We start from the raw sequence: 115,343 nt of genomic DNA on the forward strand, positions 1-115,343 counted from the left end.
GGAGCGCAGCTTGCTCGCGATGGGCTGCGAAGCGGCCCTGAACCCAGTCAACCGGGTTGCGCCTGACACACCGCGTGTTCAGGTTTTACTGCCGGTTCCCGGCAGATCGCAGACAAGTCAGCTCCCACGCCTTCGGCAGAAGCGGATCGACGTACGCCCTTGCATCTTGATCATGGCCACGCTCTGCGTGGGGACGCCTTTGGTGATGCTCCGCGTCATAAACGGGACGCGGAGCGTGGGAACGATCACAGCGCAGCGTCACCACCGTATTTCAATTCCCACCCACCGCGAAATTCGGCAGGCTTTGCACCGGCTGGGCGAATTCGTAGGGGATTGATTCCAGCGCCAGCCCGACGTTGCGCTGCACCACAAAGTGCAGGTGCGGCCCGGTGCTGTTGCCGGTATTGCCCGAGCGGCCTAACGCGCTGCCGACGGTGACCCGCTGGCCTTCCTTGGCCACCACCGAGCCCTGCATCAAATGCAGATAAACGCCCATGGTGCCGTCGTCATGCAGCACCCGCACAAAATTGCCTGAAGGGTTAGCGCCTCTGCCGGTCTGGCTGTTTTCGGTCTTGATTACCATCCCGCTGCGCGCCGCGATAATCGGCGTGCCTTCGGGCATGGCGATGTCCATGGCGTAGCGGCTCTTGGCGCCGAAATGGCTGTAGGGACCGTTAGGCCCCTGGCTCAGCCGGAAGGGTCCACCCACCCAGGGCAACGGATAACGGTAGGCAAATGAATGGCCGCTGCGTTGGGGGTCACCGACGATGGAGCGCAGGCTCGGCTTGTAGCTCATGGCCTTGCCGGTCTGCTGTGGGCTCAGGGCGATCAGGCGCTCGTTGCTGCGGGCTGCGATGGTTCGGCGGATGACTTGATCGGCTACACCCAACACGTTTTTCAAGCCGGACAGCTTTAGTTCGACTTCCACCGGCGCGTACAGGTCGTTGCGCACGTAAAGGCTGTCGGTGCCCTTTTCTTTTTTGACGTTCAGGCGCACTTGCTGGTCGATGCGCTCGACCATCCGTTCGCGCAGTTTGAGCACCGCAGCGCCGGGGACCGCATGGTCAGTAAACGACACGACGCCGTTGGCGTCAGTGTATTTGTAGATGGTGACCGCCCCGGCCGATTGAGCGGTCAGCAGCAAGGCACATACGACCAGCAAGCGCTTGAGCATCGGAGTACGTCTGTCTAGTGGCGAATGGCGCCAGCCTAACAGCGATGACGAGGGATGAGCACTCAACCGTATCAATCGGCAATACACCAAGCGTCAAGGAAATCGCGTCAGCGGCGGGTGCCAGGGGGTTTGCAATTTCTATGCATCCGCCAGGGTGTTTCGTCGGACGCGCGACGCCCGTAGGAGCCAACGTGTTGGCGAAGCACTCGACGCGGTGTGTCAGGCACGGCGCTTCTCGAACACGTTCGCTCCTAAAGAGAACGGCACGGCTTTTAGGCGAGAGCTTGCTCGCGATGTCAGTGGATCAGCAAACGGAGCATCAGGCGCCCGGAATAAAGTGCTTCTGCGCCGTGCCGCGTGCGATCAGGCGGGACAGATAATCCATTTTCTGGGCGTCCTGGTCGACGAAACGGAAGGTCAGCTGCAGCCATTCGCTGTCAGGTGTCTGCGTGAATGCGACGATGGCGTGGAGATAGCCGTTCAGACGCGCTACTTCCGCGCTCTCGCCCTGCTCCAGGTCGAGTACGGCGCTTTCGAGGATCTGTGGCAGGACTTCACTGCGGCGCACCAGCAACAACGCTTCCTTGAGGCTCAGCGCTTTGATCACGCACGGCTGAGTGCCACTGGGCAGACGCAATTGGCCCTGGCCCCGCCCGGTGGGCTCGGGAGCGGGCGCCGCCGGCGCAGCCGGCCTTACCGGAGCCTGTACAGGCGCGGGGGCCGCAGCCGCAGGCGAAGCCACCGCAACGTCCGCCCGGTTGCCGGTCAGGGCACTCAGCGAGTCATTGCCGAACGCCGAGTTCATGCGCGCAGGTGCGCCTGTCATCAGCGCGTCCAGCTTGCCTACCTTGTGCAGCGCCTTCTTAACCTTGGTCAGCAACTGTTCGTTGGTAAACGGCTTGCCGATGAAGTCCGACACGCCGGCCTGGATCGCCTGAATCACGTTTTCCTTGTCGCCACGGCTGGTGACCATGATAAAAGGCATGGTCTTCAGGCTGTCCTGCTGACGGCACCAAGTCAGCAGTTCAAGACCGGACATCTCCGGCATTTCCCAGTCACAGAGCACCAGGTCAAAGACCTCGCGGCTCAACAGCACCTGGGCCTTACGGCCGTTGACGGCATCTTCCAGCTGCACACCCGGGAAGGCGTTACGCAGGCCTTTTTTGACCAGATCGCGGATGAACGGGGCATCATCCACCACCAATACACTGACTTTACTCATCGACGCTCCTGATGGCGTGTTCACCGCAAATGGCGAGCATGTCGCTGGCTGCTGGCCAACTGCCAAACTTTTCTGATGCCACCGGGACATGTTGTTCGCGGGCGACTTTAACGATTGTGAAAACCGGGAAACGAAAACGCCCGGCAGGTGCCGGGCGTTTTTTAGCAGGCAATCTTATTTATCGTCAGGTACGTCCGGAACATGAGGGGTTTCGGCAATGCGGCCCTTAACTTCTTCCTGCATGCGTTTGAGACCCAAGTGGCGCACGTCTGTACCGCGCACCAGATAGATAACCAGCTCAGAGATGTTGCGTGCGTGATCGCCGATACGCTCCAGCGAGCGAAGCACCCAGATCACGTTCAGCACGCGGGAGATCGAACGCGGATCTTCCATCATGTAGGTGACCAGTTCACGCAGCGCGGTCTTGTACTCACGGTCGATGGTCTTGTCGTATTGAGCGACAGACAGCGCCAGATCGGCGTCAAAGCGGGCGAAAGAGTCCAGGGCATCGCGCACCATGCTGCGCACCTGATCACCAATGTGACGCACTTCGACGTAACCGCGCGGAGACTCGCCCTCTTCGCACAACTGAATCGCACGGCGGGCAATCTTGGTGGATTCATCACCGATGCGCTCCAGGTCGATCACCGACTTGGAAATGCTGATGATCAAACGCAGGTCGGAGGCGGCAGGCTGACGACGGGCCAGAATACGAAGGCACTCCTCGTCGATGTTGCGCTCCATCTGGTTGATGCGGTCGTCGACCTCACGCACCCGCTGCGCCAGACCCGAATCGGCGTCGATCAGCGCGGTGACGGCGTCGTTGACCTGCTTTTCCACCAGGCCGCCCATTTCCAGCAAGTGGCTGCGAACTTCTTCAAGCTCGGCATTGAACTGCTGGGAGATGTGATGTGTATGGCTGTCTTTGATCATGCTCAATGTCCGTCCGATGAGTTGCGAGACCGCTGCGGTGGTTCAGGGCTGACGAAGCACGTGCTAGCCGTAACGACCGGTTATGTAGTCTTCAGTCTGTTTCCTGGTCGGATTGGTGAATAACGTATCGGTATCACCGAACTCGACCAGCTTGCCCATGTACATGAAGGCGGTGTAATCCGACACACGCGCCGCCTGCTGCATGTTGTGGGTAACGATCACAATGGTGTATTTGGATTTCAGTTCGTAGATCAGTTCTTCGACTTTGAGGGTCGAAATCGGGTCAAGCGCCGAACACGGCTCATCCAGCAGCAGTACTTCGGGCTCAACGGCGATAGTGCGGGCGATCACCAGACGTTGCTGCTGACCACCGGATAGCCCCAGCGCAGATTCATGCAGGCGGTCTTTGACCTCGTCCCACAACGCTGCGCCGCGTAACGCCCACTCGACCGCTTCGTCGAGCACACGCTTTTTGTTGATCCCTTGAATCCGCAGCCCGTACACCACGTTCTCGTAAATGGTCTTCGGAAACGGATTGGGCTTCTGAAACACCATGCCGACGCGGCGACGCAATTCGGCGACATCCTCGCCCTTGGTGTAGATGTCATGGCCATCGAGGTTGACCGCGCCCTGCACCCGGCAGCCGTCGACCAGATCGTTCATGCGATTGAAGGTGCGCAGCAGCGTCGACTTGCCACAGCCGGACGGCCCGATGAACGCCGTTACCCGCTGCTTGGGGATGTTCATGCTGATGTCGAACAAGGCCTGCGTGTTGTTGTAGAACAGGCTCAGGCCCGGCACTTCCAAGGCCACGGGCTCGCTCGCCAGGTCCAGGCTCTGTCGTTTGCGCCCCAGCGACGACATATTGATCGCGCGCGCAGGAGGATCTTGTTGCATTGGGCTCACTCCGTTCGTAGCTGCAAGCGTTGAGCTGCAAGCTGCAAGTCTTAAGCAAAACGGCGTGCGGCATTTAGCTTGCCGCTTGAAGCTTGCCGCTTGTGGCTAATTAGATGTCCAACGCCTTGTACTTCTCGCGCAGTCGGTTGCGCAGGGTCACGGCGGACAGGTTAAGCAAGGCAATCACCAGCACCAGCAGCAGGGCTGTGGCGTACACCAAGGGCCGCGCGGCCTCCACGTTCGGGCTTTGGAACCCCACGTCGTAGATGTGAAAGCCCAGGTGCATGATCTTCTGGTCCAGGTGCAAATAAGGGTAGTTGCCATCCACCGGCAACGACGGCGCCATCTTGACCACCCCCACCAGCATCAGCGGTGCCACTTCGCCGGCAGCGCGTGCCACGGCGAGGATCAGCCCGGTCATCATGGCCGGGCTGGCCATGGGCAGCACAATCTTCCACAGCGTCTCGGCCTTGGTCGCTCCCAGCGCCAGCGAGCCTTCTCGCAGGCTCAATGGAATCCGCGCCAGGCCTTCTTCGGTGGCGACGATCACCACCGGCACCGCCAGCAACGCGAGGGTCAGCGAGGCCCAGAGCAAACCCGGCGTGCCGAACGTCGGCGCCGGCAACGCTTCGGGGAAGAACAGCCGGTCCAGCGAGCCGCCCAGCACATAGACAAAAAAGCCCAGGCCGAACACGCCGTAGACGATGGCGGGAACGCCCGCCAGGTTATTCACCGCGATACGAATCAGACGAGTGATCGGCCCTTGCCGCGCGTACTCACGCAGGTACACCGCCGCCAGCACGCCGAAGGGGGTGACAATCACGGCCATGATCAGGGTCATCATCACGGTGCCGAAAATCGCCGGAAAGATCCCACCCTCAGTGTTGGCTTCGCGTGGGTCTTCGCTGAGGAATTCCCACAGTTTCTGGAAATAGAAACCGAGCTTGGTGAACGTGCCCATCGCATTGGGTTGATAGGCGTGGACGACTTTGCCAAGACTGATTTCGACTTCCTTGCCGTTGGCATCCCGCGCCGTAAGGCTGTCGCGGTCGAAGGCCTGGTGCAGTGCGCCCAGCCGGGCTTCGATAACCTTGTAGCGCGCATCGTATTCCGCCCGCTCGCTGGCCAGATCGGCCTGGGCGGCTGCGTCCAGCGTGCCGTTGAGTTCCCGCTTCCGGGCCTGCAGGCGCAAGTGTTCGATGCCGTGATTGATGGCGCCAATCTCGCCCTTTTCCAGACTGTCGAGCTCATCGGCCAGGGTTTCGACGCGCCGAATGCGCTCCTGCAGCGTCGGCCAGGCAGCTTCGCCCTCGGCAACGACTGTGCCGCTCTCCTTCACGTTGACCAGATAGCCGTAGAAATTGCCCCACTCACGACGCTCCAGGGTCATTAATTCGGCCGGTCGTCGTTGATCGGTGAGCCACTCCCCCACCACCCAGGTGAAGTCGCTGGGGCCGATGTCTCGGTTGCCGACCTTGAACAGGTCGCGGGTCATGAATTCGGGGCCCTGATCCGGCACTGGCAGGCCTGCGCCTTTGAGCCGTGCGTGGGGCACCCGCTCGGATTCCACCAGCTCGCCCACCAGCACGTGGTTCGCCTGGTTGGGCACAGCGTATTGAGCGCTGATCAGGTCAGCCGGCCAGAAATGCCCCAGGCCTCTGATCGCGATGACCAGCAACAGGCCAATGGTCATGATCACCGCGATGGAAACGGCACCCGCACTGAGCCAGACGCCAGGGGCGCCGCTTTTGAACCAGCTTTTAAGGGAGGTCTGCTTCACGATCTTCTACCTTCCCTAAAGAGACGAGTATTTCTTGCGCAGGCGCTGACGAATCAGCTCTGCCAAGGTGTTCATGGCGAAGGTGAACATCAGCAGCACCAGCGCCGCGAGGAACAACACTCGATAATGACTGCCTCCCACTTCAGATTCCGGCATCTCCACCGCAACGTTCGCCGCCAGGGTGCGCATGCCTTCGAACAGGTTCATGTTCATGATCGGGGTATTGCCGGTGGCCATGAGCACGATCATGGTTTCGCCCACCGCACGGCCCATGCCGATCATCAACGCCGAAAAGATGCCGGGGCTCGCCGTGAGGATCACCACCCGGGTCAGGGTTTGCCACGCCGTCGCACCCAGCGCGAGAGAACCCAGGGTCAGGCTGCGCGGGACACTGAACACAGCGTCTTCAGCGATGGAATAGATATTGGGGATCACCGCAAAGCCCATAGCAATGCCGACCACCAGGGCGTTGCGCTGGTCGTAGGGAATCTTCAGGTCGTTGGTAATCCAGGCGCGCATGTCGCCGTCGAACAGCCAGGTTTCCAGGTGAGCGCTCATTCCCAGCGACAGCCAGCCCACCAGCAACACCACCGGAATCAGGATCGCGCTTTCCCAGCCTTCGGGCACGCGCAGGCGAATCGAGTCTGGCAGTCGCGTCCACAGATAGCCCGCCAGCAGGATGCCAATCGGGGTGAGGATGAGCAGGCTGAAGATGCCGGGCAGATGGGCTTCCAGGTACGGGGCCAGAAACAGCCCGGCAAAGAACCCGAGAATGACCGTCGGCATCGCTTCCATCAGCTCGATCACCGGCTTGACCTTGCGACGCATGCCGGGGGCCATGAAGTACGCGGTGTAGATTGCAGCGGCGATAGCCAGCGGTGCGGCCAGCAACATGGCGTAGAACGCAGCCTTCAGCGTGCCGTAGGTCAGCGGCGCGAGGCTCAGCTTGGGCTCGAAGTCACTGCTGGAGGCTGTCGATTGCCAGACGTACTGAGGTGAGTCGTAGTTTTCGTACCAGACCTTGCTCCACAACGCGCTCCAGGACACTTCCGGGTGCGGGTTTTTCAGGTCCAGGGGCAGCAGCCTTCCGCCCTGCTCGACCACCACATGATCGGCACGCGGCGACAGGCCGATCACGCCTGGCCCATTGGCAACCTGCTGGACCAGCAACGTGCGGTGCGCTGTGCTGTGGAACACGCCCAGCTTGCCCGACGCATCCATCGCGATGAACCCTTTGCGGCGCTGCTCGGCGGTAATCTGGGTGACCGGTGCGCCACCCATTTTGAAATCACGAATGTGCTGCAAGCGCTGCTCGCCGTCGGTGTCCCGGGCCATGAACCACTGGGCGATCCCGCCACGGGAATTACCAATGACCAATGAAATGCCACCCACCAGCTGCGTACTGGCCGTGATCTGCGCATCGGCGTCCTCCAGCAGCTTGTAACGCCCGTTCAGGGTGCGATCGCGCAAGTCGAACACGTCGGCCAGAGCGCGACCATTGATCACGTAAAGCCATTGCTGACGGGGATCGACATAAATGGCTTTCACTGCCGCGGACAACTGCGGCAACTCAATGCGGCGTTGCTCATGGGTGGTCTCGCCCGTCATCAGGTTTTCCGCCTGGGTCAGGGACAACACCTGCAGTTGAGTACCGGTTGAGCCTGCGACGATGAGCGTAGTGTCCGTGGCGTTGAGGTTGACGTGCTCGATGGCACGCCCCTGCTCATCAAGGGCCAGCGGCGTCTCGCCGTACGGATAGGTGATGACCGGGGTGATGGTTTTCTTGTTAGCGGGATAGGTCACGGCGTACGCGTGTTTGAACACCAGCACCTGACCGTTGGACAGGCCGACGGCCAGCAGAGGTTTGCCAGGCTGATCCTGGCCTACCGACGTCACGTGTGCGCCGACCGGAAGGGGCAGCCCCACGCGGGAGATTTCACTGCCGTCACTGACACGGAAGAACAGCGCTTCGCCCTGATCCAATACGCGCATGCCGACCTGGTTCTGCTCCTCGATCGTGAGGACCATGGGCTTGCCGGCGTCTTGCAGCCATGCCGGTGTCTGCGGCGTCTGGACCGTCAGATCGGCACCCTTGAACAGCGGCGCAACCACGTAGGCCAGGTAGAAGAAGATCAGGGTAATCGCGGCCAACACGGCAAGACCGCCGACCAGTACGCACCAGTGGGTCAGTCGGTTTTGGAAGGCACGCATACGGCGCTTGCGTTGCAGCCCTGGCGTATTGAAGTCGATACGCTCAGGTGGAGATCTTTCGGTCATCGATGAATTGGCCAGATCATTCATGCGCACACCCTAATCGCCCTGTATGACAAATACATTACAGTGCGGTGACGCAAAAAAGCCCGCCGCCCTGGGATCATGGCAGCGGACTGATACATGTAGTGCGAGCCTCGATCCATAAGGCCTGCTTGTTCTTGTGAGCGGAGCGACAGATTCGCCCCGCATCAGGGTTATTTAGCTACGACGCCCGTAGCACCTTCTTGTAATCCCAGATCAGCCAAGGCTTTGGTGACCACCTTGGCTGGTAGAGGAATGTAACCGTCTTTCATGACAACTTCCTGACCTTGTTGCGACAGAACAAGGCGGATGAACTCGGCCTCAAGCGGTGCCAATGGCTGGTTCGGCGCTTTGTTGACGTACACATAAAGGAAGCGGGCCAGCGGATAAGTCCCGTTCAAGGCGTTGGTTTCGTTGTCTTCGATAAATTCGCCGCCTTCCTTCCTGGCCAACGGGACAGTGCGCACGCTGGACGTTTTATAGCCAATCCCCGAATATCCAATACCGTTCAGCGAGCTACTGATGGAGCTGACCACGGACGCAGATCCCGGCTGTTCGTTGACGTTGGCCTTGAAGTCGCCTTTGCACAGGGCTTCTTCCTTAAAGTAGCCATAGGTGCCCGAGACCGAGTTGCGACCGAATAACTGGATCGACTTGCCTGCCAGATCGCCGATGACCCCGACATCGCCCCAGGTTTTCGCATCGGTCTTGGCGCCGCACAGCCGCGTGGCAGAGAAAATCGCGTCCACTTGCTGCAGGGTCAGGCCCTTGATCGGGTTGTCTTTGTGCACGAAAACCGCCAGGGCATCAACCGCCACCGGGATCGCCGTGGGTTTGTAACCGTGCTTCTGTTCGAACGCCGACAGCTCCCCGTCCTTCATCTTGCGACTCATCGGGCCCAGCGTCGCAGTGCCTTCGGTTAGCGCAGGCGGCGCAGTCGAAGAACCGGCGGCCTGAACCTGGATATTTACGCTGGGGTACTGCTTCTTATAGGCCTCGGCCCACATCGTCATCAGATTGGCCAACGTGTCCGAGCCCACACTGGACAGGTTGCCCGAGACACCGCTGGTTTTGACATAAGGCTTGATCGCCGGGTCAACCGCCGCGGTTGCAGTAGCAGTCGTCACACCGGCTGCGACAAGAGTCATTGCCGTCATCAAACGCTTGAGTGTCATGCCTTGCTCCTGGCGAGGTCGATAGTGGGCTGGCCGGAGGGATGATGGCCTTGTGACTACTCTATGAATGGAATATGACAAAAAGATGAAAGGCCGATGCCCATTGCGGCTATCGGCCTTTTATTTCTTACTGGCTGCAGAGATATCGGCTCAGATGGACTTTCGTTTCAACAAGTACACCCCAATCCCCATCCCCAACACACACAGAATCGCCACGTACCAGGCCGGCCCCATCGGGTTGGCTTTGAGCATGAAGGTCACGACCATGGGCGTCAGGCCGCCAAAGATCGCGTAGGCCAGGTTGTACGAGAACGACAGGCCGGAGAAGCGCACCGCTGGCGGGAAGGCCTTGACCATGACATACGGCACCGCGCCGATGGTACCGACGAACAATCCTGTGATGGCGTACATCGGGTACAGCAGATCCGGATGGGCGCCGACCAGGTGGTAGAACGTCCACGATGTAAGCAGCAGGCAGAACGAGCCGATGAGAAACACCAGGCCTGCGCCGATGCGATCCGCCAGTGCGCCAGCGGCCACGCAGCCAAGACTGAGCATGACAATCGCCAGGCTGTTGGCCTTGAGCGCTACGGCGGGGGTGAAGCCGTAGACCGTTTGCAGGATGGTCGGGGTCATCAGAATGACCACCACCACGCCGGCCGACAGCATCCAGGTCAGGGCCATGGACAACACCACGGCGCCGCGATGGTCGCGCAGTACGGTCTTGAGCGGCACCTCATCGGCCAAGGCCTTGCGCAGCTGCAATTCAGCAAACACAGGCGTTTCATGCAGCCAGCGGCGCAGGTAGACCGACATCAGGCCAAATACGCCACCCAGCAGGAAAGGAATCCGCCAGGCGTAGTCCATCACTTCAAGCGGGTTGTAGACGCTGTTGATCGCGGTGGCCACCAGGGAGCCCAGCAAAATGCCGGCAGTCAGGCCACACGTCAGCGTGCCACAGGCGTAACCGACGTTACGTGCGGGAACGTGTTCAGACACGAATACCCACGCGCCAGGCACTTCGCCACCAATTGCCGCTCCCTGAATCACGCGCATCAGCAGTAGCAGAAGCGGCGCCCAGATGCCGATCTGCGCGTAGGTCGGCAACAGGCCCATGATCAGGGTCGGTACCGCCATCAGGAAGATGCTCAGCGTGAACATTTTCTTGCGGCCCAGCAGATCGCCAAAATGCGCCATGACGATGCCGCCCAAAGGGCGCGCCAGATATCCGGCAGCAAAAATGCCAAATGTTTGCATCAAGCGCAGCCATTCGGGCATGTCTACCGGGAAGAACAGCTTGCCAACCACGGCAGCGAAGAACACGAAAATGATGAAGTCGTAGAACTCCAGCGCCCCGCCCAAGGCGGACAGCGACAGGGTTTTGTAATCGTTTCGGGTAAGCGGACGCGAAGGTTGCGCAGCGCTTGAAGACACGGAGGACATGAAAAAGCTTCTCTTTTGAGGCTCAACAGGGACGAATGATCAATAGCGATGAAGGCCGAGGGTATCGACGACTCACGCGACTTATGGACTCGACTGTTCAATCGGGCATCAAAATTGCGTGCCAGAGTTGGCGTGGTTGGCCAAATCGGTCCGGCACGATAGCAAATTGTTTCCAGATGCACATTGATAGAAACATCGGCCGGTCAAAATCGGAACTCGGCGGTCGTAGCGGTACCCATCGCCCGATATACTGCCGGGCCGCGACACAGCCCCGGTCAGCGCAGGGAAATTGTGCGAAAGCATTTAACCAAGTCGATTTCGCAGAGTTTCCCTTTTTCAACTTACTGACGACTTAAACAGTCATGGGTCAGAGGCACCCCAGGCATGATAGAACTCGAACAAGAAGATCCGATTCCGCAGGGCGATCTCGCACTGCAAATTACTGCACTGCCTCGCGAAACCAACGGTTTCGGCGATATTTTCGGCGGTTGGCTGGTATCACAGATGGACCTGGCCGGGACCGCAATGGCGAGTAAGGTCGCCGCCGGACGCGTTGCCACGGTGGCCATTGATCGCATGGCATTTCTGGTGCCTGTCGCGGTGGGAGCGCAACTGTCCTTCTATACGCAGACGCTGGAGATCGGCCGCAGCTCGATCCAGATGATGGTCGAGGTCTGGAGCGATGACCCCCTGTCCAGTGAATGGCGCAAGGTGACCGAAGCGGTGTTCGTGTTCGTGGCCATCGATGGCAGCGGTCGCACCCGGTCTGTACCGGCTCGCCGCTGACGGCTTTCGACCGCTGGCGTCGTTGCGCTTGGCATCGCGGCGTAAATTGATCAAGCTCTCCAGCGTCTGATTCAGTCACTGTCCTTCGAGTGAACACTTATGCCAACGCCGCAAACGCCCACCACCCAAGTCGAATCCATCGTGCTCGATGAGCTCAACTGCTGGCGGATTCGCCACGGCCATGCCGAGTTGGTGATCGCCCAGCAGGGCGCGCACATCATCAGTTATCAGCTGGACGGGCAGCAGCCGCTGATCTGGTCCAACCCCGGTGCCGTGTTCAAAAAAGGCAAAGCGATTCGTGGCGGGATGCCGATTTGCTGGCCCTGGTTTGGCAATTTTCAGCGCAACCCGGAGAGCGTCCAGGCCATGCGCCAAAGCGCAGAGCCAGCCAATGCCCACGGCGAAGTCCGCGCCATCGACTGGGAACTGATGGGCATGGGCGAGGACGGCGACGCGTTGATTGTGGAGTTCATTCAGCCACTGGCGGAGGCTCAACTGCCGGGCTGGCCACACAAGGTCGGGCTCAAGCTGCACATCCGTCTGGACGATGCGCTTAACGTTAGCCTGGTCAGCTTCAACGCCGGCACTGAACCGGTCACCCTGAGCCAGGCGTTGCACAGTTATTTCGCAGTCAGTGACGTGCATCAGGTCCGTGTCGAAGGGCTTGATGGCGTTAGCTATCTGAACACGCTGGTGAGCTGGGACGAGGAGCAAGTGCAAGCCGGTGACGTGACCTTCACCGCCGAGACCGACCGCATCTATCAGGACACGCCCGAGCTGCTCTCAATCGTCGACCCGGCGTGGAACCGCAAGATTCATATCCAGACGCTGGGCTCAAATTCTGCGGTGGTCTGGAACCCCTGGATCGAGAAAACAAAGACTTTTGTCGACATGCAGCCCGATGGCTGGCAGGGGATGGTCTGCGTGGAAACGGCCAACGTCTTGAGTGACATCGTGACCATTGCGCCGGATGAGATGCATGTGATGAGCGTGAGTGTTTGGGCTGAAGCGCTGCCTGAGGCTTAAAGTCTGTAGGAGCGCGCTTGCCCGCGATTGCGGAATGTCTGCACCACACCCGGCGACTGACACGACGCCTTCGCGGGCAAGCGCGCTCCTACAACTGCCTCACAAATCCGCCTCGGTCACCACCCGCACCTTCGACGCATCCAGCGCATACGCCGCGTCGGCCAGGTCGTTGTTGACGGTTTCGATCTTCAACGCGCCGATCACCCACAGCGGCGTGTAGATGTCCTCGATTTTCAAGCCTTTCGGATACCGCACCAGCACCAGTTGATTGGGTGGCGGTGGCGGCACGTGGATGCAGGCGCCGGGATAAGGCACGAGGAGAAACAGCGTGCTGCGGCCCTTTGCGTCCGTTTCCAGCGGTACAGGATAGCCGCCCAAGCGGATGGTCTTGCCGTTCAGGGTCGGCACGGTTTTGGTCGAATACATCACGGCGGGCAAACCCTTGCTTTGCTTCAAGCCGCCCTTGCTGTCGAACGTTCCCTGGGCTTCCGGGGAGTTGTGGTCGATGTCAGGCATGGCTTCGAGGGCTTTCTGGTCCGACTTCGGCATCAGCGCCAGCCAGTCAGTCTCAGGGATGTCAGCGGAGTGTGCGGGCCAGGCGGCCAGCAACAGTAAAGCGAGGAAAAGATGACGCATTGGATGCTCGGCGCGAGGAGTGAGTGCGCGGCATTCTAGCCCTCTGCGCTGTATTAGCGCAGAGGGCCAGTCACACAATTACTTCTTTCTGATCAGGCCGTAAATGACCAGCAACACGATAGCGCCTACCAGAGCGCCCAGGAAACCGGCGCCCTCGCCCGCCTGGTAGATACCCAGTGCCTGACCACCATAAGTGGCCGCCAGCGAACCGGCGATACCGAGCACAATGGTCATGATCCAGCCCATGCTGTCGTCGCCCGGCTTCAGGAAACGCGCCAGCAGGCCAACGATCAAGCCGATGAAGATGGTTCCAATGATTCCCATGTCGTGCCCCTCTGTATGAATTGATACGCCAAAGCCTAGCCGGGTATTGGCATCACGCTATGAGAGAGGTGGGGCGGCGCAATGGTTCAATCACAACGCAGAACAACTGCAGGAGCGCGCTTGCCCGCGATGGCGGTGTACCCGTCACATCAGTGGCAGCTGATATGACGCCATCGCGGGCAAGCGCGCTCCTACAGATGGGTCAGGGCTTGATCAACGCCTCAACCAGTTTCACCTGACGGTCCAGCGTCGTCCGGTCAGCGCTGCGCACCGTGGCGTGTCCGACCTTGCGGCCGACTTTGAAGGCCTTGCCGTAGTGATGCAGATGGCAATCATCGATGGCGACAACCTTTTCAACCGCAGGCACTTCACCAATGAAGTTGAGCATGGCGCTCTCGCCCACCTTGGCGGTCGAACCCAGCGGCAGACCGGCCACGGCGCGCAGGTGGTTTTCGAACTGGCTGCATTCGGCGCCTTCAGTGGTCCAGTGCCCGGAGTTGTGCACACGCGGCGCGATTTCGTTGGCCTTCAGCCCGCCGTCGACTTCGAAGAACTCGAAGGCCATCACACCGACATAATCCAGCTGCTTGAGCACGCGGCCCGAGTAGTCCTCGGCCAGCGCCTGCAACGGGTGATCGGTGCTGGCGATGGAAATGCGCAGAATGCCGTTGTCGTGGCTGTTGTGGACCAGCGGATAGAACCGGGTTTCACCATCACGGGCACGCACGGCGATCAACGAGACTTCACCACTGAACGGCACGAAGCCTTCCAGCAGGCAGGGCACGCTGCCCAGCTCGGCAAAGGTGCCGACCACATCCTGCGCGGTACGCAGGACTTTCTGGCCCTTGCCGTCGTAACCCAGCGTGCGGGTTTTCAAGACCGCTGGCAGGCCGATACTGGCCACTGCCGCGTCGAGATCTGCCTGGGACTGAATGTCGGCGAACGCAGGCGTCGGAATGCCCAGGTCCTTGAACATGCTCTTCTCGAACCAGCGATCACGGGCGATACGCAAGGCCTCGGCGCTTGGATAGACCGGGACGAACTGCGAGAGAAACGCCACGGTCTCAGCCGGCACGCTTTCGAATTCGAAGGTCACCAGGTCCACTTCGTCGGCCAGCTGACGCAAGTGCTCCCGATCGCCGTAGTCGGCGTGCAGATGCTCGCCCAATGCCGCCGCGCAGGCGTCTGGCGCAGGGTCGAGGAAAGCGAAGTTCATTCCCAGCGGCGTGCCCGCCAGGGCCAACATGCGACCCAACTGGCCGCCACCGATTACACCGATCTTCATGGAAACCTCAGGCCTGGCGCGGGTCTGGATTGTCCAGAACGCTGTCTGTCTGTTCAGCGCGGAATGTCTTCAGCACTGCATGGAATTGGGGGTGTTTGGCGCCGAGGATGCTGGCCGAGAGCAGGGCTGCGTTGATCGCGCCCGCTTTGCCGATGGCCAGCGTCGCCACGGGAATACCGGCCGGCATTTGCACGATGGACAACAAGGAATCGACGCCGGAGAGCATGGACGACTGCACCGGAACGCCCAGCACGGGCAGGTGCGTCTTTGCGGCGCACATGCCAGGGAGGTGGGCAGCGCCACCGGCGCCGGCGATGATCACCTCGATGCCACGACCTTCAGCCTCTTCGGCGTACTGGAACAGCAGGTCCGGCGTGCGGTGGGCCGACACCACTTTGACTTCGTACGGGATGCCGAGCTTGTCCAGCATGTCGGCGGTGTGGCTAAGGGTGGACCAATCGGACTTGGAGCCCATGATCACGCCAACCAGTGCGGTCATCGTCGTGCCTCTTCATCGGGCGCCCGCAGGCGCGTCTAAAAACAACAAGCCACGCGGGAAGACCGGCGTGGCTTGTCGTACGAATTATGACCGGTGCAACCGGCCAAAGGCCGCGCAGTATAGCGCAAAGCGCTGCGTTAAAAGCACCCCCGGCGACCTTCTGTCAGGCGCCCTTTTCAGGCTCGGTTGGCGCGGCACTTTCCAGCTTGCGCCACAGCAGGCGCACGTTGGCTTTGCGCACCAGCGCGCAGCGATAAAGACGAATCTCCAGCGGCACCTGCCACTGCGCGTCACCACAGATCACCAGCTCGCCCCGGGCCAGTTCGGCAACGATGCTCAAGCGCGGCACCCAAGCGATGCCCAGGCCTTGCAGCGCCATGCCTTTGAGGCTGTCAGCCATGGCCGTTTCATAGACGGTGGTGAACCGCAGGCTGCGCTGGCGCAACAGCAGATTCACCGAGCGCCCGAGAAAGGCGCCTGCGCTGTACGCCAGCAACGGCACGCTCTGTTCACCCTCCAGATCGTACAACGGCTTACCGTCTTCGTCCGCCGAACACACCGGCAGCATTTCGGTTGTGCCCAGGTGCAGCGAGGGGAAGATTTCGGCGTCCATCTGCAACGCGGCGTCCGGGTCATAAAATGCCAGCATGACGTCACACCCGCCTTCGCGCAGTGCATGGACCGCATCACCCACGTTGGTGGCGACCAGCCGGGTGGCGATGTTCAGCCCTTCGTTGCGCAGTTGCGCGATCCAGCGGGGAAAGAAGCTCAGCGCCAACGAGTGGGCGGCGGCGATCTGCATGACCTCGCCCTGCCCGCCTTCCAGATGATGCAGGTGCCGCAGGACTTCGCCGAGCTGCTCGACCACAGTACGCGCGGTGACCAGAAACAATTGCCCCGCAGCGGTGAGTTCGATCGGCGTGCGGGAACGATTGACCAGCGTCAGCCCAAGTGCCGCTTCGAGGCTGCGGATCCGTCGGCTGAAGGCAGGCTGGGTCACGAACCGACGCTCCGCCGCCTGGGAGAAACTGCGCGTGGCGGCCAGCGCACTGAAGTCCTCCAGCCATTTGCTTTCAAGATTCATGGTGTCCTCTACCAGATAGTCGCCACTATTGATTGTAGGAGCGCGCTTGCCCGCGATTGCGGAATGTCTGCACCGTATCCAGCGACTGACACGACGCCTTCGCGGGCAAGCGCGCTCCTACAGTGATGCGTCGGGTGTGATGCATTCAACACCCTTCATACGCTCGTCACAATCCGCACGTCACATCAACGTTATGCCGTTTGCGCATAGGCCAGTGCTGAACAGCATTGGTTGCAGATTGCCCACAGGCCTAGTATTCACAGCGTTCCGGCCTAGCCCGTGCCCTCCTTGAGACTTTCTCTATCATGTCCTGCGCTGCATCATTTCGCACCGAAAAAGACTTGCTTGGCGTTCTCGATGTACCCGCCGAAGCGTACTACGGCATCCAGACGCTGCGGGCGGTGAACAACTTTCACCTGTCCGGCGTCCCGATCTCTCATTACCCCAAGCTGGTCGTAGCGCTGGCCATGGTCAAGCAGGCGGCCGCCGATGCCAACCATCAGCTCGGTCACCTCAATGCCGCCAAGCACGCGGCGATCAGCGAAGCGTGCGCCCGGCTGGTTCGCGGCGATTTCCACGACCAGTTCGTGGTGGACATGATTCAGGGCGGCGCCGGCACGTCCACCAACATGAATGCCAACGAAGTCATCGCCAACATCGCCCTCGAAGCGATGGGCCATGAAAAAGGCCAATACCAGTACCTGCACCCGAACAACGACGTGAACATGGCGCAGTCCACCAACGACGCCTACCCAACGGCGATCCGTCTGGGCCTGTTGTTGGGCCACGATGCGCTGCTCGCCAGCCTCGACAGCCTGATCCAGGCCTTCGCGGCCAAGGGCCTGGAGTTCAACCACGTTCTTAAGATGGGCCGTACCCAGCTGCAAGACGCGGTGCCAATGACGCTCGGCCAGGAATTTCGCGCCTTCGCCAACACGCTGACCGAAGACCTCAACCGCCTGCGCACCCTGGCGCCGGAGTTGCTGACCGAAGTCAACCTGGGCGGCACGGCCATCGGCACCGGCATCAACGCCGACCCGGGTTACCAGCACCTGGCCGTACAGCGACTGGCAACCATCAGCGGTCAGCCGCTGGTTCCGGCAGCGGACCTGATTGAAGCCACGTCCGACATGGGCGCCTTTGTGCTGTTCTCCGGCATGCTCAAGCGCACGGCGGTGAAGTTGTCGAAGATCTGCAATGACCTGCGCCTGCTGTCCAGCGGTCCGCGTACCGGCATCAACGAGATCAACCTGCCGGCGCGTCAGCCAGGCAGTTCGATCATGCCGGGCAAGGTCAACCCGGTGATTCCGGAAGCCGTGAACATGTGCGCATTCGAAATCATGGGCAATGACCTGGCACTGACCATCGCCGCAGAAGGCGGACAGTTGCAGCTCAACGTGATGGAGCCGCTGATCGCCTACAAGATTTTCGACTCGATCCGCCTGTTGCAACGGGCCATGGACATGCTGCGCGAGCACTGCATCGTCGGCATCACCGCCAACGAAGCGCGCTGCCGTGAACTGGTCGAGCACTCGATTGGGCTGGTCACTGCACTGAATCCGTACATCGGCTACGAAAACGCCACCCGCATCGCTCGTATCGCGCTGCAAACCGGGCGCGGCGTGCTGGAACTGGTACGCGAAGAAGGCCTGCTGGACGACGTCATGCTGGCCGACATTCTGCGCCCGGAAAACATGATTGCCCCGCGACTGGTACCGCTGAAAGCCTGATCGCAACGGGGCTGTAAAAGATCACCAGGCTGAGGGTCTAGACACCCCTCATCCTTTTGAGGGCTGCAAGCCTTGTGTTTGCAGCCCTTTTTTTTGGCCCCTGATTATTGACGCCGGAATCCGATTACAGACGGCAACGATCCGCACCGGTATAGTGCGGCCCCTCAAAAACAGCGAGGAACCATCAATGCTTGAAGTCATCAACGACTTCCTCTCGGGAAAGGTACTGATCGTACTCATCGTCGGGCTGGGCGGGTATTTCACGATTCGCTCGCGTTTCGTTCAAATGCGCCACTTTTTTCATATGTTCTCGGTGTTTCGCGACAGCTTGCGCAGCAGCTCGGGCCAGCTGAGTTCTTTTCAAGCCCTGATGCTCAGCCTGGCCGGACGCGTCGGCGCGGGCAACATCGCCGGCGTCGGCATTGCCGTGACGATGGGCGGGCCGGGCGCGGTGTTCTGGATGTGGGTCACGGCACTGGTCGGCATGGCGAGCAGCTTCTTTGAATGCTCCCTCGGTCAGCTGTACAAACGCTGCGACGCCGACGGTCAATTCCGCGGCGGTCCGTCCTATTACATCCAGCACGGCCTGGGCAAACGCTGGCTCGGCATGGTCATGGCGGTGCTGCTGCTGGTGACCTTTGGTTTCGCGTTCAACGGCCTGCAGTCCCATGCAGTGACTCACTCGCTCAATGATGCATTCGGCCTGTCGCCGACGTACGCGGGCATCGCCCTGGCAGCCCTGTTGGGTCTGGTGTTCATCGGCGGAATCAAACGCATCGCCGCAGTCGCGGACCTGCTGGTACCGGTCAAGACGCTGATTTATATCGCCGTGACGATCTACGTCATCGCCGTGCAGTTCGAGCACGTCCCTGAAATGCTGTTGACCATCGTGCGCAGCGCGTTCGGCATGGATCCGGTGTTTGGCGGACTGATCGGCAGCGCGATCGTAATGGGTGTCAAACGTGGCGTCTTCGCCAACGAAGCCGGCCTCGGCAGCGCGCCTAACGTCGCTGCCGTGGCGCAGGTCGAGCACCCGATTGCCCAAGGCGTGGTCCAGGCGTTCAGCGTGTTCCTCGACACCTTCGTGATTTGCACCTGCACCGCGTTGCTGATTCTGCTGTCCGGTTTCTACACCCCGGGTTTTGAGGGCGACGGCATTGCCCTGACCCAGAACTCACTGGCGGCGGTGGTCGGCGACTGGGGTCGGATTTTCATCAGCGTGGCCTTGGCGCTGTTCGTGTTCACCTCGATTCTCTACAACTACTACCTGGGCGAGAACAGCCTGCGCTTCCTGATCGGCGAGAACCGCAAGGCGCTGATCGGCTATCGCGCCCTGGTGCTGGCGCTGATCCTGTGGGGTGCGGTGGAGGACCTCGGTACCGTGTTCGCGTTCGCCGACATCACCATGACCCTGCTGGCGTTCGTTAACCTGATCGCGCTGACGATGCTGTTCAGCATTGGCCTGCGTCTGCTGCATGACTACGATGAGCAGCGCAAGGCAGGGATCAAGACCCCGGTGTTCGATTCCGGCAAATTCCCGGACCTGGACCTGGACTTGCAAGCCTGGCCGAAGCTGGGGACACCGCAGCCGTCCAGCGCCGCACCTGTCCTCACTGGCAAACCCGTCGCTGACGCACCTTAATCCATCAGGGAGACCGCCATGCAGCGCGAACATCAAGCACCGGCTCAGCACGTCATGGTCCTGTACACCGGCGGGACCATCGGCATGCAGGCCAGTGAAAGCGGGCTGGCACCGGCTTCCGGGTTTGAAGCGCGCATGGCCCTGCAACTGGCGGAACAGCCTGATTTGATCGTGCCGCGATGGCGCTTTCGGGAAATGTCCCCCCTGATCGACAGCGCCAACATGACACCCGCGTACTGGCAACGGTTGCGCGGCGCGGTCATCGAAGCGGTTGAAGACGGTTGCGACGCCGTGCTGATCCTGCACGGCACCGACACGCTGGCCTACAGCGCGGCGGCGATGAGCTTTCAGTTGCTGGGGCTGGACGCTCCCGTCGTGTTCACCGGCTCTATGCTCCCTGCCGGCGTACCCGACAGTGACGCGTGGGAAAACGTCAACGGGGCGCTTGCGATGTTGGGCGAAGGGCTGCCGTCGGGCGTGCACTTGTACTTCCACGGCGAACTGCTGGCGCCGACCCGTTGCGCCAAGGTTCGCAGCTTCGGACGTCATCCGTTTGCAGCGCTGAACCGATCGCACAGCGGCGAAACGCCGGGTTCGCTGCCGTCGGCCCTCGATTACCGCCAGCCCAAAACACTGGCCAGCGTCGCTGTCCTGCCGTTGTTCCCCGGCATTGGCGCCGCGCAAGTGGATGCCCTGATCGACAGCGGCATTCAGGGCCTGGTCCTCGAATGCTTCGGCAGTGGCACCGGCCCCAGCGATGATCCCTCCTTCCTCGCCAGCCTGCAGCGCGCCCGGGATCAAGGCATCGCCGTGGTCGCCATCACCCAGTGCCACGAAGGCGGCGTAGAACTCGACGTCTACGAAGCAGGCAGCCGCCTGCGCGGTGTCGGCGTTCTGTCCGGCGGCGGCATGACCCGCGAAGCCGCGTTCGGCAAACTCCATGCGCTGATCGGTGCAGGGCTGTCGCAGGATGAAGTGCGGCGTTGTGTGGCGCTGGATGTGTGTGGGGAGTTGCGTTGATAGCTGCCCTGCATACGTTTCATTGTAGGAGCTGACGAGCCCGTGCGAGGCTGCGATTGCGGTCTACCTGACACAGCGCGATCGCAGCCTCGCACGGGCTCGTCAGCTCCTACGTTGGTACAGGTTCTGCTCAAGGATTGAGCACCGCTCACGCCCTACCCTCTGTTCCCGATCCCGGTTACCCGCTGCTCTGCCCCCGCTGAACAAGCTACGCTTCGACAGGCCAAGCCAAAGCCACTGTTGCGGGAGCACACCATGCTGACGATTTATTCGGATGATCACCATTTGCATCACGGCCGCTGCGAGTTGATCGATGGCAAGCTGATGCCTTGTTTCGAGATGCCGTCCCGGGCCGATCATGTGCTGCAGCGGGTCAAGGATCGGGACCTTGGTGAGGTTCAAGCGCCGCAGGACTTTGGGTTGACCCCCATTCAGCGCGTCCACACGCAGGCCTATCTTGAGTTTTTCAAAGGCGCCTGGGAGCGCTGGGCCCAGACCGAACCAGAGGGCGATCTGCTGCCCTACACGTGGCCAGCGCGGACCTTGCGTTCTGTCATTCCGAAAAGTCTGCACGGCCAGTTGGGGCATTACAGCTTCGACGCAGGTGCACCGATTACCGCGGGCACTTGGCAAGCCGCCTACAGCGCAGCGCAGGTCGCACTGACCGCGCAGGCGGCGATTCAGAAAGGCGCGCGCAGTGCATTCGCCTTGTGCCGACCACCCGGCCATCACGCGGCAGGCGATGTAATGGGCGGTTATTGCTACCTCAACAACGCCGCCATTGCCGCGCAAGCGTTTATCGATCAGGGCCACCTGCTGCAACCCAAGGTCATCGCCCCGATCAGCGACTTTGTGGGTTACCCGAACCCGAACAAAGACGCGACCGACCTGGTCGATCCGGCGATCCGCAATAACCCGAACCTGTACCCGACCGAAGCCGCGATGAAGACCCTTTACACCCTGACACCGCTGCCCCGCGATGCGGAGCGGGCCAGGACGCGGGTGTGGACCAAGATCAAATCGGGGACCTGAAAAAGCAGCACAAGCTTCAAGCTGAAAGCCGCAAGTCGGTGCAGCCGTCGCGAGCAAGCTCCCTCCCACAGTTTCCTGTCGCGCACTTGTGGGAGGGAGCTTGCTCGCGAAGGGGTATCACGCGACCCGAATCACACCGTCTCAACACTGTCCCGCTCGTCCCGCTCTTGTGTCGCATCACGCAGCATCGAATTCAGGTTGCCGGCGATGTTGGCGCACAGCGCTTTCATCTGGATCTCGTGCTCGGACGCCTTGAACGGGCTTTGCAGGTCGGTGCCGATCTTCTCGATCGCCAGCAGCATGAAGCCAACGACGGTGGACGCCAGGGGCGTGAACCAGCCCAGGGTTTCCACCAGGCCGATGGGCACGATGATGCAGAACAAAGTGATGAACAGGCGGGGGAAGGTGACGTAGGGATAAGGCAACGGCGTGTTGGCGATGCGTTCCATCCCGCCCTGGCAGTTGGAAATCTCGACCAGCGTGGCTTCCAGCCGCTCCAGACGAATACTGTCCAGCCGACCGGCCTTGTACTCTTTGGCGATGATCGCGGCAGAGGTGTTGAGAATGTCGTTGGGGAAGTTGTTGGTGCGCATGCGACGGTCGTACTCCGCGCGGGGGATCATCGCGGTAACGTCCTCATCGCAATGGCCGCCCTTCAGGTGCGCCGACAGGCACTCGACGTAAGCCACATGCCGGCGCAGCAATACGGCCTTGACCGGGTTCAATTCGTCTTCGTCATCGATCAGCGTCAGCACTTGCCTCGCATAACTGCGCGAATTGTTGACCAGCGCACCCCATAACGTCCGCGCTTCCCACCAGCGGTTATACGCGCTGGAATTACGAAAACTGGTGAGCACCACCAGCGCCGAGCCGAGCAACGTCAGCGGCATGGACGGCAGGGTGATCTTGCGTTCCAGGTACAGCATGAAGTCGACCGTGACCACCACGTCCCAGATCAGCAGCCAGAACAATGACCAACCGATGTAGGTAAAGGTCCTGATCATGGCACGGTACTTCTTGACGATCATTTCCTGCAAAGGCCACCCCGTTTTGAATCATGTGCGATGAGCGGGCAGGTGCCCGATATGCCTGATTTGAATGCATTGCGGCCGGTTGGTTCGCCACTCGCCGCTTTAACAGACGAGTTGCTGAATCGTTTAGGCGACCGGGTGATCATGCGCCATCGGCCCGGACCGCCGGGGCATTATTCATGGAACAAACGCGCCATCGCTGTGCTCAACTCTTGTCTGGATGTTTCAGCAACACGTCACGAGGAGAAAGTTAATGGGCTCGTCTTCAACGTCTCGCTCCATCGAACCACATACCGACCGCGACCAACTGACCATCAACACCATTCGCACCCTGGCCATGGACGCCGTGCAGAAGGCCAATTCCGGGCACCCCGGCACGCCTATGGCACTGGCGCCGGTCGGCTACACGCTGTGGAAAGACTTCCTGCGCTACCACCCCGAGCACCCGGACTGGCCGAATCGCGACCGCTTTGTCCTGTCCGTCGGCCATGCCTCCATGCTGCTGTATTCGCTGCTGCACCTGGCCGGCGTGGTCGAGATCGACGAGCACGGCAAGCCGTCCGGCAAGCCCGCCGTCAGTCTTGAGGACATCAAGCAGTTTCGCCAGATGGACTCCAAAACCCCTGGTCACCCCGAATACCGCATGACCACCGGCGTCGAAACCACCACCGGCCCACTGGGCCAGGGCTGCGCCAACAGCGTGGGCATGGCGATGGGCGAGCGCTGGCTGGGTGAGCACTTCAACCGCCCGGGCGCCACGCTGTTCGACTACAACGTGTATGTCCTGTGTGGCGACGGCGACATGATGGAAGGCGTCACCGCCGAGGCCGCCTCGCTGGCCGGCCACCTCAAGCTGTCGAACCTGTGCTGGATCTACGACAACAACACCATCAGCATCGAAGGCCACACGGAGCTGGCGTACAGCGACGACGTGCAGACGCGTTTCGAGGGCTACGGCTGGCACACCGTGCACGTCGCCGACGCCAACGACGCCCAGGCCCTGGCCAAGGCGCTGAACGTGTTCAAGCAGAACGACAGCGGGCCGACCCTGATCGTGGTCGACAGCGTGATCGGCTTTGGCTCGCCCAATAAGCACAACACCGCTGCGGCCCACGGCGAACCGCTGGGCGACGACGAAATCAAGCTGACCAAAAAAGCCTACGGCTGGGACGAGAACTCCAGTTTCCTGGTGCCGGAAGACGCCAAACATTGCCTGCGCGATGCGTTGCTGGAACACAACGCCAGTGACTTCGATGCCTGGCAGCAGACCTTGGCCGGCGTCGAGAAAAACGACCCGGAGCTGGCCGATCAACTTAAACGCATGCGCGCTGGCGAGATGCCGGACGGCTGGCAGGACAAGCTGGAAAACTTCGAGACCGACGCCAAGGGCATTGCGTCCCGCGCGTCAGGTGGCAAGGTGCTCAACGCGTTCGCCGCGAAAATCCCGTGGGTGATCGGCGGTTCCGCTGACCTGTCGCCTTCGACCAAGACCAACCTGACCTTCGACGGCGCCGGCAGTTTTGAAGCGGGCAATTACGGCGGCCGCAATCTGCACTTCGGCATTCGCGAGCATGCGATGGGCTCGATTGCCAACGGCCTGGCACTGTCTTACATCCGTCCGTACACCTCGACCTTCCTGGTGTTCAGCGACTACATGAAGCCGCCGATTCGTCTGGCGTCGATCATGGAGTTGCCGGTGGTGTTCGTGTTCACCCACGACTCCATTGGTGTGGGTGAAGACGGTCCGACGCACCAACCCATTGAGCAATTGACGCAACTGCGCGCTACGCCGGGCTTGATCACGCTGCGTCCGGGCGATGCCAACGAAACCACCCAGGCATGGAAAATTGCCCTGGCACAAACCAACCGTCCTTCGTGCATTGTGTTGTCCCGTCAGCCGCTGCCCACCCTGGATCGCGACAAATACGCCAGCGCTGAAGGCGTCGCCAAGGGCGCTTATGTGCTTGCGGATTCGGGCGAAGGCGAGCCGGATGTGATTCTGATCGCCACCGGCAGCGAAGTCGGCATGACCGTCGCGGCTTACGAGAAGCTGGCCGCCGAGGGTGTGTCGGCTCGCGTAGTCTCGATGCCGAGTTGGGAGTTGTTTGAGGATCAGGACCAGGCGTACCGCGACAGCGTATTCCCGCCGCAGGTCAAGGGTCGGGTTGTGGTCGAGCAGGCAGGACCCATGGGTTGGGACCGCTATGTCGGCCAGACAGGCGCTAAGGTGGTCATGAACACCTTTGGTGCTTCTGCACCGATTGAGAAGCTGCAGGCGAAGTTTGGTTTTACGGTGGACAACATCGTCAAGCTGGCCAAAGAGCAGATTGGTTGAGCTGACGCCTTCCCCACTCTGTAGGAGCGCGCTTGCCCGCGATTGCAGTGTGTCAGATGCGGCTACGTTATCTGACACTCAGTCATCGCGAGCAAGCTCACTCCTACAGGGGAATGCACGATCTGTAGGAGTGAGCTTGCTCGCGATTGCGGAATCGAGGTTTACGCGGTCAGCAGCCGGTCAACACCGCCGGCTGCCGCTCGCCCTCAAAGAAAAACGGACGAATACGCACGCCCGCCACGTTCCCGATATAGGCCGCCACCAGCCACAGCCAGCCGTGCAGGCTACCGGAGGCGATGCCGCTGAAGTACGCGCCGATGTTGCAGCCGTACGCCAGACGCGAGCCGTAACCCAGCAGCAAACCGCCAATCACCGCCGCGACAATCGAGCGCGTCGGAATCTTGAGGCTCGGGGCGAAACGTCCTGCCAGTCCCGCCGCCAGCAACGCACCCAGCATGATGCCGATGTCCATGACCGTGGTGATGTCTTCCCACACGGGGGCCGCCAACGCTTTCGCGTTCGCCGGCATTTGCCAGAACGCCCAACTGCCCACGTCCACACCCAGCCCGCTCGCCACTTTGGCACCCCACAACGCGAACGCTGAGGTGATGCCCCATGGCCGACCCGCCAGTGCCAGGGTCGCGTAGTTCAGCAGCGCAAGCCCGACGGCACCCCAGATCAATGGCCATGGACCCCGCAAGAAGCGGCGCAGGCCGACATGCTCGCTGGTGACCGGGGCTTCAAGCTGGCCATGCCGACGCTTTTCCAGTGTCACGGTCACGAAGGCGATGAGGGCAAACAGTGCCAGGCTGAACACCAGTGCAGGCAGTACGCCGAAGGTTTTGACGATGGAGGTGGCAGGGAACGAAGGCAGCGAGAACCACCAATCCACATGGTGCGTCGCGATCAGCGAACCGATGATGAAGAACAGCAAGGTGACCAGCATCCGCGCGTTGCCACCGCCGACGGTGAACAGAGTGCCTGACGCGCATCCGCCGCCCAGTTGCATGCCAATGCCGAAAATGAACGCGCCGAATACCACCGAAACGCCCGCGGGAGCGACCAGCCCGGTGACCGGCGAGCCGAACAACGAGCCTGCGCCCAGCGCCGGGAAAAACAGCACCACCGCCACGGCCAGCATCACCATCTGCGCACGCAGGCCTGCGCCGCGCCGCTGCGTGATGAACACGCGCCAGGCCGAGGTAAACCCGAAGGCGGCGTGGTACAGCGTCAGGCCCAGGGCTGCGCCGACGATCAGCAGCAGCACCTGTTTGCCACCGACGCTGGCTTGCAAAAACACAGCGCCGATCAAGAGAAGAATAAAGGCTATCAAGGGCGCACCGAACTTGCGTTCAGGCGCAACGGAAAGAGGAAGGCTCATGGACGTTTCTCAAAGGGTGTTTTCAATGGACGTGAGTATACGCGGGTGCGGCGAGCGGTTTGACGGCGTAACGAGTACGCACATGATTTGCTCTGCCCGGCGTGGGAGCTTGGCTTGCCAGCGATTGGCCGGGCACCGGCCATAAATCGCCCAATTCGATGCCAGATATGCCTCATCGACCAGTTTGCTGCCGGTTCCCGGCAGATCGTCGGCAAGCCGGACTCCCACGGCCTCCGGCCAGAATCAACACCACACAGCTTTTAGTCTTTCCAGTGCCGCTGCGATGTCGACCTCGGGCACTGCCGCGAATCCCAACACCAGCCCGGCGCGCTGATCGACGGGCGTTGTGGAGTCAGGGAGCCAGTGTTCGCTCAGCGGATTGATCTCGACGCCGACGCGCTCGGCCAAGGCAATCAGTTCCCGCTCGCGGGCGAGGCTGTCCACATTCACCGCCAAATGCAAACCCGCCATCGGCGTGGGCATCGGTGCACAGCCGGCAACGCCCTGCGGCCAGCCCGCCAACAATGCGTTACGCCGACTGAGGGCCGCGCGCCGCATGCGACGGATATGCCGTTGAAAATGACCCGCTGCGATGAACGCGGCCATCACCGCTTGCGTGCCGATCTCCGAATGACGCATGTCCACTGCCCGGCGCTGGCTGAACGGCTCGACCAGATTACGCGGGAGCACCAGATAGCCCAGGCGCAGCGCCGGAAACGCCACCTTGCCAAACGTACCGACATACAACACCCGCCCGTGCTGATCGAGCGCCGCCAAAGGCGCCAACGGCGCGCCGCTGTAGCGATACTCGCCGTCGTAGTCATCCTCGACGATCCAGCCGCCGGTGCGCTCTGCCCATGCGAGCAGTTGCAGGCGCCGCGCGAGGCTCATGGTGACGCCAGTCGGGTACTGATGGGACGGCGTGACGTAAGCCAGCTTGCTCGCACTTTGGTTTAACGCCTTGCTGCACAGGCCTTCAGCGTCCACAGGGATCCCGTGCAATGTTGCACCCGCAATCGCGAATGCATGACCTGCCGCCCGGTAGCCCGGGTTTTCCACAGCCACGCCCTCTCCGGGGTTCAACAGCAGCTGTGCACAAAGGGTAATTGCCTGTTGCGCACCGTTGGTGATCACAATTTGCTCAGCGGTACAGTGCAAGTCCCGAGAAGTCTTCAGATAGACCGCAATCAGCTCACGCAAGCGCCACTCGCCCGCAGGATCGCCATAACCCAGCTGCTGCATGTCCGGCCGTCGCCAAAAAGCCGCGTGCAGCTTGCCCCAGATTGCAAACGGGAACAGATCGAAAGCGGGAATTCCCACCCGGAAAGCGCGCGGCAAGCCGGTTTTTCGCGGGCTCAAATGGTGCTGTTCCAGCCGTTCCAGCGCCTTACTGGGGATAACTTTACTGGATAAAAGATCAGTGGATTCAGGCGCTTTTGTGGATAAACCTGTGGGTAAGCCTGTTGTTAACCCTGTGGACAGATTTGTGGATAGTTTTTTTGCCGGGACTGATTTACCGGCGAGTTGGGCGACGTACGTGCCGTCACCGATACGACCTTCGGTGAAGCCCTCGGAATAGAGCTGATCGTATGCGCGGAGGATGCTGTTGCGTGATACCGACAACGCCGTCGCCAGGTCCCGACTCGCCGGCAATCGGGTACCACCGCTGAGGCGGCCGTCGAGAATTCGTTGACGCAGCGCTTGATACAGCTGGCGGCTCAGGCCCTGGCGTCGGTCCAGCTCGATACCGGCGAAATCAAAAGAAAGCGAAGGCGACGAAGGCGGCATGAAATTGGCTCTGTGAAATTGTCCGTTAATGGCTCTTACAACCGACCAATAGGCTGCCTAGGATTAGCGAGGTCGCCAAGGAAAATCTCATGTACACACCGTCCTATTTCAAAGATGCCGATCTGGGCAGCCTGCACACCCAGATCGAGGCCGCCCGCCTGGCCATTGTGGTTACGTCCGGCGAGTCGGGAATGCAGGCCAGTCACTTGCCGCTGCTACTGGCCCCGAATGAAGGCGCACACGGCACGCTCTATGGGCACTTCGCCAAGGCCAATCCGCAATGGAAAGACCTGCAAAACGGCGCGGAGGTGATGGTGATTTTTCCGGGCGCCGACGCCTACATCAGTCCCTCGTTCTACCCAGCCAAGGCTGAGCACGGCAAAGTTGTGCCGACCTGGAATTACCTGGCGATCCACGCCTACGGCCACGGCGAAGTGTTCACCGACCCCCAGCGATTACTCGAAGTGGTCAGCGGCTTGACCGACAAGCACGAGTCAGGCCGGGCAAGCCCTTGGGCGGTGACGGATGCACCTGCCGACTACATTGAGAAGATGCTCGGTGCCATCGTCGGTTTCGCCCTGCCCATCGAGCGGCTTGAGGGCAAACGCAAACTCAATCAGAACCGCTCTGCCGAGGACATCGCCGGCGTTCGCGCCGGGCTCGCTGCCAGCGAGGATGCCCATGATCGAGAGCTTGCTCGCGAGATGAGCCAAGGAGAACCCCGTGTCTGACGTGCACATCAAACCCGTCACCCCCGACGACCACGCGCAGTGGCTGCCGCTCTGGCAAGCCTATTTGACGTTCTATAAAACGGAACTGGCCGACAGCGTCAGCCTGAGCACTTGGCATCGCCTGCTGGATGCCAGCGAACCGACCCATGCCGCCCTGGCCTGGCAGGATGGCAAGGCGGTGGGCATGGTGCATTTCATCTACCATCGCTCCAACTGGAGCGTTCACAACGCCTGTTACCTGCAGGACCTGATCGTTGCACCCGAGCAGCGCGGCACAGGCGTCGGACGCTTGTTGATCGAGCATGTCTACGCCACGGCAAAAAAAGACGGCTGCGACAAAGTCCACTGGCTGACCCACGAAACCAACGCTACGGCGATTCAGTTGTACGAGCGCATCGCCGAACGCCCCGGTTATATCCATTTCCGCAAACAGCTGTGAGCCCCACTCCCTTTCTGGAATGCCCTGACATGTCGAACCTTGAACACTGGCAACCCGCCCAACTGCCTGAAGCCCGCACGCTGGAAGGACGTTTCGTACGACTGGAGAAGCTTGATCCCGCGCGTCACGGCGACGGTTTGTGGGCGGCGCTGCAAGGTCCTGGCTCAGACCCGAAGCTTTGGGACTACTTGCCCTACGGCCCTTTTACCGAGCGCAGCGTGTTCGATGACTTTATCTCGGGGCTGGCCGGCGGCAGCGACCCATGGTTCTACACCGTGGTCGATCAGGCCAGCGGCGTTATCGACGGCTACCTGAGCCTGATGTCCATCGTCCCGGCGCACGGTCGCATCGAGATCGGCCATGTCACCTTTGGCGCGTCCATGCAGCGCACGCCGAAAAGTACGGAAGCGGTTTACCTGCTGGCCAAAGAGTCCTTTGCGCTGGGCAATCGTCGTCTGGAGTGGAAGTGCAACGGCGATAACGCGCGATCCAAACGGGCCGCCGAACGGTTCGGCTTCACCTACGAAGGCACGTTTCGCCAGCACATGGTGGTCAAAGGCAAAAACCGCAACACAGCGTGGTATTCGATCATCGACAGTGAATGGCCTGAACGCCAAACCGCTTTCGAAGCCTGGCTGGCGGCAGACAACTTCAACGACGGGCAGCAAGTGAAATCGCTGGAAGCGTTTCGCACGTTATAAATCTGTCATATCAAACGGCTATATAGGACGCCCTTGCTAATACAAAAAAGGCCGTCCTTCATGCCCCGCGCCAAGCAACGACTTGCCCTGCATATCGCATTGATTATTTCCAGCGGCCTGGCGACAGAGGCTTTCGCCAAGAATGTTCAAATCACGTCCGCAACAACAGCGGGGCAGGAACTCAGCGGCGCCGACACGCTGACGGTTTCAAACGCTGGCAGCATCAGCTTCAGTGGCAAGGCCGTCAGCTTCAAAGGCACCACCACAGGCGCAGGTGTTGTGGTGGATAACGCCGGGAAGATCATTTCCACCGGCGGGCGCGGCTTCGACAGCAGCGGCGACGAGACGAAGGCACGCAACTACACCGTCATCAACCGCGCCGGTGCCTTGATTCAAGGCCAGGACGATGCGTTTCGTATTGACAGCGATATCCCCAGCGGCAACGTCAGCATCGACAACAGCGGCACCATCCGCTCACTGACCGGCCAAGGGCTGGACCTCGACACCCTGCGCGGCGACGGGGTGAAGATCACCGTGGTCAACCACGCAGGCGGCCTGATTCGCGGTGAAGCCAGCGACGGCATGAAGACCGGTTCCAACAACACCATCACCAATTACGGCGAGATCTCCACCGGTGACTCGAAAATCGCCGACAACAAATTCGACGGTGTCGACATTGATTCAGCCACCGGCGTGGTGGTGAACAACTACGGCTTGATCTCGGGCGGTCGCCACGGCATCACCACTGACCTGGGCGCAACCCTGAACAACTTCGGCACGATCATCGGGCGAAACGGCTCAGGTTTCGGCTCGGACGGCACAGGCACCGTCACCAACTACGGCACGATCACAGGCACCAACAACGGCCTGCAACCCAATGGCGACGGCGACGGCGTGGACATCGACCTGATCGGCCACATCGAAAACTACGGGACCATTCAGGGCACGGGCGCCAGCGGCGTCGACAAGAATGGCTTCGCCAACGGCAGCGAAGGCATTGCGCTGGGCGGCGGTTACGTGTTCAACGGCCCAGGCGCGATGATCAGCGGCGCCAACAGCGCGATCCTGGTGGACGACGGCAGCGGCGGCTCGGGCGTTGGCGCCACGTACCTGGAAAACCACGGCACGATTCAGGGCCTCGACGGCTTCGGCGTGAAGTTCGTGGGCGAGTTCGCCGACAGCGTGCTCAACGACGGGTTGATCAGCGGCAGCAACGGCTTGGCACTGGACCTGGGCGGCGGCAACGACAGCCTGACCTTGCGCAACGGCAGTCGCTTCGTGGGCGTGGTTGATGGCGGCAGCGGTACGGACAGCGTGATCATGGACGACGCCCTAGGCGGCAGTTTCGGCGCCAGCCAGAATTTCGAGTCGCTGCAAGTCAAACAAGGCATCTGGACACTCACCGGCAGCGGCGACTTCAGCATCGGCGGCAACGTGCTCAATGGCGCGGAGTTGATCAACCAGGGCGGTATCGCCGGCACCCTGAACGTCGACAAGGGCGCGACGTATGCCGGTGGCGGCACGGTGGGCAATCTCAACGTCGCCGGCACGCTACTCGCCAACACCACCTATGGCGCGGCCCACGTCAACGGCAACCTGAACATGAGCCGCGGCTCGACGCTGGCCTTCGGTGCGAATGCCGATGGCAGCAGCGCGACGGTGAGGATCGATGGCAACGCCAGCCTTACCGGCGCTTCGTTGTTGGTGAATGCCAACGCCACCAGCACCGCCTATCCGTGGCAGAGCCAATACACCGTACTGCAAGCGGGCAGCATTACTGGCACGTTCGACAGCGTCAGCAGCGATTACGCCTTCCTGACGCCAACGCTCGCCTACACCCCGACGGCCGTCGATCTGACCTACAGCCGTAACGACGTGGCGTTCAACCAATACGCGCTCAGTGCCAACGGCAGCCGCGCGGCCAGCAGCATCGCCACAGTGGGCACCGGCAACGCGCTGTATAACGCCGTGCTCAATACCAGCACCAGCACTGCCGGGTCGGCCATCGAGCAATTGGCCGGCGGCAGCACCGCGAATTTGAGCAGCGCGACGCTGAGCGCCAGCTCGCTGGTGGGCAGCAGCATGATGTCGGCGATGCGCCAGACAGGCAGCGGCGCCGGTTTGCTGGTGGGGCTTGACCAGGCCGAAACGCCTGTGCTCGCCGCGACGGGCGTACCCAGTAACGTGCGCAACCTGAACGATCCGAACGCGCAGGGCCGGGTGTGGCTGCAAGGCATCGGCGGCTACGGCAAGCTGGACGGTGAGCACGGCAGTGATGGCACGGAACAGCGGACCAAAGGCATCGTGCTGGGTGTGGACTGGGCGTTGTCACCTGTCTGGCGCGTCGGCGTGCTGGGCGGCTATTCGAAGACCGATCTGGACAGCACCGGCGTGGACGGCGAACTCGACAGCTGGCACGTCGGCGCCTATGCGCTGCGTCAGGACGGCCCGTTGGCGCTGCGCCTGGGCGCGGCTTACAGCGGCCATGATGGTGAGAACAAACGCCGGGTCGACTTCAACGGCTTCAGTGACCGGCCAAAGGGCGATTACGACGCCGACAGTCAGCAAGCCTTCGCCGAACTGGGCTACGCCATGGGCAGCGGCCGACTCAGCGTCGAACCGTTCGCCAACCTGGGTTATCAGCGCTATCACCGGGACAGCTACCAGGAGAAAGGCGGCGCCGCTGCGTTGAGCGTCGATTCACAGACGCAAGACAACGTCAGCAGCACCTTCGGTACGCGTTTCGCCCAACTCAATCAACTGGACAACGGCATGAGCATCACGCCGCGTGGAAGTCTCGGCTGGCGCCACACCTTCGGCGACGTCGACAGCGAAACCCGTCAGGCTTTCGTCCTCGGCGGCAGCGCGTTCAATGTCGAAGGCAGCGCGCTTGATCGCGACAGCCTGATGGTCGAGGCCGGGGTGGATCTCGGCGTGTCGGCGCATCACACCTTGAGCATCGGTTACAACGGCGAATTGGGCAGCAACAGCCGTAATCACGCGCTGATCGGGCAGTGGCAGATGAGTTTTTAACTGATCTGTAGGAGCGCGCTTGCCCGCGATTGCGATCCGTCGGCTAACGCTGCGTTGATTGACCTGACGCCATCGCGGGCAAGCGCGCTCATACAAATGGTCATCCGTTGATTTGTGCGGAGTGGTAATACGGTCAAATAACAGACAAAAAAAGGGGAGCCACGCGTGCTCCCCCGAGGTAAACAATGGGCTTCCTGCGTCTTGGCGCAGGAGGCCTTTTAACTTTTCAGCGTTGAATCAGCCCTCGATCTCCACGAGGATTTCACCCGGATTGACGCGATCGCCCTTGGCCACATGGATGGCCGTCACTTTGCCCGCCACGGCCGCCTGAACCTCGGTCTCCATCTTCATCGCCTCGGTGATCAACACCGACTGACCCGCCTTGACCTCGTCGCCTTCCTTGACCAGCACATCGACGATATTGCCTGGCATGGTGGTGCTGACATGGCCGGGCTTGCTGGCCAGCGGACGCTTGCCGATCCCGCCGCTGACGAACTCGTTGAGCGGTTCGAACACCACTTCTTCCGGCATGCCGTCGATGGACAGGTAAAAGTGGCGCTTGCCTTCAGCCTTGACGCCCACCCCGGTGATATCCACCCGATAGCTTTCGCCATGGACGTCAATGACGAACTCGGTCGGCACGCCCTCCCCGCCGGCCTTGGTCACCGCACCCGGTTCGGGAATCGGCAGCAGCGCTTCCGGTGCCAGCGTCCCGGCGGCGCGCTCTTCGAGAAACTTGCGCCCAATGTCAGGGAACATGGCATAAGTCAGCACATCCTCTTCAGATTTGGCCAGGGCGCCGATCTCGCCGCGCAGCTTGGTCATCTCCGGCTTGAGCAAGTCAGCCGGGCGCACGTCGATCACGTCTTCGTTGCCGATGGCCTGGCGGCGCAGCTTCTCATCCACCGTGCCCGGCGCCTTGCCGTAGCCACCGGTGAGGTACAGCTTCACTTCGTTGGTGATGGTTTTGTAACGCTCGCCGGCCAGCACGTTGAAGAACGCCTGGGTCCCGACGATCTGCGAAGTGGGCGTTACCAACGGCGGGTAGCCCAGGTCCTTGCGCACGCGAGGGATCTCGGCCAAGACCTCCGACATGCGGTTCAGCGCGCCCTGCTCCTTGAGCTGGTTGGCGAGGTTGGAAATCATGCCGCCCGGCACCTGATTGACCTGCACGCGGGTGTCGACGGCGGTGAATTCGCTCTCGAACTGGTGGTATTTCTTACGCACTGCGTAGAAGTACAAGCCGATTTCCTGCAGCAGTTCCAGGTCCAGCCCGGTGTCGAATTCGCTGCCCTTAAGCGCAGCGACCATGGACTCAGTGCCCGGGTGACTGGTGCCCCAGGCGAAGCTGGAGATGGCAGTGTCGATGTGATCGGCGCCGTTTTCGATGGCCTTGAGCTGGCACATCGCGGCCAGGCCGGCCGTGTCATGAGAGTGAATGAACACCGGCAGCGATTGCTCGGCTTTCAATGCTTTGACCAGTTCGCCGGTGGCGTAAGGCGTCAGCAAACCGGCCATGTCCTTGATCGCCACCGAATCGCAACCCATGGCTTCCATCTGTTTGGCCTGAACAACAAAGGCCTCAATGGTATGCACCGGGCTGGTGGTGTAAGCGAGCGTGCCCTGGGCATGCTTGCCCGACGCCTTCACCGCTTCGATGGCAACGCGCAGGTTACGCACGTCGTTCATGGCGTCGAAAATACGGAACACGTCGATGCCATTGACGGCGGCCTTGGCGACGAAGGCCCGAACCACGTCGTCGCTGTAATGGCGATAACCCAACAGGTTCTGCCCCCGCAGCAGCATCTGCAGGCGCGTGTTGGGCAGTGCCGCACGCAACTGGCGCAGGCGCTCCCATGGGTCTTCTTTCAGGAACCGCACACACGCATCAAACGTGGCGCCGCCCCACATCTCCAGTGACCAGTAGCCGACCTTGTCGAGCTTTTCGCAGATCGGCAGCATGTCCTCGGTGCGCATCCGGGTGGCCAGCAACGATTGATGGGCGTCGCGCAGGATGGTGTCGGTGACGAAGATTTTCTTGGACATATTCTGATCTCCTTATAGCTACAAGCTTCAAGCCACAAGCTGCAAGTAAAAGCCGAACGCGCTCTTGCCTGAAGCTTGCGGCTTACCGCTTGCAGCTGGCTTATTCATAGGCCTGCATGGGCGGCAATGGCGGCGGCGATGGCCAGGGCCAGCTCTTCGGGTTTGCGCTTGATCGAGTAGTTGGTCAGTTCCGGGTGGCTTTCGACGAAGCTGGTGTTGAACTGACCGCTACGGAATTCCGGGTTGCGCAGGATCTCCTGGTAGTACGCGGCCGTGGTCTTCACGCCTTGCAGCCGCATGTCGTCCAGTGCACGCAGGCCACGGTCCATGGCCTCTTCCCAGGTCAGCGCCCAGACAATCAGCTTCAGGCACATCGAGTCGTAGTACGGCGGAATGGTGTAGCCGGTATAAATCGCCGTGTCGGTGCGCACGCCGGGGCCGCCGGGAGCGTAGTAACGAGTGATTTTGCCGAAGCTGGGCAGGAAGTTGTTTTTCGGGTCTTCGGCGTTGATGCGGAACTGCAACGCGAAACCACGGTGAATGATGTCTTCCTGCTTGACTGAAAGCGGCAGCCCGGAGGCGATGCGGATTTGCTCGCGAACGATATCGATGCCGGTGATTTCCTCGGTGATGGTGTGTTCCACCTGCACCCGAGTGTTCATTTCCATGAAGTACACCTCGCCCTCGGCGAGCAGGAATTCCACGGTTCCGGCGTTTTCGTACCCGACCGCCTTGGCCGCGCGCACCGACAGGTCACCGATGTAGGCACGCTGCTCAGGGGTCAGTTGCGGGCTCGGTGCGATCTCGATCAGCTTCTGGTTGCGGCGCTGGATCGAACAGTCACGCTCGAACAGGTGCACGACGTTGCCGAAACTGTCGCCCAGGATCTGCGCTTCGATGTGCTTGGGATTGACGATGCATTTTTCGAGGAAGACCTCGGCCTTGCCGAACGCCTTGGTCGCTTCCGAGATAACCCGGGGGAACGCCTGCTCCAGTTCTTCACGGCTGTTGCAGCGACGAATCCCGCGACCGCCGCCACCGGACGTGGCCTTGAGCATCACCGGATAACCGATGCGATCACCTTCCACCAGCGCCTCGGCAATGTCCGCCACATTCCCTTCCGTGCCCGGCGTCACCGGGACACCGGCCTTGATCATGCTGCGCCGGGCTTCGGTCTTGTCACCCATGCGGCGGATGACTTCGGCCGACGGGCCGATGAACCGAATGCCACGTTCCAGGCAGATATCAGCCAGCTCGGCGTTTTCAGACAGAAATCCGTAACCGGGGTGTAAGGCGTCGCACCCGGTTTCCACGGCCAGATTCACCAGCTTGCGGGGGTTCAGATACCCCTCCAGTGGCTCGGCACCGATGCCATAGGCTTCATCGGCGCGTTTAACATGCAGCGCGTGGCGGTCGGCGTCGGAATAGATCGCCACCGAGCGGATGCCCATTTCGGCGCAAGCGCGCACGATGCGGACGGCAATTTCACCCCGGTTTGCGATCAGGATTTTTCTTATCACTTGGCATTCCCTCGACCGTTGGACAGGAGACCCGGTAGACCGGTCAGCGCGTAACGGCATGTTGCATCGCCCACGCACAGCCACCCTAAGCCGGAACAGGAATTAACAAAAATGAGTAAATATTGGGTGATGCATAAGTAAAACCTTATAGTCGAAGGCTTCACACGCATCGGGGAACAAAGATTATGCGTAAGTCATTGATGCGCATGACATTGCGTCAGCTACGAATCTTCAATGAAGTGTGCGACCTGCGCTCTTACAGCCGCGCCGCCGAAGAAATGTCCCTCACGCAACCGGCCATCAGCCTGCAGATGCGTCAGCTGGAGGAGCTGGTCGGTCAACCGCTGTTCGAATACGTCGGTAAAAAGCTCTATATGACGGAAGCTGCCGAGGCGCTGCAAGCCGCCAGCCGGGACATTTTCGGGCGCCTGGAAAACCTGGACATGCAGCTGTCGGACATGCAGGGCTCGCTGCAAGGGCAACTGAAGCTGGCCATCGAATCCAGCGCCAAATACTTCGTGCCTCACCTGTTTGCCGCCTTCAAGCGGCAATACCCGGACGTGATGCTGAACCTGGCGGTGGTCAACCGCGCGCAGGTGATAAGGCGGCTCTCGGATAACCGCGATGACCTGGTGGTGATGTCGATGGTGCCGCAGGACATGGGCCTGGAATTTCTGCCGTTTCTGAACAATCCGATCGTGGCAGTCGTACCGCCGGACCATCCGCTGTGTCAGCTGGAAAAACCCAGCCTGAAAGACCTGGAGCCCTACACGCTGGTGGTTCGGGAGCCGGGTTCAGGGACGTGCAAGGCATGTGAGGAGTACTTCAAGGAGAAGCGCATTCATTTTGAGCAGACGCTGGAGGTGTCGTCAGCCGAAGCGCAGCGCGAATGCGTGCTGGCGGGCCTCGGCGTGGCGCTGTTGACGCGTCACGCGCTGAGCCTGGAACTGACCACCGGCGCGCTGGTGGAGCTGCCGGTGGCCGAGTTGCCGTTGTATCGAAGCTGGTGCGTGGTGCAGGGCCGAGATAAACGCCTGTCGCCGGTGGCGCACGCGTTTCTCTCATTCATCCGCACCGAACGTGCGCAGATCAGCGAGGTTGTTGCGCGGTTCGATGGCCGCCCTCGGAGCCTTTAGCTGCTTGCCAGAGGTGGGAGGACGCGGCGTCGAGGTAGTCAGAGAGCTCCTGATTCAGGCGGCGCTCTTCGGAGTAGGTCTCGATTGCACGCCGGAACGCCATGCGGCGCTGGTCTTCATGCTGACGGCGGGTCTTGACGCTGGAGTTCGTCTGTTGCTGCGAGTCATCGTAGTGCCGAGGCATATCCTGTCTCCCATTGCGTGTGCGGGAGTACAGAGTGGTTGCCGGGCGTGACGATCCGGGGGCGAATGCGTGACAAGTTGGTGAAGGTTGATGCAAGACTTGTTGGAGCGAGGCTTGCCCGCGAATGGGCCGGTTACGCACGTAAAGCTCCAAAGGCAGGAACAGCTTCGCGGGCAAGCCTCGCTCCAGCAGGGCTTTCACTTCAGTCCTCGTGGGACTTGATCGACTTGGGCGACAACCGCAGGCTACGCAGGCTGCGCTTGACGCTTTTGAGGTGGTTGACCAGGCTCGGGCCGCGGGCCATGGCAACGCCCATCGCCAACACATCGATCACCACCAGGTGCGCGATGCGCGAGGTCAGCGGCGTGTAGATTTCGGTGTCTTCGTGCACATCGATGGCCAGATTGACGGTGGACAACTCCGCCAGCGGTGTCTGGCTTGGGCACAAAGTGATCAGGTTGGCGCCGCTTTCACGTACCAGGTTGGCCGTGATCAGCAAATCCTTGGAGCGCCCCGATTGGGAAATACACACCGCGACGTCGGTCGGCTTGAGGGTCACAGCCGACATCGCCTGCATGTGCGGATCGGAATAGGACGCGGCGGTCAGCAGCAAGCGGAAGAACTTGTGCTGCGCATCGGCGGCAACTGCTCCGGACGCGCCGAACCCGTAGAACTCGACCCGGTGCGCGGCGGCCATTACGGTCACCGCTGCCTGCAAGGCATGGGGATCGAGTTTTTCCCGGACTTCCATGAGCGTGTGCAGCGTGGTGTCGAAAATCTTGAGGCTGTAGTCAGCGACCGAGTCATCTTCATGAATCGCGAACTGCCCGAAGCTGGCACCGGCGGCCAGGCTCTGGGCCAGCTTGAGTTTGAGGTCCTGAAACCCGGTGCAGCCAATGGCGCGACAGAACCGCACGATGGTCGGCTCGCTGATGCCCACGATGTGGGCCAGGTCTGCCATGGAACTGTGCATCACGGCCGCAGGGTCGAGCAGCACATGCTCGGCAACCTTAAGCTCCGACTTGCGTAAGAGATGGCGTGACTGGGCGATGTGCTGCAGCAGATTCAAGGGGCAGGACTCAATGATAAGGTTGGGACGGGATGTAGCTTTCTTGTAGTTATACTACATGACCTGCAAGCCGCACAGCGAAACGATGTCCGCCTGCTTGACCACTGAACGCTGCAAGCTTGGTCGCGTTGCGTCGCAGGACCTGTCGGGATCAACGGTAGGCTGCTGCCACACGCTGAGCCAGTAGTAGTCCCATCCCAGGCGCGTCGACCGGCTTGCTGATCAAATACCCTTGCACTTCATCGCAGGCGTGAGCCTTGAGGAACGCCAACTGCTGAGCGTTCTCCACGCCCTCGGCCACTACCTTCAAACCCAGGCTGTGGGCCATGGCAATGATCGCCCGGGTGATGGCGGCATCTTTGGTCCCGTCACCGAGGCCGCCGATGAATGCCTGATCGATCTTGACGTAATCCACCGGAAACCGCTTGAGGTAGCTCAACGAGGAATAGCCGGTGCCGAAGTCATCGATCGCCAGTTTCACGCCCAGATCCCGCAGTTGCTGGAAGGTGGCAATAATGTGCTCAACGCTTTCCAGCAGCTGGCTTTCGGTCAGCTCCAGCTCAAGGTATTCAGGCGCCAGACCGGTTTCCTCAAGTACCTGACGGACCAGGCTGACCAGCTTGCCCTGGCGCAGTTGGTGCACCGACAGATTGACCGACACGCGAATCAGCTCAAGCCCCTCTCGCTGCCATGAGCACGCCTGATGACACGCCTGGCGCAGCACGAATTCACCGATTTCACCGATCAAGCCCGTCTCTTCAGCCAACGCTATGAAGTCGCTGGGCTGCACCATCCCGCGCTGAGGGTGGCGCCAGCGAACCAGCGCTTCGGCAGAACTCAGGCGCCCGGTCTTGATACACATCTTGGGCTGATAGAACACTTCGAGCTGATGCTCTTGCACGGCCTTGCGCAGTTGAATTTCCAGCTGCAGACGCTCCAGCGTGCTGCCCTGGAGACTGTCGGTGTAGAACTGAAAGTTATTGCCGCCCAGGTGTTTGGCTTGCTGCATGGCCATGTTCGCCTGGCTCACCAGCGCGGAAATTTCCCGCGCCGAGTCAGGCAGCATGCTGATGCCGATCGAGGCACTGACGACCAATTCATGCCCCGACACCAGCAGCGGCGAACTCAACTTGCTGAGCAATCGGCTGGCCACCCGGGCCAGCGATGAAAGCGTGCTATGGGCATCGAACAGCACGACAAACTCGTCTGCGGACAAGCGCGCGATGGTATCGGCTTCGGGCAGCGTGCTCCCCAGGCGTCGGGCGACCTGATGCAGCAGCTGATCGGCCACTTCATGCCCGAGACTGTCATTGAGCAATTTGAAGCGATCGAGGTTGATGTGCATCAGCGCCAGGCTTTTGCCTTGGCGCACCCGCTGATTGGCATCACGCAGACGCTCGGAGAACAGCGCCCGATTAGGCAGCCCCGTCAGCTCGTCATAGTGGGACAGGTAGCGCGTGCGCTCCTCGAACTGTCGCGCCAGTTCGCCGTTGAGCTCTTCGCTTTTGGTCCGGGCGTTTTGCAGGTGCTCGATCAGCGCCAGGGTTTGAAAACGCCTGATCAAGCTGCGCTGGATCAAACGATTGATTTGCGCCGCAACGACGATCAGCGCCAGCAGCAGGATCAAGCCCAGCCAACCCCAGCCGCGCAACGGTACGTCGCCGCCCCAGAACAGATAGACAATCGGCGGCATCAGGCAAGGGACGGTGAAGGTCAGAAACGCCGGGATGCTCACGGCATAGGCCACACTGGCCGACAATGTGGCGGCACCGATCAGACCAAAGACCCAGGCTTGCTGCACGAAGCTTTCGACCGGCACCAGCACCAGCGCGGCCGTGGACAAGGTAAGGCCGCTGGCGCAGGCGCCCAGCAGAAACATGCGTTTCCAGATCGGCTGCGCCTGACGCTCGGGGGACGCGGCTCTGAATGCAGCGACTTGCAGCACGCGAAGCGACACCAGCGCCGTCAGCCATGCCACCCACACGGCCACCAGCACATAGCGCTGTGGACTCCACAGCAGCCAGGCGCAGAGTAAGCCATTGAGGAACATGAACAGGGTCGGCAACAGCGACCCTTGATAGAGAATACGGGTCCGCTCGACCGCAAGCTCGGTCGCAAATTGCTTGCGGATGACATGCCTGGTCGCGACAGCGTCGGCCGGGGCATCGGTACTCGGGGTCATGGCGGTTCTTATATTTGGGGCCTTTGGACGTGGTGGGAGCATACACAAGGGTTCGGCCTGACCAAACAGCCGGGTAATAAATCGTACGGACGGTCGCGGTGCTCCTGCTCGGCGGGCCATCGGCGACATCACGACTTGCCCACCGCCCGGCGTTAGGGTTTGCCCGCCAACAGCCCACACCCTAGAATGCGCCGATGCGCGATGATCTCTCTCTTCTGCTTAACTCCCTCAACGATGCCCAACGCCAGGCCGTAGCTGCCTCCGTGGGTCGTCAGTTGGTCCTGGCCGGCGCTGGTTCCGGCAAAACCCGTGTCCTTGTGCATCGCATCGCCTGGTTGATCCAGGTCGAAAATGCCTCGCCGCACTCGATCCTGTCGGTGACGTTCACCAACAAGGCTGCCGCCGAGATGCGCCATCGCATCGAATCGTTGATGGGCATCAGCCCGGCAGGCATGTGGGTCGGCACCTTCCACGGCCTGGCGCACCGCTTGTTGCGGGCGCACTGGCAGGAAGCGGGCTTGAGCCAGAGCTTCCAGATTCTCGACAGCGACGACCAGCAGCGTGTGGTCAAGCGCGTGATTCGTGAGCTGGGGCTGGACGAGAAAGCCTGGCCGCCGCGTCAGGCGCAGTGGTTCATCAATGGCCAGAAGGATGAAGGCCTGCGGCCCAAGCACATCCAGGCCAGCGGCGATCTGTTCCTGACCACCATGAAGTCCATCTACGAAGCCTATGAAGTGGCCTGCCAGCGTGCCGGCGTCATCGACTTCTCCGAACTGCTGCTGCGCGCGCTGGACCTGTGGCGTGACAACCCGGGCCTGCTGGCGCACTACCAGCGCCGCTTCCGCCATGTGCTGGTGGACGAATTCCAGGACACCAACGCGGTGCAATACGCCTGGCTGCGTCTCCTGGCTCAGGGCGGTGACAGCCTGATGGTAGTGGGTGACGACGATCAGTCGATTTACGGCTGGCGCGGGGCGAAGATCGAGAACATTCATCAGTATTCCGATGACTTCCCTGACACCCAGACCATCCGTCTGGAACAGAACTACCGCTCGACCGCCAGCATCCTCAAGGCGGCAAACGGTCTGATCGTCAATAACAGCGGGCGTCTGGGCAAAGAACTGTGGACCGATGTCGGCGATGGCGAATTGATCAGCCTGTACGCCGCTTTCAACGAACACGATGAAGCGCGCTATGTGGTCGAGACCATCGAAAGCGCAATCAAGACCGGCCTGGCCCGCAGCGACATTGCCATCCTGTATCGCTCCAACGCCCAATCGCGGGTGCTGGAAGAAGCGTTGCTGCGCGAGCGCATTCCCTACCGCATCTACGGCGGTCAGCGCTTCTTCGAACGCGCCGAAATCAAGAACGCCATGGCTTACATGCGCGTCCTGGAAGGTCGCGGCAATGATTCGGCGCTGGAACGCGTCATTAACGTGCCACCCCGCGGGATTGGCGAGAAGACCATCGAAGCCATTCGCATGCACGCCCGTCACGCCGACGTGTCGATGTGGGAAGCCATGCGCCTGTTGATCGCCAATAAAGGCCTGACCGGCCGTGCGGCTGGCGCGTTGAACGGCTTTGTCGAGCTGATCGAGAATCTGGCGGCGAAGGTCATGGAGATGCCGCTGCACCTGATGACGCAAACCGTCATCGAGCAGTCCGGTCTGATCACGTATCACCAAGAAGAAAAAGGCGAGAAGGGTCAGGCGCGGGTAGAAAACCTTGAGGAACTGGTCAGCGCGGCGCGCGCATTCGAGGTCAGCGAGGAAGAAGCAGACCTGACGCCATTGGCCGCGTTCCTGGGTCATGCGTCGCTGGAAGCCGGTGATACTCAGGCCGACGAGCACGAAGACAGCATTCAATTGATGACCCTGCACAGCGCCAAGGGCCTGGAATTTCCCTACGTGTTCCTGGTGGGCATGGAAGAAGGTCTGTTCCCGCACAAAATGAGTCTCGAAGAGCCCGGCCGTCTGGAAGAAGAACGGCGCCTGGCTTATGTCGGGATTACCCGTGCGATGCAGCATCTAGTGCTGACGTACGCCGAGACCCGTCGTTTATATGGAAGCGAGACCTACAACAAGGTATCCCGCTTCGTGCGTGAGGTGCCGCCCAATCTGATTCAGGAAGTGCGGTTGTCCAACAGCGTTACCCGCCCCTTCGGCGGCTCGAAGACCATGGCGCCCAGCCGGCTGTTCGATGGCGAAGGCATTCCGGAAAGCCAGTTCTCCCTTGGCCAGCGGGTCGCCCACTCGATTTTTGGCGAAGGTGTCATCCTCAACTTCGAAGGCTCCGGCGCCCAGGCGCGGGTGCAGGTGAATTTCGAAGAAGGCAGCAAGTGGCTGATGCTGGGGTATGCGAAGCTGGAGCCGATTTAAGCGCTTCGATGCTGTAGAGCGCGCTTGCCCGCGATTGATGTGTCCGGCGATGAATTCGTTTCGGACACACCGACGTCATCGCGGGCAAGCGCGCTCATACAATGTGTTACGCAGCCAGGTTGTAATCCCACCCCGTCACCCCCATGTTTCCTACAGAACTTTCTACACCTGCCTACAGCCTTAGTAGTACAGGCCATCTGGAAGATCACGCAAAAGCCGGAAACACTTGGCTGCTAGCCAGATGCCCAAGTGCTGTGCAACATGGCGCGCGTGCAATCCACAAACGGGAATCCCCATATGCAACGGTTTTTAAGCATCGCTTTGGCGCTGGTCATCGGGCTCACCATGAGTCTCGACGCCAACGCCGCGCGCTTTGGTGGCGGCAAGAGCATGGGCTCGGCGCCGAGCCACCAGGCGCGTCAAACTGCCCCTTCCTCTCCTTCTGCCGCACCTAACGCTGCCGGTGCTCCTGCCGCTGCCGCAGGCGGCGCGTCTCGCTGGTTCGGCCCATTGGCCGGTATCGCAGCCGGCGGCCTGCTCGCCTCGATGTTCATGGGCGGCGGCTTTCAGGGCATGCAGTTCTTCGACATCCTGATCATGGCGGTCATCGCCTTCCTGATCTTCCGCTTCATCGCGGCACGTCGTCGTAAACAGCAGCCACAGGTTGCCCCTGCCGGTCACGCGCCATTTCAGCGTGAAGCCTTTGAACAGAAGCCTGTTCAGAACAACTCGATGTTCGGTGGTTCGGCTGCAGCGTCGGCCCGCCCCGTGATTCAGGCGCCTGCCTGGTTCAACGAAGAACGCTTCCTTGAAGCCGCTCGCTCGCACTTCCAGTCGCTGCAACAGCACTGGGACGCGAACGAAATGGACAAGATCGCCGAGTTCGTGACCCCGCAAATGCTGCAGTTCCTGAAAAAAGAACGTGCGGATCTGGGTGAAGGCTTCCAGTCCACCTACATCGACAACCTGACCGTGCAACTGGACGGCGTCGATGATCGTGCTGAAAAGACCATCGCCACCCTGACGTTCTCCGGCCTGTCGAAGACTTCGCGCTTTGACCAGGGCGAAACCTTCAGCGAAAGCTGGAACATGGAACGTGCACCCGGTGACAATCAGCCTTGGCTGGTAGCCGGTATCCGCCAGAACGGCTGATCCGTGTCACGCTCGTAACAAAGAAACCCCGGACCTGTCCGGGGTTTTTGTATTTCTGCGGGTCGAACAGGTATTTGAGAAGACGTTTAAGCTACTGTATAACCGCGCCAAACCGTTAGAGGATCCACGTCGTGGAAGAAGTCATCGAGCAACTGCGTGAAGCAAACGAGCCGGTCCCGGTCCCTCTGGAACTCCCGGACGAGGATCAACTGGTCGAGATCGAAGAACAGCTGTTCATCAACATTCCGTTCGTGTTCAAGGAATTCTTGCTGACGGTAAGCGATGTCGTTTACGGCAGCCTCGAACCTGTGACCGTGACCGATCCTGGCTCGCACACCTACATGCCGGAAGTCGCTGCCAGCGCATGGGACATCGGCGTGCCACGGGAACTGATCCCGATTTGCCAGGATGGCGAAGATTACTACTGCGTTGAAGAAGACGGCACCGTGGTGCTTTGGTCGGGCGAAGAAGAACTCGTCACAGAAGAGAGCTGGGAGTCTGTCTGGCACTGGGCGCGAGACGTCTGGCTGGAAAGCTGAGTCGGCCGCCATCGATCACGGCAGCCTGAGGACTCAATGCTCCGAAGGCTCCTGATGGTTACCCAGGGTTTCCAGCAAGGCAATCTGCATGCGCGTGTGCACGCGAATGAACCAGCGCCACAGCACGGCGGCGACAATCGCAGCGACCACCACGATCAGTATCAGCAGCTCACTGGTCGGCAGAATGCTGGCTGACAGCGCCGCCAATAGCAGGAAAATCACCAACAGCGACAGCAGCGGGATCACCTCGGCGATCACCCGTCGCACACGCTCGGTATGGCGTCCGGCCATTTCAGGCTTGACCCCCATCTCCGCCAGCAGCATCGACAGCGCTTTAAGCTTGCGATAGGCCGCGATCAGGAACGGCAACGACAGCAGCAACGCAGCGCCGCAGATCCAGGCTTTTTGCTGCCCGACTTCACTGATCCATTCGTTCAGGTACTCGCCGATACGCTCGGCGAAATAGGCGCCGCAGAAAAAGATAGCCACCACCAGCGCCAGATTGACCCCCACCTGCAGCAGAATCTTTCTGATCATCGCCGCCAGCAAGGCACCCTGCCCTTGCGGCTGAATGCTGCGCAGCCATTCGCCGTACAGGCCAAACACCCGCGCAATCTTCGCGGGCATGATGCTGCCCAGCTTGTGGGACAGCGGATCGGCGGAGCGGATCAAATACGGCGTGAGCAAGGTCGTTATCGCCGAGACTGCCACCGCCACCGGGTACAAGAAGTCGCTGGTCACCTGCAGCGTCATCCCGAGCGCTGCAATGATGAACGAAAATTCGCCAATCTGAGACAACCCCATCCCGACCCGAAGCGAGGTTTTGCCGTCGTTGCCCGCGATAAACGCGCCGACCCCGCAGGACACGATCTTGCCCAACACCACGGCCACGGTGATCACGGCAATCGGCCAGGCGTAATCGAGCAGGATGGCCGGGTCGATCATCAAGCCAATGGCCACGAAGAAGATCGCGCTGAACATGTCCCGGATCGGCTCGATCAGCCGCTCGATCTTCAGCAGTTGCCTGGACTCAGCCATGATCGCGCCGATGAGAAACGCGCCCAGCACCATGCTGTATTCAAGCTTGACCACCAGCAGGCAAAAGCCGAAGCACAGCCCGAGCACGGTGATCAGCAGCATTTCGTTGCTGTCGAAGGTGGCCACATAGTTCAGCAGACGCGGCACCACCAGTATGCCGATCACCAGCGCGACGATCATGAACAGCGACAATTTGCCCACTGTGGAAAACACTTCGCCGGAACTGACTGTGCCGCTGACGGCAATGCCCGACAGGAGCGCAATGATGCCGATGCCCAGGATGTCTTCTACGATCAATACGCCAAAAATCAGCTGCGCGAAGCGCTGATTTTTCATTTTCAGATCAGTGAGCGCTTTGACGATGATGGTGGTGGACGAGATGGCCAGGATGGCGCCGAGGAACAGCGAATCCATGGTTTTCCAGCCGAAGAACTGGCCGATCTCGTAACCGAGCCAGATCATCAGGGTGATTTCGAGGAAAGCCGCGATAAACGCCGTCGCGCCGACTTTAAACAGCTTGCGCAGGCTGAATTCCAGGCCCAGGCAGAACATCAGGAAAATGACACCCAACTCGGCCAGGGTTTTAATCGTATCCTCGTCATGGATCAGGCTGACCGGCGGCGTGTGCGGGCCGATGATAAAACCCGCCACGATGTAACCGAGCACCACCGGTTGCTTCAGGCGATGGAACAACACGGTGACCACGCCGGCCACGAGCATGATGACCGCCAAATCCTGGATAAAGCTGATGGCATGCATGGCCTTGCTCCTTGTGGCGCTCGATGAACACCGCCCCGGCGCTCCAGCCGAGGTTCATTAAACGAAATGTCGTTTAATCGGCGAGGAAATGTCCTTCTGAGGCGTAGGAAATACCCGATCCACGGGTTTTTGCAGGTTAACACCGCGCTTTCCTTGATAAAGCCGGTGCAATATATGGAAACAGATGGGCGCAGGCGTGACGGCCAGCCGCCCATCAGCGTCCCGATAAGGTTGGTTTGACTAGCCGTTTGAATCGAGCACCCGCTGAGGTGCACACACTTGACCCAATTTGACCGTGAGCGCGCTATGGAACCCGGAAACGCCCAACTATCGATGACTGTGTTGATGACCCCGGACATGGCCAACTTCTCTGGCAACGTCCACGGTGGCACTCTTTTGAAGTACCTCGACGAAGTGGCCTACGCCTGCGCCAGCCGTTACGCGGGCCGCTATGTGGTGACGTTGTCGGTGGATCAGGTCATTTTCCGCGAACCCATCCACGTGGGTGAGCTGGTGACCTTCCTGGCGTCGGTCAACTACACCGGCAACACCTCGATGGAAATCGGGATCAAGGTGGTGACCGAAAACATCCGTGAGCGCTCGGTGCGCCACACCAATAGCTGCTTCTTCACCATGGTTGCCGTGGACGATCAGCGAAAGCCTGCCAACGTCCCGCCACTAACGCCCGTCACCCCTGACGACAAACGCCGATTCGTTCAAGCGCAACAGCGCCGGCAGATCCGTCAGGAGCTTGAAAAACGTTATCAGGAGCTCAAGGCCGATCCGGTCTGATGGCGATACACCGGTCAACCTGTAGGAGCGTGCTTGCCCGCGATACGTCTGGACGGGCAAAAAGATCGTTGATTGACACAAACCCATGGCGGGCAAGTGCGCTCCTGCAAGAAGCCGTGAACTGCATCAAATTAAACGCAGGCGCTATGGCTGACAGTCACGTTGCGCAGTTAAGCTGGAGGCCTTCTGCCGGAGTACTCTTTTCATGCTGACCCTGGGCAATATATTCGTCCTGATGCTGTTGCTGACCGCCGCTGCCTGGCTGTGGCACAGCCACGGCCTTCGTGAACGAGCGCTGGAGCGTGTGAAGCAACACTGCGCCAAACTCGATCTGGAACTGCTGGACGGCAACGTGGCGTTGCGCCGCATCACCTTCAAGCGCGACAACGAGGGCCGCAAGCGACTGGCCCGCGTGTATAACTTCGAGTTCACGGTCACAGGCGAGCAGCGCCATCCCGGCACCATCACCCTGTTTGGCGCACACACGGCTCAGATCGAGCTGGCGCCCTATCCGTTCGAAATCAAGACACCGCCCAGGACCGCCGAGATCATCGAAATGAATCAGTGGCGCCAGGAGCACAACAAGTGGAAGCAGTGACTGATCAGACGCTGCTTGTCACGCAAGCGACAAGCCCCGCCTGCAGCGCGGTTTGATCCTCCTGTTCGGCGAAGATCAGCTCCAGCCGGGAATCACGTCGCCATTCGCTGGCTGACCACTCGATCATCCCGCCCTCCAGCGCGTTGCCCGACACCCATCCCTCCTCACTGTGAATAACCAGTTTTGCGCGACGCCACGCCAGCCCGTTAAGCCAGGCCAGCACTTTTGCCGTGTCAAAACGCTGATCGGGATGCCATCGCCAACCAATACTCCATCCTTCAGCCTGATCCTGACTCATGCATATCGGCACGTGCGGATCTGTCCACACCGCCGGCATCTGCGTAAGGGTCTTGGGCATCAATAAGTTATCCACACTTGCAACGCTGGCGCGCGCTTCGATCCCCGGCAGTCGATCCAGCGGCAACAGGCCTTGATCGGTCCAATGAACGAGCTGCTCCGGCAGACGCGTGATCACCGCCTCCCGCGCCTTTACGTCCAGACCCGCTGACTTGTTGAGCACCAGCAAACCCGCGTCCCGCAGTGCGTCCTGCTGGCTGGGCGGCAGCGGTAGACCGGCGGCCAACGACGCGGCATCGAGCACCATCACGCTGGGCTGCACGGACAGAACGCCCACCCAGGGCGCTGCCTCCAGTTGCGCGATCAATTGCACCGGATGGCCTAATCCGGACGGCTCGATGAACAGCCTGTCCGGCTTCGCCTTACGCAGCAGGCGTCCCAGTCCAATCTGAAAAGGCACGCCGTTGACACAGCACAAGCACCCTCCAGCGACTTCGCCAAGTGCGATACCATCCGCAGCCGTGGTCAGCAACGCGGCGTCCAGACCGATCTGGCCGAACTCGTTGATCAGGATCGCCCAGCGTTCGTGAGGTGGTCTCTGGGCCAGCAACTGTTTGATCAAACTGGTCTTGCCTGCGCCCAGGGGGCCGGCGATGACATGGGTGGGAATGTTCTGCAGCATGGCGGGCCATTTAGAAGTCGTGCTCATTGCTGAGCGCAAACGGAGGTAATCGATGCGAGCAATCGGGCTGCCCACGTGGCTGGCGTTCATCCTGTCGGCGGCGATGTGCAGCGAGGTCCGCGCCGAAGCGTGCCTGGTGCACAGCCAGTCAGACCGGGTCGATGTGAAGGTCTGCCAGGAAAACCTGACCATCCCGCCGAAGCTGTTCCACGACGGCTTTTGCCAGCCGCAGTTGAAGGATCAGACCGTCGACGTCACGTTTTCCGAGCAATGCCCCGCAGGCTCATTCGGCCAATGCAGCAACGCATTGGTCGCCAATATGCCTTATCGCCAAAACATTCACTATTACGGCGTGGCCAGCGATGCGGCATTTCTCAAGCCGTTCTGTGAGCAGCAGAGTAAAGGCATCTGGAAACCCTGATTACGCGGCCGCGTCGTGCCAGTCGCCGAAGGGGTCGGTTAGCAGGCTCCAGGCTTCGCTTCCCATGGCCATCTCCTCATCGGTCAGCAGGCACTCATCAAGCTCTGCCGTGAGCCGCGTGAAATCCATGTTCTGTCCGATGAACACCAGCTCCTGACGGCAATCGCCGGTCTGTGTCGTCCAGTTATTCATGATCGCTTGCGTGTCTTGCGCGTCCTGCGGCCAGTGCGCCTTGGGCACGAAACGCCACCAGCGGCCTGCAAAACCGTGACGCATCAGACCGCCCGCCTGCGACCAACTGCCTGCGTCCTGATGTTTGCTGGCGAGCCAGAAAAACCCTTTGGAGCGCAGCAGTTTGCCGTTGTCCCACTCGCCGTTGATAAAGGTGAAGAACCGTTGCGGATGAAACGGCCGGCGTGCCCGATAGGTGATCGCCGCGATGCCGTACGCTTCGGTCTCGGGCGTGTGTTCGCCGCGCAACTCTTTCAGCCAGCCAGGCGCCTGGGCGGCGCGCTCGAAATCGAACCGCCTCGTGTCGAGAATTTTTGCCAGCGGCACCTCGCCCATGACCATCGGAAGGATCTCGGCGTGAGCATTGAGCCGCTGCAGAATGGCCATCAGCTCCAGACGCTCGGCTGAGCTGATGAGGTCGATCTTGCTGATGAGGATGACGTCCGCGAATTCGACCTGTTCGATCAACAGATCGGTGATGGAGCGTTCGTCCTCTTCGCCCAGGGTTTCGCCCCGGCTGGCCAGGCTGTCGGCAGCTTGGTAGTCCAGCAGGAAGTTCATGCCGTCGACCACGGTGACCATGGTGTCCAGGCGCGCGACGTCGGACAGGCTCTGGCCATCCTCGTCGCGGAAGGTGAAGGTCTCCGCCACCGGAAGCGGCTCGGAAATCCCGGTGGATTCGATCAGCAGGTAATCGAACCGGCCGTCCTTCGCCAGCCGACCGACCTCTTCAAGCAGGTCTTCCCGAAGCGTGCAGCAGATGCAGCCGTTGCTCATTTCCACGAGCTTTTCTTCGGCGCGATTCAGACTGACATCACGCTGGACCTCTGCGCCGTCCAGATTGATCTCGCTCATGTCGTTGACGATCACCGCGACCCGCAGGTTCTCGCGATTGCGCAGCACGTAATTGAGAAGCGTACTTTTGCCGGCGCCGAGGAAGCCGGACAGCACGGTGACGGGAAGGCGATTCATGGTGGCCTCTTGAGATGTCAGGTTCTAAGGCCACAAACGTTACAGTATAACAATGCGAGACGGCCAGCGTTTTTGGGGAAGTCTCTGTACATGTGATGCCTCTTGTAGGAGCGAACTTGTTCGCGAAGCTTTACTGAACACGCGCTTCCCTTCCGAAAAATCTGAGGTGAAACAACGAGATGTTCCACGTGGAACAGAAAAGTATTGGAGCCAATTTCCAGCGCACAGCAAAACGCCCCAATAACTGGGGCGTTTGAGTTTTCAGTGAGCGGAGATCAGGTGCGGGGTTTTACCGTCCCGCATTGCTGACCAAGCCAGGCAGCGCGGGTGTCCATGCTGCCGTTCTGCTGCTGGCCTGTCGCATTGAACGAGCCAATCACATGAGTGGTGAATTCCCGATCACTCAGGAATTGCGCCGTGCCAGTGCCCTGAGCCCGAGGACAGCTGAACTTGAATTTCCAGTTGGCCCCATTACGTTCCGTGACCTGCTGGGTGCAACCTGACTTCGGATCCTGCAGCGGGATCTGCTCGCTTTTCACCTGCTCAGGCGTCAGGCAAACACGGACGCCCTTCCCGCCCAGCGTAACCCCTTGTTTCTCCAGCATTTGCTCCATGGCCGCACGCTGCTGTGGCGCCATCATCTGCAGCTGATTGAGCATGACCTGCATGTCTGGAAGCTGCTGACCCTCCACCAGCATGTTGCTGGTGGTGATTTCCCACAAACCCGGTTGCAGCACCTGGGCTTGCGCCAGAGGCGCAGCAAAACAAACCACTAACGCCAAAAAGCGCTTTTTCATTGATCTCTTTCCTTGTATGCCCAAAACAATTCGAAACTGACCTTTCACCGCAGTCCGACCCATGACGCTTAGACGACGAAGAGGATGCCCAGTTGCACCCCTAATAAAATAGCGACAATCCCCGCGCGCTGTGGTCTGTTAGACATCAACAGGCTTGGAGCAAACTCTCGCATGGATTACCACAGCCCGTATTTTTTTGGCTATGTCATCGGCTTCACTCACCTGCTGGGCATCATAGCCGCGATCCACGCGTTGATGACGGTTCGTACGGCTCAAGGCTCGATCGCTTGGGCCATGCCGCTGATTTTCATCCCCTATATCACGCTGATTCCTTATTTGGTGTTTGGCCGCAGTTCCTTCGATGCGTACATCAAGGCGCGCCGCCAGGCCAACCGGGAAATGCGCGACGCCATCGGCAACCTGAACTGGCGGCCGTGGATTGAGGAGGCCGTTGCCGCACGTCAATCCGCTGCATATGTGTCGCTGCGTGCCATGCCGAAACTCGGCCGCATGCCCTGCCTGGCGAACAACGAAGTCGAGCTGCTGATCAACGGTGATGCGACGTTCAGTGCGATTTTTGCTGCGATCAGCAAAGCCAAACAAGCGGTACTGGTGCAGTTCTTCATCATCCATGACGATGACTTGGGCCGACGCCTGCAAGCCCTGCTCCTGGAGAAAGCCGCAGAAGGCGTTTCGGTGCATGTGCTGTACGACCGAATCGGCAGCCATGCCCTGCCTGCCAGCTATGTCGAAAAACTTCGCGCCGGGGGTGTGCAAATCAAGGCATTCGCCACGCGCAGCGGTTGGCTCAATCGGTTCCAGATCAACTTTAGAAACCACCGCAAGATCGTCGTGGTCGACGGCGAGAAAGGGTTTGTCGGCGGGCACAATGTGGGCGATGAATACCTGGGGCTCAAACCGCCGCTGGCCCCATGGCGGGACACGCATGTCGCCATCGTCGGTCCGGTGGTTGCCAGTTTGCAGGAGTCATTTGCCGAGGACTGGTTCTGGGCAACCCGTGAACTGCCGCCGCTTATCTTGCCGGAGTCCTATCCGGAAGACGGCGTGCTGTGCCAGTTGCTGGCCAGCGGGCCGGCCGACCCGCAGGAAACCTGCTCACTGTTCTTCGTCGAAGCCATCCACGCCGCCACCGAACGGGTCTGGATCACGACGCCCTATTTCATTCCTGACGAAGCAGTATCAGCGGCGCTTTACCTGGCGGTGCTGCGTGGCGTGGATGTGCGCATTCTGGTGCCTTCCCGGCCCGACCACTACGTGGTCTATGCGGCGTCCAGCCTGTTTGCGTTTGAAGCAGTGCGTGCAGGTGTCAGGCTTTTTCGCTACGGGCCAGGGTTCCTGCACCAGAAAGTGGTGCTGGTGGACAACGAGATTACCGCCATCGGCAGCGCCAACATGGATAACCGGTCATTCCGCCTGAATTTCGAATTGATGCTGCTCACGGTCGACGAGGACTTCGCCCGCCAGGTGGAAGACATGCTCAACGCTGACTTTGCCCTGGCTCATGAGGTATCGCTTGAGGAGAGTCGCGAGACGCACCATTTGCAGCAATTGGGGATGCGCATTGCGCGGTTGATATCGCCGATTCTTTGAGCCCGGCGCAAGAACCCCGTTGGAGCGAGGCTTGCCCGCGAATGAGGATGTCTGGTTATCCATCAGGAAACTGACACACCACTTCGCGGGCAAGCCTCGCTCCACCAAGCTCTGCAGACACAAACCCCGATTCAGCGATAAATATCCTCACGCGTCAGCGGCAACGAATGACTGCCATCGGCCAGCGGTTTGACTGCCAACACCTGGTGCAAGTTGATCCAGCCTTGCGAGAACGCATAGGCACAGCCTGCCAGGTACAAGCGCCAGATGCGCAGGGCCTGCTCAGGCACCATCGCTGCGGCCTCGTCCAGTTTCTCCTCCAGCCGCGCGCTCCAGTGATCCAGTGTCTTGGCGTAGTGCAACCGCAGACTTTCCACGTCCACCACCTCGAGACCGGCTTCGCTGACATGCGCAGTGATCATCGCCAGATGCGGCAGCTCGCCGTTGGGGAACACGTAGCGGTCGATGAAGTCGCCGGCACCACGACCGACCGGGCGGCCGTCTGTGTGCTTGGCGGTAATACCATGGTTCATCACCAGACCGCCCGCCTTCACCGCACCAAACAGGCACTTGGCGTAGAGATCGAGATTGGCGTGACCCACGTGTTCGAACATGCCGACGCTGACGACCTTGTCGAAGCGGCCGTCTTGGGGCAGATCACGGTAGTCCATGAGCTGGAGCTCGACCTGATCTTCCAGGCCCTCGGCCCGCACCCGCTCCTGGGCCAGCGCCAACTGCTCGCGGCTCAGCGTGATGCCAAAGACTTTTACGCCGTACTCACGGGCGGCGAAGCGCGCCAGCCCACCCCAGCCACAGCCGACATCGAGCAGGTATTCGCCGGGCTGCAGACGCAGCTTGCGACACAGGTGATGGAATTTGTCCTGCTGGGCCTGTTCAAGCGTCTCGTTACCCGTCTTGAAATAGGCGCAGGAATAGACCATCTCCTTGTCCAGCCAGAGTTGGTAGAACGCGTTGGACAGGTCGTAGTGGTAGGAGATGGAAGCGGCGTCGGTGTCCTTGTCGTGCTGGGTGCGCACGGGAACGTTGTCGTCATCCTCGTCGACCAGCGCTCTGCTCAGCTGATCGCAGACGCGCACCACTTCCATGATGGAGCCCTCCAGTTCCAGTCGTCCTTCGACGAACGCGCTGCCTAGCAAGCCAAGGCTTGGGTGCGTAAAGCCGGAAACCAGAAGGGGATCTTTGACAACGATGGTGACCCTGGGCGTGGGCCCAAGGTCCAGCTCATGGCCATCCCAGAGTTTAAGCCTGAGTGGCAGGTGAAGATTCTGTAACGCTGGTGGTAATTGCGCGAGCATTTGATAAACCCCCTGATCCAGAAACTCAGAAAAGGGCAATCCATACCGGTTCCTAGCAGGAGCCGTCAGGCATCGGCTGTAACACTAACTGCATGAATCTAGACTCCGGGCACTGCCTTTTGCCCCCAAGGATTCGAGCCAATTTAATGCCTTCGATGGAGCACCCTCTTCGTAACTATAGTTAATTTGTAACAGAGTGGTTCAAAGCTCAAGCGAATTTTTATACTTAACCGCAGCCTCTAGCCCGGCGCTTTCAGCTCAAGTGCCGGATTATCAGGGCTGTGGCGGATTATTAAACTTTGCGATGGGCTCGTGAAACCGCAGCAACCTGCCGGCATTGCCCAACACCAGCAACGTGCTGAGATTGTGCAAAACCGCCGCGATCATTGCCCCGGCTGCACCCAGCACGCCGAAAGCCGCCAAGGCCACGATTGCCAGCGTCCAGCCCAAACCGATGATCACGTTGACCTGCAACGTCTGCCTGCACTGGCGACTCAGACGCACACACGTGCCCAGCCGGCGCAGGTCGCTGCCGATCAGCACGATGTCCGCCGACGCCAGGGCGATGTCCGCTCCGCCTGCGCCCATTGCCACGCCTACCACGCCCGCCTTGAGCGCCAGGGAATCGTTGATGCCATCACCCACCACCATGGGCCGGAAACCGCTTTTTATTTCACCCATGACCCGATTGAGTTTGTCCTCCGGCAAGGCCTGCGCTTCGATATCGCTGATGCCGACTTCATGGCCCACGCTGTCCGCCACACTTTGGCGGTCGCCGGTCAGCAGCAACTGCCGCCCCATGCCCAGTTCCCGCAATTCAGCCAACGCCTGCCGGGCTTCCGGCTTCAGGCTGTCGGCCAGCAGCAGCCACGCGAGGAACACCCCGTCTACCGCCAGACCCGCGATAGGTCCGTCATGGGCAGGGACTGGCGTCGTGGTGATGTTCAACTGCTCGAACAGCTCGGGCCGCCCCAGTGCCGCTTCGCCCCGGGAGGTCTGGGCAACGACGCCCAGGCCCTGACGTTCGCGGATGTCCTCCAGCGCCAGCAACTGATCCTTTTCCACGAGCAACGCCAACGCCCGACTGACTGGATGACTGCTGGCCGCCCCCAGGCTGGCGGCCAGCGACAACAGGCCAGGCGTCTCGCCGTTCACGGCCTGCACCGACTGCAACCGCAAGCTGCCGAAGGTCAGCGTCCCGGTTTTATCCACCACCAGCGAGGTGAGATCGGCCAGCTCTTCGAGGAACGCCGAACTGCGGATCAGAATTCCGTGACGTGCAGCCACGGCAATGCCGGCAATCGCCGTCGCCGGCGCAGACAGCACCAGCGCGCACGGACAGGCCGCCACCAGCACCGCGAGCATGGCCTGAGCGTTGTTGGTGATAAACCAGGTGACCGCCGCGATCAGCAACACCAGCACCATATAGCTGCCGGCGTAGCGCTCGAGCAAACGGGTGATCGGGGGTTTGGAGCGCTCGGCGCTTTGCATCAGGGCGATCACTTTGCCCAGCGTCGATTCGTTGCCGATGCGCGTGACTTCAATGCGCAGCAGGCCATCAAGGTTGATCGCCCCGCCGAACACTTCCATGCCCGGCCTCGCCTCCAGTGGCACCGACTCGCCAGTAATCGGCGCGGTGTCGAGGCTGGCTTGCCCGGAGACCACCCTGCCGTCCGCCGGCACGCGATCCCCCGCGCGAACCTCGACCAGGTCGCCGGCTACCAGCGTGCCGTTGTCGACTTCGTGTATGGCGCCATCGGCGGTAACCCGTCGCGCATGACTACGCGTCAGTTTGCCCAGCGCCTGAATGGCCTCTTGCGAGCCGATGACACTGCGCTCCTCCAGCACATGGCCGAAGATCATGATGATTGGGAGCAAGGCCGCGGTCATCAGGTCGCCGGTGGCCCACGCGCCGAGCATGGCCAGCGCGATCAACTGATCGGTGATGCCGTGCAGACTGGGGTAACGCAGGCTGTGCCAACCGGCGCTGACCACTGGAATGGCCACCAGCAAGGACGCGGCCCCCAACAGCAACTGACTGACGCCGACCTGCTCAGGCGCAAAAAAGCGCCAGACCAGCCCCAGCGCCAACAGGCCAAGGGCGAGCATGGCCAGGGTCAGCTGGGTCGCCGCGCTGCGCTGTTCGGAGCGGGTCAGCATGCTGCCCGGCGTGGCGGGTTCGGCATGGGTGTGAACGGCTTTGCCACTCATTTGTCTGCTCCCTGAATGATCAGGCGGGAATCGTCTTTGGGATCAACCGTGGTCACTGAACCGGCTTGCCCCAGTATTTTCGGCACGCGTTCGCGGTAGATACGTTGCAGCAAGCCAGGGTCGCTCCGATCTTGAATCGACTGTGCCAGGCCGGTCACGGTCGCGGTGTCGGTCTGTGCCTTGGCCAGTCGCTCGGACGCTTGTGCGTGGGCAACCTGCAGCGTGCGGTCAGCTTGTTGATTGGCGGTCTGGTTGGCTTTTTCGGCATCGGTACGTGCATTGGCTACGGCTTGATCGGCTTGCTGGCTGGCGGTCAGCACGGCATTGAACGCGTTGACCGCCGCCGTGGGCAGGCTGGACTGCACGTCCACACGCGCCACTTCGATCCCGACGCCCACGCCAGTGGAGGTCAGCTCGCTCAGGCGTTGATTGATGCCCTGCACCAGATCGCCCCGCAGACGTTCGCGTCGCTCGGCAGACTGGCTGTCGGCACCGACCAGCTCAGGTCGCGCCACCAGGATGGTGTCCAGATCCCGAGCCGCCGTCAGTGCCACGGCGCTGCGGGTGACCAGCCGATCCAGCGCCGGCAGCACGTGAACACCCTGCAGCACATAGGCCCGAGGGTCAGCGACTTTGTAGTACACCGTCACATCCAGCTGTACGACACCGGCATCGCCGGTCAGCAGAAACCCGGAGCCGGCCAGCGCGTCGCTCATGGGCGTGGCGAAGCTGGCGACTTTATCGGCGGCCAGCGCGGTGGAAGAGCGCAGCAAGGTATCGACGTGGCGCTCGATCACGCGATCCGCCGAGGGCAACAGCACCACCTGCTCGAACGGTTGCGGCCAGGCCATCAGCAACCCGGCGTTCTGCACGCGGTCCAGCGCGCCCATGCGAAACACCACGGCGCGGTTCTGCGGATCGATCTGGCGCACGTTGGAGAACGCCCAGGCCACTGCCGCCAATACCGTAACCACGTACAACCCAAGAAAGGCCAGGCGGCTGGCCTGCAACCACGGGCTGTTGCTCACCGGCCGCTCGGCGATGGGCGAGTCACCGGTGGCGGGCACATTGTGCTCACTCATGGCTGGGTTCCAGGCTTGCCGTCCAGTGTCGGCGGGCCATCGACCAGTACGCGGAACGGCGCAGCGTCAGTGCGCAGGATCAATTTGGTGGTCGGGCCGACCACGGTGCCGAGGGTGTCCAGCGAGCGCAGCAGGTTATACAGCTGCGGCGAGCCGGCGTAGGCACGGCCGTAGATCTGCGCGGCTTCAACCCGCGATTGCGCTTCGATGTCGGCCGCCTTGACCGTGGCGTCCGCTTCGACAATGCGTGCATCGCGCTCGGCCGCCGAGCGAATCTGCGCCGCTTCACGCTTGCCAATGGCGGTGCGTTCGGTGGCGATGGTTTCGCGCTCGGCACGCATCCGGTCCACGGTGGCGTTCAACGTCACCGATGGCAGCGTCAGACGCTCGACGCCGACTTGCAGGACGCGCACCCCGTAGGTCGTGAGCAATTGCTGATCGATCTGCTGACGCAGCTGGTTTTCGAAGTCGGCGATGCGCACCTGGCTGGCATCGGTGTTGACCAGGCTCGACAGGTCGAAGCTGGCCGCGGTGGTTTCCAGCGCAGAGCCCACGAAGGTGCGAATCTGCCGCGCCGCTTCGTCCGGCTGGTTTTGCACCGCGCGCATGAAGCGCTTCACGTTGTCCGGATCGCCCTGAACCTGCCAGGCGACGTAGGCCTGAACGATGATGCGCAAGCCATCCCGCGTACCGACGTCCTGCAAGCCACTGGAGGTGGTGCGCAGACGCAAGTCCACGGGAATGGTGGCCTCGAACGGCGCTGGCCAGCGCCAGCTCAGGCCCGGATCGAGCAACACCCGTGACGGGTTACCGAACCGCGTGACCACCGTGCCCTCGCCGGAGCGCACCTGAACCAGGCTGGCTGCCGCCACCGCGAAGGCGATCAAGACAGCCGCCAGCGCCGAGCGCCGCCATGGAAAACCTACCGGGCCGGACACCGCGCCATGGTGATGGCCGTGATGCCCGCCGTGACCGTGGTCGTGGCCCGCATGGTCGTGGTGATCGTGTGAATGAAACAGACTCAAGGGACGATTCCTTATTCAGCCGCTTTGCCGGGCGCCGCAGGGTCGGCCGGCAACGTGAACGTACGCAGATCAATGGTCGGCGCACTGGTGCCGCCCAAACGATGATCAAGAACCAGCAATTTGGCGTGCTGTAAGCCTTGGGTGAGTTGCGTCAGGTATTGCTCCAGCACAAACGCCTGACCGGCCTTGGCATACGCCTGCCGCTCGGCGCTGAAGCGCAGGTCTGCTGCCTGAGCGGCGGCCATGACTTCGCGCGATACCGCCGCCGCTTGATCGTGGGCCACGCTGGCATGCAACTGCGCCACGTTGGACTGATCCGCCGCGGCGCCGCGCTCGCGGGAAATCAGCGCCTGGGCACTGATCTGCGCCGTTTGCACCGCGTGATACGCGTTGGCGGCCCCCGCTGGCGGGTGAATCGACTCCACCACGGTCGCGAGGATCTCCACCCCGCTGTCGAGTTTTTTCAGGTCGCGCTGTACCGCGTTGCTGATGTCGGCGGCGAGGTCGGTGCGCTGTTCGCCGAGCAATTCATCCAGCGTGCGCGAGGCGAAGTCGTGAACCAGGATCCGGCTGGCCGTGCTGCGAATCAGGCTCACGACGTTGGCGCTGTTGTAGGTGGCGGCCATGGCGGCTTCGTCGGTGAGACCGATGCGGTACACGAAGCGCACGTCCATGTTGACGATCTGGAAGCTTTGTTTGTCGCCGGTGCTGCTGGCGATCACTTGGGACTTGTCGTTGACGTGGCTGGCATCCCACAGGCGATTGGCGACCGCAGGCGGCGGCCCTTCGGCGGGGTCCAGCATCTGTTCGGTGGCGTTGGCGTCGGAGACGCTGGTGGCCAGTTCATGAACCACGCCGTTTTCCACCGCCAGCATCCGGCCGAACGGCCACGGTAATCCGGCGTGCAGACCCGGACCCAGGACCGCGACCGGCTTGCCGAACCGCTCGTAGATGCCGCGCCCCTGCATCGGGATTTCGCTGACGCCGCTGAGGGCCCATCCCAGCGCAACGATCACCGCCAGCACCGGCAAAAAGGCGCGACGCATGTAGGTAAACGCCCAGACCTGGCGCAGATCAATGCCGAACCGGTTGTGCAATTCGTGCTGCAACGCCACCAGTGGCTGCGGCGGCCAGCGCAGCAAGCCCGCGACGAAGCTGGTCGCCATCAGCCGCGGCTCGATGCGCTCATTGCGCGGGCTGAACACCGACAGCGCGGCGCGGATCAACAGTTCGAGGGCAACCACCCCCGGCAGAATGCCGATCAGGACGGCTAATCGCGCAGGCCAGACGCGCTCGGATGACGAGAAAAACAGGCACAGCGCGCCGATCAACAGGACGCCCATGGCGACTCGGATCAACTGCGCCAGTGGTTCCGCTTCAGGCCAATTGGTCGCAGGCTCGTTGCTCAACTGGCGTTCCAGCACCAGCAGACCGAATGCCATCAGCAGCATCAAGCCACCGACGATGCTGCCGGCCTGGGTCAGATCAGTTCCCGGCAACGAGGTGTTCCAGATCAGTTTGATGCTGATCAGCGACAGCAATGACCAGCCCGCCAACCAGAAGGTGGGCAGGCCGATCAGTGCAACCATCGACGCCCCTCGCCCACCGAGGCGCGCCAGCAGACGGTCGTACCAGCCGCTTTCGTCCTCGGGCAGCGGATCGGCGACCCATGCCTCGACCGGTTCAGGGAGCGCAATGGCCTGGGCGCGCCACTGGGCTGCAACCTGCGCCGACTGCAATCCCGCCGCGAGCAGGAAAAAGCTCGCGGCCGAGTTGGTGAGGACAGCTGTCCAGAGGGAATTGGGAGAGAACAGGTCGACGAACAACGACACCACCAGGCCCAATACGCCCGCTGCGCCGATGAGGTACGTCAGCCTTGCCAGACGCCGCGCCTGAAACGAGGCGCGCTGGAAACGCGGCAGCCCTTCCAGCGCCAAATCTTCACCGTCCAAATCAACCCGCATCGACACCCCAACACCCACTGACCGCTGTATCCATCGTCCTTCCCCTGCGTTTGTTCCCAGGCGTGAGTCACACGCCGAAGCATCGCTGCCTGAGGGGCGTTACGATATAACAAAATTGGTGAAATTTTCGTGCGGTTGGCGACATCGACCGTAATGAATTTTTCAGCCAGACAGCTGCGCGACAGGTTTGAGATCCAATAGCCGACTCGGACCTTGTTGGAGCGAGGCTTGCCCGCGAAGGAATTCGTAACACGCGCTAGATGTGTCGCTTGTACCGCCCTCTTCGCGGACAGGTCCGCTGCCACTCAGGATTGAGTTTCGCCTGCGAACCCGCAAAACCAGAGCCCGCATTCCAGCAGAGCGGTCTACGCTTCCCTCCATTGTCGATTTGTCCTACAGGAGCAGATGAATGAGTAGCTATGACATCGTCATCATCGGTGGCGGCCCAGGCGGCTATAACGCGGCGATCCATGCGGGTCAGCTCGGGTTGAAAGTCGCGTGCGTCGAAGGCCGGGAAACCTTGGGCGGGACGTGCCTGAACGTCGGCTGCATTCCGTCCAAATCGTTGCTGCATGCCTCGGAGCTGTACGAAGCGGCCGTGGGCGAGGAATTCAAGAAGCTGGGGATCGACGTCACCCCGACCTTGAACCTGGCGCAGATGATGGCGCAAAAGAGCGAAAGCGTGACCGCGCTCACCAAAGGCATCGAGTTTCTGTTTCGCAAATACAAAGCCGAGTGGATCAAGGGCTGGGGGCGTATTGCCGGGCCGGGCAAAGTGATCGTCAAGGATGCACAGGGCGTGGAAACCGAGTTGACCGCCAAAGACATCATCGTCGCGACGGGCTCCGAGCCAACCCCCCTGCCCGGCGTGACCATCGACAACAAGCGCATCCTGGACTCGACCGGCGCGCTGTCGCTGAGTGAAGTGCCCAAGCACCTGGTGGTGATCGGCGCGGGGGTCATCGGCCTGGAACTGGGATCGGTCTGGCGGCGCCTCGGCGCCAAGGTGACGGTGGTGGAGTTCCTTGACCACGTCGCCCACGGCACTGATCTGGAAGCCGGCAAGACGCTGCATCGCTCGCTGTCGCGTCAGGGCATCAACTTTATGCTCAGCGCCAAAGTGACGTCAGCAACCCCCAGCGACACAGGAGTGACGCTGAACGTCGAACCTGCCGCCGGCGGCAATGCCGAGACCCTTGAAGCCGATTACGTGTTGGTCTCCATCGGCCGTCGTCCGGTGACGCAGGGGCTGGGCCTGGACACCGTAGGCCTTGAGGTCGACAAGCGCGGGATGCTGGAGAACAAGGGCCATCGCACCTCAGCCGATGGGATCTGGGTAATCGGCGACGTGACCTCGGGCCCGATGCTGGCGCACAAGGCGGAAGACGAGGCGATGGTCTGCGTGGAACGCATCGCCGGCAAAAAAAGCGAGCTCAATTACAACCTGATCCCCAACGTCATCTACACCCGGCCGGAATTGGCCAGCGTCGGCAAGACCGAGGAACAGCTCAAGTCGGAAGGTCGCGCGTACAAGGTCGGAAAATTCCCGTTCAGCGCCAACAGCCGGGCGAAGGTCAATCATGAAGGCGAAGGGTTCGCCAAAGTGCTGGCTGACGAGAAGACAGACGAGATCCTGGGCGTGCACCTGGTAGGCCCGAGCGTCAGCGAAATGATCGCCGAGTATGGCGTGGCCATGGAGTTCGCGGCGTCGGCAGAGGATGTCGCCCTCACCTGCCATCCTCACCCGACGCGTTCCGAAGCCCTGCGCCAGGCAGCCATGGCCGTGGGCGGGCACACCACGCAAGCTTGAAATAGAGCCCTCGCCTGTAGGAGCGCGCTTGCCCGCGATAGCGTTTTATCAGTCGCCGATGACGATAAGGATGAAGACGCCATCGCGGGCAAGCGCGCTCCTACAAAGACCTCACCGGCTCTCTGAAACGATTTTTATTTCCCCCCATCGCGAACAAGACGCCCAGATTGTTATCTGTTTGTTGGTAATTTGCGTTTGGCATGGATTGGGACGGCGCATTTATTCGTGCAGGAAGGCACAGCATTTCTTCAGAGGCTTCACCTTATGAATCGCAGGAATCTCCTGAAAGCATCCATGGCATTGGCCGCGTATAGCGCGCTGCCCGCCTCAGGCCTCTACGCTGCACGCGCGTTGGCGGCAGCGGCAGATGGCGAAATCGAACAGTTCGATTTCAAAACCCTGCAGGACACCGCCAAGCAACTGGCCGGCAAAGCGTATGTCAGCACCAAGCAAACGCTGCCCCCTACCCTGGCGAACATGACGCCTCAGCAGTTCAACGCCATCAAGTACGACGCCGGGCATTCCCTGTGGAACGACGTCAAAGGCCAACTGGACGTGCACTTCTTCCACGTCGGCGCAGGTTTCAAGACCCCCGTGCGCATGTACAGCGTTGACCCGGCGACCAAGCAGGCGCGCGAAGTGCATTTCCGTCCCGAGCTGTTCAATTACGAAGCCAGCGGCGTCGACAAGGCGCAGTTGAAGGGAGACTTGGGTTTCGCCGGTTTCAAGCTGTTCAAGGCCCCTGAAATCGCGATCAACGACATCCTCTCGTTCCTCGGCGCCAGCTATTTCCGCGCCATCGACAGCAACAAGCAATACGGCCTGTCGGCCCGTGGCCTGGCGATCGACACCTACGCCAAAAAGCCCGAAGAATTCCCCGATTTCACCCAGTTCTGGTTTGAGAAGCCCACCAAGGACGCGACCCGTTTCGTGGTCTACGCCTTGCTCGACTCGCCGAGCGCGACCGGCGCGTACCGCTTCGACATCGATTGTCAGGCTGACCGCGTGGTGATGGACATCGACGCCCACATCAATGCCCGTGCCGACATCGAGCAAATGGGCATCGCGACCATGACCAGCATGTTCAGCTGCGGCACCCACGAGCGACGCATGTGCGACACCCTCCATCCCGAGATTCACGACTCCGATCGCCTGGCCATGTGGCGCGGCAACGGCGAGTGGATCTGCCGTCCGCTGAACAACCCCGCCAAACTGCAATTCAACGCGTTTGCCGACAAGGACCCGAAAGGCTTTGGCCTGATCCAGACCGACCACGAATTCAAAACCTATCAGGACACCGTCGATTGGTATCACCGTCGCCCAAGCCTGTGGTGCGAACCAACAACGGCGTGGGGCGAAGGCTCCATCGACCTGTTGGAGTTATCCACAACCGGCGAGACGCTGGATAACATTGTCGCGTTCTGGAACCCGCGGGACCCGATCAAGGCCGGCATGTCGATGAACTTCGGCTACAAGCTTTACTGGAGCCCTTTGCCTCCGGTCAGCTCGCCGTTGGCCCAGGTCGACGCCACGCGCTCCGGGATGGGCGGCTTCATCGAGGGCTGGGCGCCGGGTGAGCATTACCCGGACGTCTGGGCCCGTCGTTTTGCCGTGGACTTCAAGGGCGGTGGTATCGACCGCCTGCCAGAAGGTTCGAGCATCGAGCCGGTGGTAACGGTTTCAAACGGCCGGATCCAGGACTTCAACGTGCTGGCGCTGCCGGACATCAAGGGCTACCGCGTCACCTTTGACTGGTACCCGACCAACGATGGCGTCGATCCCGTCGAGATGCGCATGTACATCAAGACCGGCGACCGCACGCTGAGCGAAACCTGGCTGTACCAGTACTTCCCGCCAGCGGCCGAGAAGCGTCGGTATACCTAAGCTGCCTGGACTGTAGGAGCAAACTTGTTCGCGAAGCTGTAGTGATTGCAACACCCAATCAAGCTTCGCCAACACGTTGGCCCCTACAGATGTGTACCAAAAATGAGCCATAGCCAATCCCTAAACCTCCTCGCAACACGCCCTCTTTACCAGCGTCAAAAATCTATCTGCCAGTCAATTCAATGAGTTACAAAGTACAGTCACCAGCCTGCCCAGAACGTGTCCGAAATTTTGACTATTTGATTGACAGCCCTCGCATCTGAGGCTGATATATCCCCTGTCACGCCGTTAAAACGAGGCCGTCCTGGCCCGCTTTCAGCACTTCGGCGCTCTGACTTTCCGCATTTCTTATCCTGATCGACAGCCTTCGCGCTGAATCGAGAGGCGGTAGCTTTGCGTCATCAAAAAGCGCTGGCGGTGGCAAACATCGGCGGCAGCACCGTCGATTTTTTCGAAATTTGACCTCCAGTTACTCGAGCGCTCCAGAGGGGCTGCACCCATGATGTCGAACGCCGCCGTATCGAACGCCAGCACGTACGTTGAAAAGCCATCGATCCTGTCTTTCAATAAATCGACCGTTATCGTCTGGACCGCCATCGGCCTGATACTGGTCGAGACATTTTCCGGCGCCTTGCGCTTCTACCTCGACAAAGCCGGTGTCTCGGCGGTGCTGTACGGGCCGAAGGTGCTGTGCTGCCTGCTGTTCCTGCTGGAGTTGCGCACGATCAAGACCAGCAAGGGCGCGTGGTTGGGATTGCTGGCGCTGGTGCTCTCCATCCTCCTGGCCATGCTGCACGGCGCAACCCTTTCAAACATCGGCTTCAGCCTGTTCGGCATCTGCCCGATCCTGTTCGGCATGGTCTGCAGCGAACACTTGCTGCACCGCAGGCGCTTGCTGCTGTGGGGCGTTGCCTTTTGCCTGGCGTCTTCGTTCGGCGGCATCGCGCTGGACAAGCTCACCTCGGTACCGTGGAAAGGCTACAGCTACACCCTCGGCGATACCGAGCTGAGCGGCAACACGGCCTGGGCGGTGGACGAGGCCGACCGCATCGCTGGCTTCGCCCGGGTGTCCAACGTGCTGTCCATCAACCTGGCGATCGGCGCCCTGTTCGTGCTGGCGTTCCTGCGCTCGAAATTGCTGATGATCGCCCTCAGTGGCGTCACCGCCGTCGCGATTGTGATGACCACCAGCAAGGCGCCCGCCGCGGGCTTCGTCTGCACCCTGGGCCTGTTGATGATCCTGCGCTTTCACTGGTCGGCCAGAGTGGTGATGACGCTGGCGGTCCTGATGGGCATGATCTTGCCGCTGATCAGCTTCCTCACTGACTTCAATGCGGGGCTGGCCAGCAGTGGCGCCCTGTCGTCCATGTATGACCGCTTGATCAATACATGGCCGAACATGGCCAGGGGCATCATGGACCAAGGCTGGGAAGTGACCGGTTCGGGACTGGGAGCCTATGGCAGCACGATGGCACTGTTTCCAATACCCGGCGTGCCGGCCCTCGGCTCGGACAACACCGCCATGTACCTGTGGGGCATGTTCGGGGTCATGGGACTGGTGCTGTTCTCGCTGCAGATTCCGATGTTCATCGCCCTGGGCAATGACACCACCCGAGCCAGCCGCGCGCTCCTGGCCATCTGTTTTTGCTGCCTGCTGACCGGCTGGACCACGGACATGCTGGAAGTGGCCACGGCCAACCTGTTTCTCGGGGTTGCGATGGGTCATGTGCTGGCCGGCAATCTCAGCTTGCGGCAGGTGAAATCCACCGCCAAGGGTGCGCATCAGTTCTTCCCGTTCGTGCCCAACCCGCGTTGAGGACCCCGGTCATGAAGTCCCGACGCACGCTCGCTGGTTTCCTGCTCCTGCTCGGGTCGTTGATGTACGCCAATGCCTGGGCCGAGGAGCCGTTTATCCTGGGTATCGGCACCCACCTCATGAACTTCGAAACCCCGCCCCGCCCGGCGCTCGAGCTGGCGGCAGACGCAGGAATAACGGCGCTCAAGGACGACGCGTTCTGGTCAATGGCCGAGCCCGCACCGGGCCAACTGCGCATCGTGCCGCAGTGGCGCAATTACCTGAGCACGGCTTCCAGCCTCAATCTGTCACTGCTGACGATTCTCGACTACAGCACCTCGTTCCACGACAACGCCAAACCTCGGGAAGGGGTGGTCAAGGCGGCGTATCTCAAGTACGTGGACTACGTGGCCAGCCAGTTGGGCAACCAGGTGAATTACTACGAGATCTGGAACGAGTGGGACCTGGACGCGCCGAAAGACGCTCAACTGGCCGCCGACTACGCCGCGCTGGTCCGCGACGCGGTGCCGCTGATCCGCAAGCACACCCACGGACAGAACGGCACGCCGGCGAAAATCCTGGCCGGGTCTGTCACGCCGCAGGGTATGGATTTCGGCTTTGCCGATCATTTGATTGACGCCGGCATGCTTGATCTTGTCGACGGGCTGTCCGTTCATCCCTATGCGCACTGTGCCGGCATGGGCCAGAACAATCCGGAAAGCTGGGTGAACTGGATGCGCCAGTACGAGCGCCACATTCGCACCAAGGCCGGTCGCGACGTGCCGCTTTATCTCACCGAAATGGCCTGGCCCAGCCACACCGGCAACTGCGGCAATACAGCGGATACCCAGGCCGCGTACATGGCGCGGATCATGTTCTTCTCCCGCACCATTCCCAACATCAAGGCCATGTGGTGGTACGACCTGATCAACGACGGGGCCGATCGTGGCGATCAAGAACACAACTTCGGCCTGCTCAATGAAGACCTGTCGCCCAAGCCTGCGTATGCCGTGTTGAAGGTCATCAGCCCGTTCATCAAGGATTTCACCTACGAGCCGTCGTTGAGTGTCTGGGAAAACAATCAGTACCTGCTGCATTTCAAGAAGGGCAAGGAGCAGGTGGTGGTGGCGTGGTCGGGTGGAAAATCCAGTGACAGGGCCCTGGCGACGAACATCCCGCAAAAGGGCGCTGTCGCGCTCATCGACATGGCGCAGCCCGAGAAAAGCTGGTTTGACAGCGGCGCGTCGTGGGCCTGCCAAGCGCAGCAGTGTTCGACCTCTGTCACGCTGACCGGCTTTCCGAAAATCATCCGCTTGAGCACCGCCGACTGAAGTGTGGCGTCGCACGCGGCGGGTATCCAGACACCTCACGTCATTGAAGAATCGCCATGGACTTCAGAAAAGACATTAACGGACTAAGGGCCATCGCGGTGATCGCGGTGGTGCTGTTTCACTTCAATCCTGGCTGGCTGCCCGGCGGTTTCTCGGGCGTGGATATTTTCTTCGTGATCTCGGGGTATCTCATCACCGGGATTCTGTTCCGCAGCCTTGAGAAAGGCAGCCTCAGCCTGGTGGGTTTCTATAAATCCCGCGCGCGCCGAATCATTCCCGCGCTGGCGGCCATGTGCTGCGTGCTGCTGGTGCTCGGCTGGTTCTACCTGCTGCCGTTGGAATACAGCGAGTTGGGCAAGCACATCGCGGCGAGCCTGGGGTTCTATTCCAACTTCACCTACTGGTCCGAAGCGGGCTACTTCACCGCCAGCGCCCATGAGAAATGGCTGCTGCACACCTGGTCGCTGTCGGTGGAATGGCAGTTCTACATGCTCTATCCCATCGCACTGCTGGGGCTGAGCAAAGTTATCGCCCTGCGCCATCTACGGTGGACAGTGCTGGCGGCGTGTGTGTTGGGGTTCGTTTTCTGCGTGGTGACCTCGATCAAATGGCCGGAGCCTGCGTTTTACCTGCTGCCGGCGCGGGCGTGGGAATTGCTGCTGGGCGGCGTCGCCTGCCTGTTCCCGATCAAACTGGATCGCACCCATCAGCGCTCGCTGGAAGCCACGGGCCTAGGGCTGATGGCGGCCAGTTTCGTTTTGCTTACAGAGCGCGTGGTGTGGCCCGGTTATCTGGCGCTGATGCCGGTGCTGGGTACCTTCGCCATCCTCGTCGCCGGGCGGCAGGACTCCGTCGTGACCAGCAACCGCTTCTCACAGTGGACCGGCACGGTGTCCTACTCGCTTTACTTGTGGCACTGGCCAGTCGTGGTGTTCATGAGCTACGCGGGCTACCTCGGCAATCCGCGTAATGCGCTGTTGGGCATCATCGCGGCGTTCGCGCTGGCGCAGCTGTCGTATTCATTGATCGAAAAAGCACCGGCCAACAAAGCGCCGGTCCGGCCGCGCAAGTTCGCCTCGGTCAGCGCGATGATTGCGTTGCTCTTCGTCGGCGGTGCGGCGGTCAACGCCACCGATGGCGCGGTTTCTCCAATGCGGGCGGTGAGCGTTTCCGACAAGGCGCGCTTCGTTCAGGACTACGCCAACCGGCAGAAGAATCTGTACGAAAACTATTGGCTCAAGTGCGATGCGTTTTCGGCGTTCACCGAGCGCGGGTTATCCGGGATCGACGAGTCCTGCACGCGCAAGCAGGGCGACGGGGGAGTGTTTCTCTGGGGCGATTCCCACGCGCAAGCGCTGTCCCTGGGCCTGAGAACCTGGCTGGCAGAAGGCACGCCGTTTTATCAGGTGGCCTCGGCGGGGTGCCGACCCAGCCTGACTCCGGACCCCGGCCGAAACACCCCGCCGCGCGTGACCTGCAATTACTCCAACGCCACCGCGCTGCAAGCCATCGGGGCGCTGCAGCCTGAAGTGGTGGTCATCGCGCAGAAAGACGAGCACGACAAAACGCAATGGAATGAACTGGCGACCCGGCTTAAAGCGCTGGGGGTCAAACAGGTGGTGCTGATGGGGCCGTTGCCGCAATGGAGCCCGTCACTGCCCAGTGTCATCGCCAACCGTCACTGGGGGGTGGAGGATTCGCACATCACCGACGCCGCGATGGACACCGGCCTGATCGCCACCGACCGAGCGACCCGGGGAATGATCAATCCCCAGATGGTGGACTTTGTGTCGTTGATCGACGGGCTGTGCATCGCCAATTCGTGCCTGGTGCGGCTGCAGGACGATCACTCCTTGCTGCAGATCGATTCTGGGCACCTCAGCTCGGCAGGGTCGCTCTACATCGTGAAAAATTACGTCATGCCCGAGCTGCTCAAACAGAATGCAGCGCTGGTCGGCACCCACGTGATCGGCGCCGAGACCAGCGCGGCGATTGGGCCGTACTAAGCCTTTAGAATCTGGCCGAAGTCCGTAGGCGCGTGGCTTGTCCCGCGATGGGCTGCGCAGCCGTCATCAAACCACGCGGCCAAGGTCTCAGGCGTAAACGAGATTGCGGTGTGTCAGGTGCACCGCATCGCAGCCTCGCACGGGCTCGTCAGCGCCTACAGGACTTGCGTAGATCCTGAGCACGCTCACAACTGTAGGAGCGCGCTTGCCCGCGATGAGCATCGCAGCCTCGCACGGCCTCGTCAGCACCTACAGGTTCTGCGTCCACCTGTGGAATGTGAGGCGAACATAGATTTCTGCAGGAGCTGCCGAGCACCAGCGAGGCTGCGATCGCGGTGTATCAGGTACAACCCTGGTCTCAGGCTGTTTTGATCATCTCCCCTTTTCCCCTGCCCGCCTGCTCCCCTCAGTGCGGGCTTTTTTTTGGGTGGGGTCAGGCGAGTGCCGGTTCGGTCTTTTGTGGCTCGGCCGCCGAACGCTGGCGTTCCGTGGCAATCCCTAGCACTTCGCGGGCGATGCGGTCGGCGTCGATGAATGCCCGGGAATAGCTGCCGGACGACGGCACGTAATGGTTGTAATACGTAGAGCCCTCGACAACAGGCCCGGTTATCCACAGATTGGATAACGCTTTGCCCGTCGCATCAACCGCCGGCGCCCCCTCTCCGGCCACCGCGCTGTGGATAACGCCATCGGCCAGCAACTGGCGAATCACGAGAGGCTGGGTGTCCCGCCCGTCGTCATCGCTCACATGGGCCTGCACCAACGCATCCAATGTCACCGCGCCCACGTTATCCACAGCACAAATTCGAATGCCGTGGTCAGGGTCATCATGCTTAACCCGCGAGCCATGAACCCACTGCAGCACCCCAGCTTGCGCCAGCGCCAGCAACTCTTGATGCCGCTCTTTCTGGGGGCCGGCCACCAGGCGGTTGACCAACGGCGCGTACATCCCGAAGAACACCGCGTGGGATTCAGCAGTCAGTCCGTGGTTATCCACAACCCGACGCAGTTGTTCGCGGCAGCTGCGCCAGACTTCAATCGCTGCCTTGATCGGGCTTTGGTCGAGGTCCCGCGCGCTTTCCTTCAAATCCGCGCTGATGAACGCGGTTACCCACGCTTGGTAATCCACAACCGGTGCGCTTATCCACAGGGGATCGAAAACGCTCTGATCCAACGGCGCGACAGCGAAGCGCTGCGCCAACTCGACCGCCTCCGATTCCAGCCTGCCCGCACGAAACGCCTGAGCCACCTGCTCTTTGATCGGTCCCGGCGCCTCGCCGCGCAGTTGGGCGGCCAACCCGTAGTACTCGGCGAACATTTCTGCCTTGATCAACGGCATGACCTGCGCCGTGAAATCGAGTCCGCGTGGATGGGCAGCTCGCAGCCGACTGACCGCGTCCAGAGTGAATATTGACGCCGGCGCGCCCATACGATGCGCACGGATGTCCGGCCGGGTGCGATAAGGCAGCCCACTGCGCGAGAACATGTACAGGTTCGGTTCCTCGCCTGACGGGATGTAACGCATACCGTCGCCTTCGCCGACAAACCGGCCGCCGCGCCCGACAGTCAGCCCTGCCACCGCATCCATAGCGCACAGCCCCAGCCCCTCAACGCCCACCGACATGCCAGCCGAGATGTCTTTAAACGCCGCTGGCTGTGGATAAGCGGGAACCCTCACGGTACGAGATAAGTTATCCACAATCGGTCGCGCAGCGGGGTGCCCGACCGTGATAACCAGCCAGTCAAAAGCGCGGCTGTATTGCTCAGCGCATTTCAGGATAAACCCGCCATCCGAAGTCTTTCGGATGTTATCCACAGCCCCGGGGTGATGTATCACCCGAACATGTGCAGGCAACGACTGCGTGACCGCAGCGTAGGTCCACGCCAGGTATTCCCCCAGCCACCGCCGGGGCAGGAACTCATTGGCGCGCACCACTCGGTCGGCCGACTTATAGCGCAGGCACCACTGATAAAAATCAGGCCCTTCACGGCCTTCGCCGCCGTCCAGCGCAGCCTGATCGGGAAACATCGAGATCTGCGAAGCCACCGTGTTGAGCATCAGGTATTCCGGCTGCTCCACTGAATGAAGGCCCGGCCCCGGCGTGTGCGGTTCATACACGTGGATGTCCACAGTCGTGGTGCCTCGGCTGGCCAGTGCGCATAGTCGCTCGATGACCGTCAGCCCGCGCGAGCCGCAACCGACGATGGCGATGCTGATCGGGACGATGTCGGTCAGTTCCATCGCGCCGTCTCCCCAAAGAACGAATCGATGGCCACGGCGCGGGATTCGCTCAGGGCCGTGTCGACGATGAATTTGCTCAGCGCCAGGTCCAGCACGCCCAGGCCAAAGGGCGAAAAGATCGCGGGCTTGCTGTCGTCGAGTTGGAATTCACCGCTCATCAAACCCGCCAGCGTCCCGTTCATGAAGGACCGGCTGCCCGACAACTGCTCAGTAAGATGAGGCGAGGTGTTGGCTTTCATGCAGTGCTCGACGTCGTCGCAGACGTTGTCCGCCGCCAGCAGCAATTGCGGGGCGATGTCACGCAGCGAGATGTTCAACACCACTTGCCCCGCGCGGAAAGCCATCGGCGGTTTGACGTACGGCTCGCCTGCGGTGGTTGCAAAGATCACCAGGTCCGCCGCCAGCGCTTCATCCAGCGTGCCGGGCCGGGCTGTGCATAAGTCGGTTTGCTCGACGTACTGGGTGAGCGCGTTGGCAGAGCCGACGTCGAAATCATGCACAACCGCGTGGCCGATGTCCCAGCCTTCAACCGCCAGCATGCGCGCGATGTTGCGTGCGATGACGCCAGCGCCAATGAAGCCCACACTCGCCGCTTTACGTGACTGACGGTTGAGCCAGTAAGCACCCGACACCGCCGAGGCAGCCGTGCGCACTGCGCTGATCTGCGCACCTTCAAGGCACGCGTAGGGGTAGCCGGTCTCCCGGTCATTGAGGATGACCACCGCCGAAGCGCGTGGTTTGTGGTGTGCCACGTTGCCGGGGAAGCTGGAGATCCACTTGATGCCGGCCACGGCGTTTTCGCCGTCTAGTGCCGCCGGCAACGCGATAATCCGGTCGGCTGGCTGCTGGGGAAACCGCAAGAAGTAACTGTCCGGGTTGATCGTCCGCCCCTGGTGATGCTGCAGATACACCTGCTCGACCCGCGCCACCATGCTGTGGGCATGGGCCTGCAGAATGTCGTTGATGACCGCGCCGGGAATCACATGAAAGTCAGACATTGACCGCCTCTCCTTCAAACGTGCGCACGTAGGCCTTGAGGTATTTGCCGATGGCTTGGGAGTTGAGCGCGGACAACTCGGCCGCCCCGAATTTGTGCATGACCCACTCGTCGCTGTAGATGGTATCCAGGTAGCGCTCGCCGGCGTCCGGGGAAATGGCGACCACCACCGCGTCGCGGGGTATGCCCAGGGACGGCGCGGCAAGGCCCGCCACCACCGTGCCGGTCGAACCACCCGACAGCACGCCATTGGATTTGGCCAGCCATCGGCACATCGCGACCGTGGCGCGCTCGTCGACCACCTGCTGTTTGAACAAATGATTGGCGCGGAAGATCGGCGGCATCTGGCTTGCGCCCAGCCCCGGTATCAGCCGCTTGCCCGGCGCCTGGCCAAAGGTGACAGAGCCGACGCTGTCCACGGCAATGATCTTGGTCCGTGGCGAATGCTTGCGGAAATACTGCACACAGCCCATCAAGGTGCCGGTGGTGCCTGCGCCGATCACCAGGTAATCCAGCGCCGGGAACGCGATGTGGATGGAGCGCGCCGTGGTCATCTCGTGGGTGCGCGCATTGGCCGGGTTGCTGTACTGATTGAGCCACAGGTGGCGCGGATCACGGGCGACCGTTTCACGGATGTAGCGAATCCGCGTGCCGAGATAACCGTCGTTGTCATCGCGCTCGGTGACGATCACGATTTGCGCGCCGAAGGCTTCCATCATCTTGATGTTGTGCAGGTTGGTGTTCGGGTCCACCACGCAGCAGAACTTGTAGCCGCGCTCGGCGCAGATCATCGCGAGCGCCACGCCGAGGTTGCCCGACGACGATTCGATCAGCACCGTGTCCTTGTGGATAAGTCGGCGTTCGGCGTAGGAATCGATGAGCCCTATCGCCGTCTTCATCTTGATCGAGCCGGCCGGGTTACAGGATTCGAGCTTCAAATGCAGGTTCTCGAACCCCAGGCCCTTGAGCCGCACGAAGTTTGAATCGCCGACGATGTGCGAAATGAAGTTCATGGCCGGGCCTCGACGCGTGCGGATGTGTTCGATTTCGGCGGCAGCGTGCGCACCTTGTTTTGCGCCAGCGAATGGGCCAAAGGCCGCGGCTGGGAAGCGAGCAGCGCATCGGTCAACTGCTCGGCCCGCAGCGCCACCATGGAAAAGGACTGCGCATCACTGATGCCGTGGGCTTTTTCGGACGTGCCGTTGGCAAAAATGTGCAGGCCTTCGCTGTTGTGCAAACCCACCCGGTAGTGACGATCCACTGCCAGAGCGCCGTCCTCGTCCCGCTGCAGCCAAGGCTGGAGCAGGGTCAGCAGCGGCGGGATCGGCAGCTGTTCGTAGCCGGTACCCAGGACAATGCCATCCACGTACAGCGTGCGTTGCACACCCGTATTGCTGTCGCGCAATAGCACCGAGTAGGCACCGCCGACCTTTTCCACAGAGACCACACTGGACCACGTGTGCAGGTTCAAACGCTGATGCCCGCTGACCTCGCCTTCGTACAGGAAGGAGTACAACGCCTGACTTTCGTCAGCGTCAATGCCGGCGTAATTGGTCGAACGAATCGCCTCGAAGACCTTGGTTCGGCGTGCCGGCTCCAACTGATGGAAGTAATCGACCTGTTCGGGGAGAAACGCCATGTTGGGGAACTGTCCCAGTTGCCCGACCCGAAACCCCACGCCGCGATGCACCGAATGCACTTGCGTGGTGGGCGCTGCGCCAAGCAGATGGGCGACCGCTTCCCCGGCGCTCTGGCCCGAACCCAGCACCAGCCAGCGTTGCGCGATAGGACCACCGCCCAAATGGACGTTCTTCAAGTATTGCGAGGTATGGAACACCCGCCCGCCGAGGTGGCCGGCGAACACGTCTGGGATACGCGGCAGGCTGCCGTGGGAAAGGATCAGCCGCCGCGTGCGATAAGTCCCCTGCGCCGTGATGAGATCCACCGCGCGCAGAGTGCCCTTCTCGGTCACGGGAAGGACATCGAGAACCCCCTCGTCGTAGGAAACATAATCCTTGAGCTGCGCCGCCACCCAAGCGATGTAGTCGGACCATTCGACACGGCTGGCCGGGCGCCCCAGCAGGCCGAATTTGTACAGCCGGCCTTTTTCCTTCAGGTACATGGCAAAGGAGAACCGGCTGCGCGGGTTGCGCGGCGTGACCAGATCGCGAAAGACATGGTGATTGATGTCAGTGCCCGCCAGCAGAAACGAGCCATGCCAAGTCGAATCCTGGCCCTTTTCAAAGAAACGCACGCGCTGATAGGGCCGCTTGCCGCTGTCTTCGGTTTCGTCTTCCAGTGCACACGCCAGCGCTATCCCGGCGGGGCCGAAGCCGACCGACGCAACGTCCAGTTCCTGGGGAAAACCCTCGATTTCAAAATGACTCATGATGATGGTTCCTGAAAGATGGAAAGGCGTGAAAAGCAGGCGTTATCCACAGAGCAATTGCCGCTCATGGGCACGATCATCGGCATACACCCACAACGAAATACGGGCGAGATCGTTCTCCCCATTGGTAAAACTGATGGGGCCGGCAGGTGTGGAAAAGCGTTCGTATCTGAGGGCATTGAGCAGCCCCTTGGGTTGTTGTGCGGCGCGATCGACCAGCGCAAAGGCGGCCAGTGTCTCGATGGCGTAAACCGGTGCCTGCTCGCCGTATATCCGCTGGTAGTCGCGGTCCACCGAGTGCGCTTCGGGCACGTCGCGGGCGATGGGGAAACTGACCACGTAGACCGTTCCCAACGGCGCGATGCCCTCCACCAGCGCCGGAGACGCAGCGTCGTCAGTGAAGAACAGAGGCAATTGGCAGCCTGCCGAGCGTTGTTGACGCAGAAACTGATGGCTGGCTCTCAAGCGTCCGCAGAACACCAACGCATCCGCGTTCACGGCATCGCCAAGGGTTGTGGATAAGTTATCTACAGCCCTGAGCTCTTGCAGCTGTTGCTGTCCATGAAGGCTTTCGTCGGCGAACAGCGCCAACCGCTTCAAGCCCTGGCTGCGGGCAAATGCCAGTAGACGCTGGGCCAGCACTCGGTCGGAGGCACACACGCGAAACGTCGTGCTGCCCTCTTCCGTGAGCGATGCACACGTTGACGCCGGGAGGATCAAGGGAATGCCAGCCTGTGCATAACTTTCGACAACGGCCGCGGCGGACTCCGAAGCGAAGTGGCCAATGACCGCATCCACTTTCTCGCGAATGAACAACCTGGCCGCCGCCCGACCTCCCTCCACGCTGGCGCGGTCGTCGAAGTACAGGTGCCGGGCGCGGCGCACGTTCTGGAACAGCAGTGAGGACAAGTACACGCCCCGCAGGAAACTTCGGGCGTGCAGAGTGGTGCTCACCTCCAGCGCCGCACAGATACCCAGGCGCATCACGACAGCGCCTCCGAAGAAAATCGCGACGGCACAAACGCCTGCATCACCGAGCGGTGAGCGGCATCGAGCTGTCGCCCTGCCAGCTGACTCCCCAGCTCATAGGCCAGCAGATCGGCCACGCTGGGCGCCATCTTAAAACCAATGCCGCAGAAGCCGGTGGCCAGGTAAATCTGGCTGTCAGGAGTGGCGCGGCCGATCAGCGGACGCCCATCATCGGTGTAGGCATCACTGGCGACTGTGGTTACCACCGGCGTGCTGTGAGGCCCGTAACCCAGGCGGGCCATGCGCGCCATCACGTCCTCCTCGTTGTCCATCAACGCCATGTTCAGCTCGCTGGCACGCTCGGCCCGGTTGCGCTGCTGCCCGCCGGCCTGCGCCAGATGCTTGCCCAACGGCAGCACGTAGGTGTTCAGAGTGTGCGCAATGATCGGCATGCTGGGCGCCTGATCGCAGCCGAACCGGGTGAACGGAATCGTCCGCGCATGCACCGCGTGAGGGGGCCTCTTCAGCGTTTCGCTGGCCCCGCACGCGTCGACCACCCACGTCGCTTCGAGGCACAGATGGCCTGCGTAGACCTTGACGTGACCACTGCCCTGCTCGCAGTGGTCAACGGCCAGGCTGTCCAGCATCAGGCCCTTTTCGCTCACATAGCGGCATAAATTGAGCACGCTGATCCGGGCATCGACAATGCCGCCATTACGCTCGATGAGCAGGCAGTCACCCGCGCAATATGGCGTGAACCGCCCGTTGTCCAGCGCATCGACCGACGCGTGCATCTCCACATTCAATGTGCCTTCGCTGCCCATGGCATCCAGATAAGCGCCACAGATGTCGGAACGGGCGATGTAGGCGACGCCGGTGCGCTTCATCGATTGCTCGAACACCGCCCGGACGATCCCCGTGCCGCCAGTGTGCGCGCCGTTGGCGGTCAGGGGTCGCAGCGCCGGATCAAGCTCCAGGCCACGGACAATGCCGCCGCTGTAACGCGTCGCGCCCTGCCCGCCACCGATGCCCTTCTCCAGCAGCGCGACGTCCAGCCCGCTTTCCACCAGCGCCGCCGCGATGGACGCCCCCACGACACCGGCGCCGATCACGATCACATCGAATGAGGTTTTCATCGTCGCCCACTCCCCTGTCAGATTTCGTACTCGACAGCACTGACGTACACCAACTGCTGGAACACTTCTTTTTCGGTGAGGCGGCAGTAGCGCAAGATGTTCCGGGCAAGCTCCGGGAACACCGGCGCGCCGAGGGCGCCGATCAGTGCCATGTAGGGCAGGATGCGCTTGCCCATGGACTGCCGGTCCCGGGCGGCGTTGATCACGTCGGACAGCAACACCGCCAGGCCTTTCATGGAGAAATGATCCACCGACGTCACTTCAAACCAGCGCGCTATCAGAATCTTGATCGCGGCCGCATCGGTGGAATTGACCTTCAGGCTGTCGCCGTCCACACGCTCGCGCTCGGCCTTGGCGGCGAGCTTGACCAGCACTTCGTTGAACGTGCGATCACGCCAGGCGGCAAATTTCTCGACATCGAAATCATCGGTGTCCTGCTCCGGCGCAATGAGCGCCAGGTAAAAACGGGCGCTGTCGGTGCAGGCTTCGGCCACCAGGTCTCGCGCCCAGATCGCGTAATTGCGGCTGGTGGAGAGGTTCTTGCCGTTGAGCGTCAAAAACTGGTTGGTGTAGAAGGTCTGACGCATGCGGTAGCCGTGCATGGTGTGCAGCAACGAGGGGTAAACCACCATGTGACTGAACGCGCAGTCGTAGCCGAGGAAGTGCACCAACCGACCTTTGCCCGAACGGCAATACTCGTCGTACTCCCAAGGCGCTTGCTTGTGCTCGTTGAGGTATTCGCGAAAAGCCGCCAGGTAACCCGACAGGCCCATGACCCAGGTGTGGATGCGCCGGGTGCCGTCGGGCTTGAGGTCCAGGCCGCCGTCGTGGGGCCGCGTGATACCCCAGTCCGCCGGCCCCATGCGCATTTCTTCGGCAAGAAAACGCCGAATGAAGGGCCGCAGCGGGGCATGCTCGAAGATGCTTTGCAGGTGGTTGCGGAAGTTCGACAGCGCCAGGAACTCGCGCTCGATGGGGCGCCAGATCATCGGTGCCGCGCAGAGCTTGCAGCGGAAGTCGGTCATTTTCGAGGCGTTGGGCGTGTGCGCGCATTCTTCGCACTGACTGGCATCGGAGTCCGAGCCGCAGTGGTCGCAATTACCCCGGCCAAACGCCTCATAACCCCACTTATCGCACTGCTCGCAATACGGCTCCTGGCTGACCTTTTTGTAAATGGCCCCCGCCTTTACCGCGTACTCGTACACTTCTTCTACAGCTTTCTTGAAGTAGTTATTGCGATACGGGCGCATCCAGAAATCAACTTGAATGCCCATTTTGGTCAACGTGTCGTTGATCTTGTCGGTGTTCTCCACCGCGAGTTCCTGCGGATCCCGATCAAGTTCAATGCCACGGCGCAGCATGTAAGACTGATAGTCGTCGGAATAGGAAACCAGGGTGCAATCGTGACCACGCTGGCGCTGTGCGCGGGTGTAGATGTCCGCTGCCAGAAACGGCCCGGCCATGTGCCCGATATGCAGATCGCCGTTGGGCGTTGGCGGCGTAATAGTGACCAGCAACTTTGCCATCAGGACGCCCTCTGTTCGGAAACGTCATGAATCGGCACGTGCTGCAGAGATACGTGCTGCAGCTCAGCACCTTGCTGTGCGTCTTCGTCGAGAAAGCGATTGGCCGAGTCGCGGTCCCACCACACCACGTAAAAATGGAAGTCTTCGTCGGTGTCGTTGAGCACGTAGTGATCGGTGTGTTTGGGGATGGCCGCAATATCGCCCATCACAAACGGGAACGTCTGATCGCCCACCACCAGCTTGGCGCTGCCTTTGATGCCGATGAAAAACTCTTGGTCGATCTGGGTGTGGGACAAGGATTTGGTGTGCGGTCGTACGACACACCAACCACCGCCGATGGGTGTGGGGTAACCGGCCCACGGCAACAGCCTGGCGCCGTCCAGATCATATTCATGAACCAGTGTGTCCCAGGCCATCGGACGAAAAATTTGAAAGTCCGCCATGAAGTTCTCCTCCCGTTTTCAAGCGTCCTTGCTCGCTATTGGTTCGACGAGGCACGTCCCCAATAACGCCTCGTCAATGAATGGATAAGCTGAGGATTTTCGGAAGGCGGAGCAAACTATGAATACGCAATTGCCAGTTAAGTTTGACTTAACCGGAATGGGCTTAAGGGGTTCAAAACATCACGTTACTGCTATTAAGCGCAGTGATCGCTACAGCGCAGTAGTTGAAGTAAGACTTAAGTCGCCCTGCTTGACCTGGGCAGATGAAAGTCGCGTGATCGCGCTATCGCGTAGTGAATTCTCGTTGACTGGAAATGGCCTGGCTCACCAGCCAATCCCGAAACTGGCGACTGGATTTGGGCAAGATCGCGGTTTCATCGTAGACCAGGTAATACGCGATGGGCGTGTCGATCGTGACCCGAAACGGCACGACCAACCGGCCAGACGCCAACTCGTCGGGGATCAACGAGCGGCGGACCAGAGCAATGCCCATCCCGGCGAGTGCGGCTTCGATCACACCGTTGGAATCCACGAACACCGACCCCCGATGAACCGCAGCCTCCGCGTCCTCGATCCCCACGGCACGTAGCCAAAGCCCCCAGTCTTCACGATGCTCGTCGTGCAGCAGGGTGTAGTTCTTCAGATCAATGGGTGAGGACAGAAACCGGGAATCGGGCAGCAAGGCCGGGCTGCACACCGGCTGCAAACGGTCGTTGATCAGCATCTCGACTTCCAGCCCGGGATAGCGACCCAAGCCATGCCGCACCGCAAAATCAACCCCGTCGCCCAACAGGTCTACCAGCCGATTGGTGGTGCTGATGAGCACTTCCACGTCAGGACAAAGCGCCTGAAAATCCGGCAGACGCGGCATTAACCACTGCATGGCAAAGCCGCTGGTGCAACTGATGGTGATGGTGTTGGGGCCGTTGTCGCTCATCAGTCGCTGGGTGGCGTCGGCGATCTGGCCCAGTGCCGGGCGAATGGCCCTGAGGTAAATCTTGCCTTCGGCCGTGAGCTCCAGCCGCTTGGTGTTGCGGATGAACAGCTGCACACCCACGGCTTTTTCCAGTTTGGCAATTTGCTGGCTGATCGCCGCAGGCGTGACGAAGAGCTCACCCGCCGCACTCTTCATGCTCGCGTGACGCCCCGTTGCTTCAAAGCAGAGCAAGGCGTGCAGGGGCGGGAATTTCATGTCTGACCTCAGTTAAGAAAAACTAATGTGCTTTAGAAAAGCTCGCTTGAGCACCGCTCCAGACACTGCTCAAATCATCACACCCTGACTCGACAAGCGTCAATGCCGCATCTTTCGGGTCATTTTTCAGTTACCGGTCAGTGGCAAAGGGTGTTCATGAAACTATCCGACTACGTGCGACTTCTGGTCCTGGCAGCGATATGGGGCGCCAGCTTTTTATTCATGCGCATCGCCGCGCCTGTGCTGGGCGCACTGCCCACCGCGTTCTTTCGCGTCTTGCTGGGCGCGATTGGCCTGGCCGTCATTCTCGCCATTCTCAAAACCAAAACCGACTTTAACGGCAAGTTGAAAGCCACGATGTTCCTGGGCGTGATCAACTCCGGCATCCCTTTCCTGATGTACAGCGTGGCCGCCTTGTTATTGCCGGCCGGTTATTCCGCGATCCTCAACGCCACCACGCCGCTGATGGGCGTGCTGATCGGCTCGATGTTTTTCAATGACTCACTGACCGTGAAAAAAGCGGCCGGTGTGCTGATTGGCTTGATGGGCATCACGTTACTCACTACCACCGGGCCGGTGACGATGTCGTCCACGGTAGTGATGGGTGCGCTGGCCTGTCTGGTCGCGACCACCTGCTACGGCGCTTCGGGTTTTCTCACCAAGCAATGGGTGGCTGACAAGGGCGGACTAGACGCGAAGCTGGTCGCCTTCGGCAGCCAGATCGGCGCAACCCTTTTCCTCGCGCCCTTCTTCGGCATCTCGGCCACGGTCAATCCGCCGCTCAGTTGGGGTGACTCGACAGTCTGGCTCGCACTGGCGGCTGTAGGATTTATCTGCACCGCATGCGCGTACATTCTGTACTTCCGCCTGATAGCCGACATCGGCCCCGTACGCTCCCTGACCGTCACCTTCCTGATTCCGCCTTTCGGCGTGCTGTGGGGCGTGATGTTTCTGGATGAACACCTCTCCGTCGCGCACCTGTACGGCGGTGGGCTGATCTGTCTGGCCGTGTGGTTCGTGCTGAGCCAGAGCAAACCCAGGCAAGTGAACGCCAAACGAAACACGGCCGCTGTCTGATCCGACGCGTTATCAAGGTATTGAAGATGAGCAGAGCAATACCGTTGATTGCACTTCGCACGTTTGTCGAAGTATGTAAGGTCGGCAGCATGAAACGCGCCGCCGATCATCTCTGCGTGTCCCCGGCGGCTGTCAGCCAGCAGATCAAAGGGCTGGAGGACCAGATCGGGCGGCGCCTGTTTGAGCGCGATGCCAAGGGGATTCGCCTGACTGCCAATGGTCGTACGCTGTTCGACGAGTTGTCCGACACCTTTGAGGTCATCGAAAAAGCCTGGTCCGGCGCCGCGCTCAAACCGCCAAGACAGACACGACTGGTGATCAGCACCACGTCGACCATTGCCAGCTCCTGGCTGATCCCCGCGCTGGGCGATTTCAAGGAGCGGTGCCCGAATATCGAAATCTCGATTCAGATCTGCTCCAGCCTCTCGGACCTCAAGCACGGGCATGTGGACATCGCGATCCAGCGCGAGATGGCCAGCAACCCGGACAACCACGCAACGCGGCTGTGGTCTTCGTACCTGATTCCGGTGTGCAGCCCGACGCTGCTGGCCAAACAGCGCAGCATCGAAACACCCCAGGACTGCCTGACCTTCCCGCTGTTGCAGGACACCGAACGCAACTACTGGAAGGTCTGGATGAACGCCTTTGGCATGGGCAACCGCAAGATCATCCAGGGTTCCAGCTACGGCGATGAGTCGCTGTTGATCAGCGCCGCCTGCGCAGGTCAGGGCATTGCGCTGGTCAACAACGTGTTCGCCTGGGAAGCCCTGAAATCCAGACGACTGGTGCAGGTGCTGGATGCCACTTCGGAACTGAAATTCGATTATTTCGTGTACTGCGCCAAAGAGCGCCGCGAAGAGTGGGCGATTGATGCCTTCATGAAATGGGCCGTGCAACAGGCGGGGAAATCCGCGCACGGCCATGAGCGGGAGATCGATGAAGCGTTCCAGGTGGCGTGAGCCTGTTGCGCTATCAGTGGGCGTACGTCACCAGGTTTTCATGGCTGATAATCGCCGACTCGGCTACATAACCAATCTGCCGGGCGAACGCCTCGACGAACTGGCCGCGCAGGCGCTGAATTTCCTGGGAGCTGTAATTGACCAGACCCCGCGCCAGCTCCACACCATCCGGCCCGCTACACACCACCATGTCCCCGCGCTGAAACGTGCCTTCCACCCGCAGAATCATCAGCGCGGTCACACCACCGCCTTCTGACAACTCGCCGTACGAGCCGGCAATGATTTCCAGCACGCCGCGCATGGGAAGCTGATTGGACAACCACCGGTCTCGCGAGGCGGCCGGGTTGGTGTCGGACAGCAGCAACGTGCCGACCGAGGCGCCGCTGGCCACGGCTTCGAGGATGCCGGCCCTGCGTCCGTCGGCGATGATCGTGTGGGCGCCGGAACGCGCTGCCAGGCGGGCCGAGCGCAACCAGGAGCGGACGTCGAAACCGAAGTGCTCGGTCATGTCGTGGGCGCAGCGATCCAGATGGGCATCCCCGGCTGCCGCCTGGCTGATCAGTTCGCCTGACGGCGACGCTTCGGCGACAGCGCCCAGGCTGAGAAAACCTTCAAGTTCAGTCAGCAAGATGTAAGTGTCGGCCTGCACCAGGTTCACGATCAACGCGCCGAGGCTGTCGGTGTCGCCCGCACGTATGCCGTGGCTGGCGACGGTGCCGTTTTCGCTGACCACCGGAACGGCTCCGTTTTTGAGCAACACCTGCAGTGTGCTGCGGGCGTTGAGGTAGTGCTTGCGGTGAGACAGGTCATCCTGGGTCAGGAGGATCTGCGCCGACTGCAGCCCATGGGCTTCAAGACCTTGGGCCCAGGCATTGGTCAGCTTGATCTGGCCGATGGCAGCCAGGGCCTGCGCCTCGTGCAGCGGCACTGCCGTGCCATTCGCCTGATCGCCCGCTTGAGTGGCGCAGGCACCGGTGGCACCGGCTGACACCACCACCACTTCAATGCCCCGTTGATGCAGCGTGGCCACCTGAGCGGCCAGTCGCTGTACGGCATCCTGGTTCAAGCCGTCAGGCGCGCAGATCAGACGGCTCTCGATGTGGATGACCCAACGCTTTGTCGTCGCTATCTCTTCACGCATTTCTTCACCTCGGTTTTGCTTTTTATCCCTGCTCGCGTTGCGGCGATAACGTCACGCCATTGCTCATCTGCGCCAGCACGCTTGCCGACTCCAGGTCCGCGGCATTGGAAGCATGAACTACATACAGGCATTGCCCCTGCGTCACAAACTCGCCCTGCCCGATTTTAAGATCAATGCCGGCTGACTTATCCACAGGCGCTCCGGCGCGTCGGGCAATTTCCGCGATGCGCCAGCCGTCCAGCTCGCTCACCTGCCCTGCAGCGGTTGCGAACACCGAATAGGTCAACGCACCGGGCAGCGACGGTTCCTTTCTGCCCTGCGCATCGATGATCCGCTCGAACGCCGCATTCGCCTTGCCGCTGGTCAACAGGTCTTCAGCCAATTGGCGCCCGGCTTCGACGCTGCCCACCGCCGGGTCCCAGGAGAGAATCTGCCCGGCGAAGAAAATCGCCTTTTCCCGCAAATCCTGTGGCGCCGACGGGTCGTTGGCCAGCACCGAACGCACGTCGCGCACTTCAAGCGCCGGGCCGATGCCACGGCCAATCGGTCGGCTGCCGTCAGTGGCAAAGGCGACAACGGTCAGACCGAGTCCGGCACCGACGCGCTCGAACAGGTCGCCCAGCTCCCGGGCCTGCGCCTGGGTTTTCAGTTTGGTGCGGGGGCCGTAGGGCAGATCGACCACGACGTGGGTTGAACCGGCCGTGAGCTTCTTCGACAGGATCGAGGCCACCGACCAGCGATTGGAGTCGATACCCAGCGGGCGGGTGATGGCGTTCATCACGTCGTCCACCACGGAGTGATTGAGCCGGCCGTTCCAGGCAATGCACGCGCCAGCCTGCTCGACGCAGCGCTGCACGTCGGCCACGGTCAGGTCGACGCGGGCCACCGCCTCCATCGCATCGGCGGTGCCTGCCGCCGACGTGATCGCCCGCGAAGAAGTCTTGGGCATCGCCATGCCATGGGCCGCGACAATCGGCACCACCAGCAGCGTGATGCGGCTGCCGGGGACACCACCCATGGAATGCTTGTCGACCACGATGGGGTGATCCCAGTGCAGGGTCGGGGTGAAACGAGTCCGCACCCGGGCCAGCGCGATGACCTCGGCGTCGGACAGGCTGCGCGTGGCGCTGACCAGAAACGCGCTGATCTCGCCTTCGGTGTAGCGGCCTTCGATGATGTCGCGCAGCAGCATTTCGTACTCGGCTTCGCCCAGTTCGTGGCCCTGGACTTTCTGAATCAACGCCTGGCGGCTGGCCGGTGATGGCGTGCGCCGCAAGGCAACCTCCGCGCCCTCGGCAACGTCCCAGCTCGCGAACGCCTCTTCGCTCAAGCCCAGCTCGTCAGGCGCCAGCAACGCCTCGGCCGCCAGACCGTGAATCTGCACGCTCAATGATTTGCCGTCGGCCAAGAGGTCTACTTTTGAAGCGCCCAGATAGTCGGCAGCCGACAGCACGGCGCTCTGCATCGGCAGATAGGCAATCCGCTCAAGGCCTGTGGACACCGGCACCCGGCGCAGCCGCAAGCGCTGAGTGGCAGTGGCCAGCGCTCTGACAAACGCGGTAATGCCGTGGTCGAGGGCGCCATCATTGCTCACGCGAATGGTTTCGATGTCCACCGGCAGCGGCTCGACCTGGCGCATGACCCGGGCGCGGGCCTCCATGGCATTTTCCCGGCCGCGCGCCAGAATCCTTGACGCCAGCACGTCGATGGAGGCCGTGACCTCGACGACGACCAGCCTGGGGACAAGTCCGGCCAGTTCGCGGATCATTTTGCGCGAGCCGTTGGCGATGACGTGATTACCGTTGCTCAAGGCGCTCAGCAGGTCCGCTGACAAACCGTATGACAGCCCGTGGGCTTCCCAGGTGATCAAAAAATCCCCTGCGGCCAAGGACGTGTTGAATTGGGCTTCGGTGACGCCGTCGTGATCTTCGCCTGGAGCGCCGGACGGGCGCGTAATGGTACGGCGAGCGAACACATACCGACCGGCCTCACCGAGTTGGGCGCGGGCGCCTTCGATCAACGAATCCTTGCCGGCACCACTGGGGCCGACAATAAAGAAGAAGATGCCCTGCGCCATGTGCCTTACTCCGCCTCGTCCAGGCCGATGTCTACACACACCGCTGCCTGATTGAGCTTGCTGGTGGAAATGTAGTCGACACCGGTCTTGGAGATCGCGCCGATGGTGGACAGATTGATGCCACCCGATGCTTCGAGCTTGGTGCGGCCGTTGACCATTTTCACCGCTTCGGTCATGTCGGCCACGCTCATGTTGTCGAGCATGATGACATCGACGTTGGCTTCCAGCGCTTCGGCCACTTGGGTCAGGCTGTCGCACTCCACTTCCAGCTTGGTCAGCACCGGCAACTGGCGACGGGCGCGCTGGACTGCCTGGGTGATGCCGCCGCACACCGCAATGTGGTTGTCTTTGATCATCACGCCGTTGTCCAGGCCCAGGCGATGGTTCAGGCCGCCACCGCAGGTGACCGCGTGTTTTTCCAGCATGCGCAGGCCCGGGGTGGTCTTGCGGGTGTCGATCAGGCGAGCGTTGCTGCCGGCGACGGCTGCCACGTACTTGGCGGTCTCGTTGGCAATACCCGACATGCGCTGCACGATGTTCAACGCGGTGCGCTCGGCAGTCAGCACGCTGCGGGCGTTACCGCTCACATCAATCATCACGGTGCCGGCTTCGATTTTCTGGCCGTCTTTGACGCGTACGATCACTTCCAGCGTCGGGTCGTAACGCTTGAACACCCGTGCGGCGATGTCGATGCCGGAAACGATCAGGGTTTCCCGCGCGTTCATGTAAAAGGCGCCGGTTTCGTCTGGCTCGATCATGACCTGCGCGGTCAGGTCGCAGTAACCGATGTCTTCGGTCAGCCAAAGATCGATAAGGCGGTCAGTCTGGAAAACGTCATACATCGTGGTTACCCCTATGTGGATACGGTTCGGTGCGAAAAAAAGCGGTTTAGCGGTGCTGAAGTTTCTTGTCGAGCATGAGCATCAGGCTGTTGCAGGTGACTGCGATGACCGTGAGCAACAGCGCGACGGCCATGATGGTCGGTATGTCGCCCAGGCCCATGGCGTTGACGGCCATGTAGCCCAGCCCGCGCTGTGAAGCGAACATTTCGCCGATCAGCACGCCCAGCAATGTCAGGGCAAAACCCAGCCTTACGCCGGCCACGATCTCCGGCAGGATTGCCGGCAGCAACACGTGGAACAGTGACTGAATCGGCGTGAGCCGCAGGGTGCCGGCAGTGCGCATGTACACCGGGCGCATTTGGCGGATGGCGTTCATGGTGAACAGCAGGATCGGAATCAACCCGTGCATGACGCCGAATGCCACTTTCGAGGACAGTCCGAGGCCGAAGCACAGCAGCACCAGCGGATACAGCGTGACTTTGGGGATGGCGTACAGGTTGAGCAGGATCGGCTCGGCCACCGCGCCGGCCAGTCGGTTAACCCCCAGCAGTACGCCGAGCACGATGCCGCCGATCAACGCCAGGCTCATGGCGTAGGCGAACGCCTTGGCGGTTTCACCGACGTTGGTCCACAGCTCGACCGTGCCCATCATTGAAATCAGGTGGGTGACGGTCATCCATGGCGATGTCAGTGCCCCCGCGCCGATAGCCATGTGCAGCAATTGCCACCCGGCGATCAGCGCCAGCACCAGTAAAAAGGTCGGTAGGAATCTCTGCATGCCGGTCACCGTTGACGACGCGCTTGCAAGCGGCGGTCGAAGAAGTTGAGCGCCGCGTTGATCAGCGTGACGCTGATCAGCACCAGCAACATGAGGGCGTACATGTTGTCGCTTTCGAAGTTGTTGTAGGCAAAGGCAATGGCGTAACCGATGCCGGAGCCGGACAGGATGAATTCCGAAGCAATCACGCCGATGAACGCGTACGCCACGGCCAGTTTCACGCCGCCGAACAGGTACGGCAGCGCGGCCGGCAGTTCGATTCGCCAGGCGGTTTGCAGCCTGGACATGCGCATCACGGCGGCGCTTTTGCGCAGCACCTGAGGGATGCGGTCGAGACCGGTGAGCGTAGCGGTGATCATCGCGACGATGGCCAACAGCACGGCGATGGCGATGATCGAGCCATGGCCCACACCGAACACCACGATGAAGACGGGGTAGAAAATAAAGGTCGGCACCGCGTAATAACTGGCCAGCAGCGGCTCCAGCGCCCCACGAAAGCGCGGCATCGAGTGCACCGCCAGGCCGATGAAAAAGCCGCTGATGATCGCGACAAACGCCGAAACGACGATGTTGGTAAAGCTGAACAGAATGTCTTTGCTGTACTGGCCGGCTGTCACCAGCCCAACCAGATGGGTGAACATCTGCGATGGCGGGATCATCACGGTCTGCGGGATGACGTGAGTGCGACACAGCAACTCGATCAACCCGATGAAGCCTGCGACCAACACAGATCGCAGCACGCTTTCGATATTCAAATCGACGTCCTCAAGAGATGGCCGAACCGGATCAGTGCTGCGTGCCCATGACCTTCATGGTCTCCACCCGCAGCTTGTCCCACAGCCGCGAATTGATCTCGCCGAAGCGTGGCGTCGAGACCACGCGACTGTCGCGGTCGCGGTCCCAGCCGGTTTCAACCATGTCGATGAACAGCCCCGGCCGTGAGGACATCACCCCGACCCGGTCCGACAATATGGCGGCCTCGTCCAGGGCGTGGGTGATCAGCAACACGGTGGCATTGGTTTCGCGCCACAGCCGCAGCAACTCATCGCCCATCAGCAGACGGGTTTGTTGATCCAGTGCACCGAAGGGTTCGTCCATCAGGATCAGGCGCGGCTGCATGACAAGCGTGCGGGCGATGCACACCCGCTGGCGCATGCCGCCTGACAGTTGCGCAGGATAGGCGCCGGCAAAATCGCGCAGGCCCATGAAGCCCAGGGCGTAGATCACGCGGCGCTCAACCTCCGGGCCGTCAACGCCACTGCGGCGAAGACCGAAGGCGATGTTGTCGCGTACGGTGAGCCAGGGGAAAGACGCGTCTTCCTGAAACACCACGCCGACGCCGTCCGGGACGCTGGAAATGACCTTGCCTTCGAACATCACCTCCCCCGACGTCGGGCGTGCAAGGCCGGAGAGCACGTCCATCAAGGTCGACTTTCCACACCCCGAAGGGCCGACCACGGAAAAGAATTCGCCCTTGTTCAACGTCAGATCGATAGGCCCGAGCGCGGCGAACATTTCTTTGGTGCCAGCCTTCTTGAAGGAACGTGTCACTTGTTTCAACGTGACATGCGCGGTGCGGGTATCCGGTGCCACGTGCAACGTCTCAACGGCCCCGCCTTTCACTGCAAACGTCATATTCACTCCCCCAGTTCGGCCGGTGAACCTTGAGCCCTATAGGCCAAAAGCGTTCTATTTATAATGCACACGCTAGATATCTAGGTATTAGCAAGATGGGAGCCAATGTGCGACTGATCGCGTGAAAGCAGACGGTAAAAATTTCATCTATATGATTTACAACGACTTAAATTCAACGGCGGCTCAGCGCAGGAACATATGTGCATAACAATGCAGGCGCTCATAATAAAGTCAGCCAAAGCACTAATAGGATGTACACGCTATTCGCTCCAGCGTAGTGCCAACGTCCCTTCCTCGCACCAAAGGGGGACGTCTTTCAATACACGCCGACACGCGCGGCCGCTGAGTTGAAAAGGTGCTTAAACCAATGTGTACGCTTCTTTTTCGACCGCTACCCGCTGACCGGTAGTCAATGAAAGAAACGTATGCCTCACGTAAAGTTGTTAGATATCAACTAGATGAATAGTTTTTTTGACACTTTCAGGGGGCGGTATGCAACTGGCCTGTATCTTGCTCCGTAACTTTTAATAGCGTACAGAAACTAAAAAAACATCGCCGTCGCATTCAATTCTTGCCATCACGAACGTACTTCGATGCTATCAGGAGTTCCGAGCATGACTGCACAGCAAGCCCTTATGCGCTCTACCCGAAAGTTTGCCGCCGCTGGCCTGGCCGCATTGTTTTTGGTGGCGCCCATGGCGCGCGCCGATGAGATCTCCGTCACCCAGTGGGGCACGAGCCTGTACGGCTTGCCGTATGCGGTCGCGATGGAAAACGGATTGTTCAAAAAGGCTGGGGTCGATATCACCGGCATCCTGGGTTCAGGCGGTGGCGGGACGACGGTTCGCAACATCCTGGCCAGCGACACGCCTTATGGTGAGGTCGCAGTCGCCGCAGCGCTGGCGGCCCAACGTCAGGGGCTGGACCTAGTGATGATCAACGTCGGCACGCGCTCGGTGGCGGAGTCTTCGGTGGTGACGCTCAAGGGCTCGGCACTCAAGGACATTGCCCAACTGGAAGGCAAGAAAGTCGCGATCACCTCCCCCAAGGGCGTGTCGGAAATGCTGTTGCTGATGTCGTTGAAGGCCAAGAGCGTCGACGCGAACAAAGTGGCGCGGGTCGCTTCCGGCGGTTATGTAAACGGACTGACCTTGCTTGACCAGAAAGCCGTAGACGCAGCCGTGTTGATCGAGCCGCTCTCGATCATTCGCAAAGACCAGTACGACACGCTGTATAAATCCAGCGATGTGCTTCCGCCAATGACCACATCGGTCGGCATCACCACCCGTGAGTTCGCCAAGGCTCATCCCGACAAGCTGAAAGCAATCATCGAAGGACGCCGAATGGGCGTCAAAGCCATCTACGACAACCCTCAACAGGCGGCCGACATCCTCGCCAAGAGCTTCAAACTTGAACCGGCGATTGCCAAAGAGGCTGTGGATAACATGGTCACGTCACACATGTGGAGCGAGGGCGACTTCAACCTGGCAGAGCTGGACCGCATGGCCGATGGTTTGAGGTTGAACGGCGAACTGAAGGGCGACGTAGACTGGAAGGCGATCATTGATAAGTCGTTTCTGCCAGCCGACTTGATGAAGTGACGGCTGCCCCGAACAAGTTGGGGCAGCCGCTAGTGTGGGGAGATACAACGCCAGCTGTGGATAACTTATTCCACGGTCACTGACTTCGCCAGGTTGCGCGGTTGGTCAACGTCTGTCCCTTTCAACACCGCCACGTAATACGACAGAAGCTGCAGCGGGATGGTGTACAGAATCGGCGCCAGCGCGTCGATGATGTGCGGCATGGCGATGACGTGGGTGCCTTCACCATTTTCGAGGCCGGCTTGTTCGTCGGCGAAAACGATCAGCTCGCCGCCCCGCGCGCGCACTTCCTGCAGGTTGGATTTCAGCTTCTCCAGCAGTTCGTTGTTCGGTGCGACGGTGACCACCGGCATGTCGCTGTCGACCAGGGCCAACGGGCCGTGTTTCAGCTCGCCTGCCGGGTAGGCTTCGGCGTGGATGTAGGAGATTTCCTTAAGCTTCAAGGCGCCTTCCATCGCCACGGGGAATTGCGCGCCACGGCCGAGGAACAGCGTGTGGTGTTTCTCGGCGAACAGTTCGGCGACTTTCTCGATAGTCGCCTCCATGGCCAGTGCTTCGCCCAAGCGAGTCGGCAGGCGGCGCAGCTCTTCCACCAGTTCCGCTTCAACGCCTTCTGCCAAGGTGCCTCTGACCTGCCCCAGCGACAACGTCAGCAGCAACAAGCCCACCAGCTGCGTGGTGAACGCTTTGGTGGAGGCGACACCAATCTCAGGGCCGGCCTGGGTCAGCAGGGTCAGGTCTGACTCACGCACCAACGAGCTGATGCCGACGTTGCAGATCGCCAGACTGGCCAGGAAGCCCAGCTCCTTGGCGTTGCGAAGTGCGGCGAGTGTGTCAGCGGTCTCGCCCGACTGTGAGATCGAAACAAACAGGGTGTCCGGCTGCACCACGACCTTGCGGTAACGGAATTCGCTCGCCACTTCTACCTGACAGGGGATGCCCGCCAACCCTTCCAGCCAATAACGCGCAACCATGCCCGCGTGATAACTGGTGCCGCACGCAACGATCTGCACGTTGCGCACCTTGGCAAACAGTTCGGCGGCTTGCGGCCCGAAGGCCTGGACCAGCACCTGTTGCTGACCGAGACGGCCTTCCAGCGTGCGCTGCACGACTTTCGGTTGCTCGTGGATTTCCTTGAGCATGAAGTGGCGGAACTCACCTTTGTCGGCGGCTTCGGCACCCTCACGGTACTGCACGGTTTCGCGCTCGACGGACAGGCCGTCGGCGTTCCAGATCTGGACGCTGTCGCGGCGAATTTCTGCAATATCGCCCTCTTCCAGGTACACAAAGCGATCCGTGACCTGACGCAGGGCCAATTGGTCGGAAGCCAGGAAGTTTTCGCCCAGCCCCAAGCCCACCACCAGCGGGCTGCCGCTGCGGGCGGCGAGCAGACGATCGGGTTGTTTGGCACTGATCACGGACAAGCCATAAGCACCGTGCAGTTCCTTGACCGCGGCCTTGAGGGCCACGGCCAGATCCGGCGTGTCCTGAAGTTTGTGGTGCAGCAAATGGACGATGACTTCGGTGTCGGTATCCGACGTGAACACGTAACCCAGGCCTTTAAGACGCGCGCGCAGTGGTTCGTGGTTCTCGATGATGCCGTTGTGGACCACCGCCAGTTCATCGTTGGAAAAATGCGGGTGCGCGTTGCGTTCGGTTGGCGCGCCGTGTGTGGCCCAACGGGTGTGGGCGATGCCCAGACGGCCAAGCAACGGCTCGCCGGCCAGAGCCTGCTCCAACTCATTGACCTTGCCTACGCGACGGCGGCGCTCAAGCACACCGGCACTGGAGAAGAGCGCGACACCGGCGCTGTCGTAGCCGCGGTACTCGAGGCGCTTGAGGCCTTCGAGCAAGATGGCCGTCACGTTACGTTCAGCAATAGCGCCAACAATTCCACACATGGTTCTTTTCTCCTAGGAAACAGCGGCGCATATCAACGTGATGCCGCGGGCCTGAATGTGCTCGCGTGCCGCTTGGGGCAGGCGATCATCGGTAATGAGGGTATGAACGCTGCTCCAGGGCAGCTCCAGATTGGGAATCTTGCGACCGACCTTGTCGGACTCGACCATCACGATCACTTCGCGGGCGACCTCGGCCATCACACGACTCAAGCCCAGCAGTTCATTAAACGTGGTAGTGCCACGCGCCAGGTCAATACCGTCGGCGCCAATGAACAACTGATCGAAATCGTATGAGCGCAGCACCTGTTCCGCCACCTGCCCCTGGAAGGATTCAGAGTGCGGGTCCCACGTGCCGCCGGTCATGAGCAATACCGGCTCATGCTCAAGCTCGCCCAAGGCATTGGCCACAGGCAATGAGTTGGTCATCACCACCAGCCCGGGCTGCAGGCCCAGTTCGGGAATCATCGCGGCCGTGGTACTGCCACTGTCGATGATGATGCGTGCGTGCTCGCGGATACGTCCGACGGCAGCGCGGGCGATGGCTTGCTTAAAAAGGGAAATCGGCTGACTGACATCGCCAATCAATTCTTGCGGAAGGGTGACAGCGCCGCCATAGCGACGGAGCAGCAGCCCATTGCTTTCCAGCGCTGCCAGGTCCTTACGGATGGTCACTTCCGAGGTGTCGAAGCGCTTGGCCAACTCGTCGACACTGACCTCACCCTGCTCGTTGAGCAGCGCAAGGATGTTGTGGCGACGTTGGGGCGTATTGCGCTTCGACATGACGGCCTTAAGTTTCGTTTCGAAAGATAACGAAGGCAATAAAAACCTATCGAAAGGTTTTCGTCAAGTGGCAGTGTAAGAAACGCAGTGAGCTTGTAGGGGCACCTTGTTGGAGAGACTGTGTGCAGGCTTAAGACTTTCTCACGAACAAGTTCGCTCCTACAAAGGACTGCCCTGTGGATAACTTCAGTCTTTTTTGATTTTGACCGGACGCTTCCAGCCGTCGATGTTGCGCTGACGGGCACGGGCGACTGCCAACTGTGAAGGGTCTACATTCTGCGTGATCGTTGAACCCGCCGCTGTAGTCGCGCCGGAAGAGATATCCACAGGCGCGACCAACGAGTTGTTAGAGCCGATGAACACGTCCTCCCCCATTACCGTTTTGTGTTTGTTCGCACCATCGTAGTTACACGTGATGGTCCCGGCACCGATGTTAGTCCGGGCGCCAACGACGGCGTCACCCAGATAAGTCAGGTGACCTGCCTTGGCGCCTTCGCCCAGGTGCGCATTTTTCAGTTCGACAAAGTTACCCACATGCGCGCGAGCGTCCAGCACGGTGCCAGGACGCAGCCGGGCGAAAGGTCCTGCGTCGGCGCCTTCGCCCACAATTGCCCCGTCCAGATGGCTGTTGGCTTTGATCACCGCGCCTTTGCGCAGCGTGCTGTCTTTGATGACGCAGTTGGGGCCGATGCTCACCTCATCCTCGATCACCACGCGCCCTTCGAGGATGACGTTGATGTCGATCATGACGTCCCGGCCCACGGTGACGTCCCCGCGGACATCGAAGCGTGAAGGATCACGCAGGGTGACGCCGAGTGCCATCAACCGACGACCTTCTCGTAGTTGATAATGCCGCTCCAGTTCCGCCAGTTGCTTACGGTCGTTCGCGCCTTGCACTTCCATGGCGTCGTGGGGCTGCTCGGTGGCTACCACCATGCCGTCGCCGACGGCCATGGCGATGACGTCTGTCAGGTAATACTCGCCCTGCACGTTGTTGTTCGACAGTCGCCCCAACCAGTCAGCCAGGCGGTTGCCGGGCACCGCGAGGATGCCGGTGTTGCCTTCGGTGATCGCTCGCTGAGTATCTGTCGCGTCCTTGTGCTCGACAATGGCGCTGACCTGGCCCTGTTCATCACGGACGATACGACCGTAGCCTGTTGGATCGTCCAACGTCACGGTCAAAAGCCCCAGCTGCTGCGGGTTGACCCGCGTGAGAAGCCGTTGCAGGGTCTCGACTTCAATCAGCGGCACATCCCCGTAGAGGATCAATACCGTATCGGCCGTCAGCCCTGGTACCGCCTGAGCAACCGCGTGACCTGTGCCTAGTTGTTTGTCCTGAAGCACGAAATTCAGATCATCCGCGGCCAACCGTTCACGCACCGCGTCGGCACCATGGCCGATCACCACGTGTATCCCTTGCGGGTTGAGCTGGCGGGCGCTGTGGATAACATGACCGAGCATGGAATCACCAGCCACAGGGTGAAGGACCTTCGGCAACGCCGAACGCATACGTGTGCCCTGGCCTGCGGCGAGAATGACGATATCGAGAGACATGAAGGGGATTCCAACCGAGGAAGCCACAGGCTGGGGGTGAACCTGGCCGGGCTGATTCTGAAAAAAGAAAAAGGGTAGCCGAGGCTACCCTTTTACTCAATCACGTATCGAAACCGACGACGTTAGCCGCCGAATTTCTTACGAATTTGCTGGACGGTGCGCAGCTGAGCTGCAGCCTCGGCCAGACGTGCCGCGGCAGATCCGTAGTCGAAATCCGCGCCTTTCTCGTTCAGGGCTTTCTCGGCAGCCTTGACGGCTTCCTGAGCAGAGGCCTCGTCCAGGTCAGCAGCGCGTTGCACAGTATCGGCAAGCACTTTGACCATGTTCGGTTGAACCTCAAGGAAACCACCGGAGATGTAGAACACCTCGGCTTCTCCACCCTGCTTGATCAGACGGATAGGACCGGGTTTCAGATCTGTGATCAGCGGCGCGTGACCTGGAGCGATACCGATATCACCCAGGTTACCGTGCGCAATCACCATCTCGACCAGACCGGAGAAAATTTCTCCTTCCGCACTGACGATGTCGCAATGGACTGTCATAGCCATTTGCCTGCCTCAACCTGATTAGCGCCCGTCGCCGGGCGCCGGGGGTTACAGTTTCTTGGCTTTCTCGATGGCTTCTTCGATGCCGCCCACCATATAGAACGCTTGTTCTGGCAGGTGGTCGTAGTCGCCGTTGAGGATGCCTTTGAAGCCAGCAATAGTGTCTTTCAGGGAAACGTATTTACCCGAAGCACCGGTGAAGACTTCAGCCACGAAGAACGGCTGCGACAGGAAGCGCTGGATCTTACGAGCGCGGGATACCAACTGCTTGTCGGTTTCCGACAGTTCGTCCATACCCAGGATCGCAATGATGTCTTTCAGCTCTTTGTAACGCTGCAGCACATACTGAACGCCGCGAGCGGTGTCGTAGTGCTCCTGGCCGATCACGTTCGGGTCCAGCTGACGCGAAGTCGAATCCAGTGGATCGACCGCCGGGTAGATACCCAGGGAAGCGATGTCACGGGAAAGAACGACCGTGGCGTCCAAGTGGGCGAAAGTGGTCGCTGGCGACGGGTCGGTCAAGTCATCCGCCGGTACGTATACCGCCTGGATCGAGGTGATCGAACCTTCTTTGGTCGAAGTGATGCGCTCTTGCAGCACGCCCATCTCTTCGGCCAGGGTCGGCTGGTAGCCTACTGCCGAAGGCATACGGCCCAGCAGTGCGGATACTTCAGTACCGGCCAGTGTGTAACGGTAGATGTTGTCAACGAACAACAGTACGTCGTTACCTTCGTCACGGAACTTCTCGGCCATGGTCAGGCCGGTCAGTGCTACGCGCAGACGGTTACCCGGCGGCTCGTTCATCTGACCGTAAACCAGTGCCACTTTGTCCAGAACGTTGGAGTCCTTCATCTCGTGGTAGAAGTCGTTACCCTCACGGGTACGCTCGCCCACACCAGCGAACACGGAGTAACCGCTGTGTTCGATGGCGATGTTACGGATCAGCTCCATCATGTTTACGGTCTTGCCGACACCGGCACCACCGAACAGACCCACCTTACCGCCTTTGGCAAACGGGCAAACCAGGTCGATAACCTTGATGCCGGTTTCCAGCAGGTCGTTGCCGCCTGCCTGTTCTGCGAACGAAGGTGCTGGACGGTGAATGCCCCAGCGCTCTTCGGTTTCGATCGGGCCGGCTTCGTCGATTGGGTTACCGAGGACGTCCATGATACGGCCCAGGGTCGCTTTACCGACCGGTACCGAAATGGCTGCGCCGCTGTCGATAACGTCCAGACCGCGCTTCAAGCCTTCGGTCGAACCCATTGCAATGGTACGAACCACGCCGTCGCCCAGCTGCTGCTGGACTTCGAGAGTGGTTTCCGCGCCTTGTACCTTCAGCGCGTTGTAGATGCTCGGTACGCTATCGCGTGGGAATTCCACGTCGATCACGGCGCCGATGATTTGAACGATACGTCCGCTACTCATTAGCTGGTTCCTCTGAATTTTGAACCGTTAAACCGCGGCAGCGCCGCCGACGATTTCCGAGATCTCTTGGGTGATCGCTGCCTGACGCGCCTTGTTGTAGATCAGCTGCAAATCGCTGATCAAATCACCGGCGTTGTCTGTGGCGTTCTTCATCGCGATCATCCGCGCGGCCTGTTCGGCTGCGTTGTTCTCGACCACCGCCTGATAAACCTGCGACTCCACGTAACGTACCATCAAGCCATCCAGCAGCTCCTTGGCGTCGGGTTCGTACAGATAATCCCAGTGGTGCTTGAGTTCTTGATCCTGGGTGGCCACCAACGGAATCAATTGCTCGACCGTTGGTTGCTGGGTCATGGTGTTGATGAACTTGTTGGATACCACGGACAGGCGATCAATCCGGCCATCCAGGTAGGCATCCAGCATCACCTTGACGCTGCCAATCAAATCATTGATCGACGGCTCTTCGCCCAAGTGGCTGATCGCAGCGACGACGTTACCGCCGAAGTTGCGGAAAAACGCCGCACCTTTGCTGCCGACCACGCACAGATCGATCTCTACGCCGTTTTCACGGTTCTTCGCCATGTCCTTGACCAAAGCCTTGAACAGGTTGGTATTCAAGCCACCACACAGACCACGGTCACTGCTCACTACGACATAACCGACACGCTTTACTGGGCGCTCGATCATGAAAGGGTGGCGGTATTCCGGGTTAGCGTTGGCAAGATGACCGATGACCTGGCGGATACGCTCCGCGTAGGGACGGCTAGCTGCCATGCGCATTTGAGCCTTGCGCATTTTGCTGACCGCCACTTTTTCCATGGCGCTGGTGATCTTTTGCGTGCTTTTGATGCTCGCAATCTTACTGCGAATCTCTTTTGCGCCTGCCATGTAACACCTATCAGGTTAGCAAGCGGGGGCCTCTCGACCCCCGCTGCGGCTTACCAGGTTTGGGTGGCCTTGAACTTCTCGATGCCAGCCTTGAGGCCAGAATCGATTTCGTCGTTGAAGTCACCCTTCACGTTGATCTTCGCCATCAAATCGGCGTGATCGCGGTTGAAGTAAGCAATCAGCGCTTGTTCAAAGCTGCCAATTTTGGCGATTTCGACGTCAGTCAGGAACCCACGCTCAGCGGCATACAGCGACAGCGACATGTCAGCAATCGACATTGGCGCGTATTGCTTCTGCTTCATCAGCTCGGTAACACGCTGACCATGTTCAAGCTGCTTGCGGGTCGCTTCGTCCAGGTCAGAAGCAAACTGGGCGAATGCAGCCAGTTCACGGTACTGAGCCAGAGCGGTACGGATACCACCGGAAAGCTTCTTGATGATCTTGGTCTGAGCGGCACCACCCACACGGGATACCGAAACACCGGCGTTCACTGCCGGACGGATGCCGGAGTTGAACATGGCCGATTCCAGGAAGATCTGACCGTCAGTGATCGAGATCACGTTGGTCGGAACGAACGCGGAAACGTCGCCCGCCTGGGTTTCGATGATCGGCAGTGCAGTCAGCGAACCGGTTTTGCCGGTCACTGCGCCGTTGGTGAACTTCTCTACGTACTCTTCAGAAACGCGGGATGCGCGCTCCAGCAGACGGGAGTGGAGATAGAACACGTCGCCTGGGTAAGCTTCACGGCCTGGTGGACGGCGCAGCAGCAGGGAAATCTGGCGGTAAGCCACTGCTTGCTTGGACAGATCGTCATAAACGATCAGCGCGTCTTCACCGCGGTCGCGGAAGTATTCGCCCATGGTGCAACCGGAGTACGGTGCCAGGAACTGCAGCGCTGGAGATTCGGAAGCACTGGCAGCCACGATGATCGTGTTGGCCAGGGCGCCGTTTTCTTCCAGCTTGCGAACCACGTTGGCGATGGTCGATTGCTTCTGACCGATTGCTACGTATACGCAGAAAATGCCGCTGTTCTTCTGGTTGATGATCGCGTCGATCGCCAGAGCGGTTTTACCGATCTGACGGTCACCGATGATCAGCTCACGCTGGCCACGGCCGACAGGGATCATGGCATCGACAGCCTTGTAGCCAGTCTGTACAGGCTGGTCTACCGACTTACGCCAGATAACGCCCGGTGCGACTTTCTCTACAGCATCAGTCTCGGTGTTGTTCAGCGGACCTTTGCCATCGACAGGATTACCCAGTGCGTCGACTACGCGACCCAGCAGTTCCTTACCAACCGGAACTTCCAGGATGCGGCCAGTGCACTTGGCGCTCATGCCTTCAGCCAGAGTCTGGTAGGAGCCCAATACAACGGCGCCTACAGAGTCTTGCTCAAGGTTGAGCGCCATACCGAAGACGCCGCCCGGAAACTCGATCATTTCGCCGTACATAACGTCGGCGAGACCGTGGATCCGAACGATACCGTCAGACACGCTGACGACAGTACCTTCGTTACGGGCTTGGGAGGTTACATCGAGCTTGTCGATGCGACCCTTGATGATTTCACTTATTTCGGAAGGATTGAGTTGCTGCATTGCTCTGCTGCCCCTTCAAACTCAAGATTTCAATGCTTCGGCTAGTTGCGCGAGTTTGCCGCGAACTGAGCCATCGATAACCAGGTCGCCGGCGCGGATGATGACACCACCAATAAGGGTGGCATCCTCCGCAGCGTGCAGGCGCACTTCCCGGCCGAGCCGTGCACTGAGAACCTTGGCGAGTTTGTCTTGCTGTTCTTGGTTCAATGCAAAAGCACTGGTCACATCCACATCTACCGATTTTTCCTGCTCGGCCTTGTACAGGTCGAACAGCTCGGAGATCTCCGGCAAAAGCGGGAGACGGTCGTTTTCTGCAACGACCTGGATGAAATTCTGTGCCTTGGCATCGAACTTGTCGCCGCACACTTCAATAAAAGTGGCGGCCTTGTCTGCGCTCGTCAGTCGCGGGGCCTTGAGCATGCGCTGCATAGTGTCGTCTTGCGACACTGCAGCAGCCAGGCCGAGCATGGCTGACCAATTGGCCAGCTGCTGGTGCGTCTGTGCATGCTCGAAGGCTGCCTTAGCGTAAGGTCGGGCCAACGTGGTCAGTTCTGCCATGATCGCCCTCGCTTAAATTTCAGCAGCCAGTTTGTTAACCAGCTCCGCGTGCGCGTTTTGATCGATTGTGGCACCCAGGATCTTCTCTGCGCCATTGACTGCCAGGCTACCCAGTTGGGCGCGCAGCGCGTCTTTGACGCCGTTCAGTTCCTGCTCGATCTCGGCCTGAGCCTGAGCCTTGATGCGGTCAGCTTCGACGCGAGCCTGTTCTCGGGCTTCGTCAACAATCTGAGTACCGCGTTTCTTGCTCTGCTCAATGATTTCAGCTGCCTGAGATTTCGCTTCGCGCAGTTGTTGACCCGCTTTATCTTGGGCCAACTCCAGGTCGCGAGCTGCTCGGCTGGCAGCGTCCAATCCATCCGCAATCTTCTTCTGACGTTCGTGCAAAGCCGCGATGACCGGAGGCCATACGAACTTCATGCAGAACAGCACAAAAATGAAGAACGCAACGGACTGGCCAATCAGGGTTGCATTAATGTTCACGCCAACACCTCGCTCGTTCGTTGTCCATCACACCAATCAACTCGACAATTCGAGTGATCAGCCAGCGAGTTGACCAACGAAGGGGTTCGCAAAAGTGAAGAACAGAGCGATACCAACACCGATCATGGTTACGGCGTCGAGCAGACCAGCCACGATGAACATTTTAACTTGCAGCATTGGAACCATTTCTGGTTGACGCGCTGCGCCTTCCAGGAATTTACCGCCCAGCAAGCCGAAACCGATTGCAGTACCCAGTGCGCCCAGGCCGATCAGCAGTGCAACAGCGATAGCAGTTAGACCAACTACAGTTTCCATCTTTCCTCCCGACTTTTACGTCGTATTGGTTAGGTTTTTTTAGATTAAAGCGGTAAAGCAAAATCGTTTCATGCATCAAGCCCTCGCGGGCACCCCCTCACCTTAGCGAGGGGATCATCAGACACGCCAGGCGAGTCTTAATGGTTATCTTCGTGAGCCATCGAAAGATAGACGATGGTCAGCATCATGAAGATGAACGCTTGCAGGGTGATGATCAGGATGTGGAACACAGCCCACGCCCACTGCAGAATAACGCCCAGACCGCTCAGCCAGAGCAGGCCACTGCCGAACATGACCGCGATCAGGATGAACACCAGTTCGCCTGCGTACATGTTGCCGAAAAGACGCAGTGCCAGAGAAACCGGTTTGGCGATCAGAGTCACGAATTCAAGCAGGAAGTTCACCGGAATCAGTAGCGCCTGAACCAGAATGTTCTTGCTGCCGAACGGGTGCAGGGTCAACTCGCCGATGAAACCGCCGATACCCTTGACCTTGATGCTGTAGAAAATGATGAGGGCGAAGACTGACAGCGCCATACCGATGGTTGCGTTAGGGTCGGTAGTCGACACAGCGCGGAACGGAATGTGGTGGTCGCCGGAAATCATGATGGCCAACTGAGGAATCCAGTCGACCGGGATGAGGTCGATGGCGTTCATCAGGAAGACCCAGACGAAAATCGTCAGCGCCAGCGGTGCAATCACGGCACTGCGACCGTGGAAGCTGTCTTTCACGCTGCCATCGACGAACTCGACCATGACTTCAACGAAGTTTTGAAGAGCGCCCGGCTGACCGGACGTGGCCTTTTTAGCGACCATACGGAAAATCAATACAAAGATCAGACCCAGTGCGACCGACCAACCCAATGTATCGAGGTGGAATGCCCAAAAGCCCATTTCTTTTGCTTCTGCTGCGGAGTGGGCGAAGCCCCAACTGCCGTCTGGCAAATGACCATAGGTCAAGTTCTGCAAGTGGTGCTGGATATAGCCCGAAGCTGTTTGCTCTGCCATGGTTGCCTCAAACGCCCTAAGGTCTCGAAAGTCTTGTTTTCATAAGCAGGGGTGCGAACCAGCTGACCAACTGGGTCAGTATGAACACGCCAAAGACCGCCAGCGGCGCCAGCGGCTTCACTCCTGCGAACGTCAGTGCAAACAGCACTGCCGTAAAAATCAGTTTGCCCGCCTCGCCGGCATAAAAAGACCGGACGATGGCTTGAGCGGCTCTGGCCCCGGTAAACCGGAACGCCTTATGAGCAAAGTACATATTGGGCAGCCACGCTATCAGGCCCCCGCACAGCCCTGAATACCCAGCTACGACTCCGTGCCATTGCCACAGCGCCAAAGCAGCGAGCAACACGACGACACCTTGAGCCAGTAAAACCGGAAATACTGCCAGGCGATGGAATGGCAACCTGTTTGGCGTGCGTGTTTCCATCACTACTGCTCCCGGAGCGTCGGCCGCCAAAATCAATAACTTGGCATAATTTGTGCCGACAAAATGCGCGCAGAGTATAGGGGCGGTTAAGTCCCTATTCAACTGCCGGGTAGTGATTTCCGACTACACGCTACAGGGCAATTGTTTCAGCGGATGTGAGCGAGGACGCCTTGCAACTCATCCAGTGAGTTATAACGAATGACCAACTGGCCCTTTCCCTTCTGACCGTGACGAATCTGCACCGCAGAGCCTAGCCGCTCGGCGAGTCGCTGTTCCAGCCGACTGATATCAGGGTCCGGTTTTGCCGGTGCTGCAGGCTCCTGTTTACCGCTCAGCCACTGACGCACAAGTGCTTCGGTCTGGCGCACAGTGAGGGCACGTGCGACAACGTGTCGCGCCCCTTCGACCTGCTGATCTTCCGGCAAACCCAGCAGAGCACGTGCATGACCCATCTCCAGGTCACCGTGGGACATCATCGTCTTGATGGCTTCAGGCAACGCAATCAAGCGTAGCAGGTTGGCCACACTGACCCTGGATTTGCCGACAGCATCGGCGACTTGTTGCTGGGTCAGCTGGAACTCCTGCTGCAAACGCTGGAGCGCCACGGCTTCTTCAATCGGGTTCAGGTCTTCGCGCTGGATATTCTCGATCAACGCCATGGCGATGGCGGTTTCGTCGGGAACATCTCGAACCATCGCGGGGATGGTATCGATCCCTGCCTGTTGACTGGCCCGCCAGCGGCGCTCGCCCGCAATGATTTCGAATCGATTGTCGCCGACGGGGCGCACGACGATCGGCTGCATGACGCCCTGCGCCTTGATCGACAGCGCGAGCTCTTCAAGCGCTTGAGGATCCATGTCACGGCGCGGCTGATACTTGCCACGTTGAATCAGGTCCAGCGCAATGTGCTGCAACTCACGCTGATCAGCCTTGGTGGCCTGTTCTTCCAGGGAGCTGACGGTTGGACTGCTCAGAAGCGCATCCAGCCCACGCCCGAGTCCTCGTTTCTTGACGGCCATGGGATTTCCTTAAGTGGGCTGAGCAGTGCGAGTGTTGCGACGCTGACGGCGAACCATCTCGCCCGCCAAAGCCAGGTAGGCCAACGCACCGCGAGATGTCTTGTCGTAAGCCAGCGCCGGCATCCCAAAGCTTGGTGCCTCGGCCAGGCGAATATTGCGCGGAATCACTGTGTCATACAGCTGCTCGCCGAAGTGCTCTTTGAGTTGTGCGGACACATCATTGATCAGACTCAACCGCGGGTCATACATGGTTCGCAGCAGGCCTTCGATCTTCAACTGGGGATTGAGCAACTGAGCGATCCGCTTGATGTTATCCACAAGGTCGCTCAGCCCTTCGAGGGCAAAATATTCGCACTGCATGGGGATGATCACGCCGTCGGCAGCGACCAGCGCATTGAGCGTCAGCATCGAAAGCGAGGGCGGACAGTCAATCAGGATGTAATCGTAGTTCTCGCGGATAGGCGCCAAGGCACTGCGCAGGCGGCTTTCCTTCATCTGCATTTCCAACAGGACGACTTCTGCAGCCGTCAGATCCCGGTTGGCCGGCAGCAGTTGATAACCGCCGTGTTCGGAGAAATGCATGGCCTGGCCAAGATCGCATTCCCCAATCAGCACGTCATAGATGGAATTTTCGAGGGCGTGTTTATCCACACCGCTGCCCATCGTGGCATTGCCCTGAGGATCGAGATCGATCAGCAACACCCGCCGCTTGGTGGCGACCAGTGAAGCTGCGAGGTTGATGCAGGTGGTGGTTTTGCCCACACCACCTTTCTGGTTCGCTATCGCGAATACCTTAGCCATTCTTTGCGTGTGTTCCCTGTCAAGCCGTGCGGCGCAGTATCAGCAGATGGCGTTGCCCTTGGCAACCCGGAACGGCCAAGGCCTGCGTACTGTCGAGGCGAAAGTCTGGCGGCAATGCTACCAGTTCATCGGCGGGATGCAGACCCTTCATCGCCAGCCAACGGGTTTGCTCGTCGCCCATGTGCCGGGTCCATTGGGTGAAGTCCTCAAGACTGCTGAACGCACGCGAAATGATTCCCGAGAACGGCTGCTCGGGTTGAAACGCTTCTGCGCGGCTGTGGATAACTTCCAGGTTGTCGAGCTTCAGCTCGAGTTTGACCTGGGTCAGAAAGCGCGTCTTTTTGCCGTTGCTGTCCAGCACTGTGATCCTGCTCTCAGGGAACAGAATGGCCATGGGAATTCCAGGCATTCCGCCGCCACTGCCAACGTCGAGCCAGCGAGGACCCGCGATGAAGGCCATCACGCTCAGACTGTCGAGCAGATGCCGTGAAACCATTTCATCGGGATCACGCACCGCAGTCAGGTTGTAGGCCTTGTTCCATTTGATCAAAAGCGCCAGATAAGCCAGCAGTCGTTCGTGCTGGCCTTCTGTCAGGTCAACGCCCAGTTCGCGGGCACCGTGGGTCAGTTCTTCTGCATGCTGCGGGGTGACCATAGAACTCAAGCGCTTTGCTCCAACTGACGGCCCGCGCCGCGTTTTTTCAAATGAATCATCAACAGCGAAATAGCCGCCGGGGTAACACCGGGAATACGAGACGCCTGCCCTAAAGTCTCCGGCCGAGTTATCCCCAGCTTGCCTTGAATCTCTTTGGACAGCCCGGAAATGCTCGTGTAATCGATATCCACAGGCAGCCGAGTGTCTTCGCTCGCCCGTAACCTGGCGATCTCGTCCTGCTGGCGATCAATGTAACCGGCGTATTTGGTTTTGATTTCGACCTGCTCGGCAACCTGCGGATCGATGCACCCTTCGCCGGTGAGCGAAACGAGTCCCGCGTAGTCGATTTCCGGACGTGTCAGCAGGTTGAGCAGGTTGTATTCATGGGTCAGTGGCGTGCCGAAGTGCGCTGACACTGCATCACCCTGGGGAGTACCCGGACGGATCCAGGTCGATTTAAGACGCTGCTCCTCCCGTTCAATGCTTTCACGCTTGGTGCAGAAAGCCGCCCAACGCACATCGTCCACCAGACCCAACTCGCGGCCCTTTTCGGTCAGGCGCAGGTCTGCGTTGTCTTCACGCAGAATCAATCGGTACTCAGCGCGAGAGGTAAACATGCGGTACGGCTCTTGGGTACCAAGGGTAATCAGGTCATCGACCAGCACCCCGATGTACGCCTCATCGCGACGAGGGCACCAACTTTCCCTGCCCTTGGCACGAAGCGCAGCATTGGCACCTGCAAGCAGGCCTTGCGCTCCCGCTTCTTCGTACCCGGTTGTGCCATTGATCTGCCCGGCGAAGAACAGCCCGGCGATCACTTTGGTTTCAAGGCTGTGCTTCAGATCCCGCGGATCGAAGTAGTCATATTCGATTGCATACCCGGGACGAACGATGTGGGCATTTTCCATACCCTGAATCGAACGGACGATCTGTAACTGAACGTCGAAGGGCAGAGAGGTCGAGATGCCGTTCGGGTACAGCTCGTGGGTATTGAGCCCTTCCGGCTCGATGAAGACCTGATGGCTTTCCTTGTCCGCAAAGCGATGGATCTTGTCTTCGATCGAAGGGCAATAACGCGGACCTACGCCTTCGATAACGCCCGAATACATGGGCGAACGATCCAGGTTGGCTGCAATGATTTCATGGGTACGTGCGTTCGTATGGGTAATCCAGCAACTGACCTGCGCAGGATGCTGTTCTTTGGAACCCATGAACGACATGACCGGAATCGGCGTGTCGCCTGGCTGCTCGGTCATGACCGAGAAATCCACCGAGCGACCGTCGATACGTGGCGGTGTGCCTGTCTTCAGGCGGCCGACGCGCAGTGGAAGCTCGCGTAGACGATGGGCCAGCGCAATCGACGGCGGGTCGCCAGCACGGCCACCGGAATAGTTCTGCATTCCGATGTGGATAAGTCCGCCAAGGAACGTGCCTGTCGTCAACACCACCGAATCGGCCATGAAACGCAGGCCCATTTGAGTGACCACGCCTTTGACCTCGCCTTGTTCAACGATCAGGTCGTCGCACGCCTGCTGGAAAATCCACAGGTTTGGCTGGTTCTCGATGATCTCGCGGATAGCGGCCTTGTACAGGACACGATCAGCTTGAGCGCGGGTCGCTCGTACGGCGGGGCCTTTGCGACTGTTCAGGACACGGAACTGAATCCCGCCAAGATCGGTTGCAGTCGCCATCGCGCCGCCAAGCGCGTCGATTTCCTTGACCAGGTGGCTCTTGCCGATGCCGCCAATCGCAGGGTTGCAGCTCATTTGCCCGAGGGTTTCCACGTTATGTGTCAGCAGCAGGGTTTTTGCACCCATGCGTGCAGACGCCAGTGCTGCCTCGGTACCGGCATGACCGCCACCGATGACGATCACTTCAAAACGGGAAGGGAAATCCACCACGCACCTCGTGCCTGTTTATTTGGGTAATTGGAATCGGCGGCAAGTATAGGGACTTACCCCCCCTGAAAGGAACCCGTTGCGCAAAATTTAACCAGCTGTGGATGAATGGCGCTAATAGAAATTAAAAAGAAAAAATCTTATTAAATCTTTGTTTTTGTTATTACTCTTACTGCATACCCTTTCTGTGGATAGAACGCTGCAGGTCTTATGATACTGTGCGTACAGAGATTTAAAACCCTGTGTCCACCCGCTCATAAGGCCACTGGATAACCGGCTTAAGCCTGTGGATTAAACGGCAGGTTATGCACAGGAGACTTTATCCTCCGTTTTCAAGGTTGGTTATCAACCTAGCTGAAGGGTAGTTATACACAGAGCTCACCCTACCGATTTACGGATGAATTTAGTCGCACGCAGGGCTATGCGCCCCTGCGATGCGTGAGCATCGAGGGCACATTTGCGGTAAAGGGAGGCAGGCCATCGAAGCAATGGCCAGTTTGAGGAAGGCTTGCTACTTGCCGATGCAGAAGCTGGAGAAAATTCTGCCCAAGAGGTCGTCGGAGGTAAAGGCGCCGGTGATTTCTCCCAGCGACTGTTGGGCCACGCGCAAATCCTCAGCCAGTAGCTCACCCGCCCCAGCCAGGGTTAGCTGTGACCGGCCGTGCTCGAGCGATGTACTAGCCCGGCGCAACGCATCAAGATGACGCCTGCGGGCGCTGAAGCTGCTTTCAGAGGTCTGCTCGTAACCCATACAGGCCTTCAGGTGGTCCCGGAGCAGCTCAAGGCCTTCGCCGCCTGCTTTCGCACTCAGGTTAATCGTGACGTGGCCATCTGCACCGACTTCGATGCCGACCGGGTCACCGCTTATGTCGGCCTTATTTCGGATCAAGGTCACCTGGGCGGGATCCGGTCGCTGTTGTAGAAATTCTGGCCATAACGCGAATGGATCAGTGGCTTCCGGCGCAGTGGCGTCGACAACCAGCAGGATACGATCAGCCTCACCGATAGCCTTTAGGGCACGCTCGACGCCGATTTTTTCAACCTGGTCTTCGGTGTCGCGCAAACCTGCGGTATCCACCACATGCAATGGCATGCCATCGATGTGGATATGTTCACGGAGAATGTCACGGGTAGTGCCGGCGATCTCTGTGACGATGGCTGCCTCCCGTCCGGCCAGCGCATTGAGCAAGCTGGATTTGCCCGCGTTAGGCCTGCCTGCAATAACCACCGTCATACCGTCGCGCAACAAAGCACCCTGACTGGCCTCCGCCTCAACTGTAGATAAGTACTGGCGAACCTCATCGAGCATGGCCAGCACATGACCGTCTGCCAGAAAATCGATTTCCTCTTCCGGGAAGTCGATCGCTGCTTCAACGTAGATGCGTAGGCTGATGAGCTTTTCGGTGAGCTTATCCACACGCTGGGAAAAAGCGCCCTGAAGCGATCTCAATGCATTGCGAGCGGCTTGGGCAGAGCTGGCCTCAATGAGATCGGCGATGGCCTCTGCCTGGGCAAGGTCCAGCTTGTCATTGAGGAACGCTCGCTCACTGAACTCTCCAGGCCTAGCCAGTCTGCAGCCTAATTGCACGCAACGTTGCAGCAGCATGTCCAGTACCACTGGACCGCCATGACCTTGAAGCTCCAGCACATCCTCGCCTGTGAAAGAGTTGGGGCCAGGGAAATACAGCGCGATGCCTTCGTCAATCACCTCGTTGCGCGTGTCGCGAAACGGACCGTAGTGCGCATAACGCGGCGTTGGCGTTTTGCCAAGAATCTGAAGCGCTGCAGCTGCCGCTATCGGGCCGGAGATGCGCACAATGCCAACGCCACCACGGCCTTGGGCGGTCGCTATAGCGGCAATGGTTTCACGAGGGACGTTCATTGTCCGGCTCCTGAAGGAATGACAGATAGCAAAACGCCCCACTAAGGGGGCGTCCTGAATGACTTATTCACAGGCTAGATCAAGCTTCGGCTTTTTTAGCCTTGGCTTCGATACCGCGAGTGATGTACCACTGCTGAGTGATGGACAGGGTGTTGTTCACAACCCAGTACAGCACCAGACCGGCCGGGAACCAGAGGAAGAAGAATGTGAAGATGATAGGCATCAGCTTCATGACCTTCGCCTGCATCGGATCCGGAGGCGTTGGATTCAGCCGCTGCTGGATGAACATGGTTGCACCCATGATGATCGGCAGGATGAAGAACGGATCTTTGATGGACAGGTCAGTTATCCACAGCAACCACGGAGCCTGACGCATCTCGACACTTTCAAGCAACACCCAGTACAACGACAGGAATACCGGCATCTGCACCAGAATCGGTAAGCATCCACCCAGCGGGTTGATCTTTTCCTTCTTGTACAGCTCCATCATCGATTGCGAAAGCTTCTGGCGATCGTCGCCATGTTGCTCTTTGAGTATCGCAAGCTTCGGAGCAACTGCGCGCATCCGGGCCATGGATCTGTAGCTGGCAGCGGACAGCGGGAAGAAGAGCCCCTTGATAAGCATGGTCAGGAAGATAATCGACCAGCCCCAGTTACCGACAATGGCGTGGATATGTTGCAGCAGCCAGAAAATCGGCTGGGCAATGAACCACAGAATGCCGTAGTCGACGGTCAATTCCAGACCTGGGGACAACTCTTTCAGCACAGCCTGGCTTTTTGGACCGGCATACAGCGTCGCATTGGTCTCAGCCTTGGCGCCTGGCGCTACCGTCAGCGCAGGCCCGGTGAAGCCAATGATGTAGTTGCCCTGACTGTCTTTGCGAGTGGTGACCGTGTTGCTGTCAGCGTGATTCGGGATCCAGGCAGTGACGAAATAATGCTGAAGCCAGGCAACCCAACCGCCCTGCACTGTTTCCTTGACCTGCCCCTTGTCGATGTCTTTCATCGACACTTTTTTGTACGGCTCGGATGCCGTCCACATGGCAGCGCCCAGATACGTCGCAGTGCCAGTCGCTGTGGAAGAAGAGGGATCAGAACTGTCGTCACGTTTGAGCTGTGCGAACAGGTTGCCGTTCCAGGGCTGGGCGCTCTGATTATCGATCAGGTAAGTGACTGTCAGGTCGTACAAGCCGCGCTTGAGGGTAAAGCGCTTGATGTAGTTGACGCCGGCGTCACTGAATTTCAGGTCGACTACCAGATCATTCTGCCCATCTGCCAGCTGATAGCTCTTCTGGGCGCTTACGTAAACCGGACGTCCAGTGCCGCGTGCGTCGGGGCCATTGGCTCCCGTCAGCCCGCTCTGGGCAAGAAAGGTACGCTCGCCGCCGTTATCGAAGAGCTGGAAAGGCACGTCAGGATGGTCCTGGCGACGAGGGTAAAGCGGCAACCGCAGTTGCACGACATCACCACCAACAGGATCGATATCCAGATTAAGAACGTCTGTTTTGACCTGGATAAGGTCCTTACTGACTGCTACTGGCGTTTCAGTAGGCGCAGCCACTTCACCCGAAGCACTTGGCACATCAGCGTTGGCTGAAGCCTTGGTGCCTGACGGGGTATCCGGTAGAGCGGACGTGTTTGTGTTGGCGGCAACATTCTGAGTCGGCAAGGCAGCCTGACCGTAGTCCTGGTTCCATTTCAGGACCATGACGTAGGACACGATTGCCAGGGCGACGATCAGGATCGTGCGTTTAATATCCATGATTACTCGGCCATCGAAGAGGAACGGGAGGTGGGATCTGGTGGAACCGGGTCATAACCACCGGGATTCCACGGATGACAGCGACCTAAGCGACGTATGGTCAGCCAGCCACCGCGTAACAAGCCATGGTTTTCGATGGCTTCGTACGCGTAGCAGGAGCAACTGGGGTAGAAACGACAGTGACTGGCCATCAGAGGACTAATGGCATAGCGGTAAAACTGGATCGGAACGAGTGCCAGTTTACGCATCAGGACTGTCTACCCCTGCAGTTTCGGTTGTGGCTTCTGAAACAGGCCGGCTACGCGCCAGACGCTTCCAGAGCTTGCCGAAGTGCTGAATCAATTCGGGGTTTTCAATGTCACCCAAACCTTTGCGCGCGACGACGACGATATCCCAACCAACCAAATGGTCTTGGTGTTGGCGAAACGATTCGCGCATCAGGCGTTTCAAGCGATTGCGCTCAACGGAGAGTTTGACGCTCTTTTTCCCGATCACTAGCCCCAGACGGGGGTGATCAAGATCGTTGTTGCGCACAAGGAGCAGGAGATTTTTCCCCGGAACCTTGCCGGTGGGGGAGTCAAAGACTGCCTTGAAATGCCGGGGTGTCAGCAAACGCTTTTCCCGACTGAAGTCCTGACTCACCACCTGTGCCGATTAATCAAACTGCCAGACGCTTACGGCCTTTGGCGCGACGACGCGACAGGACCGCACGGCCGTTTTTGGTGGCCATACGTGCACGGAAACCGTGAGTGCGGGCGCGCTTGATAGTGCTGGGTTGGAAAGTACGTTTCATGGCGTGTTACCTGGTTCGTCCACAACGGGCCGGAATGGCCCCCGTTTTAAGAGACCGGGGATTCTAGAGAAAGCGCGCTCTCAGGTCAATTTCCAACCACCCTTTCCTGCATTTAGTTCAGAAAGCTGGAATTGCCCGAAGCGGGCCCAAAACAGCGCTTGGACTTGAGTCTAGATATAGATATAAAGAAGGAGAGTATTTAAAGCTTCTTTGTAAAGCTTATAATAGCTATACAGCCATTTATCTGTGGATAACGACCTGTAGCCCTTATTTCACATAGTGTACAGAGCAGGCTTATCTTGTCAGAAAATGGTGATCTACCTGTGCCCTTCCCTCGGATAAGCTGTGGGTGAAATGCCTATTTATCCACAGGCGGTTTATCCACAAGGTTCAGACCCGAGTTATGCAACGGGCTGATCCTGGGTTATCCACAGACCTTAAATTTGAACAAAAGCAAAGGATTGTGCAGCCGGATTTGCCAATTTACGCGCGTGCACAGCCCACCTACATGTGGATAAGTCTGCGTCTGATCGTTACAATGGCGTCTTGTTTTTTGCCTCACCGGCTTTTGACCTAGGGGATGTCCGTGTCAGTGGAACTTTGGCAGCAATGCGTAGAGCTATTACGTGACGAGCTGCCTGCCCAGCAATTCAACACCTGGATCCGCCCGCTACAGGTCGAGGCCGAAGGCGACGAGTTGCGTGTCTATGCACCGAACCGGTTTGTGCTCGATTGGGTTAACGAAAAGTATCTCGGTCGATTGCTTGAGCTACTCGGTGAGCACGGTCAGGGATTGGCGCCGGCGCTTTCCTTATTAATAGGCAGCAAGCGCAGTTCTGCACCGCGAGCAGCACCCAATGCGCCTTTAGCTGCTGCAGCGTCCCAGGCCGCTCATGCTGTCAACGGTGCTAGCCCGGCGGCACCTCAGGCAGCTGCAGTACGGCAACCCTCCCCGGTCAGCGTCCAGAATTCATCCAGTGTCGACGATGAGCCTTCCAGAGCGAGCTTCGACCCCATGGCCGGGGCGAGCTCTCAGCGAGCACCGGCCCGTGCTGAACAGCGCACGGTCCAAGTCGAAGGCGCGCTGAAACACACCAGCTATCTGAACCGGACGTTCACTTTCGAGAATTTCGTTGAAGGTAAGTCCAACCAGCTGGCACGTGCCGCTGCCTGGCAGGTTGCAGATAATCCCAAGCATGGCTACAACCCGCTGTTTCTGTATGGCGGCGTGGGGCTGGGTAAGACCCACTTGATGCATGCAGTGGGTAATCATCTGCTCAAGAAGAATCCAAACGCCAAGGTGGTTTACCTCCACTCCGAGCGTTTTGTGGCCGACATGGTCAAAGCGTTGCAGTTAAACGCAATCAACGAGTTCAAACGGTTCTACCGTTCGGTGGACGCGTTGTTGATTGACGATATTCAATTTTTTGCTCGAAAAGAGCGCTCGCAGGAAGAGTTCTTTCACACCTTCAACGCGCTGCTTGAAGGGGGTCAGCAGGTCATTCTCACCAGTGACCGCTATCCTAAGGAAATCGAGGGCCTTGAAGAGCGTCTCAAGTCGCGCTTTGGTTGGGGCCTGACGGTTGCGGTAGAGCCGCCCGAACTCGAAACGCGCGTCGCAATTCTCATGAAGAAAGCCGATCAGGCGAAGGTCGATCTGCCTCACGATGCTGCATTCTTCATCGCTCAGCGCATACGCTCCAACGTGCGTGAACTTGAAGGCGCGCTGAAACGGGTTATTGCCCATTCACACTTCATGGGCCGTGACATTACGATCGAGCTCATCAGAGAGTCGCTCAAGGATTTGCTGGCGCTGCAGGATAAGCTGGTGAGTGTGGATAACATTCAGCGCACCGTCGCCGAATACTACAAGATCAAAATTTCCGACCTGCTTTCCAAGCGTCGCTCAAGATCAGTGGCTCGACCTCGGCAGGTGGCGATGGCGTTATCCAAAGAGTTGACCAACCACAGCTTGCCGGAAATCGGTGATGTGTTTGGAGGGCGTGATCACACCACCGTCCTGCACGCCTGCCGCAAGATCAACGAACTTAAAGAATCCGACGCGGACATTCGCGAGGACTACAAGAACCTGCTGCGTACACTGACGACTTAATGATGCCAACGCAGCTTATCAAGGCAAGGGACTAGACCATGCATTTCACCATTCAACGCGAAGCCCTGTTGAAACCCCTGCAACTGGTCGCAGGCGTGGTAGAACGCCGCCAGACCTTGCCGGTTCTGTCGAACGTTTTACTGGTTGTAGAGGGTCAGCAGTTGTCGTTGACCGGTACCGACCTGGAGGTCGAGCTGGTTGGCCGCGTTCAGCTTGAAGAAACCGCTGAGCCCGGTGAGATCACCGTGCCGGCCCGCAAGCTGATGGACATCTGCAAAAGTCTGCCTAACGATGCGTTGATCGATATAAAGCTCGATGAGCAGAAGCTGATCGTCAAAGCAGGCCGTAGCCGTTTTACCTTGTCGACACTGCCTGCCAATGATTTCCCGACCGTTGAAGAAGGCCCTGGGTCCTTCACGTTCAATCTGGTTCAAAGCAAACTGCGTCGTTTGATTGAACGCACCAGCTTTGCAATGGCGCAACAAGATGTTCGTTACTACCTCAATGGCATGCTGTTGGAAGTGCAGTCAGGTATCTTGCGCGCCGTTGCAACGGATGGCCATCGCCTGGCCATGTGCTCGATGGCTGCCGACATTGAGCAAGCAGATAAGCATCAAGTCATTGTGCCGCGCAAAGGTATTCTCGAGCTGGCCCGTTTGCTGACCGAGCAGGACGGTATGGTCAGCATTGTGTTGGGACAGCATCATATCCGAGCAACGACCGGCGAGTTTACGTTCACCTCTAAATTGGTAGACGGTAAATTTCCGGACTACGAGCGCGTACTACCTAAGGGTGGGGACAAGTTGGTGGTCGGTGATCGCCAGGCTCTGCGCGAAGCATTCAGCCGCACGGCCATTCTTTCCAATGAAAAGTATCGCGGCATCCGTCTGCAACTTGCCAGCGGGCAGTTGAAAATTCAGGCCAATAACCCTGAGCAGGAAGAAGCCGAAGAGGAAATTGGCGTTGAGTACGATGGCGGCTCGCTCGAGATCGGCTTCAACGTGAGTTATCTGCTCGATGTACTAGGTGTGATGACTACCGAGCAAGTCCGTCTGATCCTTTCCGATTCGAACAGCAGCGCCTTGGTACATGAGTCAGGTAATGACGACTCCGCCTACGTCGTTATGCCGATGCGTCTGTAACAGCAGAAGCTAATGTCCTTAAGCCGTGTCTCGGTCACCGGGGTGCGCAATTTGCAACCGGTGACCCTCTCCCCCTCCCCACGCATCAACATTCTCTATGGCGCCAATGGCAGTGGGAAAACCAGTGTCCTTGAAGCCATTCATTTGCTCGGTCTTGCGCGCTCCTTTCGAAGTGCGCGCCTTCTACCCGTCATTCAATATGAACAGCCTGCTTGTACGGTTTTTGGACAGGTTGAGCTGGCGGAGGGCGGGCACAGTAACCTGGGTGTATCACGAGATCGCCAAGGTGAGTTTCAGATCCGCATCGATGGCCAGAATGCGAAGAGTGCAGCCCAGCTCGCTGAGACGCTGCCTTTACAGCTGATCAACCCTGACAGCTTCCGGCTTTTGGAAGGTGCCCCGAAGATTCGTCGCCAGTTTCTTGATTGGGGAGTGTTCCACGTGGAACCTCGATTCATGGGCACTTGGCAGCGCTTGCAGAAGGCCTTGCGGCAGCGAAACTCATGGCTGCGGCATGGTACACTTGACGCCGCTTCACAGGCGGCATGG

Annotated in this window: 96 protein-coding genes (1 of these 96 running past the window's edge); 30 read left to right on the forward strand and 66 right to left on the reverse strand. The window is 60.1% G+C overall.

What is annotated here, in order from left to right; translation table 11 throughout:
• Positions 1-271: 271 nt before the first annotated feature.
• The 8 genes from ABQX22_RS16670 to ABQX22_RS16705 all read right to left on the reverse strand — a co-directional run bounded on the left by ABQX22_RS16670 (position 272) and on the right by ABQX22_RS16705 (position 10,919).
• Positions 272-1,174, reverse strand: coding sequence for a M23 family metallopeptidase (locus ABQX22_RS16670; RefSeq protein WP_349800966.1), 903 nt, complete (start codon positions 1,172-1,174; stop codon positions 272-274).
• A 319-nt stretch (positions 1,175-1,493) separates the two neighbouring features.
• Positions 1,494-2,396, reverse strand: a complete 903-nt coding sequence (locus tag ABQX22_RS16675; protein WP_349800967.1) for a response regulator — start codon at positions 2,394-2,396, stop codon at positions 1,494-1,496.
• A 174-nt stretch (positions 2,397-2,570) separates the two neighbouring features.
• The gene (gene phoU, locus ABQX22_RS16680; RefSeq protein WP_349800968.1) at positions 2,571-3,329 is read right to left on the reverse strand and encodes a phosphate signaling complex protein PhoU; all 759 of its coding nucleotides are present in this window, start codon (positions 3,327-3,329) and stop codon (positions 2,571-2,573) included.
• A 63-nt stretch (positions 3,330-3,392) separates the two neighbouring features.
• Positions 3,393-4,193 (reverse strand): phosphate ABC transporter ATP-binding protein PstB, encoded by an 801-nt coding sequence (pstB, locus tag ABQX22_RS16685; protein ID WP_441005304.1) that lies wholly within the window; start codon positions 4,191-4,193, stop codon positions 3,393-3,395.
• A gap of 142 nt (positions 4,194-4,335) precedes the next feature.
• Complete coding sequence (gene pstA / locus ABQX22_RS16690; RefSeq protein ID WP_349800969.1) at positions 4,336-6,006, reverse strand: phosphate ABC transporter permease PstA; 1,671 nt, start codon at positions 6,004-6,006, stop codon at positions 4,336-4,338.
• Positions 6,007-6,021: 15 nt separating this feature from the next.
• Positions 6,022-8,307 (reverse strand): hypothetical protein, encoded by a 2,286-nt coding sequence (locus tag ABQX22_RS16695; protein WP_349800970.1) that lies wholly within the window; start codon positions 8,305-8,307, stop codon positions 6,022-6,024.
• Between the two features lie 167 nt (positions 8,308-8,474).
• Positions 8,475-9,476, reverse strand: a complete 1,002-nt coding sequence (locus ABQX22_RS16700; RefSeq protein ID WP_349800971.1) for a phosphate ABC transporter substrate-binding protein PstS family protein — start codon at positions 9,474-9,476, stop codon at positions 8,475-8,477.
• Positions 9,477-9,626: 150 nt separating this feature from the next.
• Positions 9,627-10,919 carry an MFS transporter gene (locus ABQX22_RS16705; protein WP_349800972.1) on the reverse strand — a complete coding sequence of 431 codons (1,293 nt, stop codon included), beginning with the start codon at positions 10,917-10,919 and terminating at the stop codon, positions 9,627-9,629.
• Between the two features lie 384 nt (positions 10,920-11,303).
• Here ABQX22_RS16705 and ABQX22_RS16710 point away from each other — a divergent pair, with 384 nt between their 5' ends.
• Together ABQX22_RS16710 and ABQX22_RS16715 are read left to right on the forward strand one after the other, a co-directional pair.
• Complete coding sequence (locus tag ABQX22_RS16710; RefSeq protein WP_349800973.1) at positions 11,304-11,705, forward strand: acyl-CoA thioesterase; 402 nt, start codon at positions 11,304-11,306, stop codon at positions 11,703-11,705.
• 99 nt (positions 11,706-11,804) lie between these two features.
• Complete coding sequence (locus tag ABQX22_RS16715; RefSeq protein WP_349800974.1) at positions 11,805-12,731, forward strand: D-hexose-6-phosphate mutarotase; 927 nt, start codon at positions 11,805-11,807, stop codon at positions 12,729-12,731.
• 99 nt (positions 12,732-12,830) lie between these two features.
• Here the strand turns inward: ABQX22_RS16715 and ABQX22_RS16720 are convergent, their stop codons facing one another.
• From ABQX22_RS16720 to ABQX22_RS16740, 5 genes are all read right to left on the reverse strand, one after another.
• The gene (locus ABQX22_RS16720) at positions 12,831-13,367 is read right to left on the reverse strand and encodes a DUF3299 domain-containing protein (protein ID WP_349800975.1); all 537 of its coding nucleotides are present in this window, start codon (positions 13,365-13,367) and stop codon (positions 12,831-12,833) included.
• A 78-nt stretch (positions 13,368-13,445) separates the two neighbouring features.
• Positions 13,446-13,691, reverse strand: a complete 246-nt coding sequence (locus tag ABQX22_RS16725) for a GlsB/YeaQ/YmgE family stress response membrane protein (protein WP_349800976.1) — start codon at positions 13,689-13,691, stop codon at positions 13,446-13,448.
• A 202-nt stretch (positions 13,692-13,893) separates the two neighbouring features.
• The gene (locus tag ABQX22_RS16730; protein WP_349800977.1) at positions 13,894-14,976 is read right to left on the reverse strand and encodes a 5-(carboxyamino)imidazole ribonucleotide synthase; all 1,083 of its coding nucleotides are present in this window, start codon (positions 14,974-14,976) and stop codon (positions 13,894-13,896) included.
• 7 nt (positions 14,977-14,983) lie between these two features.
• A complete protein-coding gene (gene purE / locus ABQX22_RS16735) occupies positions 14,984-15,475 on the reverse strand; it encodes a 5-(carboxyamino)imidazole ribonucleotide mutase (RefSeq protein WP_349800978.1) in 492 nt (163 codons plus the stop codon).
• 163 nt (positions 15,476-15,638) lie between these two features.
• Complete coding sequence (locus ABQX22_RS16740; RefSeq protein WP_349800979.1) at positions 15,639-16,559, reverse strand: LysR substrate-binding domain-containing protein; 921 nt, start codon at positions 16,557-16,559, stop codon at positions 15,639-15,641.
• A gap of 305 nt (positions 16,560-16,864) precedes the next feature.
• Here ABQX22_RS16740 and ABQX22_RS16745 point away from each other — a divergent pair, with 305 nt between their 5' ends.
• The 4 genes from ABQX22_RS16745 (at position 16,865) to ABQX22_RS16760 (ending at position 21,983) form a co-directional block, all read left to right on the forward strand.
• Entirely contained in the window at positions 16,865-18,289 is a 1,425-nt protein-coding gene (locus tag ABQX22_RS16745; RefSeq protein ID WP_349800980.1) for an aspartate ammonia-lyase, read from the forward strand.
• Between the two features lie 187 nt (positions 18,290-18,476).
• Positions 18,477-19,931 (forward strand): alanine/glycine:cation symporter family protein, encoded by a 1,455-nt coding sequence (locus ABQX22_RS16750; protein WP_349800981.1) that lies wholly within the window; start codon positions 18,477-18,479, stop codon positions 19,929-19,931.
• An 18-nt stretch (positions 19,932-19,949) separates the two neighbouring features.
• Positions 19,950-20,951, forward strand: coding sequence for an asparaginase (locus tag ABQX22_RS16755; RefSeq protein WP_349800982.1), 1,002 nt, complete (start codon positions 19,950-19,952; stop codon positions 20,949-20,951).
• 255 nt (positions 20,952-21,206) lie between these two features.
• Complete coding sequence (locus ABQX22_RS16760) at positions 21,207-21,983, forward strand: hypothetical protein (protein ID WP_349800983.1); 777 nt, start codon at positions 21,207-21,209, stop codon at positions 21,981-21,983.
• 131 nt (positions 21,984-22,114) lie between these two features.
• On the opposite strand, the gene ABQX22_RS16765 is transcribed toward ABQX22_RS16760, so the two are convergent.
• Positions 22,115-22,987: a bestrophin family protein gene (locus ABQX22_RS16765; RefSeq protein WP_349800984.1), complete on the reverse strand. Its 873-nt coding sequence runs from the start codon at positions 22,985-22,987 to the stop codon at positions 22,115-22,117.
• 280 nt (positions 22,988-23,267) lie between these two features.
• On the opposite strand from ABQX22_RS16765, the gene tkt reads away from it, so the two are divergent.
• Positions 23,268-25,349, forward strand: coding sequence for a transketolase (tkt, locus tag ABQX22_RS16770; RefSeq protein WP_349800985.1), 2,082 nt, complete (start codon positions 23,268-23,270; stop codon positions 25,347-25,349).
• Positions 25,350-25,518: 169 nt separating this feature from the next.
• Here tkt and ABQX22_RS16775 read toward each other — a convergent pair whose 3' ends face one another.
• Entirely contained in the window at positions 25,519-26,730 is a 1,212-nt protein-coding gene (locus ABQX22_RS16775) for a YeeE/YedE family protein (protein ID WP_349800986.1), read from the reverse strand.
• Between the two features lie 243 nt (positions 26,731-26,973).
• Complete coding sequence (pdxR, locus tag ABQX22_RS16780; RefSeq protein ID WP_349800987.1) at positions 26,974-28,518, reverse strand: MocR-like pyridoxine biosynthesis transcription factor PdxR; 1,545 nt, start codon at positions 28,516-28,518, stop codon at positions 26,974-26,976.
• Positions 28,519-28,607: 89 nt separating this feature from the next.
• On the opposite strand from pdxR, the gene ABQX22_RS16785 reads away from it, so the two are divergent.
• Genes ABQX22_RS16785 through ABQX22_RS16800 form a run of 4 tightly spaced genes read left to right on the forward strand, consistent with a single transcriptional unit; the run spans position 28,608 to position 33,422 of the window.
• Positions 28,608-29,249 carry an FMN-binding negative transcriptional regulator gene (locus tag ABQX22_RS16785; protein WP_349800988.1) on the forward strand — a complete coding sequence of 214 codons (642 nt, stop codon included), beginning with the start codon at positions 28,608-28,610 and terminating at the stop codon, positions 29,247-29,249.
• Positions 29,242-29,688 carry a GNAT family N-acetyltransferase gene (locus tag ABQX22_RS16790; RefSeq protein WP_349800989.1) on the forward strand — a complete coding sequence of 149 codons (447 nt, stop codon included), beginning with the start codon at positions 29,242-29,244 and terminating at the stop codon, positions 29,686-29,688. The genes ABQX22_RS16785 and ABQX22_RS16790 overlap by 8 nt, the downstream gene beginning before the upstream one ends.
• Positions 29,689-29,717: 29 nt before the next feature.
• A complete protein-coding gene (locus tag ABQX22_RS16795) occupies positions 29,718-30,389 on the forward strand; it encodes a GNAT family N-acetyltransferase (protein WP_349800990.1) in 672 nt (223 codons plus the stop codon).
• 60 nt (positions 30,390-30,449) lie between these two features.
• Complete coding sequence (locus ABQX22_RS16800) at positions 30,450-33,422, forward strand: autotransporter outer membrane beta-barrel domain-containing protein (RefSeq protein WP_349800991.1); 2,973 nt, start codon at positions 30,450-30,452, stop codon at positions 33,420-33,422.
• 237 nt (positions 33,423-33,659) lie between these two features.
• Here the strand turns inward: ABQX22_RS16800 and oadA are convergent, their stop codons facing one another.
• Entirely contained in the window at positions 33,660-35,468 is a 1,809-nt protein-coding gene (oadA, locus tag ABQX22_RS16805; RefSeq protein ID WP_349800992.1) for a sodium-extruding oxaloacetate decarboxylase subunit alpha, read from the reverse strand.
• A 104-nt stretch (positions 35,469-35,572) separates the two neighbouring features.
• On the reverse strand, positions 35,573-36,988 hold the full coding sequence (locus ABQX22_RS16810) for an acetyl-CoA carboxylase biotin carboxylase subunit (protein ID WP_349800993.1): 1,416 nt from the start codon (positions 36,986-36,988) through the stop codon (positions 35,573-35,575).
• 185 nt (positions 36,989-37,173) lie between these two features.
• Here ABQX22_RS16810 and ABQX22_RS16815 point away from each other — a divergent pair, with 185 nt between their 5' ends.
• On the forward strand, positions 37,174-38,124 hold the full coding sequence (locus ABQX22_RS16815) for a LysR family transcriptional regulator (protein ID WP_349800994.1): 951 nt from the start codon (positions 37,174-37,176) through the stop codon (positions 38,122-38,124).
• Here ABQX22_RS16815 and ABQX22_RS26965 read toward each other — a convergent pair.
• The 3 genes from ABQX22_RS26965 to ABQX22_RS16825 form a co-directional block, all read right to left on the reverse strand.
• Positions 38,078-38,308 (reverse strand): PA3496 family putative envelope integrity protein, encoded by a 231-nt coding sequence (locus ABQX22_RS26965; RefSeq protein WP_441005301.1) that lies wholly within the window; start codon positions 38,306-38,308, stop codon positions 38,078-38,080. The two genes, ABQX22_RS16815 and ABQX22_RS26965, sit on opposite strands and share 47 nt — an antisense overlap.
• A 202-nt stretch (positions 38,309-38,510) precedes the next feature.
• Positions 38,511-39,377, reverse strand: a complete 867-nt coding sequence (gene hexR / locus ABQX22_RS16820) for a transcriptional regulator HexR (RefSeq protein WP_349800995.1) — start codon at positions 39,375-39,377, stop codon at positions 38,511-38,513.
• 151 nt (positions 39,378-39,528) lie between these two features.
• Positions 39,529-41,559: a putative bifunctional diguanylate cyclase/phosphodiesterase gene (locus ABQX22_RS16825; RefSeq protein WP_349800996.1), complete on the reverse strand. Its 2,031-nt coding sequence runs from the start codon at positions 41,557-41,559 to the stop codon at positions 39,529-39,531.
• Positions 41,560-41,753: 194 nt separating this feature from the next.
• On the opposite strand from ABQX22_RS16825, the gene uvrD reads away from it, so the two are divergent.
• From uvrD to ABQX22_RS16840, 3 genes are all read left to right on the forward strand, one after another.
• Entirely contained in the window at positions 41,754-43,937 is a 2,184-nt protein-coding gene (gene uvrD / locus ABQX22_RS16830) for a DNA helicase II (protein ID WP_349800997.1), read from the forward strand.
• Between the two features lie 297 nt (positions 43,938-44,234).
• Entirely contained in the window at positions 44,235-45,089 is an 855-nt protein-coding gene (locus ABQX22_RS16835) for a Tim44 domain-containing protein (RefSeq protein ID WP_349800998.1), read from the forward strand.
• A gap of 131 nt (positions 45,090-45,220) precedes the next feature.
• On the forward strand, positions 45,221-45,628 hold the full coding sequence (locus ABQX22_RS16840) for an SMI1/KNR4 family protein (RefSeq protein WP_349800999.1): 408 nt from the start codon (positions 45,221-45,223) through the stop codon (positions 45,626-45,628).
• A gap of 33 nt (positions 45,629-45,661) precedes the next feature.
• Here ABQX22_RS16840 and ABQX22_RS16845 read toward each other — a convergent pair whose 3' ends face one another.
• Positions 45,662-47,425: a cation:proton antiporter gene (locus tag ABQX22_RS16845; protein WP_349801000.1), complete on the reverse strand. Its 1,764-nt coding sequence runs from the start codon at positions 47,423-47,425 to the stop codon at positions 45,662-45,664.
• Positions 47,426-47,731: 306 nt separating this feature from the next.
• Between ABQX22_RS16845 and ABQX22_RS16850 the strand changes: the two genes are divergently transcribed.
• Positions 47,732-48,217: an acyl-CoA thioesterase gene (locus ABQX22_RS16850; RefSeq protein WP_349801001.1), complete on the forward strand. Its 486-nt coding sequence runs from the start codon at positions 47,732-47,734 to the stop codon at positions 48,215-48,217.
• A 205-nt stretch (positions 48,218-48,422) separates the two neighbouring features.
• Positions 48,423-48,815, forward strand: a complete 393-nt coding sequence (locus tag ABQX22_RS16855; RefSeq protein WP_349801002.1) for a DUF3301 domain-containing protein — start codon at positions 48,423-48,425, stop codon at positions 48,813-48,815.
• A 4-nt stretch (positions 48,816-48,819) separates the two neighbouring features.
• Here ABQX22_RS16855 and ABQX22_RS16860 read toward each other — a convergent pair whose 3' ends face one another.
• The gene (locus ABQX22_RS16860) at positions 48,820-49,821 is read right to left on the reverse strand and encodes a CobW family GTP-binding protein (protein ID WP_349801003.1); all 1,002 of its coding nucleotides are present in this window, start codon (positions 49,819-49,821) and stop codon (positions 48,820-48,822) included.
• A gap of 25 nt (positions 49,822-49,846) precedes the next feature.
• Here ABQX22_RS16860 and ABQX22_RS16865 point away from each other — a divergent pair, with 25 nt between their 5' ends.
• Positions 49,847-50,215 carry a hypothetical protein gene (locus ABQX22_RS16865; RefSeq protein WP_349801004.1) on the forward strand — a complete coding sequence of 123 codons (369 nt, stop codon included), beginning with the start codon at positions 49,847-49,849 and terminating at the stop codon, positions 50,213-50,215.
• On the opposite strand, the gene zigA is transcribed toward ABQX22_RS16865, so the two are convergent.
• Positions 50,216-51,418, reverse strand: a complete 1,203-nt coding sequence (gene zigA, locus ABQX22_RS16870) for a zinc metallochaperone GTPase ZigA (protein WP_349801005.1) — start codon at positions 51,416-51,418, stop codon at positions 50,216-50,218. It abuts the gene before it with no gap.
• A 275-nt stretch (positions 51,419-51,693) separates the two neighbouring features.
• A complete protein-coding gene (locus ABQX22_RS16875; RefSeq protein ID WP_349801006.1) occupies positions 51,694-52,215 on the reverse strand; it encodes a DUF3617 domain-containing protein in 522 nt (173 codons plus the stop codon).
• Between the two features lie 171 nt (positions 52,216-52,386).
• Between ABQX22_RS16875 and cls the strand changes: the two genes are divergently transcribed.
• Complete coding sequence (gene cls, locus ABQX22_RS16880) at positions 52,387-53,826, forward strand: cardiolipin synthase (protein WP_349801007.1); 1,440 nt, start codon at positions 52,387-52,389, stop codon at positions 53,824-53,826.
• 131 nt (positions 53,827-53,957) lie between these two features.
• On the opposite strand, the gene cfaB is transcribed toward cls, so the two are convergent.
• The 5 genes from cfaB to hflK (ABQX22_RS16905) form a co-directional block, all read right to left on the reverse strand.
• Positions 53,958-55,142: a C17 cyclopropane fatty acid synthase CfaB gene (gene cfaB / locus ABQX22_RS16885; protein WP_349801008.1), complete on the reverse strand. Its 1,185-nt coding sequence runs from the start codon at positions 55,140-55,142 to the stop codon at positions 53,958-53,960.
• Positions 55,143-55,415: 273 nt separating this feature from the next.
• Positions 55,416-57,353 (reverse strand): cation-translocating P-type ATPase, encoded by a 1,938-nt coding sequence (locus tag ABQX22_RS16890; RefSeq protein ID WP_349801009.1) that lies wholly within the window; start codon positions 57,351-57,353, stop codon positions 55,416-55,418.
• A complete protein-coding gene (gene hflK / locus ABQX22_RS16895) occupies positions 57,350-58,435 on the reverse strand; it encodes a protease modulator HflK (RefSeq protein WP_349801010.1) in 1,086 nt (361 codons plus the stop codon). Before hflK (ABQX22_RS16895) ends, ABQX22_RS16890 begins: the two co-directional genes overlap by 4 nt.
• Positions 58,432-59,460 (reverse strand): protease modulator HflC, encoded by a 1,029-nt coding sequence (hflC, locus tag ABQX22_RS16900; protein WP_349801011.1) that lies wholly within the window; start codon positions 59,458-59,460, stop codon positions 58,432-58,434. The genes hflK (ABQX22_RS16895) and hflC overlap by 4 nt, the downstream gene beginning before the upstream one ends.
• An 11-nt stretch (positions 59,461-59,471) precedes the next feature.
• The gene (gene hflK / locus ABQX22_RS16905; RefSeq protein ID WP_349801012.1) at positions 59,472-61,424 is read right to left on the reverse strand and encodes a protease modulator HflK; all 1,953 of its coding nucleotides are present in this window, start codon (positions 61,422-61,424) and stop codon (positions 59,472-59,474) included.
• Between the two features lie 409 nt (positions 61,425-61,833).
• Between hflK (ABQX22_RS16905) and lpdA the strand changes: the two genes are divergently transcribed.
• The 5 genes from lpdA to ABQX22_RS16930 all read left to right on the forward strand — a co-directional run bounded on the left by lpdA (position 61,834) and on the right by ABQX22_RS16930 (position 70,250).
• Complete coding sequence (gene lpdA, locus ABQX22_RS16910; protein ID WP_349801013.1) at positions 61,834-63,234, forward strand: dihydrolipoyl dehydrogenase; 1,401 nt, start codon at positions 61,834-61,836, stop codon at positions 63,232-63,234.
• 264 nt (positions 63,235-63,498) lie between these two features.
• On the forward strand, positions 63,499-65,118 hold the full coding sequence (locus ABQX22_RS16915) for a glucan biosynthesis protein D (protein WP_349801014.1): 1,620 nt from the start codon (positions 63,499-63,501) through the stop codon (positions 65,116-65,118).
• Between the two features lie 499 nt (positions 65,119-65,617).
• Complete coding sequence (locus tag ABQX22_RS16920) at positions 65,618-66,934, forward strand: hypothetical protein (protein WP_349801015.1); 1,317 nt, start codon at positions 65,618-65,620, stop codon at positions 66,932-66,934.
• A gap of 11 nt (positions 66,935-66,945) precedes the next feature.
• Complete coding sequence (locus ABQX22_RS16925) at positions 66,946-68,244, forward strand: hypothetical protein (RefSeq protein ID WP_349801016.1); 1,299 nt, start codon at positions 66,946-66,948, stop codon at positions 68,242-68,244.
• Between the two features lie 56 nt (positions 68,245-68,300).
• Positions 68,301-70,250: an acyltransferase family protein gene (locus ABQX22_RS16930; protein ID WP_349801017.1), complete on the forward strand. Its 1,950-nt coding sequence runs from the start codon at positions 68,301-68,303 to the stop codon at positions 70,248-70,250.
• A gap of 433 nt (positions 70,251-70,683) precedes the next feature.
• Here ABQX22_RS16930 and ABQX22_RS16935 read toward each other — a convergent pair whose 3' ends face one another.
• The 9 genes from ABQX22_RS16935 to gcvA all read right to left on the reverse strand — a co-directional run bounded on the left by ABQX22_RS16935 (position 70,684) and on the right by gcvA (position 81,144).
• Entirely contained in the window at positions 70,684-72,492 is a 1,809-nt protein-coding gene (locus ABQX22_RS16935) for an FAD/NAD(P)-binding protein (protein WP_349801018.1), read from the reverse strand.
• Positions 72,483-73,490 carry a 2,3-diaminopropionate biosynthesis protein SbnB gene (sbnB, locus tag ABQX22_RS16940; protein ID WP_349801019.1) on the reverse strand — a complete coding sequence of 336 codons (1,008 nt, stop codon included), beginning with the start codon at positions 73,488-73,490 and terminating at the stop codon, positions 72,483-72,485. Before sbnB ends, ABQX22_RS16935 begins: the two co-directional genes overlap by 10 nt.
• Complete coding sequence (gene sbnA, locus ABQX22_RS16945) at positions 73,483-74,502, reverse strand: 2,3-diaminopropionate biosynthesis protein SbnA (RefSeq protein ID WP_349801020.1); 1,020 nt, start codon at positions 74,500-74,502, stop codon at positions 73,483-73,485. Before sbnA ends, sbnB begins: the two co-directional genes overlap by 8 nt.
• On the reverse strand, positions 74,499-75,878 hold the full coding sequence (locus ABQX22_RS16950; RefSeq protein WP_349801021.1) for a SidA/IucD/PvdA family monooxygenase: 1,380 nt from the start codon (positions 75,876-75,878) through the stop codon (positions 74,499-74,501). Before ABQX22_RS16950 ends, sbnA begins: the two co-directional genes overlap by 4 nt.
• A 42-nt stretch (positions 75,879-75,920) precedes the next feature.
• Complete coding sequence (locus ABQX22_RS16955; protein ID WP_349801022.1) at positions 75,921-76,862, reverse strand: ABC transporter substrate-binding protein; 942 nt, start codon at positions 76,860-76,862, stop codon at positions 75,921-75,923.
• A complete protein-coding gene (locus tag ABQX22_RS16960; RefSeq protein WP_349801023.1) occupies positions 76,862-77,983 on the reverse strand; it encodes an NAD(P)/FAD-dependent oxidoreductase in 1,122 nt (373 codons plus the stop codon). The genes ABQX22_RS16955 and ABQX22_RS16960 overlap by 1 nt, the downstream gene beginning before the upstream one ends.
• 17 nt (positions 77,984-78,000) lie before the next feature.
• Positions 78,001-79,509 (reverse strand): methionine--tRNA ligase, encoded by a 1,509-nt coding sequence (locus ABQX22_RS16965; protein ID WP_349801024.1) that lies wholly within the window; start codon positions 79,507-79,509, stop codon positions 78,001-78,003.
• A complete protein-coding gene (locus ABQX22_RS16970) occupies positions 79,509-79,952 on the reverse strand; it encodes a cupin domain-containing protein (RefSeq protein WP_349801025.1) in 444 nt (147 codons plus the stop codon). The genes ABQX22_RS16965 and ABQX22_RS16970 overlap by 1 nt, the downstream gene beginning before the upstream one ends.
• Positions 79,953-80,235: 283 nt before the next feature.
• Entirely contained in the window at positions 80,236-81,144 is a 909-nt protein-coding gene (gcvA, locus tag ABQX22_RS16975; protein ID WP_349801026.1) for a transcriptional regulator GcvA, read from the reverse strand.
• A 156-nt stretch (positions 81,145-81,300) separates the two neighbouring features.
• Here gcvA and ABQX22_RS16980 point away from each other — a divergent pair, with 156 nt between their 5' ends.
• Positions 81,301-82,221, forward strand: coding sequence for a DMT family transporter (locus tag ABQX22_RS16980; protein ID WP_349801027.1), 921 nt, complete (start codon positions 81,301-81,303; stop codon positions 82,219-82,221).
• Positions 82,222-82,247: 26 nt separating this feature from the next.
• The gene (locus tag ABQX22_RS16985; protein ID WP_349801028.1) at positions 82,248-83,180 is read left to right on the forward strand and encodes a LysR substrate-binding domain-containing protein; all 933 of its coding nucleotides are present in this window, start codon (positions 82,248-82,250) and stop codon (positions 83,178-83,180) included.
• A gap of 13 nt (positions 83,181-83,193) precedes the next feature.
• On the opposite strand, the gene proB is transcribed toward ABQX22_RS16985, so the two are convergent.
• Genes proB through ABQX22_RS17015 form a run of 6 tightly spaced genes read right to left on the reverse strand, consistent with a single transcriptional unit; the run spans position 83,194 to position 89,653 of the window.
• The gene (proB, locus tag ABQX22_RS16990; RefSeq protein WP_349801029.1) at positions 83,194-84,321 is read right to left on the reverse strand and encodes a glutamate 5-kinase; all 1,128 of its coding nucleotides are present in this window, start codon (positions 84,319-84,321) and stop codon (positions 83,194-83,196) included.
• A gap of 22 nt (positions 84,322-84,343) precedes the next feature.
• Positions 84,344-86,398, reverse strand: coding sequence for a phosphonate metabolism protein/1,5-bisphosphokinase (PRPP-forming) PhnN (phnN, locus tag ABQX22_RS16995; protein WP_349801030.1), 2,055 nt, complete (start codon positions 86,396-86,398; stop codon positions 84,344-84,346).
• Positions 86,399-86,403: 5 nt separating this feature from the next.
• Positions 86,404-87,240: a carboxylating nicotinate-nucleotide diphosphorylase gene (nadC, locus tag ABQX22_RS17000; protein ID WP_349801031.1), complete on the reverse strand. Its 837-nt coding sequence runs from the start codon at positions 87,238-87,240 to the stop codon at positions 86,404-86,406.
• A gap of 46 nt (positions 87,241-87,286) precedes the next feature.
• Entirely contained in the window at positions 87,287-88,018 is a 732-nt protein-coding gene (locus ABQX22_RS17005; RefSeq protein ID WP_349801032.1) for an ABC transporter permease, read from the reverse strand.
• A gap of 5 nt (positions 88,019-88,023) precedes the next feature.
• Positions 88,024-88,773: an ABC transporter permease gene (locus ABQX22_RS17010; protein ID WP_349801033.1), complete on the reverse strand. Its 750-nt coding sequence runs from the start codon at positions 88,771-88,773 to the stop codon at positions 88,024-88,026.
• 31 nt (positions 88,774-88,804) lie between these two features.
• Entirely contained in the window at positions 88,805-89,653 is an 849-nt protein-coding gene (locus tag ABQX22_RS17015; RefSeq protein WP_349801034.1) for an ABC transporter ATP-binding protein, read from the reverse strand.
• Positions 89,654-90,267: 614 nt separating this feature from the next.
• On the opposite strand from ABQX22_RS17015, the gene ABQX22_RS17020 reads away from it, so the two are divergent.
• Positions 90,268-91,254 carry an ABC transporter substrate-binding protein gene (locus tag ABQX22_RS17020; RefSeq protein ID WP_349801035.1) on the forward strand — a complete coding sequence of 329 codons (987 nt, stop codon included), beginning with the start codon at positions 90,268-90,270 and terminating at the stop codon, positions 91,252-91,254.
• A 65-nt stretch (positions 91,255-91,319) separates the two neighbouring features.
• On the opposite strand, the gene glmS is transcribed toward ABQX22_RS17020, so the two are convergent.
• From glmS to rpmH, 21 genes are all read right to left on the reverse strand, one after another.
• Positions 91,320-93,155, reverse strand: a complete 1,836-nt coding sequence (glmS, locus tag ABQX22_RS17025) for a glutamine--fructose-6-phosphate transaminase (isomerizing) (RefSeq protein WP_349801036.1) — start codon at positions 93,153-93,155, stop codon at positions 91,320-91,322.
• A gap of 12 nt (positions 93,156-93,167) precedes the next feature.
• Positions 93,168-93,935 carry a DeoR/GlpR family DNA-binding transcription regulator gene (locus tag ABQX22_RS17030; protein ID WP_349801037.1) on the reverse strand — a complete coding sequence of 256 codons (768 nt, stop codon included), beginning with the start codon at positions 93,933-93,935 and terminating at the stop codon, positions 93,168-93,170.
• A gap of 186 nt (positions 93,936-94,121) precedes the next feature.
• The gene (gene glmU, locus ABQX22_RS17035; protein WP_349801038.1) at positions 94,122-95,489 is read right to left on the reverse strand and encodes a bifunctional UDP-N-acetylglucosamine diphosphorylase/glucosamine-1-phosphate N-acetyltransferase GlmU; all 1,368 of its coding nucleotides are present in this window, start codon (positions 95,487-95,489) and stop codon (positions 94,122-94,124) included.
• Positions 95,490-95,611: 122 nt separating this feature from the next.
• Positions 95,612-96,037, reverse strand: coding sequence for a F0F1 ATP synthase subunit epsilon (locus ABQX22_RS17040; protein WP_043192055.1), 426 nt, complete (start codon positions 96,035-96,037; stop codon positions 95,612-95,614).
• A gap of 45 nt (positions 96,038-96,082) precedes the next feature.
• The gene (gene atpD, locus ABQX22_RS17045; RefSeq protein WP_349801039.1) at positions 96,083-97,459 is read right to left on the reverse strand and encodes a F0F1 ATP synthase subunit beta; all 1,377 of its coding nucleotides are present in this window, start codon (positions 97,457-97,459) and stop codon (positions 96,083-96,085) included.
• Between the two features lie 27 nt (positions 97,460-97,486).
• A complete protein-coding gene (gene atpG / locus ABQX22_RS17050; RefSeq protein WP_349801040.1) occupies positions 97,487-98,347 on the reverse strand; it encodes a F0F1 ATP synthase subunit gamma in 861 nt (286 codons plus the stop codon).
• 50 nt (positions 98,348-98,397) lie between these two features.
• The gene (gene atpA / locus ABQX22_RS17055) at positions 98,398-99,942 is read right to left on the reverse strand and encodes a F0F1 ATP synthase subunit alpha (protein WP_349801041.1); all 1,545 of its coding nucleotides are present in this window, start codon (positions 99,940-99,942) and stop codon (positions 98,398-98,400) included.
• 21 nt (positions 99,943-99,963) lie between these two features.
• Positions 99,964-100,500, reverse strand: coding sequence for a F0F1 ATP synthase subunit delta (locus ABQX22_RS17060; RefSeq protein ID WP_349801042.1), 537 nt, complete (start codon positions 100,498-100,500; stop codon positions 99,964-99,966).
• Between the two features lie 12 nt (positions 100,501-100,512).
• Complete coding sequence (locus tag ABQX22_RS17065) at positions 100,513-100,983, reverse strand: F0F1 ATP synthase subunit B (RefSeq protein ID WP_349801043.1); 471 nt, start codon at positions 100,981-100,983, stop codon at positions 100,513-100,515.
• A 57-nt stretch (positions 100,984-101,040) separates the two neighbouring features.
• Positions 101,041-101,298, reverse strand: coding sequence for a F0F1 ATP synthase subunit C (gene atpE, locus ABQX22_RS17070; RefSeq protein ID WP_002555987.1), 258 nt, complete (start codon positions 101,296-101,298; stop codon positions 101,041-101,043).
• Positions 101,299-101,435: 137 nt separating this feature from the next.
• Entirely contained in the window at positions 101,436-102,305 is an 870-nt protein-coding gene (gene atpB / locus ABQX22_RS17075; RefSeq protein WP_349801044.1) for a F0F1 ATP synthase subunit A, read from the reverse strand.
• Positions 102,306-102,321: 16 nt separating this feature from the next.
• A complete protein-coding gene (locus ABQX22_RS17080; RefSeq protein ID WP_349801045.1) occupies positions 102,322-102,729 on the reverse strand; it encodes a F0F1 ATP synthase subunit I in 408 nt (135 codons plus the stop codon).
• Positions 102,730-102,875: 146 nt separating this feature from the next.
• On the reverse strand, positions 102,876-103,748 hold the full coding sequence (locus tag ABQX22_RS17085; protein ID WP_349801046.1) for a ParB/RepB/Spo0J family partition protein: 873 nt from the start codon (positions 103,746-103,748) through the stop codon (positions 102,876-102,878).
• Positions 103,749-103,757: 9 nt separating this feature from the next.
• The gene (locus tag ABQX22_RS17090; protein WP_349801047.1) at positions 103,758-104,549 is read right to left on the reverse strand and encodes a ParA family protein; all 792 of its coding nucleotides are present in this window, start codon (positions 104,547-104,549) and stop codon (positions 103,758-103,760) included.
• A gap of 19 nt (positions 104,550-104,568) precedes the next feature.
• Positions 104,569-105,204 carry a 16S rRNA (guanine(527)-N(7))-methyltransferase RsmG gene (gene rsmG, locus ABQX22_RS17095; RefSeq protein WP_349801151.1) on the reverse strand — a complete coding sequence of 212 codons (636 nt, stop codon included), beginning with the start codon at positions 105,202-105,204 and terminating at the stop codon, positions 104,569-104,571.
• A 5-nt stretch (positions 105,205-105,209) separates the two neighbouring features.
• A complete protein-coding gene (gene mnmG / locus ABQX22_RS17100; RefSeq protein ID WP_441005302.1) occupies positions 105,210-107,105 on the reverse strand; it encodes a tRNA uridine-5-carboxymethylaminomethyl(34) synthesis enzyme MnmG in 1,896 nt (631 codons plus the stop codon).
• Positions 107,106-107,613: 508 nt separating this feature from the next.
• Positions 107,614-108,984, reverse strand: a complete 1,371-nt coding sequence (mnmE, locus tag ABQX22_RS17105; protein WP_349801049.1) for a tRNA uridine-5-carboxymethylaminomethyl(34) synthesis GTPase MnmE — start codon at positions 108,982-108,984, stop codon at positions 107,614-107,616.
• Positions 108,985-109,063: 79 nt separating this feature from the next.
• Positions 109,064-110,746, reverse strand: coding sequence for a membrane protein insertase YidC (yidC, locus tag ABQX22_RS17110; RefSeq protein ID WP_349801050.1), 1,683 nt, complete (start codon positions 110,744-110,746; stop codon positions 109,064-109,066).
• Between the two features lie 2 nt (positions 110,747-110,748).
• A complete protein-coding gene (gene yidD / locus ABQX22_RS17115; protein ID WP_349801051.1) occupies positions 110,749-110,994 on the reverse strand; it encodes a membrane protein insertion efficiency factor YidD in 246 nt (81 codons plus the stop codon).
• A complete protein-coding gene (rnpA, locus tag ABQX22_RS17120; RefSeq protein WP_349801052.1) occupies positions 110,987-111,388 on the reverse strand; it encodes a ribonuclease P protein component in 402 nt (133 codons plus the stop codon). The genes yidD and rnpA overlap by 8 nt, the downstream gene beginning before the upstream one ends.
• 16 nt (positions 111,389-111,404) lie before the next feature.
• Positions 111,405-111,539 (reverse strand): 50S ribosomal protein L34, encoded by a 135-nt coding sequence (gene rpmH / locus ABQX22_RS17125; protein WP_002551315.1) that lies wholly within the window; start codon positions 111,537-111,539, stop codon positions 111,405-111,407.
• A 592-nt stretch (positions 111,540-112,131) separates the two neighbouring features.
• On the opposite strand from rpmH, the gene dnaA reads away from it, so the two are divergent.
• The 3 genes in view from dnaA to recF are tightly spaced (at most 38 nt apart) and all read left to right on the forward strand, a layout consistent with a single transcriptional unit that may run on beyond the window.
• A complete protein-coding gene (gene dnaA / locus ABQX22_RS17130) occupies positions 112,132-113,652 on the forward strand; it encodes a chromosomal replication initiator protein DnaA (protein WP_441005305.1) in 1,521 nt (506 codons plus the stop codon).
• A gap of 38 nt (positions 113,653-113,690) precedes the next feature.
• Positions 113,691-114,794: a DNA polymerase III subunit beta gene (dnaN, locus tag ABQX22_RS17135; protein ID WP_349801054.1), complete on the forward strand. Its 1,104-nt coding sequence runs from the start codon at positions 113,691-113,693 to the stop codon at positions 114,792-114,794.
• A gap of 12 nt (positions 114,795-114,806) precedes the next feature.
• Positions 114,807-115,343, forward strand: the 5' end (the start) of a protein-coding gene (gene recF, locus ABQX22_RS17140; RefSeq protein WP_349801055.1) for a DNA replication/repair protein RecF. It continues 567 nt past the right edge of the window; only the first 537 of its 1,104 coding nucleotides appear in the window; the start codon lies at positions 114,807-114,809; the stop codon falls past the right edge of the window.

This window comes from Xanthomonas sp. WHRI 1810A (assembly GCF_040202885.1).
GTDB lineage: Bacteria > Pseudomonadota > Gammaproteobacteria > Pseudomonadales > Pseudomonadaceae > Aquipseudomonas.

Excerpts from the sequence above, each read along its gene's own strand:
- ABQX22_RS16670 (WP_349800966.1), bottom strand. The coding sequence starts at position 1,174 with ATGCTCAAGCGCTTGCTGGTCGTATGTGCCTTGCTGCTGACCGCTCAA.
- ABQX22_RS16675 (WP_349800967.1), bottom strand. The coding sequence starts at position 2,396 with ATGAGTAAAGTCAGTGTATTGGTGGTGGATGATGCCCCGTTCATCCGC.
- phoU (WP_349800968.1), bottom strand. The coding sequence starts at position 3,329 with ATGATCAAAGACAGCCATACACATCACATCTCCCAGCAGTTCAATGCC.
- pstB (WP_441005304.1), bottom strand. The coding sequence starts at position 4,193 with ATGTCGTCGCTGGGGCGCAAACGACAGAGCCTGGACCTGGCGAGCGAG.
- ABQX22_RS16695 (WP_349800970.1), bottom strand. The coding sequence starts at position 8,307 with ATGAATGATCTGGCCAATTCATCGATGACCGAAAGATCTCCACCTGAG.
- ABQX22_RS16700 (WP_349800971.1), bottom strand. The coding sequence starts at position 9,476 with ATGACACTCAAGCGTTTGATGACGGCAATGACTCTTGTCGCAGCCGGT.
- ABQX22_RS16705 (WP_349800972.1), bottom strand. The coding sequence starts at position 10,919 with ATGTCCTCCGTGTCTTCAAGCGCTGCGCAACCTTCGCGTCCGCTTACC.
- ABQX22_RS16710 (WP_349800973.1), top strand. The coding sequence starts at position 11,304 with ATGATAGAACTCGAACAAGAAGATCCGATTCCGCAGGGCGATCTCGCA.
- ABQX22_RS16715 (WP_349800974.1), top strand. The coding sequence starts at position 11,805 with ATGCCAACGCCGCAAACGCCCACCACCCAAGTCGAATCCATCGTGCTC.
- ABQX22_RS16720 (WP_349800975.1), bottom strand. The coding sequence starts at position 13,367 with ATGCGTCATCTTTTCCTCGCTTTACTGTTGCTGGCCGCCTGGCCCGCA.
- ABQX22_RS16725 (WP_349800976.1), bottom strand. The coding sequence starts at position 13,691 with ATGGGAATCATTGGAACCATCTTCATCGGCTTGATCGTTGGCCTGCTG.
- ABQX22_RS16730 (WP_349800977.1), bottom strand. The coding sequence starts at position 14,976 with ATGAAGATCGGTGTAATCGGTGGCGGCCAGTTGGGTCGCATGTTGGCC.
- purE (WP_349800978.1), bottom strand. The coding sequence starts at position 15,475 with ATGACCGCACTGGTTGGCGTGATCATGGGCTCCAAGTCCGATTGGTCC.
- ABQX22_RS16740 (WP_349800979.1), bottom strand. The coding sequence starts at position 16,559 with ATGAATCTTGAAAGCAAATGGCTGGAGGACTTCAGTGCGCTGGCCGCC.
- ABQX22_RS16745 (WP_349800980.1), top strand. The coding sequence starts at position 16,865 with ATGTCCTGCGCTGCATCATTTCGCACCGAAAAAGACTTGCTTGGCGTT.
- ABQX22_RS16750 (WP_349800981.1), top strand. The coding sequence starts at position 18,477 with ATGCTTGAAGTCATCAACGACTTCCTCTCGGGAAAGGTACTGATCGTA.
- ABQX22_RS16755 (WP_349800982.1), top strand. The coding sequence starts at position 19,950 with ATGCAGCGCGAACATCAAGCACCGGCTCAGCACGTCATGGTCCTGTAC.
- ABQX22_RS16760 (WP_349800983.1), top strand. The coding sequence starts at position 21,207 with ATGCTGACGATTTATTCGGATGATCACCATTTGCATCACGGCCGCTGC.
- ABQX22_RS16765 (WP_349800984.1), bottom strand. The coding sequence starts at position 22,987 with ATGATCAGGACCTTTACCTACATCGGTTGGTCATTGTTCTGGCTGCTG.
- tkt (WP_349800985.1), top strand. The coding sequence starts at position 23,268 with ATGGGCTCGTCTTCAACGTCTCGCTCCATCGAACCACATACCGACCGC.
- ABQX22_RS16775 (WP_349800986.1), bottom strand. The coding sequence starts at position 26,730 with ATGAGCCTTCCTCTTTCCGTTGCGCCTGAACGCAAGTTCGGTGCGCCC.
- pdxR (WP_349800987.1), bottom strand. The coding sequence starts at position 28,518 with ATGCCGCCTTCGTCGCCTTCGCTTTCTTTTGATTTCGCCGGTATCGAG.
- ABQX22_RS16785 (WP_349800988.1), top strand. The coding sequence starts at position 28,608 with ATGTACACACCGTCCTATTTCAAAGATGCCGATCTGGGCAGCCTGCAC.
- ABQX22_RS16795 (WP_349800990.1), top strand. The coding sequence starts at position 29,718 with ATGTCGAACCTTGAACACTGGCAACCCGCCCAACTGCCTGAAGCCCGC.
- ABQX22_RS16800 (WP_349800991.1), top strand. The coding sequence starts at position 30,450 with ATGCCCCGCGCCAAGCAACGACTTGCCCTGCATATCGCATTGATTATT.
- oadA (WP_349800992.1), bottom strand. The coding sequence starts at position 35,468 with ATGTCCAAGAAAATCTTCGTCACCGACACCATCCTGCGCGACGCCCAT.
- ABQX22_RS16815 (WP_349800994.1), top strand. The coding sequence starts at position 37,174 with ATGCGTAAGTCATTGATGCGCATGACATTGCGTCAGCTACGAATCTTC.
- ABQX22_RS26965 (WP_441005301.1), bottom strand. The coding sequence starts at position 38,308 with ATGCCTCGGCACTACGATGACTCGCAGCAACAGACGAACTCCAGCGTC.
- ABQX22_RS16825 (WP_349800996.1), bottom strand. The coding sequence starts at position 41,559 with ATGACCCCGAGTACCGATGCCCCGGCCGACGCTGTCGCGACCAGGCAT.
- uvrD (WP_349800997.1), top strand. The coding sequence starts at position 41,754 with ATGCGCGATGATCTCTCTCTTCTGCTTAACTCCCTCAACGATGCCCAA.
- ABQX22_RS16835 (WP_349800998.1), top strand. The coding sequence starts at position 44,235 with ATGCAACGGTTTTTAAGCATCGCTTTGGCGCTGGTCATCGGGCTCACC.
- ABQX22_RS16845 (WP_349801000.1), bottom strand. The coding sequence starts at position 47,425 with ATGCATGCCATCAGCTTTATCCAGGATTTGGCGGTCATCATGCTCGTG.
- ABQX22_RS16850 (WP_349801001.1), top strand. The coding sequence starts at position 47,732 with ATGGAACCCGGAAACGCCCAACTATCGATGACTGTGTTGATGACCCCG.
- ABQX22_RS16855 (WP_349801002.1), top strand. The coding sequence starts at position 48,423 with ATGCTGACCCTGGGCAATATATTCGTCCTGATGCTGTTGCTGACCGCC.
- ABQX22_RS16860 (WP_349801003.1), bottom strand. The coding sequence starts at position 49,821 with ATGAGCACGACTTCTAAATGGCCCGCCATGCTGCAGAACATTCCCACC.
- ABQX22_RS16865 (WP_349801004.1), top strand. The coding sequence starts at position 49,847 with ATGCGAGCAATCGGGCTGCCCACGTGGCTGGCGTTCATCCTGTCGGCG.
- zigA (WP_349801005.1), bottom strand. The coding sequence starts at position 51,418 with ATGAATCGCCTTCCCGTCACCGTGCTGTCCGGCTTCCTCGGCGCCGGC.
- ABQX22_RS16875 (WP_349801006.1), bottom strand. The coding sequence starts at position 52,215 with ATGAAAAAGCGCTTTTTGGCGTTAGTGGTTTGTTTTGCTGCGCCTCTG.
- cls (WP_349801007.1), top strand. The coding sequence starts at position 52,387 with ATGGATTACCACAGCCCGTATTTTTTTGGCTATGTCATCGGCTTCACT.
- cfaB (WP_349801008.1), bottom strand. The coding sequence starts at position 55,142 with ATGCTCGCGCAATTACCACCAGCGTTACAGAATCTTCACCTGCCACTC.
- ABQX22_RS16890 (WP_349801009.1), bottom strand. The coding sequence starts at position 57,353 with ATGAGTGGCAAAGCCGTTCACACCCATGCCGAACCCGCCACGCCGGGC.
- hflK (WP_349801010.1), bottom strand. The coding sequence starts at position 58,435 with ATGAGTGAGCACAATGTGCCCGCCACCGGTGACTCGCCCATCGCCGAG.
- hflK (WP_349801012.1), bottom strand. The coding sequence starts at position 61,424 with ATGCGGGTTGATTTGGACGGTGAAGATTTGGCGCTGGAAGGGCTGCCG.
- lpdA (WP_349801013.1), top strand. The coding sequence starts at position 61,834 with ATGAGTAGCTATGACATCGTCATCATCGGTGGCGGCCCAGGCGGCTAT.
- ABQX22_RS16915 (WP_349801014.1), top strand. The coding sequence starts at position 63,499 with ATGAATCGCAGGAATCTCCTGAAAGCATCCATGGCATTGGCCGCGTAT.
- ABQX22_RS16920 (WP_349801015.1), top strand. The coding sequence starts at position 65,618 with ATGATGTCGAACGCCGCCGTATCGAACGCCAGCACGTACGTTGAAAAG.
- ABQX22_RS16925 (WP_349801016.1), top strand. The coding sequence starts at position 66,946 with ATGAAGTCCCGACGCACGCTCGCTGGTTTCCTGCTCCTGCTCGGGTCG.
- ABQX22_RS16930 (WP_349801017.1), top strand. The coding sequence starts at position 68,301 with ATGGACTTCAGAAAAGACATTAACGGACTAAGGGCCATCGCGGTGATC.
- ABQX22_RS16935 (WP_349801018.1), bottom strand. The coding sequence starts at position 72,492 with ATGGAACTGACCGACATCGTCCCGATCAGCATCGCCATCGTCGGTTGC.
- sbnB (WP_349801019.1), bottom strand. The coding sequence starts at position 73,490 with ATGTCTGACTTTCATGTGATTCCCGGCGCGGTCATCAACGACATTCTG.
- sbnA (WP_349801020.1), bottom strand. The coding sequence starts at position 74,502 with ATGAACTTCATTTCGCACATCGTCGGCGATTCAAACTTCGTGCGGCTC.
- ABQX22_RS16950 (WP_349801021.1), bottom strand. The coding sequence starts at position 75,878 with ATGAGTCATTTTGAAATCGAGGGTTTTCCCCAGGAACTGGACGTTGCG.
- ABQX22_RS16955 (WP_349801022.1), bottom strand. The coding sequence starts at position 76,862 with ATGCGCCTGGGTATCTGTGCGGCGCTGGAGGTGAGCACCACTCTGCAC.
- ABQX22_RS16960 (WP_349801023.1), bottom strand. The coding sequence starts at position 77,983 with ATGAAAACCTCATTCGATGTGATCGTGATCGGCGCCGGTGTCGTGGGG.
- ABQX22_RS16965 (WP_349801024.1), bottom strand. The coding sequence starts at position 79,509 with ATGGCAAAGTTGCTGGTCACTATTACGCCGCCAACGCCCAACGGCGAT.
- ABQX22_RS16970 (WP_349801025.1), bottom strand. The coding sequence starts at position 79,952 with ATGGCGGACTTTCAAATTTTTCGTCCGATGGCCTGGGACACACTGGTT.
- gcvA (WP_349801026.1), bottom strand. The coding sequence starts at position 81,144 with ATGAAATTCCCGCCCCTGCACGCCTTGCTCTGCTTTGAAGCAACGGGG.
- ABQX22_RS16980 (WP_349801027.1), top strand. The coding sequence starts at position 81,301 with ATGAAACTATCCGACTACGTGCGACTTCTGGTCCTGGCAGCGATATGG.
- ABQX22_RS16985 (WP_349801028.1), top strand. The coding sequence starts at position 82,248 with ATGAGCAGAGCAATACCGTTGATTGCACTTCGCACGTTTGTCGAAGTA.
- proB (WP_349801029.1), bottom strand. The coding sequence starts at position 84,321 with ATGCGTGAAGAGATAGCGACGACAAAGCGTTGGGTCATCCACATCGAG.
- phnN (WP_349801030.1), bottom strand. The coding sequence starts at position 86,398 with ATGGCGCAGGGCATCTTCTTCTTTATTGTCGGCCCCAGTGGTGCCGGC.
- nadC (WP_349801031.1), bottom strand. The coding sequence starts at position 87,240 with ATGTATGACGTTTTCCAGACTGACCGCCTTATCGATCTTTGGCTGACC.
- ABQX22_RS17005 (WP_349801032.1), bottom strand. The coding sequence starts at position 88,018 with ATGCAGAGATTCCTACCGACCTTTTTACTGGTGCTGGCGCTGATCGCC.
- ABQX22_RS17015 (WP_349801034.1), bottom strand. The coding sequence starts at position 89,653 with ATGACGTTTGCAGTGAAAGGCGGGGCCGTTGAGACGTTGCACGTGGCA.
- ABQX22_RS17020 (WP_349801035.1), top strand. The coding sequence starts at position 90,268 with ATGACTGCACAGCAAGCCCTTATGCGCTCTACCCGAAAGTTTGCCGCC.
- glmS (WP_349801036.1), bottom strand. The coding sequence starts at position 93,155 with ATGTGTGGAATTGTTGGCGCTATTGCTGAACGTAACGTGACGGCCATC.
- ABQX22_RS17030 (WP_349801037.1), bottom strand. The coding sequence starts at position 93,935 with ATGTCGAAGCGCAATACGCCCCAACGTCGCCACAACATCCTTGCGCTG.
- glmU (WP_349801038.1), bottom strand. The coding sequence starts at position 95,489 with ATGTCTCTCGATATCGTCATTCTCGCCGCAGGCCAGGGCACACGTATG.
- ABQX22_RS17040 (WP_043192055.1), bottom strand. The coding sequence starts at position 96,037 with ATGGCTATGACAGTCCATTGCGACATCGTCAGTGCGGAAGGAGAAATT.
- atpD (WP_349801039.1), bottom strand. The coding sequence starts at position 97,459 with ATGAGTAGCGGACGTATCGTTCAAATCATCGGCGCCGTGATCGACGTG.
- atpG (WP_349801040.1), bottom strand. The coding sequence starts at position 98,347 with ATGGCAGGCGCAAAAGAGATTCGCAGTAAGATTGCGAGCATCAAAAGC.
- atpA (WP_349801041.1), bottom strand. The coding sequence starts at position 99,942 with ATGCAGCAACTCAATCCTTCCGAAATAAGTGAAATCATCAAGGGTCGC.
- ABQX22_RS17060 (WP_349801042.1), bottom strand. The coding sequence starts at position 100,500 with ATGGCAGAACTGACCACGTTGGCCCGACCTTACGCTAAGGCAGCCTTC.
- atpE (WP_002555987.1), bottom strand. The coding sequence starts at position 101,298 with ATGGAAACTGTAGTTGGTCTAACTGCTATCGCTGTTGCACTGCTGATC.
- atpB (WP_349801044.1), bottom strand. The coding sequence starts at position 102,305 with ATGGCAGAGCAAACAGCTTCGGGCTATATCCAGCACCACTTGCAGAAC.
- ABQX22_RS17080 (WP_349801045.1), bottom strand. The coding sequence starts at position 102,729 with ATGGAAACACGCACGCCAAACAGGTTGCCATTCCATCGCCTGGCAGTA.
- ABQX22_RS17085 (WP_349801046.1), bottom strand. The coding sequence starts at position 103,748 with ATGGCCGTCAAGAAACGAGGACTCGGGCGTGGGCTGGATGCGCTTCTG.
- ABQX22_RS17090 (WP_349801047.1), bottom strand. The coding sequence starts at position 104,549 with ATGGCTAAGGTATTCGCGATAGCGAACCAGAAAGGTGGTGTGGGCAAA.
- rsmG (WP_349801151.1), bottom strand. The coding sequence starts at position 105,204 with ATGGTCACCCCGCAGCATGCAGAAGAACTGACCCACGGTGCCCGCGAA.
- mnmE (WP_349801049.1), bottom strand. The coding sequence starts at position 108,984 with ATGAACGTCCCTCGTGAAACCATTGCCGCTATAGCGACCGCCCAAGGC.
- yidC (WP_349801050.1), bottom strand. The coding sequence starts at position 110,746 with ATGGATATTAAACGCACGATCCTGATCGTCGCCCTGGCAATCGTGTCC.
- yidD (WP_349801051.1), bottom strand. The coding sequence starts at position 110,994 with ATGCGTAAACTGGCACTCGTTCCGATCCAGTTTTACCGCTATGCCATT.
- rpmH (WP_002551315.1), bottom strand. The coding sequence starts at position 111,539 with ATGAAACGTACTTTCCAACCCAGCACTATCAAGCGCGCCCGCACTCAC.
- dnaN (WP_349801054.1), top strand. The coding sequence starts at position 113,691 with ATGCATTTCACCATTCAACGCGAAGCCCTGTTGAAACCCCTGCAACTG.